The organism is Vibrio sp. TRT 21S02 (genome assembly GCF_050113675.1).
Classification (GTDB): Bacteria; Pseudomonadota; Gammaproteobacteria; order Enterobacterales; family Vibrionaceae; genus Vibrio.
This window is the reverse complement of record NZ_JBNJOI010000006.1, coordinates 115,343-227,822: the sequence shown is the minus strand read 5'-3', so window position 1 is coordinate 227,822 and position 112,480 is coordinate 115,343. Positions and strand designations below refer to the sequence as shown.

Here is a 112,480-nt window from a genome sequence, read left to right as displayed (position 1 = left end):
CTGATCCTGAGTATTGCAATTGTTGCCTTTAGTATTTTTAGTGAGTTACTTGGCGTATACAATTTTTCGACATATAACTCTGCCAAGCACTCTTTTACACCTATTTTATTTTCTTGGATATGTACTATCGGATGCTTGTTAATTTATGCATTCGTGATGAAGTCAACGCAAAACTACTCTCGAGTTGTAGTCGGCGCTTGGTTTGTTGCTGTGCCAGCATTGATGAGCATATTTCGTTTGCTTGCAATGCAAATTCCTTCGCAGATCAAAGCAAGTTCATACGAAAAGAAAAGTATCATTATCGGTGCGACGCCTGCTGGTTTAGCCTTGGCTCGTGAAATGGAAGACAACAAGCATCTTGGTATGAAATTAGTTGGGATCTTTGATGATCGCTCGCCAGAGCGCTTGCCTACAGATTCTCTAACACAGCCTTTATGTGGTTCAATTAATGAAGCTCTAAAATTGGCGAAAGAGCGCAACTTCCGTCACGTATATGTTGCGCTACCAATGGAAGCGACACGTCGTATTAAAGAAATTGTAAGCTATTTCTCTGACAGTACAGCTCGTGTTTATATTGTGCCTGATTTCTTTACATTCGATCTGATTCAATCTCGTTGGCGCAATGTTGGCCGAATCCCAACGTTGAGTATTTATGATACGCCTTTTTATGGCTTTTCTACGTTTATTAAGCGTGTGGAAGATATCGTAGTTGCATCGATTATTCTTGCTCTTATCAGCCCGATTCTGATGGCAGTCGCTATTGGGGTAAAGATGTCTTCCCCTGGTCCAATTGTGTTTAAGCAATATCGTTATGGTATTGACGGAAAGAAAATTAAAGTTTGGAAATTCCGGTCAATGAAAGCGATGGAAAATGGAGCTAAGGTGACTCAAGCGACAAAAAATGATCCACGAGTTACTAAGTTTGGTGCGTTTATCCGTCGTACATCATTAGATGAACTGCCTCAGTTTATCAATGTGCTTCAAGGAAGAATGTCTATTGTAGGGCCTCGCCCCCACGCTGTAGCACATAACGAAGAATATCGTGCCATCGTCGATAAATATATGCTTCGTCACAAAGTTAAACCTGGTATTACTGGGTGGGCGCAAGTAAATGGTTTCCGCGGTGAAACAGATACTCTAGATAAAATGGAAAAACGTGTTGAATATGATTTGTTTTATATCCGCCGCTGGTCACTTTGGTTAGATATCAAAATTATATTCATGACAGTATTTAAGGGATTCGTAGGTAAGACTGCGTATTAATTTGATAATTAGGTTGTTAAAAATGATTAAGACTTTTTTCCAGCTTCTGCTAGTTGGCTTATTAAGCATCAATAGTGCTATAGCGGCAGACAGTTTATATAAAATCGGAGCTGGAGATACTATTCGAATAAAAGTATATGGTGAAGATACGCTTAGTATGGATGAATTAAAGATTGATAATAGAGAATCAATCGACTACCCATATCTAGGTGAGATTCAACTAGGTGGTAAAACTCTAGAACAATTACAGAAAGAAATAACTAACGGTTTAAAAGGTGATTACCTTATCGACCCAAAAGTGAATGTTGCGATTGTTCGTTATAGAAATGTCTATATTAATGGTTTGGTCAATTCTCCTGGTGGTTACGAGTATGAACCAGGGTTGACTGTGCAAAAAGCAATCTCCCTTGCTGGTGGCGTAATGAGTAAGTATCGACGCAGTGCTAAAGCCTACATCACAAAAGCGAGTGATAGTTCAAAGTATCAAAATCTATCTAACAAAGAATTGGCTGATGCTTTTGAGAAAGACACTGAAAATGAGGTTGAACCATATCAACGCATACATCCTGGTGACACTATTTATGTGGTGGCGTCTTTCTGGTAACGCAGAATTTATCATTAGGAAAACTGGTTAGGATTTTAAATCCATTAAATGTTTAATAAGCTGAGGTAGGGACCTTACATGCAGCTGCTTTCTTCTGACAACATCTTGAGTTCAAATGACTCAATTGATGTTGCAAAATATTTTAATCTTGTTAAATCAAATTTGATTAGAATTGTACTTTTCTCATCATTGACAACACTTATTGCAATATTGGTATTGCTGTCTATAACTCCAAAATACGAATCTACGGCAACTCTTTTAATTGAAGCTAAGGCAAATAATGCTGTTTCAATTAAGGAAGTTGTTGGCGTAGATGGTCAACAAAAAGAATACTATAGTACCCAGTTTGCAATTCTTAAGTCGAGACGTATTGCTGAACAAGTTGTAGAAAAATTGTCTCTCGCAGAGCTTCCGGAGTTTAACCCAAGTTTAAACAAAGAAAAGTCATTGCTAGGTGAGCTGAAGAGTGCATTTCGTTCTATTCCTTTGTTTAGCAGCAGCAATAAATCTAAGCTTTCGGAGGAAGAGCTAGCTAAAGCGCAATTGCAGAATACGGTTGAAATTTTTAGAAGTAAGCTAACTATTACACCTCTAAGAGGTACCCAGTTAGTTGATATCACGTATGAATCAACAGATGCACAGCTTGCTGCTGATATCGCGAATGCAGTCGGAGAAGCATACATTGACGATGCGGTGAATGCGAGAATTGATGCAACAGCACATGCTTCTACTTGGATTTCAGGTCGACTAGAAACGTTAAAAGAAGAATTACGCAAATCTGAGCAGGCGCTCATTGACTTTTTGGCAAAAGAAAAGTTGATTGATGATAGTGGTATTGATGCGCAGGCGAGCTCTGTTATTAATGATCTAACGCTACGTTTGAGTGAAACGACAGAAAAACGAATTGAACTTGAGTCTGCTTACAATACGCTGCGTAACTCCAAAAATATAGGAGACCAGCAATTTACTACTATCCCAGCCATTAATAGCCATCAACAAGTAGTTACAATTAGTAGCTTACTTGCCGATAGTGAAAAAGAAGTAACTGAGCTTTCAAAACGCTATGGTCCTAAGCATGGGGCGATGCAAACAGCAATTGCAAAACGTGATAACTTGAAGCACCAGTTATCTAACGTGATTAAGCAACTGGTTTCTGGATTAGGCCAGGAGTTAAACGCTGTACGCAGTCAAGAGCGCTTGATTAAAGCTGAGTTGGATAAAAAAGTTAGTGAATTTCAATCTCTTACAGTTAAGAAACGTCAATACGATGCATTGGTTCGTGAAGAACAAACAAATAGAAATATTCTAAATATTTTCCTAAATCGTGAAAAAGAAACTTCTGCCACTGTGGATTTCGATGCAAAAACAGCAAGATTTACAGATGTTGCTATAGCGCCTCAATATCCAGCGAAGCCACGTAAAAAAATCATTGTTATGTTTGTATTTGTAGCCTCGTTTGGTTTCGCAATATTTACACTGCTAATACTTGATGCCTTACGTAACACATTCGAAACTACGAAAGAGTTTGAAGAGAAAATTGGTGTGGTTCCTCTAGGAGGCATTACTAAGATCAAAGCTAAAAATCTTTCTAAAGGTGAGATGGTAAGTAGCGTATTTTTTGATGAAAAATGTACTGCATTTTCTGAATCAATTAGGTCAATTAGAACCGCAGTGTTATTGGCATCGAGCCAGAATAAGAAAAAAACATTTGCGATCAGCTCCTCCCTTCCTGGAGAGGGGAAAACTACAGCCGCAATTCACTTAGCTCAAGCTTTTGCACAAATGGAAAAGGTGATTCTAGTAGATGCTGATTTAAGAAAACCTATGGTTTCCTCTCGCTTTGGAAGTGCAAAACATCGGCAAGGAATTACAAACCATCTTTTAATGGATGCATCTTTGGAAGAATGTATTTTTACAGATAGCCAATCAAATGTTGATATTCTACCAGCTGGTATGTTTACTCCGAATCCTCAAGAGTTGTTAGCTTCGGAGAAATTTAAAATATTGATAGAAACATTAGAGAAAAAATATGACAAAGTCATAATTGATACACCACCTACAATTCCAGTAAGTGATAGTCTAATTGTTGGGAAATTGATAGGTAGTGTGCTTCTGATAGTAAAATCAAATTCAACCAAGACAAATACAATTAAAGAAACACTATCTAGATACATTAGTCATGATGTTAAATTTGACGGTATTGTACTGAACCAAATTTCGGAAAAGGCTCAACTTGAGAGTGGATACGGGATTTACGGTAACTATGGTACTTACCAAGACGCTAAGAATTAATAATCTTAGTTTAGAGAATATTTTTCTTTGTAGTTTTGGAATTAATAATAGTAGACGGCATCATACTCTTGCCGTTTGCTTAAGTTTTTAAAGAGAATCTTATGCAATATACCTATAAAAATACTTGGAATGACAAATTAAATGGCTTGAAAGAAAAACACAATGTAATAGCTGAATTATGTGAAGGAAAGAAGCTTGCTTATATTGATATTCCTATGCATTTTAATGTTGGGGACCAGTTAATTTATGCTGGCACAGAAGCATTCTTTAAAGCTAACAACTTAAACGTTATTTATAGAGCATTTGATAAAAATGTGTCCTTAAAAAAACTTGATGAATGTGATGTTATACTTCTTCATGGTGGCGGAAATTTTGGTGACATATATCCTCAACATCAGGATTTGAGAGAGAAAGTACTAAAACATTGTAAAGATAAACGTGTTATTCAGTTGCCACAAACAATTCATTTCTCGTCACAAGTTGAATTAGAGAAGAGCGCTAAAGTATTTAAAGGACATAATGATGTTCATATATTCGTGCGTGACACAAAAAGTCTAGATATTGCTAAAGAATTCACAGATAACGTTGGCTTAATGCCTGACATGGCTCATAGCCTACATCCAATTGTTGATCTGAGAGAAGTAGAATCTACAGAAATAGTTGATTACAAGATCCTAAATTTGAGAAGGGTTGATGTTGAAAAAGTAGATGTTAAGACTGATATTTCTAAGCCTTCGTTTGACTGGATAAACATAATTACTCCTTGGGATGTAATACATCAATCGTGGATCGAACGGACACATACTTTACCTATGTTTTCAAACCGAAGCATCAATTCATGGAAGCACCATTCGGATAGCTTAGTATTTCGTTCTATCAACCACTTTAGTTCATTTAATGTTGTGTATACAGATAGATTACATGGCTTTATTTTATCTTACTTATTAGGGAAAAATATTAAATTAATGGATAACTCATATGGTAAGAATTTGGGTTATTATAATGAATGGATTAAGGATGATGCATTAATCGAAGTGATTGATAATGCGTAAAATAAAATCAACAGACAAAATAGCCATATTGTCCTTGTTCACATCATTGGTCCGTGTATTAGGCGGACCAATAACAATCATATTAGTCAGTTCAATGCTTACTTTGGAAAAAATGGGTTTTTATTATACATTTTTTAGTATCATTGCGATGGCTCAATTGTTTGAAGTGGGTGTTGGATTCGTATTAAAACAGTATTATAGTCATGATTGTGTATATGAAAGTAATGGATCGTTAACGGACAAATCTATAACTAAATCCAGTCATCTTTTTCGCTTTTCTATCCAATGGTATTTAACACTGACAGTTATTTATATTGCTGTTCTTTTACCATTTGGTTCTTACTATTTCCGTGATTATAGCGGTAATGTAGAATGGCAGTTTCCATATGTTTTATTAGTTATTGCTACTGGACTAAATATTTTTCTTAACGTAGTAGTCAGCTACTTAGATGGAATGCAACATCAAATCCTTCTTAATAAAGCAAGATTAATCTCATCCCTTTCAATGTCGGTATCATTGTGGATTTTAATAGCGAGTGGATTTGATCTCTATTCTTTAGGGATCAGCCAGGGGATCAGTGTGATTGTGTTCTTAACCGTCTCCTACGTAAAAAAAAGCAACTATATTCACAATATTAGCTTGAACCTTCAAGGATATAGCTTTAAAGCACAGTTTAAAAAGGTATTCCCACTATTGGGTAAAACAGGAATTGTTTGGTTTTTTGGTTACTTTTTTTGGAACGGATTTACACTTCTTAGCTTTAAACTATATGGTGCTGAAATAGCCGGTAAAATTGGACTTTCGCTGGCACTTGCTAAAGGAGGTTACGATATAGCAAACTCTTTTATTGCTAATCAACGTACAGTGATGGCTAATCTGATTGCAAATAATAAAGAAAGTGAGTCATTATCAACTTTTTATCGCTATTTTATTATATCAACAGTCGTTCTGATTTTGGGATATTCCGCATATTTTGTATTTAGAACGATTTTCCCAGACTTTTATATCTTTGAAAAAGTAATTTCTAACTCAGAAATGTTGTACCTATTTATATTTTATTGTTTGACTCTAGGTATGACCAGTATGAATAATTATGTAAGATCATATAAAATCGAACCATTTTTAACATTGTCTCTTTACAACTCAATATTTGTCCCCGGTGGGTTTTATATAGCTTCGAAGCTAGGGTCTGTTTCAATATTTTTAGCACCGGTTTTGGTTATGATATTACCATTGTCTTTTTCAATTTATATTTTTATTCGCAAAGTTAGATGTTCGAGAGCCGTTTATGAATAATAGTCCCTTAGTCAGTATCATTTTACCTGTATACAATGTAGAAGAATATTTGGAAGAATGTTTGGATTCGGTTATAGGACAAAGTTACGAAAATTATGAACTAATAGCGATAAATGATGGTTCTACAGATTCTTCACTTAACATTCTTGAACGATATCAAGAAAAACTTGGTTGTAAGTTACGAATACATACTCAAGAGAATGCCGGCCTATCAGCTGCTAGAAATAAGGGATTAGATTTATCACATGGAGAGTATATTTATTTTCTGGATAGTGATGATTGGATTCTTTCAGATGCGTTGAGCAAAAGCGTTACTAGTATGGAGAAAGGACAGGCTGATCTTGTAATTTTTAATGCTAAAGCTTTTTGTGATGGAATGTCAGATGAACTATTAAAAAATGCATACTATACAAGAAACTTACCTCAAAACAATTATAGTGGCCTTTCTGCTTTCGAAGATTCAATTCTAAAAGGAAACTATGTTGTTCAATCGTGTTGTTATATGTATCGAAAGTCCATGTTGCCAAGTTTACGGTTTTTAGAAGGGATACTTCATGAAGACCATTATTTTACTACAATGCTGTTTTTTAATACAAAGAAAACAATAGTACTTGAAGATCGTTTCTTCCAACGTCGTTTTAGACCTGACTCTATAACGACATCCACAAAAACGTTACGACATGCCGAAGGTTATTACATATCAGTACGAGAGCTATCAAAGAATATTCGTGAACTCGGAAATGTAACTAGTGCGTTTAACTTATATTTGGGTCAGCTGTTAGCCGGAGCTTTTGAAGTCGAAAGAGAGGCAAGAAATGGTGCGATTCCTATGCTTAGAAAATTAGAATTGTATAAAGAGTTTAAGCACTATTTGCCTTATCGTTCGCTAGCAACATTATTCGTTCCATCAGTTTTAGATTTTGTTCGTAGTATGATGAGAAAATAGGCTCAACTCAGTTAACTTTTGAAAGATTAGCAAGCGTATGAAAAATCAAATTGTTTCGGTGATAATTCCATGTACAGATCGGGTGGAAGGATTAGACCGCTGTATAATGAGTGCTTTAGCCCAAGACTGCGAGGCTATTATCGAAGTTATTCTTATCGAGAATAACTCCAACGATCGGAGTAAAATCCCTTTATTAATTGAGAGTATAAATGATGAAAGAATAAAGCATTACTATTTAGAGTTATGTGAAAATGCAAATTGGGCAAGAAATTATGGTGTTGAAGTCAGCTCAGGTGGTTTTATTGCTTATTTGGACTCTGATGATTGGTGGGGCGAGTTCCATATTAGGAATAATTTAGAACTGATGTCAAATGGTGCTCAAGCTTTATATTCATCTTATACAATTGACAATGGTAAATATAGGCAAGCGAAGGAATCTTATGCAATCGGTCAGATGTCACCATATGAATTCCTTTTTGGTAAGAATTGTGGCGTTGCTCAAACATCTTCCTTTTTTCTAGATAAAAAGGTATTTGATATTGTCAAGTGGGATGAAGATCTAAAGAGAAGTCAGGATTACGATTTTTTTATTAGAGTCCAAAAACATATAGGTTGGACATATAACCATAATTCTGATGTATATGTATATTGGCAAGAAGGGATGGCAAGAGCAATTTCTGTTCCAGCTTTTGAGATGTTTTTAAATAAACATGAAAGTATGATGACAGAAAATGAGCGCGCTCAGTATCTATCTGAAATATCGAAAGCTTTAGTGGAAACCTCTAAAAAAGATTTTCTAATATTTCGCAAGCGTCTATCCCCTTATTTTTCATGTCTGGCATTGAAGGATAAGTTAATACTTATGAACTACTTTTCTGCTAGTTTGTATTGTAATTTTAGAGTCCAATATAGAAGGCTCAAAGCCAAGTTGCGGGTTAGTTAAATAATGCTTAGTGTAGAATCAAAGAAAGTAACAAAGTATGATATTTTCCTATTAAGTTTTTTGATTTTAATTACTTTGATTGACTCAAGCTCTATATCTATGCTTTGTCAGTTATTGCTATTATGTAAAGCCGTATTTGTAAAAAAAACCGACTTAACTGGAATTAAGGAATTAATAATTGCCTCATTATTAGGGGTTGAAATTGTATTGATAATTTTCCCAATATTATATTTCTTCTCATATATAGTATTTAGAAATGGTCGAATTAATCAAGGATACCACAAGCCATATTTATTTATTTTAATATATGCAATGATTGTGGCTGCTTATTCATCAGTGAGTGAGTTCCTTCCTTTGAATATTATCGTATGGGTACTCATGTTTTCAACTCCATTTTGCTATTACTTTTATGCAATGGAATGGAATAGTAATGATAATGAGAAAAAGAAATTATTAGTATTTATTGAATTAATATTATTGATAGAAATTTTATGTGTTTTTTATCAAGGTATAACGGGCATTGGATTTGTACCAAATGATTTATTCAAGGGTACATTACGAGACGCTCATAAATTAGGCCTTTTGTTCTTCATTTTTGTTTTTTATGGTTGCTATCTTTTTAAGGATACATCATATAAAATTATTGGTATTTGTATTGTAATATTATCACTTTTCGTTGAAAGATGGTCCGATTCTAAAGCTATATTATTGAGTGCCGCGGTAGCATCGGTGATAATTGTTCATCTATGTGTGTTCTATAGAAAAAAATTTCATGTGCTTCTAGAGTTGAGAGAAGCGTTATTTATATTGACAATAGGATATTTTACATTAGCGTATTTGATTTTATTTAAGGCAGATGTGTTTAATTCTGTTTATGATTTTTTTGAACCATACGTAGATGGTGCGCTAACTGATTCTAAATATAAGATGTATGTTCGTGTTTGGCACGATATATTTATACAACATCCATTCGAGTGGTTTTTTGGTACAGGGCCTGGGACTTTGGCTAGTCGTGCTTCAAATATGTTTTCGTCAGATGTGTTAAAGGCAGGTAATGCACTTTCTGATTATATTATCTCTAGTTCTAGTTGGACTAGGATATATATGGACGGGCTGTTTACCAATGAAATTATAGAAAATATTAAATGGGTATCTGCTGTTTTGACATATCCTTTTTCTGGATTCATTTCACTAAAAGGTGAATTAGGTTTATTAGGTTTGTTTTTATATATCTCAGTCATTTACAAACTAAGTTCTCCTTTGTTAAAGAATCGAAGTAATGAACCTATAAGTGCTTTTAAGCTAGGGTTATTTATATCAGTATTTGTATTCATAGTGGCATTGTTATTCGATAATTACCACGAACAGTTAGCTATATCTAGTATATTTTTTGTTTTGGTTGGCGTATTCACTAACGAAAGAACTACAGATGCCCAATTGGAAAATAATTATCCAAATTAGTGGATAAGGAGATAAATTGAAAGTTTTAATTATTTCAAATATGTACCCTGATAGAGATAAGAATTTTACTTATGCAGGTATTTTTGTAAAAGAACAGCTTGATGAGCTTAATAAGAGAGAAGGCATCTCTTGTGATATTTTTGCAATTGATGGATTTAAATCTAAGCTTGAATATCTGAAATCCGTATTTGAAATTAATAAATTATTGGCTACTAAAAAGTACGATATTATCCATGTTCACTATGGGTTGAGTGGGCTATTCATGTTAGCAAACCCGTTTAAATGCTGGAAAAATGTAGTGCTAACTTTGCATGGTGGCGATATTCTGATTAAACAAGGTAAGACAATGCAAGTCGCTTTAACGAAAAAACTTCTCCGTAAAGTAGGGAAAGTGATTACGTTAAATGAAGAGATGAATAACGTTGTTAAAAAATTTAGAGATGATTATAAGGTACTGCCTTGTGGTGTAGATGAAAGCTTTTTCAATAGTGAAATTAAAGAGCGTAAGAATCAAGTGCTATTTCCTGGCCGCAAAGATAGACCTGTTAAAAACTATCCTTTTTTTAAAGCAGTGATAGAGGCATACAATAAAAAGTTCGGTCACCTTGAACCCGTAATTGTTGATGGCTTTACTCGAGATGAAGTTAGAGATTTGATGAAATCATCTTCAGCAATATTGATGACATCAATTAGTGAAGGATCTCCACAAGCAATTAAAGAATCTATGGCCTGTAATCTTGCAGTGGTAAGCTCGGATGTGGGTGATGTGGCGCATGTGTTAGGGAATACCACAGGAACGTATGTTTACAGCAACACTGAGTCTCCAGAAGATGTTGCTGAAAGATTAAATCATGCTATTGAAGAAAGTCAAACTTCTCCAAATTCCCGTTGTGAGCGAATTAGAGACTTACAGCTTGGTAATGCACAAGTGGTTGATAATTTGGTCGAAATATATAGTGAGATTTGTAGCAATGCTAAATAAAGTAGCACTAGCAATTTATTATCTGATTATTCGAAAGTTACCAAATACAAAGTATTTGGACTTTCCAAATAAAATACGAGTTTGGTATGTGTGTAATGTATTGAAAATAATGCAATATCACCCAGAAACGATTTTTGAAGATGAGGTATACATTTCTCATGGGAAAAATGTTCGCATTGGCAAGCACTGTCATATTAATGAGAGAGTCTTTATTCAGGGAGCGACCATTGGTGATAAAGTCATGATCGCAGCTGATGCTTATATCATGAACTCAACCCATAACTTCGATAAACTTGATATCCCTATGATAGATCAAGGTGGGATCACCGATAACAATCCTAAAATTGGTAACGATGTTTGGATTGGTAAAAATGTCGTAATTATGCCGGGAGTGAAGGTTGGTGACGGCGTTATCATCGGCGCGGGTGCTGTGGTTACGAAAGATATTGAACCTTACTCGATTGTTGGTGGTGTACCTGCAAAAGTAATTCGATCACGTTTGAGTGATAATCACTAATTAAGTTAGCTTTATGGCTAGCATAATTTTATTAGCTTCAAATAACGCGTCTCTTTTATGAGATGCGTTTTTTTTTGTCTCACAATAGAATTTTAAGAGCGTAGAATGTCAATACCGCGCTGTTCCTCTTTTCTGTGAAAGCGTGAAGGGATGTTCGAAAAAAGCGGACTCTATAATTCAAATGAGAACTAAGCGTACATTATGTTTACGATGGAATCTTTCAAAGACAAAAAGAAGAATGTCTTTTTTTACATTGGACTTTTTTCTGTTGTCATCAATTTATTGATGCTCGTCCTTCCTGTATACAGTTTACAGCTATTTAGCCGAGTATTGTCTTCTAGAAGTGTCGAAACACTTCTTTTTCTCGCTGGTCTTGCGTTAATCCTCTTGATTTTTCAGTCAACACTGGACTACGTGCGGAATAGACTTCTTCATTCTGTAGGAAATATGTTCGAGAAGTTATGTTCACGTTTTATCGTTGAACAGTCACTTCTGAAGTCTTCATCTAGTGTTGGAGAAGCAAGACGTTTATCGCAAGATATTCGCGAAGCTCGTGGGTATGTTTCGGCCAATTTTAATGCAATTTTGTTTGATTTACCTTGGACGCCTATATTCGTATTAGTGATATTTACTTTTCACCCTGTGCTTGGCTGGTTTGCGGTAGGTGCTATTTTAACGTTGGCAATTCTCGCATTTACCAACTTAATGCTCACAGATAAAGCACATAAAAAAATGAGTGATGCTTCTTTTAACAACAATACCAGCCTGTATAAGTTACTTCCTTATGGGCAGACAATTAGTAATTTTAATGTCTCTAAACCACTGTCTTATGAATGGGAAGAGCAGAATTTATCTCTTATCGCACAACAAGATCGTACTCATGTCGTTACCGCTACAATTCAAGCGACGATTAAGTACATTCGTATGACAATGCAGATTGGTGTGTTGGGTGTTGGCGCTTGGTTGGTTATTACAAATCAAGCTGAGTCAGGTGTTTTGATCGCATCGTCTATCTTGCTTGGTCGAGCACTTTCGCCAATCGATCAAGGTATGAACCAGTGGCCAAACTGGCGTAAAACCCGCGAAGCATTCAAACGTATTGAAGAACTCTATGAAAAGGCAGAGGAAGATAAGCGGATTGAAGTACCACTAGAGCAGTACCCGTTAACCGTTGAAGCTGCTTCGATCAGAGATAAGTTTGACCGTTATATCCTTAAAGGGCTTCAGTTTGAACTAAAGTCCGGGCATACAATGGCGATTATCGGTGCTAGTGGCTCAGGAAAATCTGCCTTGCTCAACGCTATCAAAGATCCAACGAGATTATCGCAAGGCAAAATCCGAGTAAATGGTATGTCATTACTCGAAATGCCTAATGAGCAACAGGCGTCTCTTATCGGTTACTTACCTCAGAGTATTCAGTTCTTTGAAACCACTATTTTTAACAATATTTGTTGTTATGACGATGCGGACGATGTAGAAGAGCGCGTTTTTGCCGCAGCTAAGTTAGCTGGTATTCATGATTGGATTTGCCAACTTCCAAATGCTTATCAAACGGTATACGGACAAAATGGGTTTGGGTTATCGGGAGGGCAACAGCAACAACTTGCTCTTGCTCGTGCGGTATATAAATTACCTAAAATCTTGTTATTAGATGAACCGGACTCTAATTTAGACCCACATGCTGAACAGCAGTTATTGTTTGTCCTCAAAAAATTGAAACAACTTGGTACTTCTATCGTATTAGTGAGCCACAGAAATAAGCTTCTTGAAGCCGTTGATTGGGTTGTCGTTATGGAGAAAGGACAAGTTAGAGACGCAGGCAAACGAGATGACGTACTTCAACGTCTTACTTCGAACAAAGTCGCGAATATTCGTGGGTAATTTAAATGAATAAAAAAGTTAGTGAAAATCCAGAGTTGGAGTTCACCCACAAGAAATATATCAAGATTGGTATGGTGTGTGTGATTCTCGGTTGCTTATTCACGTATTTTTGGTTAATCAGAGCTGAGTTATCTTCTGCTGCTATTGCCGGCGGTGTAGTTGGGGTTGAAGGTAATCGTGCGACTGTCGCTCACTTAGAAGGGGGGATTGTCGAGAAGGTTCTGGTTTCTGAAGGTGATATGGTTAAAGCGGGTGAACCGTTAATTGAGTTGGCTTCTGTAGCTCCTAAAGCACAATTGGCACAGCTCGAGTTACGTTATTTCAATAACCTAGCACGAAAAGAACGACTTGAAAGCCAGCGTAAAGGGGATGCACAGCTAATTTTTAGTGAACGGTTAATTGAAGCCAAGAAACGCTATGGTTCTCTTGCATCGGTTCTGGAAACTCAAACTCTCTTGTTTACTAGTAAGCAAGAAAGCTTGAACAGTCAATTAGCGGTTCTGGACACTCGATTAGAGCGTCTTGTGAGTAGTGAAAAGTCCTACCAAAAGCAAACCGTGAAGCAACGTAAAGCATACAATTTGTTAGAACAAGAGCTTTCTATGCATGAAAAACTATTGAAAGAAGGCTACAGTTCTCAATTGCAAGCGATTGAACTTAAAAGAGGTCTAGCGTTATTAGCTGGTGACCTCGCCGAAATTGAAGGTCAATTGCAGAGTGTTTCTATTTCAAAAGCAGAAGTGAAACAACAAATGCATGCGGTGAAACAGGAGTACTACAGTGAAATTGAAAGTGAGTTGCAGGATATAAATCAACGCCTAGATGAAGGTATGGAGCAGCTGACACATGCTAAAGATATCGCTGATCGTGTAACGATAACTAGCCCATATTCTGGGCAGGTCGTCGGGCTATCCGTCTTTAGTAAAGGCGATGTCGTTCGCCCTGGTGAGCCACTAATGCAAATTGTTCCTGATGAAGACCGTTTGATTATCGAAGCGACAATTAAACCTCAAGACATTGATGATGTGTCATTAGGACAGAAAGCGATGGTTAGATTGGCTGCTTACAATGCGAGAACCACTCCATTATTCGAAGGTATTGTTGTTAATGTTGCTGCTGACCGTATTTTGGAAAAAGAAAGAGAATCTAAAAACCCTGGTTTTAAGATTAAAGTTGCTATTGAAAAGGATGCATTTGTTGACTATCCGGAAATCAAATTGCATCCCGGTATGCCAGCAGAAGTATATGTTTTAATCAAGCAACGTTCTCCTATGGATTATCTATTAGAGCCACTAGAAATAGGGTTACTAAGAGCATTTAGAGAAGCTTCATAAGCTTTGCCGAGAATCTTGTTTACTAATGAAACGCCCGATTTATATCGGGCATTTTTTTACCCTAAAACCAAAGGGTTAATAGGATTAAAAGGGTAGTTATATTAAACAATGACTTATTTAGTTTCGTGCTCTTCTTTTTGCTCTAAGTAACGACATACATAAAGGAACTAGTAGCAGAAAAAGCCACCTTATAAATAAGGTGGCTTTTAAATTTAAAATGTAATAATGGAAGGATAAATTTTTATAATGTTGTCTTTAATCAAGATGCTGTTTACTCCAATCTAAGGCTTCGAGTTTATTAGAGACATTTATCTTTTTAAATATATTATTTAAATGTGTTTTTACAGTATGTTCACTAATGAAAAGAGAATCAGCAAGTTGAGAATTGGACTCTGACTCTGAAAGAGCTTTCAAAACCTGTCTTTCTCGCTTTGTCAATGAAGAAGGTGATACAACATTAGATTTTTTTAATTGTTTCGGTTTTAGGTTTGCTTCGTAATGATCGAGAAGTTTATTTACAACATTACGAGGTAACCAGTTATCTCCACTCAGTATAGCCATTAGACCATTTTTAAGTTGTGCTATATCACAGTTTTTTCCAAAAACACCCTTGATCCCTTTCCATTGGATAATCTCACTGAAAGACAGTTTTTCAGGGCTGTTTACAATAACCGTTACAAGGTTTAGTTTCTCGACATGTTCAGTTAGTGTTGATTTTTCATCTTTTTTAAGAGCTGAATAGTCTACGATTAACAACTTTCGTTTATTGTGTACTGGTGTTTTTATAAATTGTGTCGGCTCCAACGTTTCTACGGGTAAACTTAAAATAGATGTAAGCACATCACTAATTGCTTTAGTTTGGTTATTCAAACTAGATATGAATAGGATGCCTTTGATACCTTTGTCACTCATAAATTCAGTTAACTTAGACGTTTTTCCTAGAAAGAAAACTAATTATCGCTTTAACAAATACTAAATACTTAGATGCTTAATGTCATTGGTTTTTGAGGATTTACACTACTGTTATTAAGTTTGAAACACGCTTTGCACCTAAGACAAGGTACTTTAGGCTTAGTTAGCGTGAAGGGTAATTTATGACTTTGGTTCGTCTATTGCGAAGGTACCAAAAAAATACCAAATCTCATTTTTGAGCATGGAATATTTGCTGTTTTTATATAAGATCAATTCTGCATCCATTTGGTGCATAAGATTCATTTATTTTATTTTTATAATTATTTTTATTGACAGAGAGCCTCTAAGTTAGTTTGCAATTCTTAGGCCTCTATACAAAAGGAATTCATTATGAGTGTATTTTTGGGTACTACTAACACTGACAGTACTGGTTCATCAGCAAACTTAAACGCAGGTAATGCAACAGGCGAAGTTGATAAAGTTTACCATGAAGATGGTGTTGATGGTGTTGTTACTGGTACGTCAAAAGATACTTACGATTTTGATACAGTAACTGTAGTTTCAGACGAGTGGAACAAAGACGGCTACAAAGAAGCTAAAATTGACGGCTCTTTTGAAGTGATCACAGTTGAAGATTTTGTTGATGTTGATATCCAGAATGCGGCTGATTCTGGTTTTTCTCATATTCATCTATTGAACACTAAACGTGGTCAAATTGATACGACAGGTTCTGACTCAAATGACAGCATCTTCATTGCTGTAGAGAGTAACACCAACACTTGGTCAAACAAGTTTGTTGTTGAAACAGGGGCAGGCAACGACGTTATCGAAATGGTTGACGTATTAAACTCAAAACATACAGAGTTCAATATTTCTCTTGGCGATGGAAATGACACTGCAGATGTTTCTCAACTTCAAACTGCACTGGACAATTCTAAAGAACGTATCATTGACGGTGGTAAAGGTCTTGACGTGTTAGTGACTAATGGTGATACGCAATTGGTATTCAGTGGTTTTGAGGTCATTCAAGGTGATAACTTCGGAGCTGGTAGCCAACTAACACTTGACGCAACAGCGCTTGCAAATAATGCGAACCCTCTTGGTCTTGTTGTTTCTAACCTAGACCTGAGCTTTGACGAAGCATCAATTGATGGCTCAATCCATCATGATCTAAATGCTTTCCAAGAGTACTATGTAGAGCAACTTGGTTTTGATGCAGCTAATTTTGCTGCTGTTGAGGTTGCAGTTGATGGTCAGAAGTATGTTGTTCTGACTGATGATGCAGATTACCTTGCATAACATTTATTTATATTAGTTTAAAGGAGCTGGCATAATCGTCAGCTCTTTTTAATTTAGGTTACACATAAATAATAAGCTCTACCTCTGAATCTCCCGTCATCATATACTACTCGAACTGATTATGTGATGGTTATGTTTTTACCATCAATAGTTAGTCTAATATTTTGTTGTATACAACATTTATTATTGTTTAATAAGTACACAAATAGCTTGCCAAACACATATATCAAGATCTCAGATCTCTAACCCTATATTGAATATTACTCTATCATTGATTAAGTAAAAAGTTTTAGATATTTGATTTTACATGAATTAAACAATGTCAATTGTAAATCATTGTTTGTTAAAGTTAAGCCATATCACGAGAGTTTTATTTGCCTTGTGAATGGCTGTGCGCTTTTTTTTGTGTTTTTTTAATGGATGATTGAATCATTTGTCAGTCTTATTTAAACATAGAGACTAGTATTTCAATGGTACCAAAAAAATATTAAATCCCCATTGCTTTATCGACACTGAGTTATAGTTTTTATTAGGATACGTCCCATCGCTTGGATATCTATTCCAGATCTCCTAAATCAGTCACCAATTAAATTACATATTTTAAATTGGTCATAACCTTAATAAAGGATAAAATAATGAGCGTTATTTTTGGTACTACTAATACTGATGGTACAGGTTCAGCTGCTGACTTAAATGAAGAAAATGGCATTTTGGTTCAAGATGACTATCAACAAGACGGTGTTAGCATCAATGTTACAGGTGAAGATGAGTTAGGTTTCTCATTCTCAGAAATTGAAGCTGATACATCAGTATGGAACTCTCCAAAAGAAGTTAAAGTTGAAGGCTCTACTGATGAAGTTATTCAAGTTAATAACTTTGTTGACGTATATATCGACAACCAATCAGATCTAGGTCACTCACAACTTGACGTACTAAACGTTAAACGTGCATTTATCAATACTGCTGGTGTAGATTCTGATGACAGCATCATGATTGGTGTTAAGAGCAACAACGAGCAATGGAGCAACTTGTTCGAAGTAAACACTGGTGACGGTACTGACGCGGTATCTATGATGAACATCGAAAACTCAAAGTTCACTGAGTTCGATATCAATCTAGGTAACGGCAACGACAAGTTTGACTTTTCAAACCTTGAGCTTTCTGCAAAAGAAGGTCAATTGCGTCACGTTGACGGTGGTGAAGGCTTAGATGTTCTTTACACAAATGGCGATGCTAACCTAGTATTTGAAGGCTTTGAAGTTGTTCAAGGTAAAGGCCAAGGTATTGACTCTGTACTAGAAATGGATGCAGCTACACTTGCGAACAATGCTGATTCTGAATTTGGTTTAATTGTTGCAGATCTTGACGTAGAAATGGGTGAAGGCGTTGAGTCTTACACTGTATCTGAACTTTCTGCTAGCCAAGCGGATCACCTTGGTGATGAAAGCTTTGACGCAAATGAATTCGTTGCTGTAACTTTCACTACAGATTCAGGCGAAGAATTCACTATCCTTACAGATGACGTTGACTTCATGTAAGTTTAGTTTATTTAGCTAAATATTAAACCGGCAGTCTAAGACTGCCGGTTTTTTTGTAACTGAATGAAATTGTCTTTTTATTGAGAATAAGGATATACCAAAAATCTATTGCTTAAGATGTATGTTAAGTCTGGCATAATTGTTTAGTTTGTCGGAATAGTTACTGGTATTATGGTTCTAAACAATTCTCGTATAGTTTATTTTGCTTTATTGCTGATAGCGTTTGTTGCGCTTTTCTTCTCACTACGGCAAGGTCAATCAGACCTTAAAATGCATGCTTTGCATCAAGATATTCAGCGCACAAAGCATTCAATTGCTTCTCGATCACTTTCTTTAGAAGATGATTTATTAAAAGAGCAAATTGAACGTATCTTAGCTCAATCAGAAAATCCTCAATATATGTATTCTATCGCTAACTTTTATGCTTGGCTCAGTTACGTTGCAAAGGTACAACTAGGCAAAGACAAGTTAGGTTCAACATACAGTGAGAAAGCCTATCAACTGAACGAAAAATCAAGAGCATTAAGACCATTTGACTCTGCTATATATTCGGCATTGGCAAAGGATGCTTGGCGTTTAGGGAAAGATAGAGTCATTATTGAAAATTGGCTTAATATTGCTCAGAAGCAAGGGCCATATGAACGTGTCACTAGCTTAACAAGTGTTGAATATTATTTGGCTCACTGGCCTACTTTAAGCAGAGAACAACAAAAGAAAGCAGTGTCCTATTTATTGGAAATGGACGATTTTAATCTCAATGAAGGAGATTTTTGGAGTATTCTCACTCAACCGGTGTTGAAGTCTCGATTTTGCTCAATAATGATGTTTAATGCGCAGAAGTTTGATGCTTGCCAGTGAGTTACTAAGAGATATTTGACGCCTATAAAAATATAGATGTCGTCCAGACATCACTTTAAGCATAAGTATTTGTATAAACAAGGACAAGAAATGAAACTAAAAAAGCTAGCATATGGTACGCTTATTGGCTTTTCAGTTTTCTCATCACAAGCTATTAGTAAAGAGTTGGACATCGCAGGTATTTCATCTGTAATTGCAAACTCAGCTGAGAATGTTGAAATTCTGACAAAAGAATTACTAATTGAAAACGAAGACAATGCAATTGAATTGTTTGAGCTGTTACTAAAGTCAAGAGCAGGTGAAGCTGATCAAATACTTGCTTCTGCGATGCAAGCTTTTCCTAGCTTAGCTAGTCAATTTGCGTTATCAGCAAGAAATCTAGGTATTTCTAATTCTGAGATTACAATTGCGGCAATAGAAGCAGGCATTGACCCGACTCTAGTTTCAGAAGGAACAGCGGCAGGTGCTGAGGAAGTAGTTCCTAGGCCGACACCTGCAAGTCCTAAGGCTCCAATTTCAGGGAATTAAAAAATTAAGCCGTTCTATTGAACGGCTTAATTTTTATTAAAATGACAAAGTTGCACCTAAAGAAAGGTTAACTTCTGATGGGCCCGAAACTGGGTCAACATAACCAACTTCTGAGAATAGTTTAGCTTGATCGAAGATTCGATAAGTCAAACCTGTATACGCATTATGGAATACACCATCTGCTGATTCGGTTTCAGAGTCTTGAAAGATTACTTCATAGCCAGAATACATTGTAATACCCTCAACAAAAGCAAGTTGGCCAGCGAAAGCGAGTGCATTTTTATCGATAGAGCGTGATGATACTAATTTATCTTCAGTGGAGTTATAATAATAAGTTGCACCAAGGTTGTAATCTCCCATTTCAAGAAATGCTGAAGTATGGCCGTATATTGATTCGCGTTTATTATTAGTAGCATTGGTTTTGGTTTTACCTACGCCTGCGACTAGAGTAATATCAGCACTGCGGTAACTACCAAACAATTCAGCTAATTCCCTTTTTTGATCTCCAGATTCAAAACCATATGTACTACTGAGGTTAAAAAGTTCACTGTTATACTGATACTTAATGGTGTCACCCTTAACGCCAACGCTATTTAAATTTGCTTTCCCTCCAAATCCTTCGGAGTAATCCACACCGCCAAAATTATCTGAAGAAGTTGAGTGTTTACCATAAGTTAATTTACCTAGTGATTCACTATACAAACCAATATAGTATTGCGATAAGTAAAGGTCGTCTTCGTTTCTGTCTTCGTCTGCATCTAGGTTAACTTGCGCCTCTGTACCCGCTGCAATCGCTAGAGTATCAATCATGAAGTAGTGGCCATCTATACCTACACTGGAATCACCAAATGTGTAGTTATTATCTCTTTCATCCATGATCTGTGCTTGAGCTTTGATGTTACCATAAACAGTTAGATAGGCTTGATCGGTGTTGATAAGTTCATACGCTTGAGCTTGAGTGATGCATGTTAAAGCTATCGCGATAGATAAACAGGTCTTTTTCATCATATTCCCGCTGAGAGATTAGTTTTAAAGTAAATATTTTTTGTAGTGCATTTCTTAATGCGTAACAGAAAAACTAAGGTCAATTAATGTATTGGATTAACTATATTACAGGTGGAGCAATAATATTGTCTTATGTATGAGATGTATTGACTTTAGGTGGGGATGTTTTTGACACTCACTCATGTGTGGATATTATGGACGTAAAAATGCAACTTTTGTAGTAAAGTTAAGTTAGTATTTGTGTGTTAAGTTATTGTTTGGGTAGTGTGTTTGTTAATAAACTCCCATTATGTCACTTGGAAGTAAAATGGATAAAGTAGATAAAGTATGTTTCTATACTTTGCTGTTACTACTAGTATGGCTACCGATCCCTCTTGGCTCAAATAGGGAATGGGCGTGGTCTATATTTGGGACAATCATTAGCGGAATTGTAATCGCTTACGTATTCTCTGGTTTAGTGATGAAGAGAGAATTACCTTTTAATCGACTAATTCGATTTGGGTGGTTGTTAGTTCCACTAGTGCTATATTTATGCTGGGGAATATTTCAACTTATACCTTTACCAACGCATATTTTAGAATTTTTATCGCCAAACACATATAATTTTTATTCTCAGTTTGGTTTAAGTTTCTCTCCGATTACCCTTGATCCTTATGCGACAAAAGTTGCTTTGCTCAAAGGCGTTTATTTCCTATTATTCGTTATAACTACAATTTTATTTGTAAACACTCCAAATAGAATAAAAAAAGTACTATTTGCATTGTTATTGAGCGGACTCTTTCAAGGAGCTTATGGTGCATTTGAAATACTTTCTGGAGCAGAACATAGTCTAATTTTTCAGCTAAAGGTTAATAAAGCTGCAACGGGTTCTTTTGTATATAAAAATCACTTTGCTAATTATTTAGTAATGTGTCTTTGTATGGGATTGGCACTTATCGTCGCTAATTTACATTCCACTTCTTCAGGTTCTTGGTTTGTACGTTTTAAGCGATGGGTTGGCGCCATTTTATCGGGGAAAATGCTGGTTCGCTTGGCCATGGTTGTGATGGTGATAGCGTTAGTTATGTCTCGATCTCGAATGGGGAATACTGCGTTTTTTGTTGCGTCATGCATAGGTGGAATTGCTGCGTTACTGTTTTATAAGCAGAAACCAAGAGCGTTAGTTGCTCTTATTATCAGTGTTTTGATGATCGATGCGATTGTAGTCGGATCCTTATTTGGTGTGAGTAAAGTTCAGCAGCGTATTGCTGAAACTTCATTTACTCAAGAGACTCGTGATGAAGTTGTGGAGTGGAGTCTCCCGATTATTTCTGATTTTCCATTGACTGGAACGGGGATGGGGAGTTTTTATTCAGTTTTTCCAGCTTATTCAAAATATAATATTGGCTTCTATGACCACGCACATAATGACTACTTGCAATTTGCTGTTGAAGCGGGTATCCCCGCAACGTTGCTGTTGGGCTTTCCTTGTTTATGGGCATTGTGGTTATGCGTTAAAAGTATGAGAACCCGTAATAGTCGGACGTTAAAAGGCACTGCGTTAGGATGTTTTATGGCTATACTAGCGATGCTGATTCACATATCAGTCGACTTCATGCTTCAAGCGCCAGCGAATGCAGTGACATTTCTTACCATCTTAGTTTTGGCTGGCTGCAGTGCTTCAATGAAAATCTCAAGACGTTCAGAGAAAGATTATGTTTGATAAAATCCTCGTCGTGTGTGCTGGCAATATTTGTCGCTCTCCGATCGCTAAAGAAATGCTATCGAAAATCATGCCCGATAAAGAAGTGGATTCTGCAGGTTTAATTACGCAAAAAAGTAATTTAATTAGCGCTAGAGCCAGTGAGCCAATGATTCAGTTAGCGCTAGATGCAAATATTGATCTTTCCACACATCAGGCAAAACAGTTAACCCCTGAACTTTGCCAATGGGCGGAGCTGATTTTAGTGATGGAAGAATCTCATATTTATTCGGTAGCAGATATTGCTTCGACTGCACGAAGCAAAACATTTCTGCTAGGGCAATGGTCTACAGGAACTATTAGTGATCCGTACGGCAAAGGAGAGCGGGAATATAAAGTTGCTTACCAGGCGATAGAACAAGCCTGTGAGAGCTGGAAAAAGCGCCTATAATAGATCGAGTGAGCTAAGGCCGATCCGCAAACTTCATTTTGTACATACTGTGGTCGGCCTGAGAGATCAACTGATTCATTGTTGTTGAATCATCAGGGTATCTGGCCATCCCCACACTTGTTGATAAATACTCAGAGCTACTTGAGAGCTCGATTTTTTCTTTCACGCATTGCCGTACCATTTGTTCAATATTTTCAATAGCTCCGCACTCGATATCATTCAGAATAATTGAAAACTCATCCCCTCCAATACGATAAACTTGATAATTTAATGAATCACTTTGAGTTGAAAGTCGGTGTGAAAATACTCTAAGTAAATGATCGCCAGCTTGATGGCCGTATGAGTCGTTAATGGATTTGAAGCCATTAAGATCTAGGATAAACAAGGTGAAGGGACGCTGGCGTTGAATATTAGACTCAAGGGCTTTAAGCAAGGCTAACCGATTGAGAATTCCTGTCAAAGGGTCTGTTATGGCAAGGCTTTTATGGTGCAGTGCTTCTTTATGGAGTATGTAACTTACCAATCCTGCGCAGGTAAATAGAAGAAACATCAGAAGAAATTGAACGTGCGTCAGCATCTGGGCTTGCTGCATTTGAGCTTGATACAACGGGCTTTTTAAGCGAAAGTTCGCGTTTACGTATTGTATTGTGGTCAGGTAAATATTGTTAAATGCTTGACTGAGCTGTTTCGCTTCTTCTGAGCTTTTGACCTCTAATTGGTTTTCAAGCGCCTTGAAGCGAGTAAACATCTCGCTGAAAAAGCTGTATGCCCCTTCAAGAGCCATAATATCGTCCGACTCTTTGCTGTGCATGAGGACATCAAAGCGACTCCAAGTAAGCTCATATTTTAGCTTCATACGTTCATCATATTCAGTATGATCCGCTGCAAAGGGGGTGATACTAACGAGCTCAGAAAACTCCTTAGTGAGCTGAAATAAGAACCAAGATGCTTGGTTATGCTGTTCCGAGTACGAGCGTGCAAGCTCTCTGGTTGCAGATAGAAAGTATAAGTTAGCTACGATAAGTATCGCCGAAAACACAATGAGTAGTGTTTTCGCTTGAGACAAGAGTATTGGTAGTTGCTGTTCTTTGTAATGCTTAACCATATTATATTATGGGTTGTGAATAACAATTTCGTCTATTTGCCAAACCATTTGAGAATAATAGGTTGGATTGTTTATCTCTGGGTTTGAATCTAAATCAAATACCAACCAAAATGGTCCCTTATTTCTTATTTTCATATACTTACCATCCATTTGATACGCGATGATTGGATCATAAGTGAGGATGTCTTTTACTGTGCTGCTTGCAGCATAATCGTTCAACGCAATAAATGAGACGGCAAGCGCACTGTCAAGTTTGTAATACTTCAAAAGTTCGGAGACTTTGACTCCAGAGAACGCTTTTGTCTCTTCAAACCATGGTAGTTGCGTTGTAAATGATGAGATCGGAAATTGACTCATTAGTGTCTGTCTACTGAGCGTTTCAACTTTTTCATTTGGCAACTTAATCACTAGATCGGCGGCGTGGGTGTAGGTGCTGACTAGCAAAAAACTAATGAGAAGAGTCCATTTCATTTGTATTCCTTAACTCACGCTATGTTAATTAGGTTTCTCTCAATAAGTATACGATTAAGTGTACTGTATTTAAACGAATTTATGAGTATATCAAGTAGTACTTTTGGTATGAGGATATAAAAAAGCCCCTCAAAAGAGGGGCTCATTACGTGAATATATATTGATTAGGAATTAGAAGATAAGGTGCGCAACACCTGCAATAACAGGTAAAGTGATGAGAGTTCGCAGGATAAAAATCGTAAATAATTCAATGATGTTTACTGGGATTTTACTTCCAAGCAATAGAGCACCTACTTCGGACATATAGATAAGTTGTGTTACAGACATTGCTGCTATCACGAAGCGTGTCATTTCACTATCGATTGATGCTGCAAGGATTGCAGGGATAAACATATCAGCAAAACCAACAACAATGGTTTCTGATGCCGCAGCCGCCTCTGGGATCCCTAGCATTTCAAGGAATGGGATAAATGGTTGACCTAACACACTAAACACACTGGTGTATTCGGCAATAACAAGAGCGATAGTTCCAAGGCCCATCACAACAGGTAAAACACCAAACACCATATCGACTGCGTTTTGGATACCTTCTTTAAAAACACCTTTTGCAGACGTTACTTTGCTTGCTTTTTCCAGTGCTAAGTTCATTCCCCATGAAAAAGTCGAATGTCCTTGAGGGATGGCATCTGCATCATCTTCAGGTTTTGAGCCGTCAATGAAGGTGTCTTTTTTCAAGCTAAGTGGTGGTAAGCGAGGAATAATAATCGCAGCTACTAAGCCTGCTAAACAGATTGCGCCATAAAAAGGCAGAAAGAGATGCTCTAACTCGACTTGCGCAATGACCACTAAGCTAAATGTAATCGAGACGGCAGAAAATGTGGTGCCTACAACAGCCGCTTCTCGCTGTGTGTAGAATTTATTTTCGTACTGCTTGCTTGTTAATAGAATACCAACACTGCCGTCACCAAGCCAAGAAGCCATACAATCAATAGCACTTCGACCTGGTAGATTAAACAATGGGCGCATGATTTTACTTAGTAGAGTGCCAAAAAGTTCTAACAAGCCAAAATTTAGAAGTAGTGGTAGCAAAAGACCTGCGAAAATGAATACAGAGAACAGTGTAGGAAGTAGACCGTCTAAAACAAGCCCTCCTGTATTTTCCTCCCAAATGGCTTTTGGTCCGATTTGGAAGTACGTCATGATGACAGCAATGCCACCAATAACTCTCACCGCTAGCCAAAGTGGAGATGGGTTAAACAACCCGTTTAAAAAAGGCGAACTAGCGATAAAAGATGGAGTCTTGATATGACAAATTGCTGATGCAGCAGCCATGGCAGCAATAATGAAAGTGAGTGTTGGAACCAGAAACTCACCAAAAACCGCTTGGAGTGTTTTTGCGAGAACGGCTACGGGAATAGTAATGTCACCTTGATAACTGATCGGTGCCATAAATAAAAAGAGTCCCAGCATTGAAGGAATGAGGAACAGCCAAAATTTACTCTTCAGATTTGGTTCTTCTACAGTTTGCGCGTTGTTTTGCATTGATTTACCCATGTTACAACTAGTTCAATCCACATTTATCGTATGGAATATATATTCACTAAACATTCGTATAAATTCACGAGATGTAAGAGTAACTAGTTTTATCATCTCGTGCAATACTATGCATTAATTTGAGCTAAATATTCAGTGTTACATATTGAGGTGTATTAACTTTCTGGATGTATGTTTTGTAGATGATACAATTGTTGGTTTATTGTTGCAAATTGGGTTTGTTGTTGTTGGTTTTTATCAATAGATAAGTCCAGTAACTAAAAGCAATTGCTAACGATAGGAATACTGGGAGGAGCAGTGCGCCTAAAGAGTACGCAGCAAAGAGCTTAGCTCCAAGTACGCCTCCGGATAAAAAACCAAGGAAAATGAATAGAAATAGCTTAGCTTTACGGTAATCAAAAGGTTGTCCTCTTAGACGAGCGCCAATCATTAGCCCTAAGTCGGTGACGATACCTGTTAAATGAGTCGTTCGAACAACAGCTCCGCTAAATGTGGTCAGCATGGCATTTTGTAAACCGCATGCGGCTGAAGCAAAGTATTGACCATAAAGTGAATTGTCTTTCAATAGAAGGTAGGCAATATAGAGAAGCCCACCCTCAATACACAAGGCAACACCATAGCGGCGGCCTAACTTTAGAGCAGTACTTTCGATAAATGTGCCACTTAAGACGGCGCCAAGCATGAAGCTAAAGACAATCATAAATAGGTGTAACGTTCGGCCGTCTAAAGTCTCAAGGCTTGTACCAAGAAGTGTTACCGTACCTGATATGTGAGAGACTGCTTGATGTTGAAATCCTAGTAAACCGATTGCGTTTACAATCCCTGCGAGAGAGGCCAGTAGAAAAGCTCCATATTCTACCCAGCGTGGAAGTTTAGAAATCAAAACGAACTCCTCAAATTGAAGAAAGAGATTATATCGCTTTGATCCTTTATGAGATAGGAGTTATCTATGAGCTCAGTTGATCCTAAACAATCAATCGTAATGTTTCATCTGACAATCAAAACTTACCCAGCCAAATTGCCTTTTTTCGTAGATAGAAAAGCTTGGTGTTGGTAAATCTTGTTGTTTAAACACTCCGATGGGGATAACGATAAATTCTGGAGCGTTTTCCAAGTGCAATAACATGGTTGTTCCACAGCGAGGGCAGAAAGAATAGGTAACATTACCACCGCTATCACTGATGCGACTAAAAGACGCAACCTCACCATCATGGCGAACTTGGTGCTCTAAGAATCGAGCCTGTACGCCAAAAACACTTCCGGTACGTTTTTGACATTCAAAGCAATGACATATTGCTGTGCGTATTGGTTCCCCTTTACATACCAGCGAAACTTGACCACAACTGCACTCAGCTGTTCTGATTTTTTCCATCTGGGAAGCTCCTTGTGATGACAGCAGTACATTGATAAGGTTTACCACCAACTTCCGTTGATGACAAACTTGGACCGTATGAAAAAGAGACTTTTGCCGATCCCACTTATATTACTCATTCCCATTGTTTTACTCGTCATAGTAGCCGTTGCCGGTATTTATCGATTTAGCTTAAGTGATGAAGAAATCATGGCAAAGTTTCCAGCAACAAAGGTTAAAAGTGACCTGATCCTTAAAGAAGTCTTTGATATTCCTACCTCGAATCCGTGGACAATCCGCGTACCTGAAAGTAACGCATTTGCTTTTATGAAAAAACATGAGCGAGAGAAAGGGTTTGTATCTGGTCCGTTTGACGATGGTGTTGTTCGTGGTGAGGTTATAGTTGAAACCAAATGGTTAACTCAGATTGCACCTACCGTTTTTTCTGCACCTATGTTGGTTTCCAATCAAGGTTCCGGGATATTTTATTACTTAGCGATCTTTGAATATGACATTACTCGCAAACGGATGATTCTATCAGATGTGGCATTGATCGGTGACCGAATTAAAGTGACTACCCTTGACTACAAAGACAATCGCTTAACTTTAATGGTTATGCGGCATGGCGAGCAGCAAGCGATGGCAGAAGAGCCCAATGTAGCTGAACAATTCGAGTTTGATTTGAGTCAGCAATATAAGCTCAAACCTTTGTAAACCTGGTAACCAATTAGGAAAGGGCGTCGGAGTTTTTTCTTCCTTTCTGGCGAATATGTCCAGTATTGCTTATTATTTAGCCATGAATATGGAATAAGAGCAGTTAATGGAGTAACAAATGATCAATAAGCGCTTCTTTAAAACAAAAAATGAAGTTGAAGTCACTTTTGAGTTGCCACAAGAGCAAGCAAGCCAATCGGTCGCTTTGGTGGCGGATTTTTTAGATTGGCAGCCAGCAGAAATGAAAAAAGTGGCAAAGTCAAAAACCTATAAGTTTAAGACTCGCTTACCGAAAGATAGCCATTTCGAATTCAGGTATTTGATCGACAATGAAAAATGGATAAATGATCCGAATGCCGACCGATTTACACCAAATGGGTTTGGTGAAGATAACGGACTGATCTCGACATTTCGCTGATCGATAGATGAGATATGTTAGTGACTACTAATCATATAACCTATGTCACATAAAGAGGCGCTTTTGCGCCTTTTTTGATCTTTCTTTGACATTACTGTGGTGACATTTATTAAAGAAATACGTACTCTTATGCTTTTCGGAATTCATGTAAAGGTCAAATTGTGCAAGCCAAGACAATGAAAGCTCGATTTTTTGAGCTGACAACACCAAAAAAGCTACTGCTTTTGGGGCTGCCTGTTGCTGCGATAGTTGCATTTTCTTCTATCAACAATACAACTCTTCCTTCACGCACCGTTGATCTTTCTCTTCCTGAAACCGAACTGGTAAATTCCTACCTTATTGATACCGAAGATACACACGATATCCCAGACTATGAATACGTCATTCAGAAAGGGGATAATTTGAGTAATATCTTCGAGCAACTGGGCTTTGGCTACAGTGATCTTCTAAAAGTAATGGAAACGGATCTTAACTATCTGGCATTAGATACGCTTAAGCCTGGCAATACGCTTCGGTTTTGGAAAGGTAAAGAGGGCCAAGCCCTTGAAAAAATGGAGCTGGAATTTAGTTTAGTTGAACGTGCTGTCTACTCTCGATTAGATGATGGCAGCTACGAGTTTGACGAAGTTAAAATTCCGGGTGAATGGAAAGAGCTTCCATTAGTTGGTGAAATACGAGGCAGTTTTTCACAGTCGGTCCATAAACTTGGACTCGGTAGTTCTGAGATAGAGCAAGTCGTTGCCTTATTAAAAGACAAGATTAACTTCACGCGTGATCTGCGTGCTGGAGATAAGTTTGAAGTGGTTCAGTCACGCCAATATATCGGCAATAAACTGACAGGAAACCGTGAAATCAAGGCTATTCGTATCTATAACCGCGGTCGTGTGTTAAGTGCATATTTACACACTGACGGTCAATATTACGATCAAAACGGAAACAGTTTACAACGTGCTTTCCAACGTAAGCCAGTGAACGGTAACTACCGATTGAGCTCAAACTTTAACCCGAATCGTAAGCATCCTGTGACTGGCCGCGTGGCCCCGCATAATGGTACTGACTGGGCGACTCCAACCGGCACGCCGATTGTATCGACTGGTGATGGCGTGGTCATTATGACTCGTAAACACCCTTATGCTGGAAATTACGTGGTGATTCAGCACGGTAGTACTTATAAAACACGCTATTTGCACCTGAGCAAGATCTTAGTGCGTAAAGGGCAGAAAGTGAGCCGGGGACAACGTATTGGTCTTTCAGGAAAATCTGGACGCGTTACTGGGCCTCATATTCATTACGAATTGATTGTTCGGGGTCGTCCGGTGAATGCGATGCGAGCCAATATCCCAATGGCGAATTCAGTACCAAAAACTGAAATGGCATCCTTCAGAGCTAAACGAGATCAATGGGACGCGATGTTAAAGCAAGAAGAAATGAAACTTGCTTCTCAAGCCGATTCCGATTCAACTAGCTAAAAAAAATCCCCTGTTATCAGGGGATTTTTTTATGCGTTAGAGACCTTTTTATTTTGGTCCCCTAGGTTGTTTTGAAAGTTGACGATGGTGTCCGGACGCTCAGGTCTTGAGAAATAGTACCCCTGAATTTGCATGCATCCCATATCGTAGAGTTTTTGCAAGGCCTCTTCATTCTCAACGCCTTCGGCAACAAGGTCGACCTCAAGCTGCTTAGCAAGTTGAATGATTAGCCACACCACACTTTCCGATGTCTTGTTACAAAGCATGTTCCGAATAAATGTTGCATCGATCTTGATACAATCGATAGGGTAGCTATGGATATAATTCAAACTTGAATAACCGGTACCAAAATCGTCTAGAGCGACAGTAAAGCCGAGCTTTCTGAGTTTGTCGAGGATGATCCTGACTTCGTTAGTCTGAGACAAAAGGACGGTTTCTGTCAGTTCAATGGTGAATTCGTAAGGCAAGAAGCCAAAGCGATCAATTGTTTCAACTAAATGGCTGAGGTAGCGCTTCGAGTCGTTGAGCTCATGTGCTGAGCAGTTGAGCCCCAATTTGACTTTGTGCCCTAAGCCTTTTTCTAACTGCAGTTTTGCTTCACAGGCAAGCTCGACAATGCGTTCTCCCAGTTCAACTATTAAGCCTGACTGTTCAGCCGCTTCGATAAACTCTAACGGAGAGATGACTCCAAGAGATTTACTTTGCCAGCGGGCCAATATTTCGAAATAGCTCCAACGCGTACTGTTTTTTCTTACAATGGGCTGGGCTAACACATAAATTTCACTTGGCATGTCTGGGGATTTGTTTAATTCATGACGAAGTGCGTTGATGATCATTGTTTTGCGATGGTACTGCGTACTTAAATGGGTGTCGTAGCACTGGACTTTCGTATTGCGTGATTGCTTACAGTCTTTCAGGGCTAAACTGGCATTGAGTATCAGCTGATCGGCCGTCATTTTATTTTCAAATCGCCGTGCAATACCAATGCTGGCACTTAATTTGATGTTATGAACCGGGTCGGTGTATCCGGCTTCAAGTCGGTTAATAATTTTCCGGCACACTTTTAATGGATCACCAGAAAAAGTGATAAAAGCAAACTCATCGCCCGCAATACGGAAGGCGAGCTGTTCTTCGGGAAGAGACTGGCTAATCGCAGAAGCTACATATTTTATGATCTGGTCACCAATGTAATTGCCATATAAATCATTGATTGATTTAAAATTATCGATGTCTAAATACGCCAAAGTAAAAGGTGATGGGTAATTTTCAGTGAGTTGCTCTAATTTGTCGGACAAAAAGCTGCGGTTAAGCAAGCCAGTTAAGTTGTCGTGAGAGACTTCATAACTCAGTTGGTTAACTAAACTGTCTGAGCGTGCGGAAAGCCATTGAGAGCGAAGGCCATGCACCACGACATTCGCAAAGAGCCTATGGTAGAACACCAACTCTTCTTGGTCCGAAACTGGTGTGGTAAAGGTCGAAAGCAGAACACCGAGAACCTCTCCAGTACGCGTGCGTAAAGGTAACCCCAAATAAGCTTGGAGGTGGTTTTCCTTTATGTACGAGTCATGAGGAAAGAATTCCGCGACATTCTGAGCGTACAGACAGAAATCACGCTCAGATTTGCTGACATGTTCACAAGGTGTACCACGTAATGAGTAGCTGCTATCGCGTTTCAGTTTGTTCTCGCAAGCATAAGAAAGCGTTTGGGCGTTAAAATTAAACTTATCGACTTCCACAATGCAGGTGCAGTATGTTTGGAAGTGCTTATGCAATACAAGGGTGACTTTGTCCAGCAGCTCAGCGCCATTGAGTAGCAGCGTCTCATTGATAATATCTAAACTGATGGAGCCACTCTGGTGAGGTTTCCTAGCCATAATGAGTAACCCATGTTGTGATGATTTTTTATCATCTATTTATTGGTATATGCACATGGTTACTATGGTATAGCGCTCACACTTTTTCAAACTTGGTTGCTAGGACTTTTTTGTGGTCCTTGGCTAGTTTGTTGTTTTTAATAAACTTACTTAGGATCTTTTTGTAAGCGCTGTTTCAGATAGTCCAAAAATAGTTTAGTTCGTGTGTGTTGGTAATCTAATTTCGGATAATAGGCATAAACTGTGGTTTCATCAGCAGTGACATCAGCCAATATGCGTTTCAAGCTACCCAGCCGAATTTCTTCTCTCATCATGACATCGTTAGTCAGCAAAATGCCCATCCCGCTTTTTGCTGCGTAAAACAGTGCTTCTGGGTTGGTTGTTGCAAAGTTGCCTCGTAATAATATGCGCTTTCCATTGGAGAGCTTAATTTCACGCTGTGTCCGCTCTCCCCATATCAGCATATTGTGTTCAGTTAATTGGCTAGGTTTGGTTGGCTCACCGTGTTTTTCGATGTAATCAGGTGACACATAAAAGCCTGCTTTGTGCTCAAACAGTGCAGTAGCTTTAAAGCTCAATGAGTTTAATTGCTCGATTTCACGGCTAATGAATAGGTCTAAGCTGAGATCGGGTAGTTGCCCTGGTATTGTAGTAGTGAGCTGAATGCGAATATCAGGATACATTTGTAAAAACTCATCTAAGTACTGCACCAAAAACTTTGAACCCACAGCAAGTGTTGCACCAATTTTTAGCAGGCCGGCCGGTGATTGATCGACGGAACGTGTTTCATCAACGACGGATTGCCACTCTTCAAGTTGCCTCTTCGCACGTTCGTAGAATAAGGCTCCTGCTTCTGTTTGAGTGACCGAGCGGGTTGTTCGTTTCAGAAGCTGCACACCGATGCGCTCTTCTAACCAATGCACTCTTTTGCTAATCGCTGAGCTAGTGGTGTTTAGCTTGCGCGCCGCACCATTGAAACTCCCTTCATCAACAACTCGAACATAGCTATCAACACTTTGCAGCCAATCCATTTTGTGGACTCCTATTGATTCTCATCTGGAACTAATTCTTTTCCTTATGAGGTGATTATCATGTATGAGCGTTTAATTTACACTGGATTTCATGGCGTGAACATAAGAGATTTTAATGAAGAAAACCCCGATTTTATTGGCGATGATGATCATTGCAACGGGTCAAGTGGGTGTGAGTATTTATCTACCTGCATTACCCCTTATTAGCGAGAGCTTGTCTGCGACCCAAGCTGACGTTCAACTTCTCGTGACACTTTATTTAGTTGGTTTTGGGTTATCGCAGCTTTTTTATGGCCCGTTATCAGACAGTATTGGTCGCCGTCCTGTGTTCTTACTGGGGCAGGGTATTTATCTGATAGGTACACTGGTTTGTGTACTGTGTTCGTATGATTTAACCATGCTAGAGAGTGGTCGATTACTACAAGGCTTAGGAGCGGGTAGTGCTTCTGTTCTTGGGCGAAGCGTGTTGCGAGACAGTTATGACGGGGCTCAATTAACCAAAGCTTTTTCGTATATTTCTGTAACGGCCTCCATTTTGCCAATTCTTGCTCCCGTTGCTGGTGGATGGATAGCTTCTCATATCAGCTGGCAAGCGATATTTCTTTTTGTATTAGTATATTTATTAGCGATTTACTGCCTAGGTTATTGGGTATTGAGAGAAACGCTACCGTATGCGAAGCGAGCGTTTCGGGTTCGTTCCATTATTCAGAACTACTCTCAGCTTCTGTCAAACCCGCAGTTGTATATGAGTGCTAGTTTCAATTGGTTGAGTTACTTAGGATCTATTGTGTCACTGTCGGTGATGCCTTTTATTGCTCAGAACCAACTTGGCCTGAGTGCTGCGGAATATGGTTCGGTAATGATCATTCCTTCATTAGGCTTGCTTATGGGAAATACCATGATGAACATATTGATTCGGTATTTTAGCCGTCACTGCCTATTAGCTGGCGCGATAAGTATTGCTCTGGGGGCTGGTGTCTGGTTAATGATGAGCTCTGTTTCGTTATTTAGTTTGATCCTTGCTTTTACGCTGTTCTCGATCGCACAAGGTTTGTCTTTTCCCATCTCAATCTCGATGTTGCTTGAGCCTTATAAGGAAAATGCAGGGTCGGTGTCTGCACTTTCTGGTTCGGTGCAGATGGCGCTGTCAGGGTTGTTTGGAGGATATCTGGTGAAAACTTGGATTGGATCTTCTGAGTGTTTAGGTATCTTCTATATTTCTTTGGCGGTCATCATGACGATTGTATTGGTATTGCAGCGTCGACATCATCAAACTCAACAGGAGTTTGCTTGAAACCGACCTACGGATTGATACAATGCGAACCCCAATTGATAACCTGCCTTTGAGGTCATGTTCATGGAACATAAAGAGTTTGAAACACTGGTTAAGAGCCTTTGTGAAAAAGAAAATCTTCCACAAGCTTTAGAGTTACTAAAAAGTAGTGATGACGCTGAAGTAGCACAAGCCGCAGAGTCTTTGGCTGGCCAATTTGCCCTTGCCGAAGTAGAGGGTGAGAAGCGAATCTACCATGTAGTGCTTGAAACAAATGACCAAGGCGAAGAGCAAGAGTTTGTTGAACACATCATGAACGAAGGTGATGACGTCATTGTGTTTGTTGCTTGGTTCTTTGATGCGATGTTTGAAGTGAAGCGTAAAGATACCTATCAAGCAGCAGGCAAAACTTACAAGCAGCCTAAACGCAACTAAATGTGATTTAGATCTTGTTTTGTTGGTGGTTCGGATTAAAATCGGCGTCGTTTTTACAGGAGACGACAATGAACCACGAATTAGGTAGTGCCTATTTAGGTCAGCTAGTTGCGAAGCAAGCGATGTATAATGCGTTGTATGGTAAGCCAAAAGCGAAGAAAAGCTCATTTCTAAAACGTTGTTGGAAAAAAGTGAGCCAGTAAACGCTACTAAAATGGATTTTAAAACCCCGACATTCATGTCGGGGTTTGTTGTTTTCGTTAACCGTTTTCTAGGTTTACTACATTGTCAGGGATGGTTTTTAATCCCTTTTCTTCGAGCCAAGCTTTTAGATTGTCAGCCCCACCAATATATTGGCCATCTAACCAAATTTGTGGCACCGTGACGGGTGTTTTCTCGCCAATGATCGCTTTGACTTCTGGAATCATACGATAGAGTGCTGCGCTGTCTTTTACCACATCATGATACTGGTAATCGATGCCTGCTTCATTCAACATGTTCTTTGCTTTGACACAATATGGACACGTTGCTTTACCATAGACAACACTTCCCGTCATTTCATCACGCTTCGTCCACTCTTTGATCACAGACTGAACAAGTACCCCGCGATTGAGTGCTTCTCCCTGACTGATCACTTGGCCTTCCACCATGATAATTGGGGCGTGCCAAGCTCCTTTCTTCAAAGGCTCCCACCAATGCGATAACCAATCTTTCACTTCCAACTGAACAGGAATACCTGCCAATTCCGTTTCGAAGGTATCTTTGAGGATATCTTTAGTCAGAGTACATTCACCGCAAGGAATATTTACCTTGAACGGTCCCCAGCTTCCTGCCCAGCGATATAAAGTGATTTTGATTGGATCTGTCATTGTGGCTCTCCCATAAATTGTTTTCTTCCTTAAAAGAACGACATTGGTCAGAATTTATTTCAATGATTTTGCTTTTGCTGTTTCCCAATGGGTAATAAAGGCGACAGACAGTATGATGATCATTGCCCCTAACCATAACCTACCGGGTGGTACCCAACCAAAGACAAGCCACCCAGCAAGTACATTCAACGGCAATTTGGCATGGTCAAATGGCTGTACAAATGAGGCGTCAGCAACGGCATAAGCTTTCACGATGGCCCATTGGGCGAGTGCTGTCATGATGCCGGCAGCAATTAATATCATCCAAATTTCCCCTCCTTGTGGCATTTGCCAATCAGGTAACGCCAACATTAAGTTGAATGGGGTGATCAGGATGAGGAGATAAACCACCATGGTTGATGGAGAGTCATCGGATGATAGTTTTTTTACCATTAAAGAGTAGCAGGCCCAAAAGAAGGCAGCGCCAACAGGTAGTAGAGCTGCCCAGCTAAAATCATCGGCCCATGGTTCTAGAATGATCATAGCACCGACAAAGCCGGTTACAGTGGCTCCCCAGCGCGCCATGCCTACTTTCTCTTTAAGAAATAGCCCAGAGCCAATCGTGGCAAACAGAGGAGAGGTCATTAGAAGTGCAATACCTTGCCAGATAGGTACTGGGTAAGCTAAGGCCCAAAGCCATAATTGAATGCCAATGACTGAGAGAAAAACACGGAACACGTGCCATCCTAACTTGGATGTGCGTAATGACTTGCGAATACCCAATGTTTTTAGATAAGGCAAAATGGCGACCAAAGCGATGCCGTATTGGATCAGTGCAACCGTGGTTGAAGAGAGGCCATGATGGATACTGGCCATCTGCGCAAGGCTATTCACAATAGCAAAAGAGAGCCCAGCAGTAAGCATCCAGCTCGCTCCCTGAACTGGATGGTGTTGTTGTGTTGTCATGTTGGATTGGGGGATAAAAAAACGTTTTTGAATCATACGTTTTTCTATTCAGGAAACCAACATTGATAACCATACCTACAGAAAAATCTGGTTAACGACAGGTGTCTTTTGCTCTTATTTCTTGTCATGATTTGCTGCGGTTGGTCAGGTAAACAGAAACCGTGACCAAAATCATTCCCAAGCCATGCCATAGCGTAAAGGTTTCACCTAAAACGATAACGGCGCTAAGCGCAGTGATTGCTGGCCCAATGTTACTGGTGAGACTGAGCTGTGTTGGCGTTAAGCGTGCCATGGCCGCAGCAACTAAATAAGAAGGGATCACAGTACAAAAAATACCTAATACGATACCCACAATCATCAGTTCAGGGCCCAATGTGGTGATACGCACATCACTGAACCATAAGTGAAGTAAAATGGCTGCACCTGCGCTCCCCATACCAATGCTGGTAAATAGTGAACTACCGAGCTGTGCAATGAGTGGTTTACTCCACACCAAGTAAAACGCGAATATCAATGCTGAGCTAACCGCCAATGCACTACCGGTTGCGACCGTATCTCCAAATGCGTGAAAGTCATGAATGACGATCAACATGATGCCACCATAACCAACAAGCGCAGCAAGCAAGGTATGGAAGCTTGGGCGTTGACGATAGAAAACCCAGCTAATAAGGACAACGAAGGTAGGAAATAAGAACAGTAAGAGACGCTCAAGCTGAGCGGAAATATACGCCAATGACGCAATATCTAAATAGCTGGCTACGTAATAACCTAAGATCCCAACCGCGACCGCTTTCAAACCGTGTCGTTGAACATTACGTCGGTTTTCAGGAACTCGGCACAGCCAAAACAACATCACTAGATATAAAGGCAAAGAGCTAAACGCGCGCAGAGCCATAATTGAGGTCGCATCGCCACCGTATTGGTAAGCAATTTTAATTAATACAGGCTTAATTGAGAAAAGTACGCATCCGCCAAGCGCCAGTAATATGCCGACTTGAGCACGACGGGTTCGGTGAGGCTCAGCAGGTTGTTGCAGGGTGTTTTCGGTCATTATTCTCGTATCCTTACGTTGATTTGGCTACGAGATATAGGGAAGAACAACTGGCTACATTCTCGTAGCCAGGCACTAAGTTACCTACCGGCTACAGGTATTGAAGAGAAGGAGCCAAAGGTAGGTAACTGTATCATTCATGTGTGGTATCCATTTTGGTGAATATTTAGCCTAACGCAGGCGGCGCTTGAAAATCAACCACCTAATGGGATTATATCGCTAACGCCTTATTTTCAATTTGGTTTAGTGCTTTTTTGTACATCAACCAAGCACATGTACCCGCTAAAATGTTCCCTCCAAAAGCCCCCCAAAATAAGCCTTGTAGTCCACCGAGTTGCGCTCCTAACCATAAACAGGGAAGGAAGAAGGCAAACAAACGCAGAGCAGAGATAGTCAATGCGGTATAGGATTTGCCCAGAGCGTTTGAAACCGACACCATTAGCATACAAATCCCCAACGGCCCAAGGCTGAATGGAACGATGTAAAGGTGCCATGAGAGGATTTGTTCCACTTCAGGCTCGCTGGTCATCAGTTGAGCCAGTTGGCTGGAAGCAAGCCAAGTTAGGGCTGCAATAGCGAGTTGGGAAAGAACGATGAATTTACAAGCGATGCTCACCAGTTTGCGAATGTCGGTTAGGTTATTTGCACCTAACAAGCGCCCAACCATTGGCGGCATTGACATGGTCAAAGCCAGCACTGTGACAATGGCAAAAAATTCAAAACGAGAGCCTAGCGCCCATGCAGCAACTGCCGCGGTACCAAAACCTGCGAGTAGTTTAGTTGCCAGCATGGATGAGAGCGGTGGCAGCAGTTGGCTGACCATTGCCGGCCCCATAATATTGGCAATAGCACTTAAGCTTTTCGTCAGATTTAAATTACTCCAATCGAAACTGATCCAGTTCTTTTTGAGCACCTTAGGAGCAACAACCAGTATGCCAATGCCAAAGGCGATGATGGTCGCTAAAGCGGCACCGTTAATGCCTAGATCAAAGGTAAAAATGAAGAGAGGATCAAGCGCTAAGTTTATGCCACTGGTCACCATCATCATGGTGCCGGGCAGCATGGTGTTACCGTTTGCACGACACACGCTGTAAAAGAAATACAACACGGCGCCAGTCCAAGCACTGATGAGCCAGTAAATCCAATACGCATCAATAATTGGGAATACACTTTGGGGTGCGCTTAATAGATTAAGAATAGGCTCTCGAATGATGTAAAGTAGCAATGAAATCGCCGCAACGCCAATGCTGCCCATTGCGATAACTAAAGCGCCAAGCTGCTTAGCGTATTGTGTGTCGTTGCTGCCTAATGCCTTGGCTATGACGGCCGTAGTTGCAATGCCTAACCCAACTTGAATGCCGATGATGATCATTTGAATCGGTAAGGTAAAGCCTTGCGCAGCAAGTGGTAAAACACCGAGTTGACCTATGAAGGCACTATCAACAAGCTGAAAGCTCATTAAAGAAAGGACACCGAATACCATAGGCCATGTCATGGTAAAGAGCTGTCGTCCCAGTGATTGCGTTGCGTTTTGTTCCATGGATTTCTGTCTTTATGAGAATAAAAACCCCCGGAAAATCCGGGGGAAGAGTGGGTAGTTTAACAGGATGATGACTGATTCTGCATCAATTTGCGGGTTCCTTTTCATCGAGATGATCAGCATAGCCTTTTGGTGGAGGCGTCCAACCACGTTCACCGTCTTCATGTTTTGCGAAGCGATCGGTATTCATGGCCAGTTTAATTTGCTCTTCTAGGTGCATGAATAATTGGCGATAGTTGTTATCGAAGCGCTCGCCTTCGGAATCATCTTCCCAAGCCTCGTAAAGTAGGTCAGATTTCTTATCTTCAATTTGGCGATATGCCGCTTTCTGCTGCTCGACTAAGAATGGATGATGGCCCATTTCACGCATGGCATGTGCGCCAAGCTCCATTGCGGAATGGTAGGTTTCAGATTCAATGATATCAGCCCCAGCTTGACGAAGCAGATAACCATGACCGCGGTCAAAGGCTCTAGCCAATACTTTCACATGTGGGTAAGTATGTTTGACGTATTTGGTCAACTCGACGCTCGCTTCCGTATTATCAATGGCAATCACCAACATAGCGGCTTCCTCAATACCAGCAGTATGCAGAAGATCAGGCCTTGTGGCATCGCCAAAGTAGGCTTTAGTTTCAATCTGACGGACCACATCGACTTGATCTGCTTGGTGATCAAGGACAACGGTTTTAACACCACTGGAAACTAAGAGTCGGTTCACGATCTGACCAAATCGGCCAATGCCGGCGATGATCACTGTGCCTTTTTCATCGATGTCGTCAGGTTGTTGTTCGTTTGACTCCTGTTCAAACCTTGGCAGGATGACTTTGTCGAATAAGATGAACAAACCGGGAGTCAAGAACATGGATAGGGCAACAACCAGTGAAAGTGTTTGCGCGATCTCTGGGGGAATAACATGGTTTTGTACCGTAAAGCTCAATAATACAAAACCAAACTCACCAGCTTGCGCAAGGCTGAGGGTAAAGAGCCAGCGGTTACTGTTTTTAATTCTAAATACAAAAGCCAATACATAAAGGATGAGGGCTTTAAGCAGCATAACACCCAGAGTTAAGCCAATGATGGTAAAGAATTGATCAAACAGAATTGAGAAGTTGATGCCAGCACCAACGGTGATAAAGAATAGCCCAAGCAACAAGCCTTTAAATGGATCGATATTGGACTCGAGTTCGTGGCGGAATTCACTGTTGGCTAGTACAACGCCTGCGAGGAATGTACCAAGAGCGGGAGATAAGCCAACTAAGCTCATCAAAGCAGCAATACCAACCACCAACATGAGCGCTGTGGCGGTGAAAATTTCTCGTAAGCCAGAGCTTGCTACAAAACGAAACAGTGGGCGGCTCAGATAATGGCCACCAATGACGAGGCCGATAATCGAAGCAATAATAACCATAGCGTAAGCCCAGCCCGGCAAACCGGCGACTAAGCTGAGTTGTTCATGATGTTCTGCTGCGCTGGTGGCCGCTTGTTGTGCTTTCTCGACAAGCTCTGGCAATGCCAACAGTGGAATAAACGCCAACATCGGGATCACAGCAATATCTTGGAACAACAAGACAGAGAAGGCATTTTGTCCGCCTTCTGTTTTAGACAAGCCTTTTTCGTTGAATGTCTGTAATACAATCGCTGTTGAAGAGAGCGCAAAAATAAGGCCTATTGCCAATGCAATGGTCCAAGGTTGTTGAAAGAAAATCGCAATGCCCATCACGGCTGCAGCTGTTCCTGCAACTTGTAAGCCCCCTAAACCCAGTAGTCGGTTACGCATTGACCACAGCATTTTAGGCTCGAGCTCCAGCCCGACTAAGAACAACATCATAACCACACCAAACTCAGCAAAATGCTGAATGGTTGTGGTTTCTTCACCAACTAAACCGATGATCGGCCCAATGACCACACCGGCAATGAGGTAACCCAGTACGGAGCCCAGCCCAAGCCGTTTTGCGATAGGCACGGCAATGGCAGCAGCCGCAAGATAGATGAAAGCCTGAAGGAAATAGAGTGTCATCGTGTGGCCTCCATAGGTAATTCATCAAGATAGTGGTTGAGCTTGTCTGCGTGACTCGCTTTTTTGACGTCAATGTGATCATTAACTAAAGCGGTCAGGAGCTTTTTCCAGTCAGTAATGTGTTTGTCTATACGGCCTTCTTCTTTGGCTGTCCGTGCGCCAAACAGAGTGAAAGGTGCCAAATACTGCATGCCTGTCAATGTCGCCATTTGCTCCAAAGGCGACAGCAATTCACGAATCTTAAAATGGTTATAGCCTTGAGCATGATAAGCTTCAGCCTTGCCGCCGGCAGTGAGAGAGCACAAGAAACGTTTACCATGTAACGCCGTACCTTCGTGTCCATATGCAAAGCCATATTCAAGAACCAGATCTTGCCATTCTTTTAATATGGCCGGTGTCGAATACCAATAGAGAGGAAATTGGAAAATGACGACATCGTGCTCAAGCAGACGTTGCTGCTCTGCATCAACATTGATGTGGTAATGCGGATACTCGTAGTAAAGGTCAACAATCGTGACCCCTTCGATTTGCTCAGCAGCGTTAATAAGAGGTTGATTAACCTCTGAACGGTGTTGGGATGGGTGGGCGTAAAGCACCAAGACTTTATTCTTTACCATAACTTCCCCAAATTTATATTTTTGTGATTATTTTTGGAATTTTCATTCTCCACCAATTTGGGTGAATAAGTCACTCATCATAAAAGACTATTTTTGTAAAAAGTGACGTTCTAACAAAGCCTGTAGATCATATAAATGGTGGACAGTGACAGAAGCATGTTCGGTAAATGAGGTTGCTTTTTCATGCGTAACTAAACAGGAAGGCATTTGGGCATTGAATGCGGCTTGTAAGTCATAAAGGTAGTCGCCGACATAGAGTATCTGAGCCGGGCGTAATTGCCATTCCTCGGCAAGGGCTAGGAGTGAATCGGGCGCAGGTTTTGGTGGGTAATGCTCTCGACTAATGACTCGGCTGATATTGAGCTGGTTGTGTGAGATTTTTTGCTGAGCTGCTTGAGCGCAATTACGAGTGATGATGGCCGTATGCAATTTATGAGTTTCGATAAAATCTAACAATGAGCTGCAACCTGGCATTGGGTGCGAGTGGACAGCATCTTCCAGCTCGTGTTGCAGAATGAGTTGATGTGCGTTAGCACTAGCAATGGAGCAGGGCATTGCATCGACATAAGAGAGCACATCCTGATCGGCTGGGCAGCCCACTTGACGCCTTAGCCATTGAAAATCCATCTCCGACGTGACCAAAGTGTTGTCGAGATCAAAAACAATGGCTTTGAGGTTGACGGCATCAAGTGGAATTGCAGGCATAGTATCCCTTTTTGTTATGCGAACTCTTTTTCCAAATAAGAGACGATGTCAGAGGACTCATACATCCATTCTACTTTGCCGTCTTTCTCAATACGCAAGCAAGGAACTTTAATCTTGCCGCCGCCAGCTTCAAGTTCATTGCGATGCTTAGCGTTGTTCTTTGCATCGCGTAGCTCGATATTTACAGATTGACGTTTCATCGCTCGGCGTACTTTGACACAAAATGGACAAGCGTCAAATTGATATAACGCCATTGTGTTGGCACGTTCATCTGCTTGTTGTTGAGCGTCTTCAGTTCGTTTGATGCCTTTTGGTGAGAATATGGCATTGAGCAATAGGATAATACGGCCTAAAAACCAACGGATGAATTTCATAACTTTCCTTTACAGCTGTGGGTGTTCCGGAAAGTGCTTTCCGGAATGTTATTGTAATTCGACAATTGTAACCAGTTAGCTACAAAGGAAAAGCAATTAATAACGAATATTGTGTTCTTTTGTTACCACGATACCAAGCCGTTTTGCTAGCCGAGTCAGGTTGGCGCGATCGGTCTTGAGTGTCCGTGCGGCTTTGGCCCAGTTAAACTCAGACTCAATCAGCACTTCTGAAATCATGTCTTTTTGGTATTGCTCTGTGGCTGCGCGTAACCCTTTAAAATGCTCATCCCGAACTATAGGTGTTTGCTCGTTGCGGCGGGTAGAGGTTGAGTTCATTGGAACATTATCAAGTGTGCCAATGTCTTCCACATTTACGCTGATCAGTTTTCTTGTACCACTTCTGGCTCTGGCTTTTAAGGCGGCGCGATTGATCACATGTTCCAGCTCACGTACGTTACCCGGCCAGTTATAGCGGGAAATATGCACTAGAGCTTCTTTAGTGAGCTTAAGCTGTACAATGCCGAGTTTGAGTTTCGCTTTCTCAAGGAAATAGCCAGCAAGTAGGGCAACATCCCCTTCACGTTCGTGCAGTGGAGGGACTCGAATCGGGTAAACGCTTAGGCGATGGTAAAGATCTGAGCGAAATCGGCCTTGGTCGACTTCGTGTTTTAAATCTCGGTTGGTTGCAGCAAGTACGCGGACATCTATTGTTTGAACCTTATCTTGTCCAACTGGCTGGATTTCGTTGTTTTGCAAAGCTCGTAAGATTTTACTTTGCGCAGCGAGTGGAAGCTCACCAATCTCATCTAAAAATAGAGTTCCACCATCGGCTAAGGCAAATTTCCCTAAGCGAGACTTGTCGGCACCAGTAAACGCCCCTTTGACGTGGCCGAATAATTCACTTTCCACTAAGTTTTCCGGGATAGCGGCGCAGTTGACGTAGACCAATGGATGCTTACGACGTGCTGAAAGGTGGTGCAGGCGACGTGCTACCAGCTCTTTACCCACGCCAGTATCACCGTGGATCAGAATATTAAAGTTAGATGGTGCAACCACCTCGATATCGGATTTCAGTGCCAACATGGCGTTGCTAGAGCCGATAATTTCGCTGCCATCCCGTTCCCATGCACCTTCGTTAAGCTGCTCCATTCGCTGTTGTACTTGCTTGGCTTGTTGTTCGAGCTGAGAAACGGTCATCGCAACTTTGAGTGATGAGGCAATGATTGCAGAGAGGGCTTCTAACGAGCGCGCGGGAATGTTATCGAACACCTCTGGGCTAAGGCTATCCAGTGTTAGCACACCAAGTAACTTATCCCCGTAAAGGAGAGGCAACCCCATGCAAGCATGCATTGGAAGATCCCCTTCATAATCTAGCAATAGGCCATCAAAAGGGTCGGGCAGTTCGCAACTTGCATCAAAACGTACCACACTTTTCGATGCACATATTTCAGCAAACCGAGGGTGCTCTTCTAGGCGAAAGCGGCGACCTAATGTGTCACGGGTTAAACCTTGTAGTGCGAGTGGAATTAAGGTGTCCCCTTGCAAGCTGAGTAGGGCGACGCAGTCACATTGAATCGCTTTACGAATGGCGTCGAGTAAGCGATTGAAGCGGTCGTGGTCGTTTTGTTCGCTGGCCAGTCCGATGGACATCTCAATAAGGGTCGAAACGGGAATATCTTGCATAACAAACTGAATGTGTGATTTTTTATCATTGTAGTGTCAAATTAACCTAATTTAAAGTTGTCAATTTGACATGGGTTGATGAATTTTCATACATGAAAACCAATAAGTTAGTGCTTTTATGAGTTGGCATTAAACATGCTATATCGCTAGGTAGAGAGTGGCACAAAGCCACCATAGATTGTCTATTCGACAACATATAATCGAGGAGAAAAATTACCATGCTCAGCAATCAACATATCGAGATTGTCAAAAGTACCATTCCTTTACTTGAAAGTGCGGGTCCGGCTTTAACTCAGCATTTCTATCAGCGAATGTTTAGCCACAATCCTGAACTGAAAGATATTTTTAATATGACGCACCAGAAAACTGGGCGTCAAAGTGTGGCTTTGTTCGAGGCCGTAGCAGCGTATGCGAAAAATATCGAAAACCTTGGTGCCCTGACTGCGGCTGTTGAACGAATCGCTCACAAACACACAAGCTTCAATATTCAGCCAGACCATTACCAAATTGTGGGCCATCACCTGATTGAAACCTTACGTGAGCTTGCCCCCGATGCATTTACAACCGAAGTGGAAGAAGCGTGGACAGCGGCTTATCTGTTTTTAGCTAAGATCTTCATTGATCGAGAAGGTGAGCTATATTTGCAACGCAAACAGGCGATTGGCGGATGGGACAATGCCCGTGAATTCGTGATTACACGCAAACAGCCTGAATCTGAATTGGTCACAAGCTTTGTGCTGGAGCCTGCGGATGGTGGGCCGGTGCTGGGTTATCAACCGGGGCAATATATTGGTATCGAGGTAAAGCCTTCGCTTGGTACTCATAAAGAGATCCGTCAATATTCGCTATCGCAAAAGCCAAATGGTCAGGATTACCGGATCTCAGTAAAACGCGAAGTCGGCGAGTACAAAGGCTTGGTGTCGAATTACTTGCATGATGAGCTTTCCGAAGGCGACAAAGTGAGTTTGTATGCGCCAGCGGGGGACTTTTTCTACGTAGAACGCAATGCGCCAGTTGTTTTGATTTCTGCCGGTGTGGGCGCAACACCGGTCCAGTCCATGCTTCAATATTTATCTGATCAAGGGAAGAAGGAAGTCAGTTACCTATATGCCTGTAACGGAGCAGAGCAGCACACGTTTGCACGGGAAACCGCAGACTTAATCGAAACAAATCACTGGAACCAATACACATGGTATCTCAATCAAGCCACTCAGTTTGAAGGCGAGATGAATATCGGTCTTGTGGCCGAGGAACTACCGCTCCATCAAGCAGATTTTTACTTATGTGGCCCCGTTGGGTTTATGGAAAGCATTGTGCGTCAACTTGAAGAGTTAGGCGTTGCGCGTGAACGTATTCACTATGAGGTGTTTGGACCGCATACCTACCTATAATCGCATACTGCTCTAGCAATCTTAAAAGGCTCCTGACAAGGAGCCTTACCATTTAAAGTAGGTTTTTATTGCTGCAAGTAGGCCGCCTTTTTTGGGGGCCTGAGGCGATGCATTTGCGCCAGTATAGAAGCTCGATAAGAACTGAGTACGGATATGCTCCGAGTCGAGTTTTGAAATCGAGGTCATCAACGTTGCGGTTTGTTGGGCATGATCATTAGCCAATGAAAAGTCCATTCGCAAATAACCTTGCATATACAGCCATACATGCGTGATAAGCAACAGTTGGTTGTAGCCTTGGTTCTCAAAGCGCTTAGCGTGCTCGTGGCCTAAGTTTTGTTCAAAAACCTGTTGCATGGCTTGAGTGGATACTTGGTTGTGTTCAAGAGCCGATTGGCTTTCAATATGCGCTTTAGTCAAAATACCAAGCAGATGATGATGTATCGGCGTCTCTGGTTTGTTTTCGATGACCTTATTAAATAGCGCCTCATTCTCGTCACAAAACGCCACCCAATGGCTTTGATGTTGGGAGATGACTTCGAGCTGCTGGATACTTACTTGTTCAAATGCTGAAGCCAGTTTACTCATTGCTTTGTAATGTCTCCCAACAAACTTCAGTTGAGCCACTTTCTGAGTCAATAAAGAGGCTTGTTCCAGTCAACATGATGGAAAGCTCCATCGTTCTGACTAAGTTGTTCGCCAGCTCTTCTATCGGTTCCCAAGGAAAGCGGACAATTTCTACGGGGTATTGTGTGACTTTATTCTTGGTTTGCTCCCACCATACGTTGGATTTGGAGTTGAAGCTGTATACCTTAACGGACTTTGCTTGGCGGCAGGCTTTTTTAATGCGATCAACAGCAGGTTCACCCACCTCTATCCATAACTCGGTTTGTCCGTCTAACGACTGACGCCAGATATCGGGTTCGTCGATGTTAGATAGGCCTTTGGTAAAGGTCAGTCCTTCTTGGGCGTTTAAGCAAAAGGCTAAAACACGCGCTATCATGCGAGGTAAGTTCTCTGATGGATGCTGCGCAATGGTCAGGTTAACCGTGTCGTAATAGTCACGATTGGTATCAGAGAGTGCAATGCGGAATTTAAATATCGTCGGTTTGAGTGCCATAGGGAGTCTCTATCCAAACAAAAAAATAGCCAGCGATTGCTGGCTATTTCTAAAAAATCTTGTTCTAAAAGAAATTATAGAACTTTGATGTTTTCAGCTTGAGGGCCTTTTTGACCTTGAGAGATAGAGAACTCTACTTTTTGGCCTTCAACTAGAGTACGGAAACCGTCGCCAGTGATTGCGCTGAAGTGAGCGAATACGTCAGGACCGTTTTCTTGTTGAATAAAACCAAAACCTTTAGTTTCGTTGAACCATTTAACTGTACCAGTAACAGTGTTAGACATTGTGTATATCCTTGGATAAAAATAAATATTACGCCTCATCGGCACGGATAGCGTGGAAAAGGAAATTGCTATTGCGTACGGCGTTTAGAAGAAATGGTATTCAACGAAACGGCGAGATAAACAAAGAACCCGTTTTCTAGCTGCCCTACAGTGTAGATGGACATTTTACTAAGTCAACGAAAATAAATCCTGTTAAGTCAGAGAAAAATAATTTCTTTCAGATATTTGCGTTAGATAACGTTTCTTAAAGTACATGATGCCTCTGTAATCTTATGGTCATCAGTGTACAATAGCCCTGTTGTGACAAGGCGTTACATATAAAAAGGTAAATTATGAGTAAAAGAAAATGTATGGTTGAGGTGGATGAACCCAATCAAGAAAAAAAATATTCGGTCGAAAGCGGAAGAGGTCAAATAAACGACAATATGCTTAAAGCTTTGGTGACCAGCAAGCTGTTTCAATCAAAAGTAGAGAAATCGAAGAAGGGAAAAGGGAGTTTTACACGCAAGATGAAGCATAAGGGCAAAGAGCCCTATTCAAAGGTAGCAACCTCGCTGTTTTTGAATAGGGCTTTTTCATATGCTTTAAATGTTAATGCTCAATTTTAGGTGAATAAATCGAGTAGGCGGTTATTTGCCCAGCCACGATTGCTGAAAACATAAAGAGCGCAGACAAACCAATACTAGGAATGGGCAATACAGATTGTTCAAACAACGATTGGCTTGCACTGACTAACACGCGGCTACCGGGAACGAGGATAATGATCCCTTGAACTATGTAGATAGCGCCTGTGAGCTCCACTTTCTTCGCTATCCATGTTCCATAGAGAGTGATCAATACCGTGGTAACCCATGTACCAACAACCCAACCACTATCAAAACCCAAATAAAAAGGCCCCCACATCCCCAATGCCGCAACCGGTAACCCAAGAAGAATATCGATAGGTCGTGCATTAAAAATGATGCTTAAAGAGACTGAAAGCAGAAACAGGCTGCAGATATGGAGCCACAACGGCACTTCATTCATGTAGTCAGACGAGGTGGCAGAGCCCCATACCGCCTCACCAATACTAAGCCCCATAACGATGCCAACAAACAACTTGATCAGCGTTAGTGCACTTTGACCAAGCAAGCTGGTTCCCGAGACCAAATCATTAAATGCAAGGCATTCAAGCGAGTTGGCGATCGACAATCCTGGAACAAATAAGATCACCGAGGCAATGCATAACGCCCAAATGGGGATCTCGTGGTTTGCGCTGGCAAAGAAAGCCACCAGAATGCCGGTAAGTAAGGCAGCTATGAATTCGACGGCAATAGAGCGTCGGCCTCGACATAGCTGCTGGCACCCCCAGACAATGAATCCAAGTAAGCAAGAGATTAAAACAGCTTCAAGCGTACTGCCAACCAACATCAGGTATGACGCAGGAATTGCCATGTTTGCAAAAGCGGTGATCCATTTCGGGTAGCGTATGGGCTCTGGAATGGGCTCACTACTCGGTTGGTTGATTCGTATGATGGTGTTTGCGAGCAAACTGAGGTTGATCGACGGCGGGCTATGACGCCGCATCACAACCGTATTATTGTCATCTGGGAATTGGTAGTTGACGGTGGTGGGGGTGGCTTGAACCATCACATCGACACCGTGTTTACGGGCGTAATACTGCGTGTATTTCTCTAATTTGTACGGTGCGCACCCGCTGCGGTGGAGTGTATCGCCAATCTCTACGATTTTACTGATGCGATATTGTGAAGTCATGGTTTGTCATTGGTTAAATTAATTAGCGCGACGTTATCAAAGTGGTTATGGGTTGGCGAGTGAGTGATGAATGAATAGTGGGAAAGGTCACGCTAGTTCGTTTATGAAGTGAAAACTTAGTTTGCGCTGTAGTCTTTTTCTGTCAGGTTTACCTTGTACGGCCGTTCGGTATCACAAAAACAATTAGATTCAGAAAAATATTTCTTGTTACAAATATGTACAAATTGCACTCGTTTTTATGCCTAATAATGGGTAAATCCTTGTGAGTTAAGAAAGTTGGTAGTAACAAACATTAACCTTTTATTTACAATAATCTTTCGGTCACTTTTTGTTCTGTTTTTGTGCAAAATTTGGGCTTGAAATCTAATTTAAAAAGACGAAAATGTATGAAAAATGAGTTTTCAAAAATGAAAGGAAGCTTTTTCTAAGTTTTAAAAGCGAGGTGTACGATGAAACTATTTCTATTGCTTATGACATCACTATCAGCTGGTGTTGCGTCTGCCGATCATCTTCATTCTTTCATGCTGGGTCTTTCAATTTCTGCATTAGCGGTTGGTAGCTGCTACTGGTTTGCGTTTCGCTCAACTCGATTCCCACAGCTCGCGCTGTTTCTTTTGATTTGTGGAATGCTATCTAAGTTGGTGATTACCGTTGCAGGCGTAAGTTGGAGTATGTCAGCTGACTTGATCACTTCACCTATCATTTTTGCGCTGTCTTACTTGTACTTCTCTATTGCAATCACTTACCTGTGGTTCAGTTACCGAGACAGCATCACTCCAAAACCTAAAAATACCGAAGCGATTGCTTAATCGCGCAGTGAATTTAAGAGAACCGGCTAACGTTAGCCGGTTTTTTTGTGCTTTGGAGCACCCCTTTGCGACAAAAATCGATTAAACGTAACGAATGGTTACAAGCCTCCTGAAAAGCTAAGCGGTTTGATTATACTCAATGAAGTTGTGTCTAACGGTAGGCGACTTATGAGAAATATGATTTTTACTCGCACATTCGTGCTGTCTTCTTTAGCTATTTCTTTTGCAGCAGTTTCTGCGCCAACAATCATTCCTGATCCTCCAGCCATTGGCGCGAAAGGTTATGTGCTGATGGATTACCATACAGGCCAAGTGTTGGTAAACAAAAACGCTGACAAAAAACTGAACCCAGCCAGCTTAACCAAATTGATGACCGCTTATGTTGCGGGGCAAGAGGTGAACAGCGGCAATATCAGCTTGGATGATAACGTGCTGATCAGCAAAAATGCATGGGCCAAAAACTTTCCAGACTCTTCCAAAATGTTTATTGAGGTGGGTAAAAAAGTTGGTTTAATGGAGCTATACCGTGGGTTGATTGTTCAGTCTGGTAATGATGCGAGTGTCGCAATTGCTGAGCATGTCGCTGGGAGTGAAGGGGCATTCGTAAGCTTAATGAACTCATGGGCTGACAAGCTTGGTTTAGCAAACAGTGCCTTTACCAATCCACATGGTCTAGATAGTGATGGCCTGTATTCCACCCCTTACGATATCGCTAAGTTAAGTCAGGCCATTATTCGAGACTTACCTGACATTTACCCTCTCTATAGTGAAACCTCTTATACCTTCAATGGGATCACTCAATACAACCGCAATGGGCTGCTACGTGACCGCAGCATGAACGTCGATGGTATGAAAACCGGCTATACCAGTGGGGCTGGATACAGTCTTGCAACTTCAGCGACCAGCGGAAACATGCGTTTGATTTCGGTCGTTATGGGATCTAGCAGTACAAAAAGTCGGGAGTCTGAGAGCAAGCAACTGCTGAGTTATGGTTTCCGTTTCTTCGAAACCATTTCGCCGACAAAAGCGGAGCAGGAGATTGCTCAAGCGCGAGTCTGGATGGGAGATAAAGACGAGTTGAGTGTCGGTGTGGCTGATGATGTCTATCTCACACTACCAAAAGGAGACGTTAAAAAGCTCAAAGCGGAAGTGGAGTACTCACAAGAATTGGTTGCTCCAATCAAGCAAGGAGATGTGTTAGGTAAAGTCATCTACAGCATTGACGATACTGAAGTCGGCTCAAAGCAGCTTGTCGCACTTGAACAAGTTGACGAAGGTGGTGTATTTAAACGATTGATCGACTGGTTCAAGCGGCTACTACTTAGCTGGTTCTAACATACACTAAAATTGAAAATATCAGAGCGGATACCCAAGGGTGTCCGCTTTTTTATCGCGGTTTGTCTCGTCCCGGAGCCCCTTGACTGTAAAGGCTCACGTCAGATGTCAGTGTGTGGCAAAACCCTAAACTAAAACTCACCGTTAGCTGACATCCCTAACCGTCATTACCTCAAAATTATGGCCATCATTGATATATGAGGGAAACGAATGGAGTTTACACAAGAAGATAGAGACGCGCTGCACCGAACTTGGATGTCTCAAAAAGCGAAAATGCGAATTACCCAAATGGAATTCGCTAAAAAGCTTGGTGTAAGCCAAATCGAGTTTTCAGAGCTATTACGTGGCTCTAAGCCACTGACCATGTCTTTTATTTCTCAGTTTTGTCGTTTACTTCATGTTGAACCACAACAATTACTGCCATCGTTAAAAGCGAGCAGTACTGGTGCGCCACGAGTCGTGTTTCTAGAAAGTCGCATGAGTGTCGATGGTGAAATCCAACGCGCTTATATTGAAGGCAACCAAGTGGTTGTTGAATACGCACACACCATTGATCCTCAAGACGCCTAAACATTAAAAGCATCAATGATTGATGCTGTAAAATAGACAACAATAATTATATGGTATAGCATTCTGGTTTGTTCGGATCAGAATGCTTTTTTATGCCATGAAAACACGATTTCTTCTTTTTCTTATCACCATGTTTCTTGTTGGATGTGCAAGTCCCATAACGCAACAGGCAACATCGTTCACTAACTACGAAGACTTTAGCGCAGGCCCTGACGGTGGTGTGGATTTGGTCTGGGCTCGGGAAGACCTTCGTGACAAGGCGCGACTCCGGGACAAAATAAAGCAATACGACTCGTTGATCATTGATCAAGTGGTGGTTGTGGCTGAAGAAGGCACCATCGACAATGACGACATTCAAGAACTTACCACATATACGGTTAACCAGCTTAAAGCCAAACTCTCAGCCTATAAACCGATCGTTACTCAACCCACAGGAAAGACATTACGTCTTAGTCTTGCGTTAAGTAATGTTGAGACACCAAATCCAATTCTTGCAGTCACCAGCAGTGTTTTGCCTGTGGGATTAGCTATTTCTACCATCTCAAAAGTCACGACTGGTGAGCATACGAATGTTGGTTCGGCAAGTTTGGAACTGTTGGTAAGCGACGCTCAAACGGGGAGTCCATTGTTTGCTGCGATTGACCGTCAGACCGGAAACAAAGATTTTTCAACGATGGTGGATGCATTAGACGATGCAAAAGATGCGATCAACTATTGGATTGAGCGTTTGGGTGTTACTCTACAAGGGTGGCAACGGCCTTAAATCATAGAGAAACGATGTTAGAAAAAGAAAACCTAATCAAGCTTGCGCGCATGCAGATGCCTTTTGGTAAATATGCAGGAAGAGTGCTGATCGACCTACCCGAAGAGTATTTACTGTGGTTCGATAAGAAAGGCTTCCCAGAAGGGGAGCTAGGTGAGCTACTTAAACTCTGCCTTGCACTAAAAATAGAAGGGCTTGATAGCGTTGTTAAGCCGTTAAAGCGAATGTAACCTGCCGCAGAAGCGTCCCATTTATAATAAAAGACTTACTATGAATTTTGATATCAATGCACTGAAACACCACCAACTGGTCGAAGATGGTCAACTAGAAGGGTGTTACATTCACCAGCCTGCCCTAGGTAGTCAGCAAGATGACAAAGCTGTTTTGGCAGAACGTCAAGCGCTAGAAAAGATGGGCTATAAGGTAGTACAAGTTCAAGCTAAAGGCGGGACAACAACGTTCGCCGAGGCGATGCAAAAGTTTGCGAAGAAGACGGGGCACCAATCCAAGTAATCAGCGACTGCAACCGACCAAAGCATCCTTAGTCTCTTCGACAACGCCATGTGTTTTCATTTAAAAGAGTCAGATCATCAGGCTGACTCTTTTTTATCCCATTCCTTGCTAGGAGTACAGCTTGCCGGCTAACCGCAGCATTGTTTTTGTTATTGAAGCGTGGAACAAGATCCATTCAATTGGCCGATTTCAACTAACCTAATAATTTTCAGTCCATTCGGGTAATAAAGGTTTGTTCATCATCCACAAATGCTACAAAACCGCCGTGATAGATAAACACCCGACCACGCCCCTCAACTAGGCAGGCAAGCTGTGGGTTCAAATCTTCTTCGTTATCTTTGCTTTGAAAAGTGCCGGTATCGGTAATTACGCCGCTGAGCGGAGGCAAATATCCGTAAGTGCGCTTGGCTTGATCAATCAGGCTCAATTCGCTAGCGCTAGAGAAGCAAGAAGGGATCGCACCAGCGTCTTCGATAAATATAGGTTTCAGTTCTTCAAAAGCGGTAATCACCAGCCAGTCGATGCCGTTGACATGATGGATAAACATAGAGTTTCTCGATAATTCTGATGCGGAGATTCTATCACTATCAAACGCATAACGTAGTAGAAATTTAGTTGCTATAGGCGGTAAGTCTGTGTCATTTACGGAGATTCACTAGACCAACTGGAAATCCGTTTTTGTCCAGAATCTTCATCCAGTTAATGTTTACCCGTGGCACTTTCTAGCGCGAAAGTGCCCCGTTCCATGTTTTAGCCGATTAAGCATCCCTTATTAAGAGCAGGGGTTATCGATACTTTTTCTCATGATGCTGGCTATAGACTGTATAATGGCTTGTTCAATTAATCGTATATCAGTAGTTAACAATGAGAATCTGTAAGTCACTTTTATTCGCGTTCATCCTATTTCTCGCTGGATGTGCTTCGGGGTCTTCAATTTTGGTGGGAGAAGTGAGAGAACCTATTGCACCAGAAAAAGTACGCCTCTATATCGAACCACCAAAATCATATGACACAATCGCTTTGGTAAATGCTTCAAGTGATGCCGGTTTAACAAAGCAAGATTCAATTGACTATGCAGTTGAAGAGCTGAAAAAACAGGCAGCGAAACTTGGAGCTAATGGGGTTTTATTGGGTGTAACAGGTAGTAACAACTCAGTAATGTTAGGAGGACAAGGCACAGACTATCAGTACTTGATACCAATTTCGGAACAAACTGTTAGTGGACAAGCGATTTATGTCGAAAAGCAATAAAGCAACCTACACCGTACCCCCTAGCCAGCGAATTTCGCGCTGGCTTATTTTTGCCCCATTATGTGTTGCCATCTATCAAGCTCTAGGTTTATCAACGCACAGTTTGACTTACTTTTCCTCATGCTATTGATGTGTTGGAGTAACATTGGTTGACTAAAATTTGTGTTTTACTTATCTGATTAGCCATTTTAAAAGTGGTATTATCAGGCTAATTAAACTAACAAAAAGAGTTGCTTAGATGAAACTTTGCGCCAGTCAGGTTATTGAACGGTATAGAATGTATGGCTTCGAATATAAAAAACTATACTCGAATAGTTCATATCTTACATTCACATTTAGTTCTGGCTACTTTCATAACGCAGAAATTGTGAAAATCGCCAACGATGCAGAAGATAAAAAGCAGATCGAGAAGAAGATCAAGAGTCTCAATGAACTCGGGGTATCTGCGAAGATAACAGAATATTCTACATTGAATGATATTGAAGAAGGCTTGTTTGAAGGCTTTTTCGATGTTGAGGCTTGGCGGAAGCGCATTGGCAGTGAATACAGAGAGTATGTTGAGTCAGTAATGTTGGCTTATCCTGACCAAGTAGAAGACTTGTCATATCACTACATTGATGCACCCTACACCATAGTCAATTCAAATAGTGATCCATCGTCGAAGATTATTGATGACATCATATCCCGTTTAAATGATGACTCAGCCCAACTGATGCTTATTGAAGCTCCCGCTGGTTTTGGTAAAACATGTACGTCCTACGAACTTATAAACACTCTTATTACAGATAAGTGCAACCCTATTCCTTTCTTTACGGAGTTTTCCCGTGACCGACAAGCGAGAATATTTAGCCATGTTTTTATACGTGAGGTTGATAGAGCATTTAGTCAAGTAAACTCCGATATTGTTGAGTATGAGCTTAAGAATGGTCGAATCGTAATGGTGCTGGATGGATTTGATGAGTTGTTGTCCGACACCCAACAATCTGAATCTAGCGAAGATTACGAGAATGCTGAACCAATGCTTGAAACCATAAGTGAATTGCTTCAAGGACAGTCAAAAATCGTAATTACATCCCGAAAGTCAGCTATGTTTGATGGTGCTACCTTTAGCGAGTGGGTTGAAAGGTTTAATGATCAGTTCAACTTTGTACGTTATAGAATTGATCGCCCTGATGTAGGAGATTGGTTGGGGTCAGAAAGACAGCGAAAAATCGAGGATGTTGGTTTAAATCTCAAAGAAGTGTCAAATCCTGTTTTGCTCTCATATCTGCGATTTGTGGGGGACGAGAAATTTCAGGAGCTTTGTGACTCACCAGATGACTTGGTGAGCCGATATTTCAATAGCATGTTAGAGCGTGAGCAAGAGCGTCAAAACCTACATATAACACCTGAGGAACAAAGTACTCTTCTAACCATGCTTGCAGAGGATATGTGCGAGCGAAACTATACGTCTGAGTCAAAAGACAAGCTAATCGAGTTTTTTAAATCAGGAAAGTGTGCTGGTATTCTTGAGAGCGCAAGGAAATCATATAAGGCCAGTGAACGTCCTTCTATCGATTCTCTTAGCAATACATTGTCAAACCATGCTTTTTTCGATCGAAGCAATCAAGGGGAAGGAAGAATTGAGTTTGTTAATGAGTTTGTATTTGGAAACTTCATTGCTGAGAGTGTATTAAGATGTGAAGATGAGTGGATGGCAAGCGATGAAAGATTTGTCGAGCCTGCTGTACTGTCATACTTACCAAGGCACGAAATCGAAAGAGCAAAACTTTGGTGTTCTTTAGCCCCGATGAGTGAGTTCTTATCTGCTTCCGATAGATTCAAATATGAATTGAGTATGCTCAATGAAATCGGTTCTGGAAACTACGATCAATGCTCAATAATGTCTCTGAATATTCAACAATACAAACTATTCGAGAAAAGCACAGTGACAGAGATTTCATTTAGTGACTGTATTTTTACTGATATCGAGTTCGTAGCGAAGAATATGCAAGATATTACTTTTATTAACTGTAAGTTCTATGGGTGTAGTATTGACGGTGAGCTTTCAAGCGCTGAATCATTCCTTTTCTTGAACTGTATTGATAATAATGACTTTATTAACGATATAGAGGGGTACAAACCGCAAGAAGATGTTGATGACCTAGATGAGTTAACTCGATTGATTTTAGAGCGATATTGGCGGATAGGATCTGCACAAATTGATAGATTGCATATCCCTATGGCGAGCATTTATAAGGTATGCCAGCAACATGGATATACAAAACGTCAAATCACGTTAGAAATTAAACGAATGAAAAGTCGTGAAATCCTAGAAGATGCAAATGATGGAGAATATATTGCAATTAACAGAAATAGCATTGTTACCATCAAAGAAATGCTAGGGAGAGTATAATGAAGAAAATGCTCCCATCTTTGATCGAGAAAGCTATCGTAGGAGATATAACGGATACATTGAATAGAATAGGAATAATGTACCGTATTTTCTCAAGAGCAAAAGATATACGCTCGTTAACAAAAAAAATACACTCCAAGCCTAAGTACTTGCAGGGTAGGGCTAAAATCCAAGATCTAATTGGTATCCGTATTGTTTTGTATTTCCCTGATGATATTGAATTAGTGCACAAAGCGATGAGTGCAACATATGTCGAAAGAAGGAAAGATGCGAGTATTGATGACCTTGATGACAATACATTTAAACCTGTTCGTTACAACTTAGTTTATGAGCTACCTAGTGAATCACATTATGAATTGGATTGTAAAAATTCACACTGTGTAGATGATACGTTTGAACTTCAAATCAGAACTGTTTTATCTGAAGGCTGGCATGAAGTGGAGCACGACCTAAGGTATAAATTTCAAGATGACTGGCGGCAAAGCTCTACTGAGTCTAGAAAACTGAACGGAGTGTACGCGTCATTGGAGACGAATGAATGGACAATGATTCGAATTCTCGAAGAGGTAGCATACAAGCACTATAAGCAAAAAAATTGGGAAGCTATGCTTCGACAAAAATTAAGGCTAAGGATTCAAGATTTTGAGCTAGGAGAGGACATAAATCAGTTGTTTCATTCGGATATAGAGTTGGCAAAAAAGTTCTTTCGTGTTGATAGAGAGGAGCTTATATCCGAACTGTACAATAAAGGGTTTGACTACCCTCTGACTCTAAAAAATCTGGTCTGGTTTGCCAATACAATATTTGTTCGGAACGAGACTATTTTGGGTAGTACTCCAGAGGAGTTTGTCGAAGAATATTCTTGATTTAACGGCAAGTTTTTAAATTACTTTTTCTAATCTTTCGAGGCTGTGTTAGTGCTATTGAACTAACCAGCTTTTGTCCAATAGTAAGTTACAGCAATAAATATAATCCCTGTTAAAGCCACTTGATAAAAAGCTTCTAAGAAAATAGATAGTGGAACTACTAAAATTCTGTACACCGCTAAAGATTCAAGGCTTAGCTGAGGTTGTTAAGCTTTTAAGGTGAATGTAGAAAGATTGTTTAAAAAGCCGACGTAAAGTCGGCTTTTTTGTATCTGTGATATTTCAAGTACAAATCTATTCATTAAATACGGGTATCAAAGCACTCGATTTGGTAGGGAGCGGGTCGTTTCATCGGTATGTTGTGAAGCCGCCATCATATTTGAATATCTGATCCTAAATAAACGGCATATTCTAAATGCTATATATTCATTTTCAGAGGATGAATACGCTTATTAAAGAAACATAGTGAGGTTTATTCTGGATCGTTCGGATATTTAGTTTTGCCCTGACTAATTATCCAAAAAGTGTCAGATTGCTAGTGAAATTGAATTTTGAAATTCATCACACTCATGGAAATAGCCTTGAATTACCATCAGCTCTCTTAGAACGATAAGCCCTAAATAATAACTATCAAAATACCCTACAAACCTATTATAAGGATACCTATCATCATGAGCGGTAAGATCATCAAGCTATCTCGAAATACAGACCTAGCGCCAATCCATTCACTCTCTACTCAAAGTGTTGCTTTCTCCCACTACAACAACATCTCGGCGCAACTGCCGCTTGACCCGAAAAGCGGTGAGCTGGTGGTAGGGGACATCAAGGCGCAAGCTAAGCAATGTTTTGAAAACATCAAATCTATCGTAGAGAGTATTGAGCACGTGATGGATGATGTGGTTAAAGTTAATGTATTCCTTAAGAACATTGATGATGCAGAAGCCGTAAACGAAGTGATGGCGATGTTCTTTACCGAATACTTCCCAACTAAAACGGTATCTGCCGTTGCTGAGCTACCAAACAATGATGCATTGATTCAGGTTGACGCTTTAATCTCTAATGGAGAAGGTACTCAACCTCAAGAACCATGTCCTTTGATTAAGCAGGCAAGAAACTGCGATAGCGTAACTAAGAGTACTACATCGACGCATTCGGTTGCATTTTCACACTACAACAACCTATCTGCGCAGTTGCCAATTGATCCTAATACAGGCGCTTTGGTTGAAGGTGGAATCAAGGCTCAAACCGCTCAATGTTTGCGCAACCTAAAGACTGTTCTAGAAAGCATTGATGTGCCATTTGATGACATTGTAAAAGTGGGCATTCAGGTAAGAAACCTTGCGGATATTGAGCTAGTGAATGAAGTGTACATGACTTTCTTCCCTGACTCGGCGATCGCTCGCAGTGTTGCGTATGTTCCAGCGCGTACAGTTACACAAGCGGCGGGCTTACCAATGAATGCACTGGTTCAAATAGATGCGGTGATTTCTCATGGCGACGGCACACCACCTCAAGAAGTGGAAGACAGACACGGGATTGTGATTCGCGCGAACAATACGGATTTAGCGCCTATTAGTGCGCTTTCCACGCAAACTGTTGCTTTCTCTCACTACAACCATATCTCAGCTCAGCTTCCTGTGGATGCACAAACAGGACAACTAGTTGAAGGGAATACTGGCGAGCAGGCTAAGCAGTGTCTAACACACATTAAGTCCATCGTTGAAAGCATTGGTCATGAAATGGATGATTTGGTGAAGGTCAATATTCAGCTAACTGACATGGCTGATCTGAATATGGTTGATGAGGTATACACGACGTTTTTCAATGGCAAACTCCCGGCAAGAACAGTGATTGGCGTTGAAAAGATACAATCAGGCGCATTGATTCAAATTGATGCGGTTGTTTCAAATGCTGAAGGCACGCCTCCAACAAAATAATAATGTTGCTGCCTTATATGCTGAACATCAGCATATAAGGCAAACTTTACCTTTCTCAAGAATATCCTCTCAATAAATAAGTTAGAACGAACGGGAGCAGGTCATTGCCTTTTGCTAAATTTGCAAAGTTACTCACGCACTTTGATCTTTCGCAGCTACCTCATTCAATCTCACAATACAGCTTGTATTGTTTCAAAAGAGTGGGATTTTCATACTGACTCTTTTTGCCTCATTATCGCTAACATCCTAGCGTTAAATAACATAAGATACACGGCCTTTACTTAGCACCGAGCCATTCACGTAATGACAGATAATACCCAGCAAGCGACGTTTGCCTACCTTGGCCTAATGCCAACCTTAATTGAGCGACTAGAAGCATTAGAATATAGTCAACCGACACCTATTCAATCTTATGTCATTCCTCATATATTGGATGGACGAGATTTGGTTGGTGGAGCCAATACCGGGTCTGGTAAAACGGCTGCTTTCTCGCTGCCAATTCTGCAAAAGATTCTTCAGCAAGATACCGCCAACTCTCGCCGTGGTAACTTTGCGTCTCACCTGATTTTAGTTCCAACTCGTGAATTGGCATCACAGGTGGCTTACAACATTAAGTCCTACTCTTACCATCTTAGAGATAAGATCAAAACGGTTGCGGTGTTTGGTGGTGTATCCGTGAACCCGCAAATGCTGGCGCTTCGTGGTGGGTGTGACATCATTGTCGCAACACCGGGTCGATTGCTTGATCTCGTCTCTAGTAATGCGATTAAGTTAGATAAGGTAGAAACACTTGTTCTTGATGAAGCCGATCGCATGTTAAGTCTCGGCTTTACGGAAGAACTGAATAAGATCCTTGCTTTGCTGCCAGAGAAGAAGCAGACCCTGCTATTTTCTGCCACCTTCCCTGATAAAGTGACCAACTTAGCTCAAAACTTACTTCAAGCGCCTATTGAAATTCAATTGCAAAGCGCTGAAGCCAGTACTTTGGTGCAGCGTGTGTTTAGCGTCAATAAAGGCCAAAAGACTGCCGTACTGGCGCACTTAATCAAGCAGCACCAGTGGCGACAGACTTTGATTTTTGTGAATGCCAAAAATGCCTGTAACCACCTAGCACAAAAACTGTCGAAACGTGGTATTACGGCCGAGGTTTTCCATGGTGATAAAGGGCAGGGTGCTCGTACTCGTGTTCTTGACGGTTTTAAATCTGGAGAGATTCAAGTCCTTATCGCTACCGATATTGCAGCGCGCGGTCTTGATATCGAAAAACTGCCGGTCGTTATCAACTTTGATCTTCCACGTAGCCCTGCTGACTATATGCATCGAATTGGACGAAGTGGTCGTGCTGGTGAAGTTGGTCTGGGATTATCTCTTATCGATTACGATGACTATCACCATTTTAAAGTGATAGAAAAGAAAAATAAGTTCCAGCTTGAGCGTGAGCAAGTTGAAGGTTTTGAAGTAGAAGACGACCAAAGTGAAGCTTACTTTTTACCGATGAAACCACGCGCAAAACCAGCTGGTACTGGTAAAAAGAAGAAAAAGCGTAATCAGTAATGTATGCAGGCCTTAAGTTGTCTAGTTAGAGAAAACGTCGGGAATAAGCTATCCAATTGGTGTGCTCACTTGCACCGTTTTCTATAAAACGTAATAGAGCCTAGCTTGATCCCTCAAGCTAGGCTCTATTGTCATCTAGGGTGTTGTCTTAGCGGCGTGGAGAGCGACCGCGAGGTGAGCGGTTTTTAAATGCAGATGCCGCTTTTGCCTGTGACTTCAAAATCGAGTCAACCGTTAGTGCCATTGGCTCTTTTGGTTTAAGACCATGGGGGAAAGTGCGTGCTCTCGGTGGCAAATTGTACTCTTCTGCACTTGCACGTGGCATACGCTTAAATCGATAAAGGTAAAAGTTTTCTAACTTCTCTCTCGCCCATTCAGTTTTCTTTAAATACTTCACACTACTCGCAATCGATGGCTTGGTATTAAAGCAATTAAAGCGCATTGCTGTATCGAGAATGTCCCAACCATAAAAATCCACCAACTCTTGCAACATAGTTTCTAGTTTTAGCCCATGTAGTGGGTTGTTTCGTTGCAGCTCGATTCTCTCTTCGTCAGTCATCATTTTAAGGGCCTTACTCAGTAAAGGATGGAGTGTAGCAAAGTATACAATGCGGAGATATCTATTGTTAGGCCGCAATGGGTTGAAAAGAAACTCTCAAAGAAAGTTGCTTTTAACGAAGTGATAGTATTTCTTCTGTTCTTAAGGTAAGCACTTCATATCCGGTTTCAGTTACCAAGATAGTGTGCTCAGACTGTGCTGATAGTTTTTTATCGCGGGTTACGACCGTCCAGCCATCCCTCTTTGTTTTTACTTTTGCCGTTCCTTGATTCACCATGGGTTCAATCGTAAAGATCATGCCTTCTTCGAGCGTTAACCCTGTATTTGGTAAGCCATAATGTAAAACTTGCGGTGATTCGTGCATTTCTCGACCAATACCATGACCACAATATTCCCGAACAATATTGTAACCATAAGACTCTGCAAACGACTGAATCGCATAACCAATATCGCCTAATTTCGCCCCGGGTTTGACTTGTTTGATCCCTTGCCACATTGCTTGATAGGTCACATCGACCAGTTGCTTGGCTAAGGGAGAGGCATCCGGCATTACATACATTTTGCTTGAATCGGCAATGAAACCATCTTTTTCCAACGTGATATCAACATTGACAATATCCGTTGGTTTGAGGATTTGGTCGACTTTAGGAATTCCATGACATATCACTTCATTTAGTGATGTGTTGAGGACGTATGGGTAACCGTACTGGCCTTTGCTTGCGGGACGCGCATTGAGTTGATTAACAATGAAATGCTCAACGTGATTGTTGATGTCCATCGTTGATATCCCAGGGCGAATATAGTCATCTAACATGTGAAAAACACGTGCAAGCAGTTTCCCTGAGTTCCGCATTAACACCACTTCATCTAAGGTTTTTATAGTTACCTTATTGCTCAAGATTATGTGCCTCTTTTGTGGTGATGTTGGTCGGTGAAACATCTGCGGATTTCATCAGGTCGGAAACGATTTCATGAAAGGAGAGTTGTGGATGCAGCTCTGCGAGCATACCGATTTTAATCCAAAACTCTGCTTGAGAATTAATGGATCGAGACATGACGGAGCTGGCTTTTCGCAGCTCTTCATGGAGGTCATCTGAAATTTTAACTATACCCATAAATTATAAATTGTATATGAAACGTATATAAATAATATGTATAATGTTTCAGTTGTCAAATGATGTAAAAAACATAAGAGTCCAAACCCGATGTTGTTGAGGCATTTGGTATGGATAACCGTTATTATTCGTTTCTGTTTCTTTGGTATTTCTTGCTATGAACAACTACTTTGAAAGCCCTTTCTCGGGCAAATCTCTTAAAGAACAAGTCACGAACCCTAATATTATTGTGGGCCGTTACAGTTATTACTCGGGTTATTACCATGGGCATGGTTTTGATGATTGCGCTCGTTATTTGTCTGATGAAAGGGATGACGTTGATAAACTGATCATTGGCAGCTTCTGCTCTATTGGTTCCGGTGCCGTCTTTATGATGGCAGGGAATCAAGGACATCGACATGACTGGGTAAGTACGTTTCCTTTCTTCTACCAGCAAGATGAGTTGTTTTCACAAGCTCGTGATGGTTTTCAGCCTGTTGGTGATACTGTGATTGGAAATGATGTGTGGATTGGTTCTGAAGCGATGATTATGCCCGGCGTTAAAGTGGGGGATGGGGCGATCATTGCAAGTCGTGCTGTAGTGACGAAAGACGTGGAACCCTATCAAGTTGTCGGGTCTAACCCTGCGAAGCATATCCGTTATCGCTTTTCACCGAAGCAAATTAACCAATTGCTGGAAATGAAATGGTGGCAGTGGTCAGATAAAGCGCTTAAAGACGCGATGCCTATATTAACCTCCGGCGATATTGAGGCCTTGTACCAATACTGGCAAGGGGTAAAGTGAAACAATACTCAAATTTGCGACGGTTGGATTTGTAATATAGGGCTAATTATATAAATACTGAGAAAGTTTATTTGCTCAGATATAATCTCGTATTATTGACTTTATCAATATTGCTAGGGAAGCAAATGAAAGCCAAGGACTTTGATAAATGGTCACTAACACGTCGTAGAGGGTTCCTCAGTTACATTCTCTCAAGGATCTTTATATTCAGTATGTTTGTGGCGGTTTTACGTATTGTTGCGTATTTTGCGCTCGGCAGTGAGATGCCCATGATCCGTTTTATCAACGAACATACGCGATTATTGGTTATGCTAACGCTTACGTTGCCACTACTGTGTTCTGGTTGCTGGCTTTTTCGAGAGTATGAATACAGAAAAGAGTTAATGCGACGACAAAGTGCGTAAGTCAATATAATAAAAAGCCCGCTTGCGACAGCGGGCTTTTTATTATCAGTGGCTCTTTCTCGGGCCGTTTTTCACCAAATCTTGGCCGGATTTGAATATTTCATCGGTCACCCAGCGAGCGAGCAACAGTTGATGCTTGTCATCTAATACGGCGACAAAATGACGACCATCAGCATTGTTGGTTGCCATCGCAACGCCAGCGACGCCTTCTAGTCCTAATCCACCGTTTTCTACGGCGACCAAGAAGCGCTCAAGTTCTTCCAGCGTTGCAATTACATTATTGGTATGGTTCATCTGTATTCACTTTACATCGTTCACTTTGATAGGGGGATTATTTCACGCTTAAGCGAAGTATCAAAGTGTTCACGTGAACTTACTTTGCATTCATAAACCATTCTGGAGGGATCCAAGTTCCTTCGATGTGTTTGTTCCCCCAACGAGAAATTGCTTGAAGGATGGGCAATGTGTCTTCACCTTTTGGCGTCAGCTGGTATTTATATCGCTTAGGTTTGGTTTGATACAGCTCTTTACGCAGCATGCCATTGAGTTCAAGCATTTTTAATCTGTCTGCGAGACGGTTTGTGGGGATCGCTTCAGGTGAATTAGCAAGCTCACTGTATGTGGTTTTACCACAGAGTAAGTCTCTTAGAATGATTAATGTCCATTTATCCCCGAAAATGTCTAAGCCATTTGCAATAGGGCAACCAGAGCGCAGAAAGTCATTGGTAGGCTTCACGGTAACCTCAATGTTGTACTGATAATGAATAATAATAAGCGACTAACTTGCGAAATTGAAGTGACAAGACTAAGCTTTAGTAACTTCAATTTTGTAAGTGACTAAACTCAATCCTAATGTGAGGTAAACAATGAAAGGGATCTCGGGAAGATGTTTATGCGGGGAAGTACGTTATACCTGCTCGAAACCTGTAGTGATGGCAGGGTATTGTCAGTGTAAAGACTGCCAGAAACTGAGTGGTACAGGGCACACTGCCAATATAGCGGTACCCAAAGGCAGTTTAAGTTTTGTTGGTGAACTCGCGTATCATCAAAAGCAAGCCGACAGTGGTAATACCATTACACGTGGTTTTTGCCCAAAGTGTGGCTCACATATCTACGCGTCAAACAACGGTATGTCAGAATTTGAGTTTATTAGGGCGGGCAGTCTGGATGATTTGGAGTTATTTAAACCGTCGATGGTGGTTTATGCATCCAGCGGAGCTTCATGGGATCACCTTTCACAGGAACTCCCTAAGTTTGACAAGATGCCCGAGCTTTAAACCTAGTTGTAAGTATGACCAAGGAGGTTACGATGAAAACCATGACATGTGTACAGCTTGGAGGAGCTTGCGATAAATCATTTAGCGCAGACACTTTCGAAGAAATTGTTGAGATGAGTAAGCAGCATGGTATGGAAATGTACCAACAACAAGATGCCAAGCATCTTGAAGCGATGGGTAAAATTCAGCAGCTCATGCAAGACCCACAAGCAATGCAAGCTTGGTTCCAGAGCAAGAAAAATGAATTTGAATCATTGGCAGACGATTAGAAATCAATAAAGCACTGATGGAAACCATCAGTGCTTTTGGCTAATTAGTCAGTGATATTCACTTTATGGCCCAAGTATTGAACATCGATCGACGCATAGCCTAAATTGACAGATTCAAATTGTTTGCTTAGCTCGCGAGCGTGTTGTGCATCTTTGGCTAAAAAAGCGACTGAATATATCGGTCTTTCAACGCCATTACTCATTTTTTGTGTGTTGATGTAGGCTGATGTCACTAGCCCTGCTTGGTTAAGGCTGATCACGCGCTGAAGATCAATACCTAATACACGATCAATTTCCAGTGGTTCAATCTCTTCTTTCCATGTAAAGGTCACGCCATAGTTGTTATACACGGGTGTATTATCCAGCCATTTTGCACCTAAGTTTTGGATTTTGTGGATTTTAACCAGCTCCTTTTCATACATCGGTAAACGATGAAGCTTTTCTGTTACTTCTTTCTCGCTATCACCAGTGATGACAAATTTAAGCAGTTGCGCCGGCTTACCATCGATATTGCTTTTGACCAAAAACATATCTTTGATCTCGCCTTTTTTGACGAGTTTGTGGAATTCATCTTTTTGTTCTGGAAGTACCTTTAAGACTTCTTCTGCATCTGTGGTGTTCCAAACTAATTCAACGCCAAAGTCGTCTGCTGTTGCGTACGCTGATGTTGCAGCAAGAGTACTGGCAAGCAAATATTGAAGTGCTTTGTTCATAGTGTTTCCTTTTCAGTGTCTGTTGTGGAGAGTTACCATCGAGAACGGTAGGTTCGGTGGCAGTTACGGCATGTTTTCTGGGCAGCTTCTAGCCCTTGTTGTGACAAGGTTTGGTTTTGATTTTGAGCGCCAAGATTGAGTTGCGTGAAGCCCAGAATCATCTGGTGGAGTAAATTGTGAAACTTTTCAGAGTCTTGCCATATTTCAATTTTTGCTTTGCTGTTGGAGTCACTCCCTGTTGGAAATAACCCGGATAAGGATTGGCTGTGTGCGACTAATTGTTCACTGGCGTTGGTGATCTCATCCCATTGCAGATCGTGATTATCGAGCAAGCTTTCCACTCGTTCACTTTGCTGCTCAATTGATTTGAAGGTTTGCTGACGTTGCTCTATTTGAGAGTCGAAGTTTTGCGCTTGGCTCCAAAGCGGAGCAAGCAGCAAAACGCCAAGAAAATACTTTTTCATTTAATCCTCGTTCTTATTGGTATCTTTTGTGAGCAGAGGTTAATTTACACAACAATAGTTGCGCACGCAACTATTGTTGTGTAAATTGATTGAGGTAATAAATAAAATGACCGATAGGTATTGAAATATGAAAGTGTGGGATTTGGCGACACGCCTTTATCATTGGCTTCAAGCTGTTTTATGCATTGCTTTGTTAGCCTCAGGGTTTTCTGGAAATGGGCCTCATGTCCAAATTGGTTTAGCCATATTTACGTTAGTCTTATGGCGACTGATCTGGGGAGTTACCGGAAGCCAAACCAGTCGATTCCGTGAATTTGTTCGTTCTCCAACCACTGTTATTCGCTATTTGCGTGGTAAAGAGTCATCGGGCGTTGGTCATAATCCCGCAGGGGGATGGATGGTTGTAATGATGATCACCGCGCTATTGTTGCAGTGTATTTCAGGGATGGCGATCGCGGGTTTTCTTGACAATATTCCAGTGATTAATGCACTCATCACAGACAGCATTTTTTCAGTGCTTGAATCTATGCATATGGCTTTGGCTCGCATAATCCCTGCTCTAGTCCTTATTCACGTTGGCGCGATACTTGTTTACAAGCTTCGTTCTAAACCACTTGTTCTGGCAATGTTTACTGGTGTACAGAATGAAGCGTCTGATCGCGAAACACTGTATTTCGCCTCGAACCTTAAGGCACTTTTCGTGCTAATGGCAGCTCTATTGGTTACTATACTTCTCGTAGCTATAGCATGAGAGAGTTAGATGAGAATTAATGAGTGTAACATTTGATAGGCAAACTAGTTTTGGATGGATGATTAATGTAATTGCAAACCAGGCATCAAAGAAGTTTGATTCTGAATTAAAAAAACATGGTCTTACAATCGCCCTATGGCCAACAATGATGTGCTTATGGGAAGAAGAGGGAGTAACACAGAAAGATATTGCTATCAAATCTAAAGTTGAAAGTTCAACGACAACCAGAACATTGGATAAACTGGAAAAACTAGGTTTAGTCATACGCCAAGATGACCCAAATAGCCGCCGTTCTTTCAGAATATTCTTGACGGATGAAGGCAAGCAATTGAAGGATGTGTTATTGCCAATCCCTGTCGCGGTAAATAAAGAACTCATGAGCTCATTGGAGCCTGATGAGCAAAAGCAAATGATCGCTCTATTGCAAAAAATGGTCGCGGCGATTTGATTGTCTGCTCAGATAAAGCTTAAAAAGCCATCACTGACTCGGTGATGGCTTTTTTGTTTGTGCGGCTGACTCTAACATGTGAAATGGATGGGCACACAGAAGGATAATGAACGAGATAAAACTGAGAATGAGGCCAGTTTTGTGTCAACGTTTAGCAAATTGATAAGGTGATCATCCTTAACGTGTTCGAAAAATGGAACTATAGAAACCAGCGGCAGTGAATCAAACAAAAAGGAACTCATATCAATGCTTAGTCCAATTAAAAATGTGGTTTTTGATGTTGGCAATGTGCTGGTGCGCTGGGCACCAGAAGAGATTGTGCGATTGACGTTTGGTAATGATGTTGATGTACAAGTAAAAGCTAAAGCGATTTTTGGTCATGAACTTTGGTTGGCGCTCAATCGTGGAGAATTTACCGAAGAAGACGTCAAAAAGCAGTATCAAATCGAGCTAGGGCTATCTGAAGATGAGTTAGACACGTTGTTTTTCTACGTTAAGGAAAGCTTAATCCCTATCTATGGTTCATTAGCGCTTTTAAGAACTCTCAAAAGTCAGGGGTATAAAGTCTATGCGTTGACCGACAACGTGCATGAAATTGTTACGTTTCTTAAGCAGCGTTATGAGTTTTGGCATGAGTTTGATGGTGCGATTGTTTCTGCTGAAGTGGGTTGTTTAAAACCGGGAAAAGAGATCTATCATCACTTACTTGCGCAATATGATCTAAACCCAGAACAAACGGTTTTTTTCGATGATATGTTGCCAAACGTTGAAGGGGCTCAACAAGTTGGTATTCATGCTATTCAGTTTTTAAATGCGCAGCAAGCGACACAAGCGTTGAACAAACTTGGCGTCACGGTTTAGCCCTGAGTGAACGTGACCCACATTAGCCATTGATACCAATAAACTTTTAAAAGTATAGCTTTCTGGTATGTTTAATTGAAACAGCAGTTTGTTCTTGTGGTTTAAGAGGTATTAATGGCGACCATTTCAGATGTGTCTCGCATGGCTGGCGTATCCAAAGCAACAGTATCACGCGTGATTAATGGCACAGGACAAGTCAAAGAGAGTACGCGTCTTTTAGTCGAATCGGTGATGAAGGAGCTGAATTACAAACCCAGCTCGGTAGCACAGGCTTTGGCGACTAGCAGTGGTAATAGCATTGGTCTGGTGCTGTCTGACTTTACGGGGAGTTATTTTGGGCTGTTGCTCAAACAAGCTTCCGAGAGTGCAGAACAAATGGGTAAACAGCTGCTGATTGCTGATGGACACAATCAAGCAGAAAGTGAGCTACATGCTGTGCATTCTCTCGTCGAGAAAAAATGCGATGTGGTTATTTTGTATAGCCGAATGCTTTCTGAAGAGCAGGTGATAGCGCTTAACCAATCTATTGATGTGCCTTTGGTTAACGTGGGTCGACGATTACCGCAGTCTGCGGGATTTTCTGTCAGTTTTGATCAACAGCATGCGGTGGCTATGGCTGTTGAACACTTGGTTTTATTGGGGCACCAATCCATCACTTATGTTGGTCCTGCGCCTAAAACACCTACATCAGTTTCTCGTTTAGCTGGGTTTCAATCGGCTATCCAGAGTTACGCTTTGCAAAAGGTATCAAGTAACCACGTGCCTTGTAATTTTGGCTTTATCGAAGGTTATGCTGCGGGTAAGGTTCTGCTCAATGAAGGCGAGTTACCTCCTGCCATTGTGACTGCGTCAGACGATATTGCAGTGGGCTGCATTAAAGCTTTCGCAGAGCAGGGCATTGTTGTCCCTGATGATGTGTCTATTGTCAGTATTGATAATGATCCGTGCAGTGCTTTTGTCACGCCATCTTTGACAACCGTGGATCTTCCGATCCAAGCTATAACCGAACGAGCAATGGAAGTTGCTCAGCAATTGATTCAGGGCCAACCTATTCCTCCAGTGGAAGTCATCCAAGGCAGCTTGGTTCCACGCGATTCTGCAAAATCAATTTCCCTTTAAATCTAACCTCAGTGCTTTGTATCTTTGCAGGGCACGTTTCTCTTTCTTCTTCGATCCTCATTCTTGTTCAACTAGACATAAATTTAATTCGCTTTGGATAAAAAGTAGACATATGTAACAAATTTTATATTCGTGTCAGTTATTTTATTCTCTCTGTTGTATATATGTAACCGGTTACTGAAACCGGTTACATTTTGGCTAAGGAAGCAGTCAAAGGAGAGACAGTATGAAAGTTTTTTTATGTTGTGCGGCCGGCATGTCTACCAGCATGCTAGTCAGTAAGATGGAACAAAGCGCGAAAGAGAAAGGGGTGGAGTGTGAAATCTCAGCCCACTCGATCGCTGAGTTTGAAGAGTGCTTAAAGTGGAGTGATGTTTGTTTGGTCGCCCCACAGGTACGATTCAAATACGAAGAATTTAAGCGTGCAGCCAATGAGCAAGGGAAGGGATGTGGGCTTATCGATATGATGAACTATGGCTTATTGAATGGTGAAGCAGTACTTGAGCAAGCGATAGCACTTTTTAATGCACACAGTACAACAACGGAGAGCTAAGCCATGGCGTTTTTCGATAAGGTATTAAGTTTTGTAGAAAATGTAGTTGCACCGGTGGCGGGTAAAATCTCTGCTCAGCGGCATGTTAATGCGATTAAAGATGGCTTTGTATCAACCATGCCATTTTTGATAGTGGGATCTTTACTTTTGGTGCTTGCGTTCCCGCCCTCTGAAGGTAATTTCTTTTTTGATGGTTGGCACGGTTTAATTGCAGCAATCGGTAAAGATAACATCATGGCACCTTTCCAACTGAGTATGGGGATCTTTGCACTTTACGCGACCTTTGGTATTGCTTTTAGCTTGGCAGAGTCATACAAACTTCGTGCAATGAACACTGGTATGTTGGCGATGTTCGCCTTTTTGCTCTCGGTTGCACCAATGGTGAATGTGGAAATTGGTGGGGTGTTACCCGGCGCGTTTTTAGGAGGCACAGGGGCATTCACGGCCATTTTATGCGGTTTATTAGTGCCAGAAATGCAGCGTTTGCTGATCAAATACAACATTCGTATCAAAATGCCGGATGCGGTACCGCCAAAGATTTCAGCATCATTCGATTTGCTGATCCCTATTGTGTTTATTTCCGTGATCATCATGTCGATCAATGTGTTCCTTGGTCAGTATGATTTGAAGATCCCAACAGCAATCATGCAGCTGTTCCAGCCTCTAGTTTTAGCTTCTGATAGCTACATTGCCTGTTTAATTGCGGTACTGATTGTCCAAATTCTTTGGTTTAGTGGTATTCATGGCGGATCGGTAGTCGGCGGTATTATTGGCCCAATGTTGTTAATAAACCTTGGCTTGAACCAAGATGCACTAGCCGCTGGTGAGCCGCTTCCTGCGATTTTCATTAACCCTGTTATGGACTTCTTCATTTTCGTCGGTGGTGCTGGTGGTACATGGGGTCTAGTGGTGTTAATGATGCGCTCAAAAGCCACTCAACTAAAAACCATCGGTAAGATGTCGATTGTTCCGGGTACATTTAACATCAATGAGCCTGTGATCTTCGGTACACCGATTGTCATGAACCCAATCTACTTCATTCCTTGGTTGCTTGCGCCAACCATCAATACATCAATCGTTTGGCTGGCGTTTAAGACAGGTTTTGTTGCCAAGATCATTGCTATCCCACCATGGACAATGCCAGCACCAATTGGCGCAATCATTGCGACCAACTCAGGTACAGCGGCACTTGTAGTATTGAGCAGTATCATTATCAGCGCATTGGTGTTCTACCCATTCTTGAAAATTCATGAGAGACAACTGCTGAAAGAAGAGAATGCAATGAATGAAGCCACTGCGACACCAACTGGTGCCACCGAAGCACAAGGAGAGTTGGCGCGATGAGTTTTGAAATTAAAGCACCCGAAGATATTACAGAAGAGTTCTTGATGATGCTGCTATGCCAAGTAGGAGAGGCACGTTCAGCTTGTATGGAAGCCATGTCTCTTGCTCGTCAGGACAAATTTCACAAGGCAAAAGAGTTACTTGCGGCGGCAGATGACGCACTGATTGCCGTACACAAGTCACAAACCTCTTTGATTGGTTTTGATGAGGGAGCAGGCAAAGTGCCGATGACCTTGATTTTGACCCACATACAAGATCACATCATGACAACCATGTTATGCCGTGAGATGGCTGAAGAGGTCATCGCTATTCATAAGAAACTGGAAAAGGTAATTCAACATGAAGAAGCGCATATTTGATTACACAGCGGAAGACCTTCGTCATGCATCGCGCAAGCAAATCGTAAACAGTATTCGCAATTCTGAAGGGCGAACACTGATGGTTGAAAATGTAGTCGCGATTACGCCACCACTCGATGTGGTTTCGGGAGCTGAAATTGCGGCGGCGTTTGGTGCTGATATGATCACGCTAAATTGTCTCGATGTGATGAAACCAGCAATTAAGATTTTGTCTGAGAACCCCGATGAAACTATGTCTGTTGCCGAAGTGAAAGCGGCCACAGGCCGGTTGATTGGGTGTAACCTCGAGCCTATCCCCGATGATGTAAAACACGTTGATGTCGGCCGGACTGTGACAAAGGAGACCGTTCAAAAAGCAGTAGAACTGGGATTGGATTATGTGATGCTGACCGGAAACCCGGGTAACTGTGTCACACAGGAAACGATCCTAGATGCGATTTCTTTAGTCCGTAGTGTGTCGCAAGAGCTGATCATCGTTGCCGGTAAAATGCATGCGGGGGGCGTCGGGAACGACTATAACCTCAGTATTGTTCCTGCCTTTGCTGAAGCGGGCGCTGACATCATGATGTTCCCAGCGCCCTATACCACTCCGGGGGTTGACCCAACATTAGCACGTGAAATGATGTCTGCAGTTCATAAAACGGGCATGCTTGGAATGTTGGCCATTGGCACTTCTCAAGAAGGTGCCGATGAATCCTATATTGAACAAGTCGCCATCGCGGCTAAGGCTGCTGGTGCGGACGTGGTGCATATTGGTGATGGTGGCTACAGTGGTATTGCACCACCAGAAAACATCATGAAGCTAGGCATTACCTTACGTGGTCGACGCCATCAATATAAGCGAATGGCCAATCGGCGATAGCGCTTCGTTTTCTCTAATTATCGGCGGGTAAACATTAAGCAGTTACCCGTCGTCAATAGCAGAGATTGATTTGCACTCATAGCAAGCAAACCCTTTGATACTAATTTTTTGCGTTAACGTTTGTTGGCGTGGCTTGCTACACCTTAAACAAAGGTATTTTCATCAATCGCTGTTATTCAATCCGTGTCTTTCTCGTATCTGTAGTTTAGATCGCGAGGGGTTTTCTCGTCTGTAATTTGCTATGGAATATACAATTATGAATAAGGTTAAATTTCCTCTTAAACTCTTAACCATTGCGTTGGCATCGCAGTTTGCATCAGCACCTTTGGTATTTGCTGACACCCCCCATCCTCAAGCCGATAAGCTCGATTTGTTATGGCAAGTGATTGACCATGATATCGGTGAAAATATATTTCTGGGTAGCCTAACAATCACAAATAATGGTAATGAAGCATTAGGTGATAAAAATTGGTCTCTGTATTTTAACTCTGTCCGTCCACCTGCATCGGTATTACCTGAAACTGACCCTAATGGGGAGAATGCTCGTCTGCAACTTGCACAACAAAATGTTTCTGTTCGAAATGCAGATACAGCAAAAAGTGGTGATTATTTTGTGCTTGAGCCTGTTGCTGGCTTTGAACCTATTTATCCGGGTGAGTCTCGTGAAATCATGATCACCGCGCAATATTGGCAAATGTTGAAAAACGACTCACCATCAGGTTTCCACATTTCGTTTGATGGTGCTGCACCACAAGCTGTGTCTGTCGATGTGTTTATGGACCCTGCGAATCCTAAACACACGCGTCAAAGCATTCATGATACGAAACCCGTCGAAACACCAGCTCTTCGTTTTGCGGGTAATAATTCTGCTCAGGTTACGTTGTCGGTTCAGCACCAAGTGGTCCCTCAATTGCAATCCGTTGAACCAACAAATGGCGCGTTCCTGACCTTACTAGGTTGGGTGGCTTCTATTCAAGCGCCTGAAAGCCTCAGCACAGAAGCGGCATATTTACAAAGTGCGCTTAAGGACTTAGTTCAAGGTGAGTTTCCTATTAATGCCGCCAATCCTGATCCCGGCCATTTGATCACATTGAAGGTCAATCCAAATCTGGATACGGATGGTGATGGTGCTGCTGATAGTGAAGGGTATAAGCTCGATGTTGACCCTTTTAAAGGCATTTCCATTGAAGGTAAGGACGCTGCGGGTGTGTTTTATGGCATTCAAACCTTACGTCAATTGATTCCCGAAGATGTTTATAAAGACTCTGTTGGTGCTAACAAGAAGCAACATGCGGTGATCCCAGCGTTTAGTGCTAAAGATGCTCCGCGTTTTGAGTACCGTGGCATGATGTTGGATGTGTCGCGTAACTTCCAAAGTAAGGAAACAGTACTGAAGCTGATTGACTTGCTTGCCTACTACAAAATCAACAAGTTTGAGATGAATGTGGCCAATGACGAAGGTTGGCGAATTGAAATTCCGGGCATTCCAGAACTGACTGAATTTGGCTCAAAACGAGGCTACGATGTCGAAGAGAAGCAAATGCTGCATACCTTTATGGGGGCCAGCAATGGTTTTGCAGCCGGTGATGGTATTGAAGGCAAGCCTGCGAATGCCACGGAAGCAAACAAAGGTGTACCGCCGCAATTCCAAGGGTTTGAAATTGCTCAGCAAAACTATCTGGGTGAAGGTTGGGGTTATTATACGGTTGAAGACTTTAAAGAAATATTGAAGTACGCCGCTGATCGCCATATTGATGTGATCTTGGAATATGATTTCCCTGCGCATGCACGAGCGGCAATTAAGGCTATGGAATATCGCTATAACAAATACAAAGACAGCGATCCGGTGGAGGCAAATCGTTATCGCTTGATTGATCCATTGAACGAATCCAAATTCTATACGCCTCAATTTTACACCGACAACATGGTTAACCCTGCGTTAGAAAGCACTTTTGCATTCTTAGAAAAGGTCATCAGTGAAACCAAGAAAATGTACGATGCGGTTCCTGAAGCCAAAATGACGCGATTGCATGGTGGTGGTGATGAACTTCCACACCTTGGACCTAATGAATGGTGGTCGAAATCACCTTTGGTTCAGGAAAACCCGGCAACAGCAGGTAAAACTGACCCAGAGTTATTCGATTACTTCTTTACTCGTTGGGCATCCATTATTCGTCAAAATGGATTCCAGATGGCAAGTTGGGGTGACGTATTAACCCATAATGGGACTGGTCAAGCGGACTACGGTGAGCTGTATCCACTATTCTGGAACAACGTATGGGGCTGGGGTAATGAGCATCAAGCGTATGTGTTTGCAAACAAAGGCTATAAGGTGGTGCTATCTCATGCAACCAACTTATATTTCGATTTAGCTTATGCCAAGCATCCGGAAGAAGTCGGTTATCATTGGGCCGGCTACACCGATACTAAGAAAGCCTTTGAGTATCGCCCATTTAATATTTATGCCAATGGTAAAACCGACAAGCTGGGTAACCCGGTTCCTTGGAATCCGAATTGGGTGAATTTAAGTGAAGAAGGGAAAAAGAATGTGGTCGGTCTGCAAGGTCAGCTATTTGCTGAAAACTTAAAGTCGCCAGAGATCATGGAATATCTTACTTTCCCTAAATTATTGGGTGTTGCTGAGCGTGCTTGGGTGACCAATATGCCAGTAGAAGACGCACCTGATGCAACAGGGAAAACCTCGATGGATCGAGCGTGGGATACCTTCACGAATACGTTGGGTCAGTATGCATTAGACAAGTTGGAATACGTCCAACCTGTTGATATTTACAACCAAATTCCAAGTCAACACGGTGTGAACTATCGAGTTCCTCTTCCTGGTGCGGTTGTAGAAGCAGGAGTGTTGAAAGTGAATAATCGATTCCCTGGCTTAGAAACCCAGTATTCGTTGGATGATGGTGAAACGTGGATTCCTTACTATGGACCTGTCGATGTCAGTCATGCCGAAAAGGTAAAAACTCGAACCATTACGGCCTCTGGTCGCAGTAGTCGAGTGGATTACGTCGCGCAATAAACACGTCTATCAGTAGGAATAAGCCAGCTTGGTTCCCCCTAGGCTGGCTTTTTTCATTTGGCACTTTCTAACCTTTTTGGGATCGGAGTATCTATCTAAAGGGTGATCTCCGTTTCAAGGTTTCGCTATCTAATGGATATAATATGACCACTCAAATATAAGTTTTAAACATGTCAGTGGTAGTTATGGAAAACAATTCTCAAGAAGAGGCTAATCGCAGGCCGCTTGCGGTTCGTGAAGTTGCATTAACCAAACGCATTGCGGTGTGGCTTAGCCAAAAAAATGTTACCCCAAATCAGATCTCTTTAATGAGTATTGTGTTTGCCGTGATTGGCTATGGGGCCGTATCAGGCTTCTATTTTTTCTCCTTTCCTTTTTTCCTTCTTCTGGCGGCACTTTGTATTCAGTTGCGGCTGCTGTGTAATTTGTTTGATGGCATGGTCGCAGTTGAAGGGGGTAAGAAAACTCCGGCAGGTGAACTGTTTAATGACGTGCCAGATCGCATCGCGGATCCGCTTTTTATCATCGCTGCTGGGCTGGCGACAGAAAGTGTGTTTGGAATGCCATTGGCTTGGAGCTGCGCACTTGTTGCGGTCTTAACCGCGTATGTTCGAGTACTGGGTGTCAGTATGGGATGCCCAGCAGATTTTCGAGGCCCAATGGCGAAGCAGCATCGTATGGCGGTGCTAACGGGGGCCTTTGTTGTCTTGTTTGTACATTATCAATTTGACCTATTACCCACCGTATTTAATTACTTGATGGATATTGCCCTTCTGGTGATGTTAATTGCAAGCGTCTATACCACATGGCGAAGACTTGCTGGTATCTATGCATTTAAAGCGGACAATTTTGCCAATGAGCAAAACGGAGAAGCAAAATGAGTCGTATTCCTTCCCATTCTCTGTACCTAATGATCGCCATTGTTGCGGCGTTATTGGTTGGTACCGCTGTTTACTTATGGCTGTCACGTACGCATCGAGAGCGAGATTACCTTGAGCTAAAACTGCGTATCCGCTCATGGTGGTGGATGGTCGGTATTGTATTCGTGGTGTTAAATTTACCACTGCAATACACTTTGTTTTTTGTCGGCTTCCTAAGCTTTATGGCATTAAAAGAGTTCTTTTCTATTGTGCCAACGCGTATGGCAGATCGCCGAGTGATTTTCTGGGCTTACTTATCCATCCCATTTCAGTACTACTGGCTATCTCTAGGTTGGTATGGAATGTTTATCATCTTCATCCCAGTGTACATGTTCTTATATCTGCCGATGGTCGCGGTGCTCATCGGCGAGACCAAGGGCTTTATTCGTTCTGCCGGTATTATCCATTGGTCGCTGATGTTAACGGTATTTTGCATCAGTCACATGGCGTATCTGTTGGTACTTCCAAGTTTGAATGAACAAGCGGGTTCGATGGGGATGCTGCTGTTTTTATTGGTATTCACTCAGCTCAATGATGTTTGTCAGTATGTGTGGGGTAAGTCTTTTGGTAAACATAAAATTGTGCCGAAAGTGAGCCCGAATAAGACTTGGGAAGGTTTTATTGGTGGCGGTGCAACCGTTATTCTTGCGTCTTATTTCGTTGCCCCTTATTTAACCCCACTTAGCTCGGAACAGGGATTAGTTGCTGGGATGATCATTGCGTTCAGTGGTTTCATTGGTGATTTGGTGATCTCGTCAGTCAAACGAGACTTAAAAATCAAAGACACCAGCCAATTTATTCCCGGTCATGGTGGCATACTCGATCGCGTGGACAGCTTGATGTTTACAGCACCACTGTTCTTCCATTACATCTACTACCTCTACTACTAAAGCAAACATGGAAAAGTTACTTAAAATATTGTTTGTCCTGCTTATCGTCAAACCATTGGTGTTTATTGGGCTAGGGCTTAACATCATTAATCGTCCGAACCTACCAAGCAAAGGACCGGTCATTGTTGCGGCAAACCACAACAGTCACCTCGATACGCTCGTATTATTGGCGCTGTTTCCAATCCGCTTGGTTGGTCGGGTTCGGCCGGTCGCCGCTGCTGATTACTTTTTAGCGAATCCGCTGATTTCTTGGATTTCTCTTAATGTGATCGGCATTATTCCCATTCGTCGCTCGCCTTCCAAAAGCCAACGTGATGCCATTTTTGATGAGTGCCATAAGGCGCTTCATAATGGTGATATTCTGATCATTTTCCCAGAAGGCAGTCGTGGTGATCCCGAAGTCATGAGTGGTCTAAAAAAGGGTATTTTCCATTTGGTGAAAGACCACGAGCAATGCCCGGTGGTTCCGATTGTTATGAGAGGGCTAGGACTTGCTCTGCCAAAAGGAACAGCGATGTTTGTACCGTTTAATTGCGATGTTGTTCTTGGCGAGCCCATTGCGCATTTTGAAGATGCGGATGAATTTGTTGAGGTGATGCAGAACCAATATCGGGAGCTAGCGGAGATGTGTATTGTTCAGGTAGCAAATGCTGACTGAGAGGGTAAGAAAGACCGGATTTAAACCAGATAAAGTAAGCTAATCGACTGAAATTTGGGGAATTGATCTTACTTTAGAGACATGAAATTCGAATTTCATTTTCTCGACAACGGATTCGGTTAAAATCTGCTCTCATACTTATTGGTCAGGGAAGTACACATGCATTCTGTTTATATTGGGGAAAAGCCAGTCAAACCTTCTAAGGTGGTTTGTGTTGGACGCAACTATCTTGAGCATATCCACGAGCTAAACAATGCAATCCCTGACGAGATGGTGGTTTTCAATAAGCCCAATACGTCGGTTACTTCCCGTCTTACTTCCTTTCATCAAGAATCATTGCACTACGAAGGCGAAATTTGTTTTGTCGTACAAAAGGGTGAGCTTAGTGCGGTTGGCCTAGGGCTGGATCTGACGAAACGTGAGTTGCAAGCAAGCTTAAAAAATAAAGGGCTTCCATGGGAGCGTGCCAAGTCGTTTGATGGCTCTGCCGTGTTCAGTCGGTTTGTGCCGATAAAAGGCCTTGCCATTGAAGAGCTGCAACTAGAACTGTTTATCAACTGTGTTCGCGTCCAGTGTGGTGGAGTAAAACAAATGATTTACTCACCGCAAGCCATTCTTTCTGAACTCAAGAGTTACACTACGTTGTTTGATGGCGACATCATTATGACAGGCACTCCGCAAGGCGTGGGGGAGGTGCATCAAGGCGATGTGTTTCTTGGGCGTTTAAAGTGCGCAGACAAGACCTTGATTGAAATTGAATGGGTTGCTGAGTAGCAAAAGTCTTTACCTTACCCTTTGGACAAGCTTTAACCTCTGGTTGTTGGATCAACCGGAGGTTTTTTTATGGGATGTTGTAATCAAGCGCCAAATGGAGGAAGTTCAAATCTAGGATTGCTGTGTAAAACCATCGCCGTGATTGGTGTGGTGTTGTTGGTACTGGTTGTGTTATTTGGCTAATGCAAACATGACAAAATTGTCATGTTAGTGAGCGGTATTTGTCAGAGCCGAAAGGGCATTATGGCCTCAACAAAACAACAGCTCTGCTAGAGGCAAATACGATGAACACACTGAAAAAACTAACACTTGTTACCACGCTCGCTGTCCTAAGTACGGGTGCATTTGCATCTCAAGGCGCTCAACTTTCAAGTGGTGGCTACATCAATCGCACGTCTTCAACGTCATTGTTTACACCGGCACAAGAGAGTAAACAAGCTGCGTTTGATAGCGCATATCAGGAACTGCAAGGCCTTCAAGCAAGCTCAACTCGTGACTTGCGCCGTGCTCTGAATATCTGGGTTACCACACCACGTGAAGCAAACAGTGTTCGCCTTAAAGATAACGCATACATTACCGTAGACGAGCGTATGAACGGCCAAGGTGAAATGGAATATGTCGGTAAAATTAATGTGACTTACCAGTACCTAGAGCGTGACGACAACAACTAAGGGTAGTCGTCGTTATACTGCTTTCATCATGTTTCATGCTCAACAATCTCAAGGAAATTACCTTTATGAGGGAGCCTTGAGATTTGTTGAGGAGATTTTATGAGTCTGAAAAAGGCTCATTTGTTATATTCAACGCCTTGTAATGACCCCATCAGATAAGAGTGGCTCGCGATGAAATTGCTGGTTATAGAAGATGAATTGAAAGCAGGGCAATACCTTCAAAAAGGTTTGTCTGAGTCTGGCTATACGGTGGATTTATCTCGTGATGGAGTGGATGGTTTATATCAAGCGACAACGCTGCCATACGATCTGATCATTCTGGATGTGATGTTGCCAAAGCTCAATGGCTGGCAGGTATTACAAACACTAAGAAGCTCAGGGATCATGGTTCCAGTGATCATGCTGACAGCAAAAGATCAAATAGAAGAGCGGGTCAAAGGATTTGATTTAGGAGCCAATGATTATTTGATCAAACCTTATGCTTTCGCAGAATTGCTTGCACGAGTGCAAAATGCATTGCGGCACACATCGGCAACATCCTCCAATATACATGAAAGCAACACGTTGCAAGTGAGTGATTTGGAACTGGATTTACTTAAACGTACGGCTAAACGTCAGGGGCAGCCAATCGCTTTGACAGCAAAAGAGTTTGCGTTACTTGAGCTATTTATGCAGAAAGAGGGTGAAGTACTGACTCGCACCTCCATTGCCTCTTTAGTTTGGGATATGAATTTTGACAGCGATACCAATGTGATCGACGTTGCTGTGAAAAGGCTGAGAGCTAAAATTGATAAGCCTTTTGACATGCCGTTGCTACACACAGTGAGAGGAATGGGGTACAAACTGGAATCACCAGTATGAAGGCATTAAAACAATCTTCGATGAAGCGTTCGTTAATGCTGATGTTTTTTGTTACCTCTGTACTGGTATTGAGTTCGATTGGTGTGGTTGCGCAATTGATGGTCAAGCAGCACTTTGTCAAAGAAGATACTCAGTTTCTTAATCAAAAGCACGATGTGTTAGTGGAACTGATGAAACAGCCAGTGAATACACGCCAAACGATGTTTGAACTGTTCGTGAAAAACAACGTAGTGATCTGGCTGGTGGATAATGAAGGATTGATATACCAAAACTCCACTGCATTGGTGTCAGACGCACTTCTGAATGATGCTCGCCGTGTTAACGATTGGAGCTATGAAGGGGTCACTTATCGTACCAAGCTGTATACATTGGATGACCCAAAATACAAAAAAGCCCTGCTTGGTTTGTCGATTGATCATCATCTTGAATTTTATCGTAGCCTTAAACGAATTTTGCTCACACTCATGTCGGCAGCAAGCCTCTTTATTGCATTCGCTTGTTACGCCATTGTTCGTCGAGGGTTTAAACCCATGTCGACATTACAGTCTCATTTGGCCGAAATTAATACGGAAAACATGGATAACCGGCTAGAAGACCACTCCTTGCCTGAAGAGCTTCAACAGCTTGTTATGAGCCACAACCAAATGCTCGATCGGTTAGAACAAGGGTTTCAGCGGCTAAGTGACTTCTCTTCTGACATTGCTCACGAACTGAAAACCCCTTTGGCGAACATCACCACGCAATCGCAAGTGATTCTATCTCGAGAGCGCTCTGTCGCAGAGTATCAAGATGCGTTGTGCTCAAACCTTGAAGAAATTGAACGTCTAAGTAAAACCATTAATGACACACTTTATCTAGCAAAATCAGAAAACCGGCTGTTAAGTAAACAAGAACAGGTGTTTGAGCTCGGAGAGCTGATGGCACAAAGTGCCAGCTATTACGGCATTATGGCAGAAGAAGAGGCGATCCAAATTGAAGTTATCGGCCAAGCATGGGTGACGGCGGATAAAGCGATGATGGCTCGGGTAATCAATAATTTACTCTCAAACGCCATCCGTCACGCCGCACAAAGCAGTACTGTTTTTGTTAGTGTTGTAGAGTCTTCTGATGGGGTGATGTTGTCTTTTATCAACCAAGGCGAGACGATCAGCTCTGATGATCTCCCTTACATCTTTAATCGCTTTTATCGTGCTGATAAATCACGGCAACACAGTGGTAGCGTAGGGGCTGGGCTAGGTTTAGCAATTGTGCGCTCCATTGTAGAAGCGCATCAAGGCTGGATACGCGTGGACTCAAAAGAGGGCATCACCGAGTTTAAGCTCTGGTTGCCTACCAAAGCTTAAAGATAAGAAATGCCGTCATACTGATGAGGGTAGTAAGCAACACATTTTTGGTTTTCCACGCAATCACCGCCGCAAGTATTGCTCCAAGCAGGTAAGGGTTATTCGGGCTAAGCCAAAGTTCGTTGTCGTGTGGTAGAAACACAATCGGAGCCCAAATTGCTGTTAGAACGGCAGGGCCAGAATAGCTTAGCAGTCGTTGCGCCTGAGGATTGAGTTTGAGCGGCAGCTTCGGTTCCAAAAAGAGGTAGCGACTGAGAAAGACCAAAGCCGTCATGGCGAGGATGGATAGCATGATCATGGCTGACCTCCTTTCATGGTTTCGATAAAGTAGCCAGCGAACATGCCACCAAGGGCGGCAAACATCAGTCCTGACTCGATCTTAAGGTAAGCGCAGATCACAGAGATCAATAGAGCGACTATCACTGAAACTAAAACCGCACTGTTTTTGATGGTGGGGATGACAATGGCAATAAACGTTGCGGCGACAGCAAATTCCAACCCTAGTTCGTTCATCGCGGGGATGTAACTTCCAGCGATGATCCCGACTAAAGTAGCTAAGTTCCAGCATAAATAAAAACTCAGCCCTGCACCAAGGGCATACCAGCGGTTAAATTGCTTTTCTGACTGTTGACCACAAATGGCAAACAGTTCATCAGTGAGTAAAAAACCTAAAGTTAAGCGCCACTTCAAAGGGAGTGGACTAATGGTCTTGCGCATTGAAATGCTGTAGAGCAAATGACGAGATGTAATAAAAAAGGTTGCGATAAGCATCGTGGTGATACTGGCACCAGCTTTGAGCATACCAGTAGCAACCAGTTGCGCTGAGCCTGCAAACAGAATGGCTGAAAGCGCTTGGCTCTCAAATGGATTTAATCCCGCATCTATCGCAAACGAGCCAGCTAACAATCCCCAAGGAATAACCGCAATACTCAGAGGAAGCATAGCTATCGTGCCTTGCCAGAACAATTGCTTACGTCCGATGTATGGTGAAGAAATAGTCATGGTATCCATAGTATTTAGATGATGTTGTTGTGTTTCGCTACAGCATGGCAAAACGTGATAGTTACCGCTTGTATAAAATTGCTTAGGCCAGACATTAAAGTGACTGGCGGTACTGTTTCGGTGTGACGCCCATAGCGCGTTTGAAGTGTCGGTGAAAATGGCTTTGATCGTGAAAGCCAGATTCCTGAGCGACATCAGAGATCTTCTTACCACTCTTTAATAATTGTTTTGAAAAACGCAGCCGTGCCTGAATTTGATAGGCGTGCGGCGGTAAGCCAAACTCTTTTTGAAAGGTTCGAACCAAATAATACGGGCTAAGCCCAGCTAACTGGCTGAGTTCTTCCAAAGAGATGTCGGCCTGTGGAAAGTCATCAAGGAATTCTTTTACCAGCAGCAGTTGACGCTGGCCATTGTTTTTCGGTTGATAGTGCTGACGACGCTTGCCATGACGGCTGATAAGCTTGACTAAGGTTCCATACACCAAGGTTTCCCGGAGTAAGCGATTGTCAGAATGTTTTAGAGTATGAAAAACCAGCCTAAGCTGCTGGGCAAGCTCTGGGTCATATACGACTGGTTCTGGAAAATACGGGATACCAAGATCGGACCCTAAGCCTTCAGTAAGCGCTTGGAACTGCGCCGGTAGTGGGTACATGGCTCTGTATTCCCAACCACCTTCGGTTGCGGTTTGACCATTATGCACTTCATCAGCATTAACCAGAATAATACTGTCTTGCGGGGCTATGTGATTGCCACCTGTGCGATAAAATCGTTGTGCGCCTTTGTCAATGACACCAATGGTATAGCCTTCATGACTATGACGGGAAAAGTTCTGATGGGTGTACTTGGCATCGAGCAACTCAAGGCCACCAAACTCTTGCGCGATCTGGAAGCTGGCAGATTCTTTCGGATTGGAGGTTTTGCTCATGGTTACGCCTGATATCCCTTGGTTTTGACAGTCTAGAGTAACCTGATGTAAAGATTTTGTACAAAATTGCGCTTTCTACAAAATAAAGTTTATAGAAAGCGCATGAGTGATTACAGACGTGAATTTGCTAGGCCCAAACCAAAACTAATAAACAGGGCACTACTGATGTAATTTAGCCATTTACTGGTTTTTGGCGTGGTCAGGAATGATTTCACTCGCGTCGCGAAGATGATCAGAAAGATAAACCAGCTTGCCACGATGACGGCTTGCAGTGCACCAAGCACTAAGCTCTGTTGCAGTAAATGCTCCGGGGGCACAAATTGCGGAAAGATCGAGAGGTAAAACAGTACGATCTTTGGGTTGAGCAAATTCGTTAATAACCCCTTGCGAAAGCTTTCACCGAGTTTACGCTGACGGACGTCAGGGGTAGGCTGGAACTGGGTTGTGGATAGTCGAAAGCCAGAGCGTAAATTAGTGATACCTAACCAAATCAGATAAAGCACTCCCACCCATTTAAAGATAGAAAAAGCCATTGTCGACTGGGCAAGTAGTAGGCTTAGTCCTTTCGCAGAGATAAAAGCATGAACAAGGAAGCCAACTGCCACACCAACAATATTCGCCAGTGCTTGAGATCGACCTTGAGTCAGTGCGGTAAAAAGGATCAATAGTGCATTAGGGCCAGGGATCACCGCCAAAAAGAAGACGATGCTGCCAAAGGCTAGCAGAGTGTCGATAGTCATAAAAAACTCCAATAAGAAACCGACGCGTAAAACACGCGCATGTTGTTATAGCGAGAAGCGTTATTTCTTATTGCGCTGGTGGGCAGCGGTTACAACACGTGCACATAACTTTTTCCTATCGTAGAGACAATCTCAATATACGCCACTTATGTCATGATGCAATGATTTATAAAATTTATGTTAAGTTATCCTCTGGTTTTGTTGGAAATGGTGGCAACTTAATGAAATTACTAGATCTTAGTTGTTAATTTTGTGTATTTGTTTTTTATTGGTAGGTATTGCTGGATTGGGTGTTTTTGTTGATATAAAATCTCGCATCTTTTTATTCCAATAAATTATAACAATGATCGATATCTCTATTCTTCCGGTCTATTTAACCGCTGTCATCGCGCTGCTGTTACTCCCTGGGCCTGACATGTTACTGATCGCGAGCTCAAGCATGAGTTATGGCCGTCGCGTCGGGATTTTTGCCAGCTTAGGTAATGCCACTTCTGGTGTGATCTTAACTCTCCTTGCTGCGCTTGGTGTATCCGCACTGATTGCAATGAGCCCATTAGCCTTAAAAGCACTGCATTTATTAGGTGGTGCCTACTTATTAAAAATGGGATGGGATTGTTTACGTGCCACGGCGGCGGAAACCCCTGAGCTTGGTTCTGAGGGGAAAATGGCGACCACATTTTACCAGCGAGCGTTGGTCAGTAATCTATTGAACCCTAAAGCTCTGGTATTTTTTGTGATGTTTTTACCCCAGTTTGTTTCGGGCAACATTACGGCAACGTCTGGTGAACAGATGCTTGCCTTGGGGCTGCTCCTTAATATGCTTGGTTTGGCGTTTAACCTAGTATTAGTTGCGCTAGTGGGTACGCTTGGTAAACCGTTACTAGAAAATGCACGTTTTCGTACCTATCAGCATAAATTTATGGGGGCCATTTTTATTTTACTGGCGCTCTGGATGCTCAGTTCATTTGCCAGCTAACCATAGGGTCTGTTGATCTTTCGAGATGATTTTTGCAGCAATTTGTGGGTTCTTTATACAAGGCAGAGCTTATTCGGTGTAATCGCTCTACATCAATGAGTGATAACGCAGTAGAAATAAGCCACAAATGCTGCCCAAAGGGTTCGTTTCTATGCCTTTTACTCTTTGTTGCAAGGTATTTGCTTAGAATGACTAGGCGTCACACCTTGCGTCGCGATTAAAAGTCATAGAATTCGAACAAAATTTAACCGCGAAAGATCGACAGACCCTAGCTAAAGGCCAACATTGTTTGGCCTTTTTTGTGTGCTATTTTCGCTGAACATACCCACATATTGGCTCTAGCTCACTTTTCCTGTCTTTGAGATATTGAGCTTGGTCGATATTGTTTATACCCTCAACAGGAACTGACTCTCACCCCGAGCATAAGGAATTGATATGGCTATTCATTTTTTGGTCAACCCACCTAAAAACATCAAAGATACGATCTACAACGGTCTTAAAGCGTTTAACATGCGTCATTTCCCTGATGAAGATATTGAAAGCATTGCGTGTATAGCAACGGATGACAATGGTGACACCATCGGAGGCCTAACTGGGGAAGTCTTCACCAATACATTATTTGTCGAATTTTTCTGGATTGATGAGTCTGCGCGTCAATCTGGCTTAGGTCGTCAGATCATGCAGCACGTAGAACAAGAGGCGAAGGCTAAAGGGGTAACGCATTTGTACCTTGATACCTACACATTTCAGGCGCGTGATTTTTACCTCAAGCTGGGCTTTGAAGAAGTGGGGCGCTATACCGGATTTCCTACGAAAGGCATCGATAAAATCTTCTTACAAAAGGCGTTGTGATGATCGCAAGTAACCTCTTTTTTGGTTACTTGCGCATAACTATAGAGTGGAAAACTTATAGGTAGGTGCCCCGAATTGGGTAATTGTTTTCTGGATTACGGATAAATTCTAATCCAGCCAATAGCGTGGCTAAATCTGGCCTCACAAATGGGCCATTTGAAATATCGATAACTTGCACTTGGCCCTTGTCGTTCACCACAAAGATCCCCGGTTCAGAGAAAGGATGGTCAGTCTCTTGTTCAGAACGTGGGGATGAAATATAAAGCCCTAGCGTCTTCATTTGCTCAATACTAAGCCCATACGCAATCGGAAAATTGACAGACAGCTTCTCCATGTGCGCAGCAACTTGGGCTTGGCTATCGGCTGATACCGCAACGATATCAATACCGAGTTTGAGAAACCGTTCTTTCAATTCCTGTAGTTCATTCAAATAACGAGTGCAAAGTGGGCAATGCTTGCCGCGGTAGACAACCACTAGGCGCCAATCTGCTGGTTGAGATGGTGAGCCAAGCTCAATGTCGTCACCTTGAAAGGTCGGAAGAGTGATTGATGGGAAAAGGCCACCGGCCTCAAATTTGTTTGTTGTCATTATTGAATCCTCAAGAGTACAACCCGAACTACTTATGTTGATGGGAATTAAGTTGTAGTTGATTAAGACCTTGGTTAGCCAGAAAAGTATTCGCGAACCTTGTGCTGAGCAGTTGTAGCTTGGAATGGATATTAGAGGTAAATAAAAACGACGAAAACTGAGCAAAAACGACTAGTACCTATGCGTTTTTGGAATAACTGGCAAGATCATCAAGCAATTTAATTGAGAACACGCCGCTCAAAGGGTGTTGTTTGGTTGATTTTCTATCGTAAAAGGTGCCTAATCTGGGCTTATTTTCATGAAACTTTGCATCGATTTTACTTTTGTTTATGGGCAATTGTATTATCGTCGGCGCGTCCATTATTGAAAGTGACACATTAACCTCTATGAAATTTGTCGACAGAGAAAAATCAGCACGATTGAGCCTTGCATTAGTTTGTTGGGTTGTGTTGTTGTGTCTGGGGCAAAATGCCGGAGCAGTTAGTGCCTGTGAGCTTAAATACCAAACTATTCAGAATGTTGCTCAGGGTTCCGTCCAGAAAGCAAATAGTGACCAAGATGGTGTGAGTAAAAAGTGCGATCTTTCAGAGCACCTGATTCAGGTACAGCAGCATCACCTTGATGATGTTGTTGTCACTGGCTTTATATTTGCGTTTGTACTTATCGCATGGTTACTCACGTACTATGTCTCTTTTCAACGTTTTACAGAGCCAATTCCCTACAAAGGCCGGCTTCATCTCACTTTCTGTGTCTTTAGAGAATAACAACAAAGCCACTGTTCGAAAGAGCAGTGATTAGCCCTGTTTGTTATTTTTGGAGTACATATGACTCATTTATTTAAATCTCTGCGTGGTACGACGCGCATTGTTCTTGCTCTCGTCCTTACATTCTATTCATTCGTGAGTATGGCCGATGTGGTTTCAACCGGATGGCTGAGCCAACCTGAGCACCCGCCGGTCAAGACGCGTTTTGTTCTTACTGGACAGGTCGATAGCAGTAAAAAAACCGTTGAAGGCTTTTTGGAAGTTGAGTTGACGGGTGACTGGAAAACCTATTGGCGTTCGCCAGGAGAAGGAGGGATCGCACCCTCAATAGACTGGAAAAATTCACGCAATTTTACAGCCGCGAAATGGCACTGGCCATTTCCACGACGCTTTGAATTGCTAGGAATTGAAACCGTTGGCTATAAAGGGGATACCGTATTCCCAATGACGTTACAGGTGGAAGATTTTTCACAGCCTGTGGTGTTGGATGCGACGCTGACCTTATCGACCTGTACAACGGTCTGTGTACTGACAGATTATCCTATCAAGCTTGAGTTTACGCCAAACCAGCTGACGCTCTCTGGCAAGGAAGTGCATTTACATGCACAAGCGATGAGCCGTGTTCCTCAAGCATCGCCAAATATCAAGACCTCAGCGGCAGTGTGGGAGCCATCGACAAAGCAAATTCAACTCGTGGCTGAGCGCGCTACAGGATGGACGAATCCGGAAATATTGGTGGATGGGGACAGTGAAAAACTGTTGGATTATCACTTTTCTAAGCCAGAAATACAGTTAGATGGTCAAAAACTGATAGCCACACTCACCGTGGACAGTTGGTTGGGAGATCCTGAGCTTGATAACGAGCAGCTCAATATGACCATCAAAGATGATAACTTCCTGGCAGAACAAAAAATTTCAGTGAGCAGTGGGGTGATTGTACCAAGGCTGTCGGGTGAAGATTCTTTGGCTTCGATGTTTCTCATTGCACTACTGGGCGGATTGATCCTCAATGTGATGCCCTGTGTCCTGCCTGTACTTGGCATGAAGTTGAGTGGCGTTATTTCTGCTCAGGGCTTAGCTCGCAAGCAGATTCGATGGCAGTTCCTTGCTTCATCAGCAGGTATTGTGACCTCATTTTGGTTACTTGCGCTGTTCTTAGTTTTGTTAAAATTCTCTGGCGGGATGGTCGGGTGGGGCATTCAATTCCAAAGCCCTTGGTTTATTGGCGTTATGGTCGCGATCACTGCGCTATTTGGTGCCAACATGCTCGGACTGTTTGAGATCCGCCTTTCATCCAATGCAAATACGTGGATGGCAGCGAAAGGGGACAGCTCTTACCTTGGTCACTTTACTCAGGGAATGTTTGCAACACTGTTGGCAACACCATGTTCGGCGCCCTTTTTAGGTACGGCGGTTGCATTCGCTTTGGGCGCTGATTCAGTCACAATTTTTGTGATTTTTACAGCGTTAGCGTTGGGGATGTCAATGCCTTGGTTATTGGTTGCTGCAATTCCATCGATTGCAAAGCTACTGCCCAAACCAGGAAACTGGATGAACAAAGTGAAGTGGTTGTTTGGTGGCATGATGCTACTCACAAGTCTCTGGTTGTTGTCATTACTTGCGAATCATCTGCCGGTCTTCTGGGTTGTTGTCATTGCCGCAAGCTTGTTCATCTGGATGCTGCTTAGATCTCAACGAGTGTATGGCAACAAAGTCATGGCGGTAGCGGGTGGTAGCGCGTTGTTGCTGACGGTGGGTGGTTTACTTTTGGGGAGCTTTACGGCTCAACATTGGGTGACACCACTCCCGCAAGAACCAGCATGGCAGCCACTGTCTAACGAAATAATTACAAAGTCTGTGGAACAAGGTAAGACTGTGTTTGTCAATGTAACAGCGGATTGGTGTGTTACCTGTAAAGCCAATAAGATTGGCGTATTACTGCAAAACCCCGTGTACGACGCATTGAATCACCAAAATGTCGTGCCGATTGAAGCTGATTGGACACACCCAGAAGGTAAAGTGACAGATTTTCTTCAATCTCACGGTCGTTATGGTGTGCCCTTTAACATTGTCTATGGACCGAATGCGCCACAGGGGATTCCATTGCCTGTCATTTTGAGTGAGGAATCGGTTATGGATGCGCTAAGCCGAGCAGGAGGATAGCTTAGATGAAACGAAAAACAGCGACGCGCTGGCTAAAGGAAATTGCGGTGTGGGGGCTGTTTGCTTTAGTGATTTCTGTGGCAGTGGATTGGTATCGAGGACAAGATTTACCTTCCCAAACCGCGCCACCCCTTGCTGGCCATACTCAATATGAGTTGTCAGCAGACTTATTATCAATGAGTCATGAGCGTCCGGTTATTGTGTACTTTTGGGCGACGTGGTGTGGGGCATGCAGATTCGTTAGCCCAACCGTGAACTGGTTAAGTCAGCATTATTCGGTGATTGGTGTATCCCTTTCATCGGGCGAAGACCAGCGTGTGAATCGGTATTTAACAGTGAAAGAGTATCAGTTTGCCAATATTAATGATCGTGATGGTGAACATGCGAGAAATTGGCAGATTGGTGTTACTCCAACCATTTTTATCGTCAAAAATGGCGAGATCAAATCAGTAACGACCGGAGTGACGACTCCTATCGGACTGCTGGCTCGTCTTTGGTTAAGTTAATTGGAACTTATTATGAAACGTATTTTTATCTTATTGCTGTCTGTGACGGCGTTGTTTAGTACAGGTGCATTTGCACAAAATGATACAGACCAGAAAATTGAGCAGATCGTCACCATGTTAAAAGAAAACCCAGACGTGATTGATGGGTTATATGAAAGCTTGGCGATGTACATCAAACAGACTCAACAATTTGAAATGTTGCTTAAAAGCAGCCAGTCGTACATCAACGATGCATCTCATCCAACCTTGGGTGATGCCAATCCAAAACTCACTATCGTGAATATGACGGACTTCAGTTGCCCTTACTGTAAAAAACTCGATCCAGTGTTAGAACGTATTGTAAAAGACGTGAAGGGTGTGAAAGTGGTGAACTTATTGGTACCACTGAAAGAGCAGGGGAGCGATATCAGTTCAGCAAGTTATGCACTTAATGTTTGGAAGCATGATAAAGCGGCTTACGCAAAAGTATCTGAGTTATTGCTGAAAAAACCGGGTGCGCATAACAGCGCGTCATTGAAGAAAATCGCGAAAGCAACTGGCACCGAGCAATACTTGAAAGTTGAAGATGAGAGCGAATCTGTGGTTAAGCGAAACTACGGACTCTTTAGTGCGTTTGGCATGCGTGGAACACCGGCAATGATCATCGGAGATCAAGTACTGCCTGGTTATGTTCCTTACGAACAGCTGGTTGAAGTGGTGAAAAGTAAACTGGAACAAAGCTAATCATACTTCTCTAATCACTTTGTAGTGAGCAGAGAAACGAATTGTGTTGACTACTGATAAGCTAGGGCATTGCTATGCCCTAGCTTATTTTTTAGTAAAATGCGCGTTTCAATGCCATTTCAAGGCCGCGAACTTCTGCTAAACCTTTTAAGCGACCGATGGCTGAATAGCCTGGGTTGGTCTTCTTCTTCAAATCATCCAGCATTTGGTGACCATGGTCAGGACGCATAGGAATTAAACGGTGATCGCCTGCGTCTGCACGGCGCTTTTCTTCATCCAAAATTGCCATCACCACGTTGTACATGTCCACATCGCCATCAAGATGTGCGGCTTCATGGAACGTCATCGGGTTGCTTTCTTCACGTTTGGTTGAACGCAAGTGGGTGAAATAAATTCGCTCGCCATGCTTTTTGATCATCTTGACGAGATCATTATCACCGCGGACGCCGTAAGAGCCAGTACACATGGTTAAACCGTTCATTTTGCTTGGCACTTTTTCGGTCAACCAATCAATGTCTTCGATGGTTGAAACAATGCGTGGCAAGCCAAGTATGGGGCGAGGAGGATCATCTGGGTGTACGGCTAGCTTCAAACCATTTGCTTCGCACACTGGCATCAGTTCCGCGAGGAAATAAGCCATATGTTCACGTAGCTTGTCTTTGCTGATCTCTGCATAACGGTCTAGCTGGGCTTGGAGCTCTGCTAACGTGTAACCTTCTTCTGCGCCCGGTAGCCCCGCAATAATATTGCTGGTGAGTTGCTGAATTTGCGCTGCAGTCATGTTGTTGAAATATGCTAATGCCTGTGTTTGTTCTGCTTCGGTGTAATCCGCTGTTGCGCCCGGGCGCTTAAGGATGTGTAACTCAAAGGCAGCGAAGGCAATTTGGTCAAATCGCAATGCTTTCGAACCGTCTGGCAGTTCAAATTCAAGATCGGTACGTGTCCAGTCTAAAACTGGCATAAAGTTATAGCAGACCGTATCAATGCCGCATTCGGCAAGGTTACGCAGTGTTTGTTTGTAGTTATCAATCCATTGCTGGAAGTGGCCAGTCTGAGTTTTGATTTCCTCGTGAACGGGGACACTTTCAACCACTGACCACGTTAAGCCTTTCTCTTCAATGATCGCTTTTCGTTTTAAAATCTCTTCTTTTGACCACACCTCACCATTAGGAATATGGTGTAAGGCATTCACGATACCAGTTGCGCCAGCTTGACGAATATCGTCTAGCGACACAGGATCATTTGGGCCGTACCAACGCCAAGTTTGTTCCATGACACTCACCTTAATTGAGGCGCACTCAACCTGCTCAGCTTTCTCAAGCTAAGTACGCACCAGTTGTTTTAATATGCAATTACTGCAGTGTAGTTGCGCTGACTAAATAGCACCGACCGAAGTCGGCTATGAGGCTAGCTGTGTTCTACGCCCTGAAGTACCACGGGGTTGGAACTAAACAGATAGCCATCAAAATCTGGGTCATCGATGTCTGACAATGCCAATAGGCGTTGTTTGACGTTTTCAAGGTGTTGCCACATGGCATTTTTTGCAGCGATTGGATCTTTACGCTGCAATGCGGCGAGGATTTTGGCGTGATCGTCTAACCACTCTTTACGGTAGTCTTGACCCGAGATGTGGGAATGAAGCTTTTTCCACATCGGGCTGCTCTCGCGTCGTGCCCAAGATTGCTTCAGCATGTCCACCAACACGGAGTTTTGGGTTGCCTCTGCAATGCACAGATGAAACCTCTCATCACCGTTGTAATCTGCGGTGCCATGAGCCAGTTCATCGCGTTCTAGCTCAAGGGCTGCTCGCATTTTTACGATGTCGCTTGGAGTCACTTGCATCGCCGCAAACTCAGCAATGTTGCTTTCAAGTAGCTGACGCGCTTGGAGCATTTCGAACGGTCCAGCATCATCACTGATCACGTTCTCACGGGAGTTCGGTTGAGATGGAATATTGATCACGTATACGCCAGATCCCTTTTTTACTTCGACAAGGTTTTCCAGCTCCAGCATGATGATTGCCTCACGCACCACTGTGCGGCTCACGTCAAGACGCTCTGAGATATCGCGCTCTGGTGGGAGTCTGTCACCAACCTGATATTGGCCGCTGATTAGCTCTTGTCTAAGGACTAAACCGATCTCTTGATACGGTCTTTTCGGTTCAAAAGGCATCATGCTGATATTGTCACTATATTCCATCTAACTTCTCACGCCATCATAACGACCAATAGAAATTGGTCAACCTCTATGTTCCACTTCGTGGTAACACCTTGTTTTCGATGGTTTATTACTATGTATCCTATGAATTATTGAACTGCTTTGATTTCTTTAATGAGTTCATTTAATTCAGGTTTTGTTTTCTCTATATCGGCATACATTGGTTGAACTGCTTCAACGAAAGCCGCTTTATTTGGTTCAACAAACGTTACCCCCATTTTCTCTGCTTTTTCTCGCTCTTTCGCTTCCGATTCAGCCCATAGCTTCTTCATGTATTCCGAAGAGTCTGCTGCGGCTTTCATCAGTGCTTTTTGCTGCTCTGGTGTTAGCTTGTCATACGTCTTAGTAGAGATAACCAATACGTCTGGCACCATGGTGTGCTCATCCAAGCTGAAGTATTTTGCGACTTCGCTATGACGGCTCAAGCTAAATGATGGGATGTTGTTTTCCGCAGCATCGACCACGCCTTGTTGTAGTGCAGTGTATAGCTCGCCATATGCGAGTGGCGTTGGGTTTCCGCCAAGTGCTTTAACCATCGCAATAGCTGAAGGGCTTGGCTGTACACGCACTTTTAAGCCTTTGAGATCTGCTGGTGTATTGATGGGTTTGTTGGTGTAAAAACTACGTGCACCAGCGTCATAGTAAGTCACACCAATAAAGCCGCTATCTGCAGAAGAGTTGAGGATTTCACGACCGACTTCGCCGTCTGTCACTTTGTAGTAGTGGTCTTTGTCACGGAATAGATAAGGCATGTTGAACGCCGAATATGCCGGAGAGAATGCTTCCAATTCTGCCGCGTTGCTCTTCACCATATCTAATGCGCCATTTTGCATCAGCTCCATTGACTCGCGCTGTGTGCCTAATTGTGCGTCTGGGTAAATCCGGATGCGCACTTCTCCATCAGTCATTTCACGAACTTCTTTCGCCATAAAGTCCATCGCTTTATGTACTGCATGGTCGCGTGGATGGTTATGGCTTAGCTTTAAGGTAGTCGCAGCATAAGCAGAAGCAGTGGCGCCAACGGTCATAGCAACAACGACTGCTGCGTTTAAAAGAGTCTTACGCGTCTTCATTCTTCTGTTCTCCTTGGATTGGTTGTCCAATATGTAGGGTAGTATTATTTTTCTTTCGAAATATTTTGTTTTCAGGCCATTGTTGGCGATAAAAAAACCAATTGTCAAAATTAAAAATTAAATTGATTGACCAAAATCACAGTAAAATAGCCAAATTTGGTCAACCAATTCATTTGTGAACCTGCTCACGTGACAACCAAAGCGGCTAACTTATAATCGACTCAGAAAGATTAGCGTATATTGCGACTCTGCATAAAAACACCTATGAATATTGGCATGCCAATTTTGCGAGATACGCATTTATTTACTTTGAAAGGAAATAAAAATGAATAAATTGGTCAACTGCATCAACAGGGGATTGGCCGCTTTTACCATCTCCTTATCGACCTTCCTCGTTTTTTGCGTGATCTGGCAGGTGCTCTCTCGCTACGTGATTGGAAAACCAAGCACGGTAACTGATGAGTTGGCTCGTTATCTTTTTATGTGGGTAGCGCTTATTGGTGCAGCTTATACCACTGGTCTAAAACGCCACCTTGCGATCGATTTGCTGACGATGAAACTGCAAGGAAAACGCAAGCTTATCAATGAAATCGTTATCCAAATTGCCATTGCACTGTTCTCTTATGTGGTTTTGGTTCATGGCGGTACGCAACTGGCTCTGAAAACGCTGGCGACAGGCCAAGTCACACCAGCACTTGGTTTGGAAATGGGCTATATCTATTTCTGCCTACCTATTAGTGGTGCATTGATGATCTTCTACTCGGTGCTATTTGCTGTCGACCGCATCAAACAACTGACGTCTGGTGAAGCCCTACTCACCGACACCCAACTTGACCAATAGAGGGTTCCACAATGGAATGGCAATTAATTCTTACGTTGTTCGGTAGTTTCGCAGTTCTACTTGCGATTGGTGTGCCGGTCTCTTTTGCAATCGGCTTGTCGTCATTAGCGACTATTTTGATGAGCTTACCGTTAGAGCCTGCCATCGCCGTTGTGGCGCAGCGTATGGCAGCAGGCCTTGATAACTTTGCTCTATTGGCAATCCCGTTCTTTATCTTGGCGGGCAACATCATGAACCAAGGTGGTATCGCACTGCGCCTTATTAACTTTGCAAAAGTGTTAGGCGGTCGTCTTCCTGGTTCTCTAGCGCACGTAAACGTGATGGCGAACATGATGTTTGGTTCTATTTCTGGATCGGCAGTAGCCTCAGCGGCTGCCGTGGGTGGCACCATGTCACCACTACAAAAAAGAGACGGTTATGACGAGAATTACTCAGCAGCAGTCAACATTACTTCTTGTCCATCTGGTTTGTTGATCCCACCAAGCAACACACTGATTGTATTTTCGCTTGTCTCTGGTGGTACTTCTATCGCGGCGCTGTTCCTAGCGGGTTACATTCCTGGCATCTTGATGGGGCTTAGCATCATGATCGTAGCGGGTATTATCGCCAAACGCCGTGGTTATCCGGTGGCAGCGCGTCCTTCACTAGCGATGATTTGGGATACTTTTTTGAAAGCGGCTCCTTCATTAGCGCTGATAGTAATCATCATGGGTGGCATCATCGGTGGCGTATTCACCGCTACGGAGGCATCCGCCATTGCGGTGATGTATACCTTTACCTTAGCAGTATTGATATATCGTGAAGTGAAGTGGCGTGATCTGCCGAAGATCATCTTAGAATCTGCGGTAACCACATCCATCGTATTGCTACTGGTTGGCGCATCAATGGGCATGTCTTGGGCTATGGCGAACGCTGATATTCCTTACATGATTGCAGATGCCCTACTTGCTATCTCTGACAACCCAATGATGATTCTCTTGATCATCAACGTCATTCTGCTGATTGTCGGTATCTTCATGGACATGACACCAGCGGTCCTGATCTTTACGCCTATCTTCCTGCCAATCGCACTGGATATGGGTATTGATCCTGTACACTTCGGCATCATGATGACCTTCAACTTGGCTATCGGTATCTGTACCCCACCAGTAGGTAGCGCGTTGTTCATCGGTTGTTCTGTGGCAAACGTTGCCATCGACAAAGTGATTAAACCTCTACTTCCATTCTACGTTGCACTGATTGCAGCACTAATGGCGGTGACTTTTATTCCTCAGCTAAGTCTGTTCCTACCTAACCTTGTTCTTGGCTACTAATAATTCGTAAGATAAACCATCCCGCAGGTTCGCCTGCGGGAAAAGGAATACCACAATGAAGACTATTTCGAATTCCACTCTGAATGACAACGTTCTGCTTCCGGACTACGACCGCTCAACGCTTAAAAGCCGTATTGTTCACCTTGGTTTCGGTGCTTTCCACCGCGCGCACCAAGCCTTATTCACCAATGAGATGCTGAGCAAAACGGGTTCTGATTGGGGCATTTGCGAAATCAACCTATTTGGCAGTGAAGACTTAATTCAATCGCTGCGTGCGCAAGATCACCTCTACACAGTGGCAGAAAAAGGCGCAGAATCGAATGAGCTAAAGGTGATTGGTTCAGTCACCGAGTCACTGCATCCAAAACTAGACAGCATTCAAGCGGTGCTAGAAAAAATGGCAGAGCCACAAGTGGCGATCGTTTCAATGACGATTACCGAGAAAGGCTACTGCGCTGACCCTGCAACGGGCACGCTTGATAAAAACAACCCGCTAGTCATTGCTGACCTTGCCAACCCAACGGAGCCAAAATCAGCACTGGGTTACATCGTGCAAGCGCTTAAGATGCGTCGTGAACGCGGTCTGACGCCATTTACCGTGATGTCTTGCGATAACGTGCAAGAGAACGGTCACGTAGCAAAAGCAGCGGTTCTTGAGTTCGCTCAACTGCTCGACCCAGAATTGCGCGACTGGATTGAAACCAACGTTACCTTCCCTTGCACCATGGTTGACCGCATTGTGCCAGCAGCAACCGAAGAGACACTGACCGAAATCGCTGAGCTACTTGGCTGTGAAGATCCATGTGGCATCGCTTGTGAACCATTCCGCCAATGGGTTATCGAGGATAACTTCGTGGCTGGTCGTCCTGATTGGAACGTGGCTGGCGCAGAATTTGTTGCCGACGTTGTGCCTTACGAAGAAATGAAGCTGCGCATGCTAAATGGTAGCCATTCGTTCCTAGCCTACCTAGGTTACCTTGGCGGTTACGCGCACATCTCTGACACCATGACAGATAAAGGCTACCGTAAAGCGGCATTCGACATGATGATGCAAGCGCAAGCTCCTTCGCTGACCATGCCAGAAGGCACTGATTTAGAAGGCTACGCTAAGCTGCTTATCGAGCGCTTCACTAACCCAAGCTTGAAACACAAAACATGGCAAATCGCGATGGATGGCAGCCAGAAGATCCCACAACGCATGGGTGGCAGCTTACGATTCCATCTTGCTCAAGGTTCTAATTTCTCATGGTTGGCAACAGCGATTGCAGGTTGGATGCGCTACGTATCCGGCGTGGACGAGCAAGGCAACGACATTGATGTCCGCGATCCAATGGCAGAGACACTACGTCAGATTTGCGACCAACACGGCTTGAACGTTTCTGTTGTGCCTGCGTTGCTCGCGGTTGAAGCCATCTTCCCTGCAGAGCTTGGTCAAAACCCACAAGTGATTGATGCGGTGAGCAGTGCTTACCAATCTCTAATCGATAACGGTGCTCGTGCCACTGTCGCTGCGTTGTAATAGGAGCTAACGATGAAGAATTTCTTGTGTGAAGACTTTTTACTCTCAAACGAAACTGCACGTCGCTTGTACCATGAGCATGCGTTCCACCAGCCAATTTATGATTACCACTGCCACCTAAACCCAGCGGAAGTGGCGCAAAATCGTCAGTTCGATAACCTAGGTCAAATCTGGCTTGAAGGCGATCACTACAAATGGCGTGGCATGCGCTCGGCAGGTATTGAAGAGCGTTTGATTACGGGTGATGCGAGCGATTACGACAAATACATGGCGTGGGCGAAGACGGTTCCTCAAACCCTTGGCAACCCGCTTTACCACTGGACGCACTTAGAACTGCGTCGCCCATTCGGCATTACCAATACGCTGTTTAGCCCAGACACTGCTGAACAAATTTGGCACCAATGCAATGAGCGACTGGCGACACCTGAGTTCACGGCTCGCGGCATCATGCAGCAAATGAACGTCGTCATGGCGGGCACGACCGATGACCCTATTGATTCACTAGAGCACCATAAAGCGATCGCAGAAGACGACACCTTTAACGTTAAAGTGCTGCCGAGTTGGCGTCCGGATAAAGCGTTCAAGATTGAATTGGACGTGTTTACGGATTACATGCACAAACTGGGCGAAGTAGCAGACATTGAGATCCGCCGCTTTGATGATTTATTGAGTGCGCTTGATAAACGTTTGGCACACTTCGATGCACATGGCTGTCGTGCGGCAGACCACGGCATTGAGATTGTCCGTTACGCGCCAATTCCAAGCGAAGCTGATTTAGATGCGTTGCTGGCTCGTCGTTTGAGTGGCGAAGTATTGTCTGAGCTTGAATGTGCGCAGTTCTCTACCGCGGTTCAAGTTTGGCTCGGTAAACGCTACGCGCAATTGGGTTGGGTAATGCAGCTACATATTGGCGCACAGCGCAACAACAGCACACGCATGTTCCAACTACTAGGTGCTGATGCTGGCTTTGACTCGATTGGCGATCGCCCATTTGCTTTTGAACTAGCACATCTACTGGATGAAATGGACCAAACCAACGAGCTGCCTCGCACCATTCTTTACTGTTTGAACCCTCGTGATAATGAAATGATGGCGACCATGATTGGTAACTTCCAAGGTGGCGGCATCGCGGGCAAAGTACAGTTTGGCTCAGGTTGGTGGTTCAACGATCAGAAAGACGGCATGCAACGCCAAATGGAACAGCTTTCTCAACTTGGTTTGCTCAGCCAATTCGTCGGCATGTTAACGGACTCGCGCAGCTTCTTGTCTTACACCCGCCACGAATACTTCCGCCGCATCCTGTGTGACATGGTCGGTCGTTGGGCAGAGAACGGCGAAGTTCCAAATGACCTATCGTTGCTTGGTCCTATGGTCGAAGACATCTGTTTTGGTAACGCAAAACGCTATTTTGAAGAGAGGGCGTAACCAATGAAGCACATCGCCATTATTGGTGAATGTATGATTGAGCTGAATGGCAAACCGTTCGGCTCAATGCATCAAACATTTGGTGGGGATACGCTCAACGCTGCGGTTTATTTGAGCCGCGGCTGCGAAGCCAATAGCAAACCTGATGAAGTTAAAGTCTCTTACGTTACGGCGCTTGGCAATGACCCAATCAGTACGGGTATGCTGACTCGCTGGGAAGACGAAGGTGTCTCAACAGACTTAGTACTACGCGATGAGACTCGAACGCCGGGTTTGTACCTGATTCAGCTTGATGATCAAGGAGAGCGTACGTTCCTATATTGGCGCAATCAATCAGCCGCACGTTACCTACTTCAACATCCAAACTTTGGAATGGTTAAACAAGCATTAACTCGTGTAGATGCAGTGTTTCTCAGCGGTATCTCTTTAGCCATCTTGCCAGAAGAAGATCGAATTTCACTGCTCAACTTATTGGTCGAACTTAAAGCCCAAGGCGTTGAAATCGCGTTTGATAGTAACTTCCGCCCAGCGCTATGGCCTCAAGACGATAATCAAACCGTCAAAAACGTGTACCAAGCCATGTATCAACTGACGGACATTGCCTTAGTGACTTTTGATGATGAACAATTGATCTGGGGTGACGAAGCACCAGAGCAAACCATTGAACGCCTTACCTCTCTTGGCGTGGTCAAATGCATCGTCAAGCTCGGCGCAGATGGCTGCTTGGTTCAAGACTCAACAAATCAGGGTTCGAGCGCGGCTCTGGCTCCACAAGCCGTGCCAACCCAACCTATCGCTCAAGTGGTGGACACCACATCGGCGGGCGACTCATTCAATGGTGGCTTTTTATCGGCTTACCTTGCTGGCGCCGATCTCGCGACTTCATGTCAAAGAGGCAACGCACTGGCAGGTGCTGTGATTCAACATTGCGGTGCCATCATTCCCAAAGCATTCACACAACCGGCGCTTGGCGTCGTTTAAGGAACACTCATGTCTAGCATTAAAGAACAATTGAAAGCTCTGAAAGTCATCCCTGTTATCGCCATTGATAAAGCAGAAGACATTATCCCATTGGGTAAAGTACTGGCAGAAAACGGACTACCAGCGGCTGAAATCACCTTCCGCTCAGCAGCGGCTGCAGAAGCGATTCGTCTACTGCGTGAAACCCAGCCAGACATGCTGATTGGCGCAGGTACGGTATTGAACCGCGAGCAAGCAATTGCTGCAAAAGAAGTAGGCGCAACCTTTATCGTATCGCCTGGCTTTAACCCAAATACCGTTAAAGCGTGCCAAGAAATCGGGATTGATATCGTACCGGGTGTGAACAACCCAAGCACAGTTGAAGCCGCACTGGAAATGGGATTAACCACCTTGAAGTTCTTCCCTGCGGAAGCCTCTGGCGGCATCAACATGGTGAAATCACTGCTTGCGCCATACACCGACATCGAACTGATGCCTACTGGTGGCATTAACCCTGCGAACATCAAAGATTACTTAGCTATCCCACGCGTATTGGCATGTGGTGGTACGTGGATGGTAGACAAGAAACTGATCGAAGCGGGCAACTGGGAAGAGCTTGCACGCCTAACTCGCGAAGCGGTTGCTTTGGTCAATGATTAAAGCGCCATATAAAAACACAAAAGCCCCCGCATTCGCGGGGCTTTTTTAATTGTAGAATTACAGCGAAGCCTGATGCGCTTCGATGAGCGTATCCATCGCCTTTTGAGCTCGTTGTTGTGCTTGTTCAAAGCTGTCTTGAGTTTCAAAGCTTTCTACGACTTCGTAGTAACACTTGAGTTTTGGCTCAGTGCCAGAAGGACGAACGATCACGCGCGCGCCGCCTTCAAGGTGGTAGATGAGTACATCACTGGCAGGTAGGTTGATTGCCTCGGTATCGCCACCACTGACAAAACGCAAAGATGTTTTAAGATCTTCAATAACTTTCACTTTGCGCCCTGCAATTTCTTGTGGTGGTGAAGCGCGCAGTTTGTCACCAACTGGTGGAGCCGATGGATCCAGCGCCATGCTAAGTTGGGTATTAATATACATACCATGCTCACGGTAAAGCGCTTCGAGTTGATCCCAAATGGTTTTGCCTTGGCTATAGAGCTCTGCCGCTAATTGAGCGAATGCGACCATTGCAGACAAGCCATCTTTGTCCCACACAGCATTGCCTACGGTGTAACCCAACGCTTCTTCATAGGCAAATAGGAACGATTTGGACTCGTCTTGCTGCTGCATAGCGATGTTGGTTAACCATTTAAATCCCGTTAGGGTCTGGTAGTAATGAGCACCATGAGACTGAGCAATTTTGTTGAGTAGGCTCGAAGAGACAATGGTATTACCAACCAACTGTTCATTTGGACGAGTGCGATTGAGTAAGTAATGCCCAAATAAGCAACCGACTTGGTCACCTGTCAGCATTTGGTATTTGCCATCAGGTTTACGAACGGCAACCGCGAACCGGTCTGCATCAGGATCATTGGCGCAAGCCAGTTGAGCTTCAACGGAATCTGCGAGGCTGATAACCATGTCCATGGCGCCCGCTTCCTCCGGGTTAGGGAAGTTAACCGTAGGGAAACTTCCATCTGGCTCTCTTTGCTCTGCCACGCTTATGACGTTGTTAAATCCAGAATCTTTTAAAAGCGTTTCAGCCATCTCAGCTCCCACACCGTGCATGGCAGTATAGGCAATTGTGATAGACAACGGATCAGTATGGTTGGTTAATAATGGGCTGGCATTAATGGTTTGGCGATACGTTTCGTAATAGTCATCTTTAAGCCAAACCAGAAGATCATGAGCCTGCGCATCATCCAGTGACATCAATGGGATAGGTTTAGTTGCAGCGAGGTCAATTTCTGCTGCGATACCGGAATCATGTGGCGGAATGATCTGCGCACCATTTTCCCAGTACACTTTAAAGCCATTGTATTCTGGTGGGTTGTGACTTGCGGTGACTACCACAGCGGCTGCTGCATTGAAATGTTTCACACCAAAAGCAGCAACTGGAGTCGGGGCGACTTTATGAGTGAGATAAACTTTGATGCCAAGTGCGGTTAACACCGCCGCAGTATCATGAGCGAATTGCTCGGAATCTGGACGGCCATCGTAACCAATGACCACTCCGCGTTGGCATGCATTGTCGACATTGTCGATCAAGTAGTGGCCAAGACCCGTTGCGGTTTCTTGTATCACCAAGCGGTTCATTCGGTTAGGGCCGCAACCAACTTTACCGCGCAAGCCTGCTGTACCAAATTCCAGTCGAGTCGAAAATCGGTCGTCTAATTCTTCGTGCATTTTCTCATCGATAAGGTATTGCAGTTCTTCGCGTGTTCTTGGGTCAGGGTCCCTTTGAAACCAATGAGTTACTTGTTCCATCATAGTGATAACCTTTGTTCATTTGATAGGTTTATTCTAAATGATATTAATTATCATTGCTGATAGCGCAATCGCTAAAATTCACCAAACTCTTTAAATTTTGGCAGCTAATTGGCCTGTAAGTCCAGTTAAGGACAGGCACGCTGTGAATTATGGCCGGAAAGAGGTGACTAATACGGCTTCGCTCTCTGTTGTTTGAGATCGGATCTTCACGGTTTAGTCTTTGTACTTTCTTGCACATTCAATCATCGTCAACTAGTTTCTATTAACATAAATATAACAAATTGTGTCGAATTTGCTGTTTATACAGACTTTTTCTCAACCTTTCATGGTAGGACTTTTTTAGCCTTTGAATGAGTAAAGCACTCAAAGTAAGTGCAATGCACAGAGGAGAAATCTTTTGAAAAGATTACTGATCAATCTGTGGCTGTTGACTGATTTGATGTTCGTAGGATATTCCGCACCTGCGATTTCTGCCGAGCAGTCTCTGAATATGACCAGAGGTGTGACCGCTATCAGTAATGAGGTTTATGACCTGCATATGCTGATTTTCTATATCTGCTGCGCGATTGCGTTTGTGGTTTTTGGTGCCATGTTTTATTCCATTTGGCGTCACCGGAAATCAAAAGGCGCAGTGGCCGCGCATTTTCATGAGAGCACCAAAGTCGAAATCATCTGGACGGTAATTCCCATCATTATTTTGGTTGCCATGGCGATTCCGGCAACTAAAACATTGGTCGCGATGGAAGATGCGTCCCAGTCTGACCTCACGGTTAAAGTGACGGGTTCACAATGGAAATGGCATTACAGTTACTTCGAAGAAGACGTTGAGTTTTTTAGCCTATTGGCAACCTCACAAAAGCAGATTGATGGCATAGAAGAGAAGGGTGCGCATTACTTACTCGAAGTGGATAACCCGCTAGTGTTACCGATCAATCGTAAAGTTCGATTTCTTTTTACCTCTGATGACGTTATCCATTCTTGGTGGGTACCGGATTTTGCGGTTAAAAAGGACACCATCCCCGGTTTTATTAATGAAGCTTGGACCCGTATCGATAAACCCGGTGTGTATCGAGGGCAGTGTGCCGAGCTATGTGGGCGAGCCCACGGTTTTATGCCGATAGTGGTTCATGCTATGGAAGAAGCGCAGTACGACGATTGGTTAGCAAACAAAAAAGCTGAGCTTGAGCAAGCGAAACAACAAGCGGCAGCTGCACTCACGGCAAGCTTGTCAATGGAAGAGCTGATGGCGCAAGGCGAGAAAGTTTATGTCGATCGTTGTGCGGTGTGTCATCAGGTCAGTGGTTTGGGTATTCCCGGAGCTTTTCCTGCTATTAAAGGCAGCCCAATTGCAACGGGAGAGGTGGCAAAACATATCGATATTGTCGTAAACGGCAAAGCAGGTACGGCCATGCAAGCATTTGCTAATCAACTGACGGAACAAGAAATCGCTGCTGTGGTGACTTATCAACGGAATGCGTTTGGCAACGAGAGTGGTGACACAGTACAAGCTTCAGATATCAATGCATTCAAAGTGCAAGGGCAAGCGTCCAAGGAGGGAGAATGAAAACGTCTAAACCTCACCATGTGAAATCTTCACCAGCGACCGATGCCGAGATGAGTAGCGCACAGTCTGCCACTGTGGCTGAAGAGCATGATCATCATGATGCGCCCAGTGGGATATTTCGCTGGCTCTATTCCACCAACCACAAAGACATCGGGACACTTTACCTATGGTTTAGCTTCATCATGTTTTTAGTGGGTGGAGCGATGGCGATGATCATCCGTGCGGAGCTTTTTCAGCCCGGATTGCAGTTGGTTGAGCCGCAGCTTTTTAACCAGATGACCACAGTACACGGTTTGATCATGGTATTTGGCGCGGTAATGCCTGCCTTTACTGGGCTAGCAAACTGGATGATACCGATGATGATCGGTGCGCCTGATATGGCGTTACCAAGGATGAACAATCTCAGCTTCTGGATTTTACCATTTGCATTTTTAATCTTATTGGCGTCTCTGTTTACGGAAGGGGGCGGCCCCGATTTTGGCTGGACATTTTATGCGCCGCTCTCGACAACTTACGGGCCGGACAGTACCGCATTGTTTGTTTTCTCTGTGCATATTATGGGGATCAGCTCCATCATGGGGGCGATTAATGTGATCGTTACCATCGTCAACATGCGAGCGCCAGGCATGACTTGGTTCAAGATGCCACTGTTTGTCTGGACTTGGCTCATCACCGCCTTTTTACTTATCGCAGTTATGCCTGTGTTGGCGGGCGCTGTCACGATGATCTTGACTGACAAGTATTTTGGAACCAGCTTTTTTGATGCAGCTGGCGGTGGTGATCCGGTTATGTTCCAACATATTTTCTGGTTCTTTGGTCACCCGGAAGTGTACATCATGATCCTCCCTTCCTTTGGCATTATCTCTGCGATTGTGCCGGCCTTCAGCGGTAAGAAATTGTTTGGTTATCACTCGATGGTGTATGCGACCTGCAGTATTGCGCTATTGTCATTCTTAGTTTGGGCACACCATATGTTTACCACCGGCATGCCTGTGTTTGCTGAGCTGTTTTTTATGTATTGCACCATGCTAATTGCTGTGCCAACAGGGGTGAAAGTATTTAACTGGGTAGCAACCATGTGGCGCGGGGCATTAACGTTTGAGACGCCGATGCTGTTTGCCATTGCCTTCATTATTCTTTTCACCATCGGTGGTTTCTCTGGTTTGATGCTGGCGATTGCACCGGCTGATTTCCAATACCATGACACTTATTTTGTGGTGGCTCACTTCCATTATGTGTTGGTATCTGGAGCGGTCTTTTCAATTATGGCAGCGGCTTACTATTGGTTACCGAAGTGGACTGGGCACATGTACGATCATCGGTTGAGCTTGTGGCATTTCTGGTGCTCTGTGATCTCCGTTAATGTGTTGTTCTTCCCAATGCACTTTCTGGGGCTTGCTGGTATGCCGCGACGAATTCCAGATTACGCGATTCAGTTTGCTGATGTTAACCAGATTGTTTCTATTGGCGGTTTTGCCTTTGGTTTGTCTCAGCTGATTTTCCTTTGGTTGGTGATCAAATGCATTAAGGGCGGTGAAAAAGCGCAAGCCAAACCATGGGAGAGAGCTGAGGGACTGGAATGGACCGTACCAAGCCCAGCACCGCACCATACCTTCACCACGCCACCTAAATTGCATGATGAGTGAGGTGGGGTATGAGTGGGCAAAGCAGTGCAAATAACACTTTGACGTTGAAGCTTGTTGCCGCGGTGATTGCGATGTTTGGCTTTGGTTTTGCACTGGTGCCCCTTTACGATGTGATGTGCGATGCGCTGGGAATAAACGGCAAAACCAATACAGAATCCGCGATACAACCACAAGGCATGGTACCAGACACATCACGCACGGTACGCGTTGAGTTTATGACGCATCAAAATGCTGAGATGCCATGGGAGTTTGCACCCAAACAAACGTGGATGGATGTGCATCCGGGGCAAGTGATCCAAACGGCCTATTTTGCCAAAAACCAATCCGATCGAGACATCATTGGGCAGGCCGTACCTTCTGTATCGCCGGGAATGGGAGCATCTTACTTCAACAAAATTGAATGTTTCTGTTTCAACCATCAGCCATTAAAGAGCTTACAAAGTACGGAAATGGCACTGATTTTTTATATCGAACCTGATATTCCAGACGCGATACATACCCTGACGTTGTCTTACACTTTATATGACATTACAGACAAGGTAGAGAAGCCTGTGGAATTAGCTCAGGCTGCTAAATCGATAACGGATGATCGCTTAACGCAAGGAGCGAAGCCATGAGTTCAAAACGTCCTTCTTATTATGTTCCACCACAAAGTAGCTGGCCTATTGTTGGTGCTGTGGCCTTATTTCTGGTTGCCGTTGGGGCGGGTTTGACGGTCCAGAATATGGGAAACGATGGTGCTGGCGGGGTGTTTGGTAAGGTTATTTTGGTCTCGGGGTTTGTCTTCTTGCTTTATATGTTTGCAGGTTGGTTTAGCAATGTGATTACCGAGTCGATGTCGGGTTTATATTCTGATCAGATCAATCGGTCATTTCGTCAGGGCATGAGTTGGTTTATTTTCTCTGAAATCATGTTTTTTGGTGCTTTCTTTGGTGCGTTGTTCTACGCACGAATGATTGCGGTGCCTTGGCTGGGAGGGGATAGCAACAATGCGATGACACACAGTGTGCTTTGGCCGACGTTTGAAGCCATGTGGCCACTCACAACAACACCGGATGGCGGAACCACTCAAGCAATGGGTTGGCAAGGGATCCCATTGGTGAATACCATTATTCTTCTAACCTCTTCGGTGACGTTGCATTTAGCGCATACCAGTTTGGAAAAAAACAAGCGAATGGCGCTCATTGTTTGGCTGGAGATCACGATCGTTCTTGCCGGATTTTTCCTATACTACCAAGGGGTTGAGTACGCTCACGCGTATAAAGATTTGGATTTGACGTTGCAGTCGGGGATCTACGGTAACACCTTCTTCATGCTAACGGGTTTCCACGGTATGCATGTGTTATTAGGGACGATTATTCTCACAGTTCTGTTATTTCGGATTGCGAAAGACCATTTCTCACCTAAAGACCATTTCGCTTTTCAGGCGGGAAGCTGGTATTGGCATTTTGTTGATGTGGTCTGGCTATGTTTGTTTGTTTTCGTCTACGTCTTGTAACAACACCAGCCTAATATGGCCGTGTATTAGGCTCAATGAAACCACTGAGTAACGCCACAATTAAGAGGACAACCGCCAAAGCTGACAACGTAACCCTGCGACCCAAAAAGTGGCTCATCGATCTATCTTCTTCAGAGTCAGAATCGGAGCCTTTGACCATTGCAAACATCGCTCTAGCGAGGTTAAAGATGATAAACAGCAATAGTAGAACCAGCAGCGTTTTAAATATGAATACCATTAGCCACTCCCTCAGTCGTTTGGTACATACGGTGTCATTTTGGTTATGTTTGTTATTAACTGTGGGTGCGTTTTCAGTATTGGTCAAATTGGGTTTTTGGCAGCTTTCAAGGGCCGATGAAAAACAGGCAATGGAAGCACAATTGCTTGCGCGCTCTCAACAACCAGCTATCTCTTTCCAACAGCTTGCTCAGCAAAGAAATACGTCACTGACAGGAGTCAAAGTCAGGGCTACGTTACGCCCTGTTGCTGATAAATATGTGTTGCTGGATAACCAGACTTACCAAGGTGATGTCGGCTATTTGGCTTATCAGTTGGTGCAAAGCAAAGAAGGGATTTACTTTCTATTAGAGCGCGGATTTGTTCCAGCGGCGGATACGCGTAATCAACTTCCTGAAGTGGCGTGGTTGGCTCAAAGCACTCCCTTAACGGGACGCTTATATCAGCGTTTAGAGAACCCGTTAAGCCATCAACTGTATCTTGAACCAGGCATTCCACACCGTATTCAAAACCTTAACTTTGCAGAACTTGGGCATTTTTGGGGCGTTGATTTGGCGCCATTTGCTTTTCAACCAGTACAAACAGAATGGCCGTACCCACAGCCATGGAAACCGGTACCGCTTGGCTCGCAGAAGCATCTTGGGTACGCCTTTCAATGGTTTTCAATGGCGTTTGCATTGTTTGTGCTGAGTTTGTGGATACTCATTCGGGCATGCAAGCAAGGAGAGAAAAATGAATAATCCGGTATTTAGGGGGAGAATCATTTTATTGGCGCTTATCTTGATGTTTGCGCTGCCAGCCATCATTGCCAAAACGGTGTTGTCTAATCACTGGTATAACTCTGGTGTCACAAATAAAGGTGTACTGCTTGATCCCAAAATTGATTTTGATGGACTAGGCTTAAAGAATCCATACCAGAATAGCCAATGGCAGTTGGGATATTTCGTGCCAGAACAATGCGATACGCTATGTATTGAACAAATACATTTGTTAGGTCAAAGCCATGTCGCATTAGGAAAATATCAAGGTCGAGTGGCTCCTGTCGTATGGGTTAGTGAACGCAGTGACAAGAATGTGCTGCAACAACATGCGTTTCAGGTGGTGATGGTAAACAACGAGTTCAGTAAAGTGATTTCGCCTTATGACTTTGTCATAGTGGATCCCCTTGGCCAGCTAGTGATGCGTTATCCCAAATCCGCATCCCAGCAAGAGCTCGTTGCGCAAGCAAAAGGATTACTGTCTGATTTACGCAAACTACTAAAGCTATCCAGAGTAGGTTGAGCGTATGAAACTAAAGAACTTGGTTAGAGTCGCGTTAATACTCACATTTATTGTGATCATGCTTGGTGCTTATACTCGGCTTGCTGATGCTGGCTTAGGGTGCCCTGATTGGCCCGGTTGCTATGGTCAATTGACCGTACCAGTGCAACAGCATGAGTTAGAGCGAGCGAGTTCTTTATATCCGGACTTAAAAGTAGAGGCAGATAAAGCGTGGTTAGAAATGATCCATCGCTATTTTGCTGGAACGCTAGGGCTGGTGGTTTTTGCTATTACGGCGCTTAGTATTAAGAGCAGGGCGGTGCCGTCTTTCTTACCCATTTCGATTTCTCTAGTTGTGGTCTTTCAAGCGTTATTGGGAATGTGGACTGTCACTATGAAGTTGATGCCAATTATCGTTATGGGGCATTTATTGGGTGGTTTTACTTTGTTTGCTTTGCTCGCTTTGTTGTATTGGCGATTGACGCATGCCCAAGATCAAATTGATCATCTCACCATCCCTCCAATGCTGCGTCTGCTTGCCGTCACTAGCTTGTTCTTTCTCTTGATTCAGATTGCACTGGGTGGATGGACGTCATCCAACTACGCTGCGCTGATGTGCACGAGTTTACCCTTGTGTGAGGGAGATTGGCGTAGTTACTTGGATTTTGTGAACGCCTTTACCTTAATTCAGCCCGAGCGAGAAACTTATGAATTTGGCACGCTTGATTACGGCGCCCGTATGACGATTCATGTTGTGCATCGTATCGGTGCGTTAGTCGTGGCGGTGTCAACGCTGTGCTTAATTTATCAAATGCTCGCTGAATCGGATTCGGTGCTCAATCGTTTGGCATGGCGTGTGTTTTCTCTACTATGTTTGCAAATTGGTTTAGGGATCAGCAACGTTGTTTTGAGCCTTCCGCTTGCAGTTGCTGTCGCACATAACCTCGGGGCAGCATTACTTATGCTGTCACTGCTGTATGTCAATTTTTTGCTTTGGTATCCATCAGAGTCGGTTGTGCTGAACAAGGAGCGAGTTCATGAGTAAATCCATTGCGATCACTTCGGCTAAGGAAAAGCCACTTTGGAAAGTCTATTTCACGCTCACCAAGCCTAAAGTGGTGGCGTTAATGTTACTGACCGCTTTGGTGGGGATGTGTTTGGCTGTACCGGGGACATTACCGATTCAAAATGTTGTGCTTGGTCTTTTAGGTATTGGGTTAATGGCAGGCTCCGCAGCGGCCTTCAACCACCTCATTGATCGACGCATCGATGCTGTGATGGCCAGAACATATCGTCGTCCACTGCCGTCTGGTGAAATCAACGCCTTGTCTGTGTTGTTGTTTTCAAGCGCGATTGGCCTTGCTGGCTTCGTCATCTTGTACATTGGAGTGAATGGATTAACGGCTTGGCTCACCTTTGCAAGCCTACTTGGCTACGCGGTGATTTATACCTTGTATCTAAAACGTGCGACGCCGCAAAATATCGTTATTGCTGGGATTGCAGGTGCAATGCCACCTTTGCTTGGTTGGACCGCGGTCACTGGCGAGTTACACGCGAATGCGTGGTTACTGGTAATGGTGATTTTTATATGGACCCCCCCTCATTTTTGGGCATTGGCGATACATCGTAAGGAAGACTATGCCAAGGCAGATATTCCAATGCTACCTGTGACACATGGTGTGGAATACACCAAAACATCGATTCTTCTTTATACGGTGTTATTGGCGTTAGTATGCCTATTTCCAGTGTTGGTCGGGATGAGTAGTTGGCTATATTTGCTTTGTTCATCTGTGCTCAGTGCTGGGTTTATCGGCTATGCATGGAAGCTGAAATATCATGCCGATGAGAAAACAGCGATCAAAACATTCGTCTTTTCTATCTACCATTTGATGTTGTTGTTTGTCGCATTGTTACTCGATCACTATCTGCTTTAGCGATGGAATACCTATGGTTGTAAGTGCTTCAGGTTTCGCTTTTCTAAACGTTTAAATAGCAATGAAAGTGACAAACAAAGCAGTAAGTAGAATCCGCCCACAATTAGCCATATTTCGAAGATAAGGCCAGACGAGTTAGCGATTTCGGTGCCGACAAAAGTCATCTCTTGAATCGATATCAAAGACACAATGGAAGAGTCTTTAATTAATGAGATGGATTGACCCGCCAGTGCGGGTGTAATGGCAGCCAATACTTGCGGTGCAATGACGTAACGATACTTGCTCCATCGTGACAGGCCCAATGAATCTGCCGCTTCCCACTGTCCTTTGGCAATACCAGCTAACCCAGAACGGACTACTTCCGCAATGTATGCAGAGGAAAGCAGCCCGATGCATAAAATACCTGACAGCAAATTTTCCCACAAATTCGCCGGTCCAAAGAGCCAATATTGCAATGTATTGATGTGGCCATCATGCTCTCGTAATAATGATTCCAGACCTAATGCGGGTATCAACTGGTTCGAGATAAAGAAATAGAAAATAAAGATGAACACCAATGGCGGTATATTTCGCACTAATTGGATAAAGGCATTAGCCGGAACACGTAATACCGTTAGGTTAGAGTATCGGGCGAGGCCTAATAACGTACCAAGTGTTAGGGCTAAAACCATGCCCCAAACGCTAAGACGAATGGTGGAGATTAGCCCTTGGAAGAAGTAGGGAAGACCGCCATCGGAGCGAGGCGTAAAAATAAGTTCAAATGCGTCTGACCAACGCCAATGGTAGTGCACACCAATATCCGCTCGATAATACAACCAAGCGCAGAAAAGGCCCACAACAATAAGTAAGATAACATCCAGTTTATTGAATGAAATCGAACCTTCTGATTTGATGTCTTGGCGGTTCAACGCGCTTTCTTTACTCACACTCGCTCCGTTGTTTCTATTTTACTGACCGGTGGCAATCTGATCTTGCCAGTCTAATGTGGAGAACCAGTACTCATAACGCTCTTCTAGCCAGCCATCGTCAGTTCGAGCTTGGATCCATTGGTTAAAGAATGCCTTTTTATCGTCATCTCCCAAGCGAACAGTGAATGCTTCATTGCCTTTAGAGAGACGCTCGGTAAATGGAATAAACAGCTTATCGCTATTTTTCACCGTTTCATGTTCTGGCTTCGGGCTAGACGCAATCACAGCATGAGCATTGCCGTTGATCACTTCTTGAAACGCTTGCGCGTCATCATCAAATTGAAGAATTTTTGCTTTCGGGAAAGTTTCGCGTGCAACTTGCACAGTATAAGCACCTCGGCGGGCAGCGATTTTAACGCGTCGGGAATTGAAATCACTGAATTCGCTGAAGCCTTCAGCAAGCTTTTTACTGGCAGCTACCTGCACACCAGAATGTGAGTAAGGCGCTGTA

General features: G+C 42.7%; 119 protein-coding genes (2 of these 119 cut by a window edge). 77 read left to right on the top strand and 42 right to left on the bottom strand.

Translation table 11 applies throughout. The features are described from left to right. The 12 genes from ACQEXU_RS10470 to ACQEXU_RS10415 all read left to right on the top strand — a co-directional run. Positions 1–1,263 carry the 3' portion of an undecaprenyl-phosphate glucose phosphotransferase gene (locus ACQEXU_RS10470; RefSeq protein WP_427010867.1) on the top strand. 138 nt of this gene lie to the left of the window's left edge, so 1,263 of the gene's 1,401 nt are visible here — the last part of the coding sequence; its start codon lies off the left edge, out of view; it ends in the stop codon at positions 1,261–1,263. A gap of 22 nt (positions 1,264–1,285) precedes the next feature. Next, entirely contained in the window at positions 1,286–1,867 is a 582-nt protein-coding gene (locus ACQEXU_RS10465; protein WP_427010758.1) for a polysaccharide biosynthesis/export family protein, read from the top strand. Positions 1,868–1,945: 78 nt separating this feature from the next. After that, positions 1,946–4,159 carry a GumC family protein gene (locus ACQEXU_RS10460; RefSeq protein WP_427010757.1) on the top strand — a complete coding sequence of 738 codons (2,214 nt, stop codon included), beginning with the start codon at positions 1,946–1,948 and terminating at the stop codon, positions 4,157–4,159. Between the two features lie 101 nt (positions 4,160–4,260). Then, the gene (locus tag ACQEXU_RS10455; protein WP_427010756.1) at positions 4,261–5,211 is read left to right on the top strand and encodes a polysaccharide pyruvyl transferase family protein; all 951 of its coding nucleotides are present in this window, start codon (positions 4,261–4,263) and stop codon (positions 5,209–5,211) included. Further along, positions 5,204–6,508, top strand: coding sequence for a hypothetical protein (locus tag ACQEXU_RS10450; protein WP_427010755.1), 1,305 nt, complete (start codon positions 5,204–5,206; stop codon positions 6,506–6,508). Before ACQEXU_RS10455 ends, ACQEXU_RS10450 begins: the two co-directional genes overlap by 8 nt. After that, complete coding sequence (locus ACQEXU_RS10445) at positions 6,501–7,454, top strand: glycosyltransferase family 2 protein (RefSeq protein ID WP_427010754.1); 954 nt, start codon at positions 6,501–6,503, stop codon at positions 7,452–7,454. The genes ACQEXU_RS10450 and ACQEXU_RS10445 overlap by 8 nt, the downstream gene beginning before the upstream one ends. A 37-nt stretch (positions 7,455–7,491) precedes the next feature. Then, on the top strand, positions 7,492–8,397 hold the full coding sequence (locus tag ACQEXU_RS10440) for a glycosyltransferase family 2 protein (protein ID WP_427010753.1): 906 nt from the start codon (positions 7,492–7,494) through the stop codon (positions 8,395–8,397). A gap of 3 nt (positions 8,398–8,400) precedes the next feature. Beyond that, positions 8,401–9,858: a hypothetical protein gene (locus ACQEXU_RS10435; protein ID WP_427010752.1), complete on the top strand. Its 1,458-nt coding sequence runs from the start codon at positions 8,401–8,403 to the stop codon at positions 9,856–9,858. 16 nt (positions 9,859–9,874) lie between these two features. Next, a complete protein-coding gene (locus ACQEXU_RS10430; RefSeq protein ID WP_427010751.1) occupies positions 9,875–10,840 on the top strand; it encodes a glycosyltransferase in 966 nt (321 codons plus the stop codon). Next, positions 10,830–11,357, top strand: a complete 528-nt coding sequence (locus tag ACQEXU_RS10425) for an acyltransferase (RefSeq protein WP_427010750.1) — start codon at positions 10,830–10,832, stop codon at positions 11,355–11,357. Before ACQEXU_RS10430 ends, ACQEXU_RS10425 begins: the two co-directional genes overlap by 11 nt. Before the next feature lie 201 nt (positions 11,358–11,558). Continuing rightward, positions 11,559–13,238, top strand: coding sequence for a type I secretion system permease/ATPase (locus ACQEXU_RS10420; protein ID WP_427010749.1), 1,680 nt, complete (start codon positions 11,559–11,561; stop codon positions 13,236–13,238). Positions 13,239–13,243: 5 nt separating this feature from the next. Beyond that, a complete protein-coding gene (locus tag ACQEXU_RS10415; RefSeq protein WP_427010748.1) occupies positions 13,244–14,572 on the top strand; it encodes an HlyD family type I secretion periplasmic adaptor subunit in 1,329 nt (442 codons plus the stop codon). A gap of 255 nt (positions 14,573–14,827) precedes the next feature. Here the strand turns inward: ACQEXU_RS10415 and ACQEXU_RS10410 are convergent, their stop codons facing one another. Further along, positions 14,828–15,484 (bottom strand): LuxR C-terminal-related transcriptional regulator, encoded by a 657-nt coding sequence (locus tag ACQEXU_RS10410; protein WP_427010747.1) that lies wholly within the window; start codon positions 15,482–15,484, stop codon positions 14,828–14,830. Between the two features lie 390 nt (positions 15,485–15,874). Here ACQEXU_RS10410 and ACQEXU_RS10405 point away from each other — a divergent pair, with 390 nt between their 5' ends. From ACQEXU_RS10405 to ACQEXU_RS10390, 4 genes are all read left to right on the top strand, one after another. Then, positions 15,875–16,783, top strand: coding sequence for a hypothetical protein (locus tag ACQEXU_RS10405; RefSeq protein WP_427010746.1), 909 nt, complete (start codon positions 15,875–15,877; stop codon positions 16,781–16,783). A 635-nt stretch (positions 16,784–17,418) separates the two neighbouring features. Further along, the gene (locus ACQEXU_RS10400) at positions 17,419–18,321 is read left to right on the top strand and encodes a hypothetical protein (RefSeq protein ID WP_427010745.1); all 903 of its coding nucleotides are present in this window, start codon (positions 17,419–17,421) and stop codon (positions 18,319–18,321) included. A 171-nt stretch (positions 18,322–18,492) separates the two neighbouring features. Then, positions 18,493–19,179 (top strand): hypothetical protein, encoded by a 687-nt coding sequence (locus ACQEXU_RS10395; RefSeq protein WP_427010744.1) that lies wholly within the window; start codon positions 18,493–18,495, stop codon positions 19,177–19,179. Positions 19,180–19,269: 90 nt separating this feature from the next. Beyond that, a complete protein-coding gene (locus ACQEXU_RS10390) occupies positions 19,270–19,707 on the top strand; it encodes a hypothetical protein (RefSeq protein ID WP_427010743.1) in 438 nt (145 codons plus the stop codon). Positions 19,708–19,743: 36 nt separating this feature from the next. Here ACQEXU_RS10390 and ACQEXU_RS10385 read toward each other — a convergent pair whose 3' ends face one another. Next, a complete protein-coding gene (locus ACQEXU_RS10385) occupies positions 19,744–20,715 on the bottom strand; it encodes a porin (RefSeq protein WP_427010742.1) in 972 nt (323 codons plus the stop codon). Between the two features lie 304 nt (positions 20,716–21,019). Between ACQEXU_RS10385 and ACQEXU_RS10380 the strand changes: the two genes are divergently transcribed. Beyond that, positions 21,020–22,414 (top strand): O-antigen ligase family protein, encoded by a 1,395-nt coding sequence (locus ACQEXU_RS10380; RefSeq protein WP_427010741.1) that lies wholly within the window; start codon positions 21,020–21,022, stop codon positions 22,412–22,414. After that, positions 22,407–22,844 (top strand): low molecular weight protein-tyrosine-phosphatase, encoded by a 438-nt coding sequence (locus ACQEXU_RS10375; protein WP_427010740.1) that lies wholly within the window; start codon positions 22,407–22,409, stop codon positions 22,842–22,844. The genes ACQEXU_RS10380 and ACQEXU_RS10375 overlap by 8 nt, the downstream gene beginning before the upstream one ends. Positions 22,845–22,857: 13 nt before the next feature. Here the strand turns inward: ACQEXU_RS10375 and ACQEXU_RS10370 are convergent, their stop codons facing one another. The 5 genes from ACQEXU_RS10370 to ACQEXU_RS10350 all read right to left on the bottom strand — a co-directional run bounded on the left by ACQEXU_RS10370 (position 22,858) and on the right by ACQEXU_RS10350 (position 27,346). Then, positions 22,858–23,949: a GGDEF domain-containing protein gene (locus ACQEXU_RS10370; protein ID WP_427010739.1), complete on the bottom strand. Its 1,092-nt coding sequence runs from the start codon at positions 23,947–23,949 to the stop codon at positions 22,858–22,860. A 6-nt stretch (positions 23,950–23,955) separates the two neighbouring features. Next, complete coding sequence (locus tag ACQEXU_RS10365; RefSeq protein WP_367990311.1) at positions 23,956–24,420, bottom strand: molybdopterin-dependent oxidoreductase; 465 nt, start codon at positions 24,418–24,420, stop codon at positions 23,956–23,958. Positions 24,421–24,591: 171 nt separating this feature from the next. Beyond that, positions 24,592–25,962 (bottom strand): YjiH family protein, encoded by a 1,371-nt coding sequence (locus ACQEXU_RS10360; protein WP_427010738.1) that lies wholly within the window; start codon positions 25,960–25,962, stop codon positions 24,592–24,594. 211 nt (positions 25,963–26,173) lie between these two features. Continuing rightward, positions 26,174–26,857, bottom strand: a complete 684-nt coding sequence (locus ACQEXU_RS10355; protein WP_427010737.1) for a YoaK family protein — start codon at positions 26,855–26,857, stop codon at positions 26,174–26,176. Between the two features lie 90 nt (positions 26,858–26,947). Further along, positions 26,948–27,346, bottom strand: coding sequence for a GFA family protein (locus ACQEXU_RS10350; protein WP_367990308.1), 399 nt, complete (start codon positions 27,344–27,346; stop codon positions 26,948–26,950). 78 nt (positions 27,347–27,424) lie between these two features. On the opposite strand from ACQEXU_RS10350, the gene ACQEXU_RS10345 reads away from it, so the two are divergent. The 3 genes from ACQEXU_RS10345 (at position 27,425) to ACQEXU_RS10335 (ending at position 29,926) form a co-directional block, all read left to right on the top strand. Then, positions 27,425–28,039, top strand: a complete 615-nt coding sequence (locus tag ACQEXU_RS10345) for a hypothetical protein (RefSeq protein ID WP_427010736.1) — start codon at positions 27,425–27,427, stop codon at positions 28,037–28,039. Between the two features lie 118 nt (positions 28,040–28,157). Continuing rightward, positions 28,158–28,457, top strand: coding sequence for an isoamylase early set domain-containing protein (locus ACQEXU_RS10340; protein WP_367990306.1), 300 nt, complete (start codon positions 28,158–28,160; stop codon positions 28,455–28,457). Between the two features lie 176 nt (positions 28,458–28,633). Continuing rightward, positions 28,634–29,926: a peptidoglycan DD-metalloendopeptidase family protein gene (locus ACQEXU_RS10335; RefSeq protein ID WP_367990305.1), complete on the top strand. Its 1,293-nt coding sequence runs from the start codon at positions 28,634–28,636 to the stop codon at positions 29,924–29,926. Positions 29,927–29,955: 29 nt separating this feature from the next. Here the strand turns inward: ACQEXU_RS10335 and ACQEXU_RS10330 are convergent, their stop codons facing one another. Together ACQEXU_RS10330 and ACQEXU_RS10325 are read right to left on the bottom strand one after the other, a co-directional pair. Next, positions 29,956–31,800, bottom strand: a complete 1,845-nt coding sequence (locus ACQEXU_RS10330; protein ID WP_427010735.1) for a putative bifunctional diguanylate cyclase/phosphodiesterase — start codon at positions 31,798–31,800, stop codon at positions 29,956–29,958. Positions 31,801–31,946: 146 nt separating this feature from the next. Next, the gene (locus tag ACQEXU_RS10325) at positions 31,947–32,831 is read right to left on the bottom strand and encodes a LysR family transcriptional regulator (protein WP_367990303.1); all 885 of its coding nucleotides are present in this window, start codon (positions 32,829–32,831) and stop codon (positions 31,947–31,949) included. 115 nt (positions 32,832–32,946) lie between these two features. Between ACQEXU_RS10325 and ACQEXU_RS10320 the strand changes: the two genes are divergently transcribed. The 3 genes from ACQEXU_RS10320 to ACQEXU_RS10310 all read left to right on the top strand — a co-directional run bounded on the left by ACQEXU_RS10320 (position 32,947) and on the right by ACQEXU_RS10310 (position 34,742). Beyond that, a complete protein-coding gene (locus ACQEXU_RS10320) occupies positions 32,947–34,125 on the top strand; it encodes a multidrug effflux MFS transporter (protein WP_427010734.1) in 1,179 nt (392 codons plus the stop codon). 63 nt (positions 34,126–34,188) lie between these two features. Continuing rightward, positions 34,189–34,539, top strand: a complete 351-nt coding sequence (locus ACQEXU_RS10315; RefSeq protein ID WP_367990301.1) for a hypothetical protein — start codon at positions 34,189–34,191, stop codon at positions 34,537–34,539. A 68-nt stretch (positions 34,540–34,607) separates the two neighbouring features. After that, positions 34,608–34,742, top strand: coding sequence for a hypothetical protein (locus ACQEXU_RS10310; protein ID WP_427010733.1), 135 nt, complete (start codon positions 34,608–34,610; stop codon positions 34,740–34,742). Positions 34,743–34,799: 57 nt separating this feature from the next. Here ACQEXU_RS10310 and ACQEXU_RS10305 read toward each other — a convergent pair whose 3' ends face one another. The 9 genes from ACQEXU_RS10305 to norR all read right to left on the bottom strand — a co-directional run bounded on the left by ACQEXU_RS10305 (position 34,800) and on the right by norR (position 44,340). Further along, on the bottom strand, positions 34,800–35,408 hold the full coding sequence (locus ACQEXU_RS10305) for a glutaredoxin domain-containing protein (protein WP_367990299.1): 609 nt from the start codon (positions 35,406–35,408) through the stop codon (positions 34,800–34,802). 54 nt (positions 35,409–35,462) lie between these two features. Then, the gene (locus tag ACQEXU_RS10300; protein ID WP_427010866.1) at positions 35,463–36,353 is read right to left on the bottom strand and encodes a DMT family transporter; all 891 of its coding nucleotides are present in this window, start codon (positions 36,351–36,353) and stop codon (positions 35,463–35,465) included. Positions 36,354–36,477: 124 nt separating this feature from the next. Next, positions 36,478–37,404: a DMT family transporter gene (locus tag ACQEXU_RS10295; protein ID WP_427010732.1), complete on the bottom strand. Its 927-nt coding sequence runs from the start codon at positions 37,402–37,404 to the stop codon at positions 36,478–36,480. Positions 37,405–37,615: 211 nt separating this feature from the next. Beyond that, a complete protein-coding gene (locus ACQEXU_RS10290) occupies positions 37,616–38,944 on the bottom strand; it encodes an MATE family efflux transporter (protein ID WP_427010731.1) in 1,329 nt (442 codons plus the stop codon). A gap of 85 nt (positions 38,945–39,029) precedes the next feature. Then, the gene (locus ACQEXU_RS10285; protein ID WP_427010730.1) at positions 39,030–40,961 is read right to left on the bottom strand and encodes a monovalent cation:proton antiporter-2 (CPA2) family protein; all 1,932 of its coding nucleotides are present in this window, start codon (positions 40,959–40,961) and stop codon (positions 39,030–39,032) included. Further along, positions 40,958–41,578 (bottom strand): NAD(P)H-dependent oxidoreductase, encoded by a 621-nt coding sequence (locus ACQEXU_RS10280; protein WP_427010729.1) that lies wholly within the window; start codon positions 41,576–41,578, stop codon positions 40,958–40,960. Before ACQEXU_RS10280 ends, ACQEXU_RS10285 begins: the two co-directional genes overlap by 4 nt. A gap of 87 nt (positions 41,579–41,665) precedes the next feature. Next, positions 41,666–42,283 (bottom strand): HAD family hydrolase, encoded by a 618-nt coding sequence (locus ACQEXU_RS10275; RefSeq protein ID WP_427010728.1) that lies wholly within the window; start codon positions 42,281–42,283, stop codon positions 41,666–41,668. 14 nt (positions 42,284–42,297) lie between these two features. Further along, a complete protein-coding gene (locus ACQEXU_RS10270; RefSeq protein ID WP_427010727.1) occupies positions 42,298–42,657 on the bottom strand; it encodes a glutaredoxin family protein in 360 nt (119 codons plus the stop codon). A 96-nt stretch (positions 42,658–42,753) separates the two neighbouring features. Continuing rightward, entirely contained in the window at positions 42,754–44,340 is a 1,587-nt protein-coding gene (norR, locus tag ACQEXU_RS10265) for a nitric oxide reductase transcriptional regulator NorR (RefSeq protein ID WP_427010726.1), read from the bottom strand. 218 nt (positions 44,341–44,558) lie between these two features. On the opposite strand from norR, the gene hmpA reads away from it, so the two are divergent. Then, positions 44,559–45,731 (top strand): NO-inducible flavohemoprotein, encoded by a 1,173-nt coding sequence (gene hmpA, locus ACQEXU_RS10260; protein WP_427010725.1) that lies wholly within the window; start codon positions 44,559–44,561, stop codon positions 45,729–45,731. Between the two features lie 45 nt (positions 45,732–45,776). Here the strand turns inward: hmpA and ACQEXU_RS10255 are convergent, their stop codons facing one another. The 3 genes from ACQEXU_RS10255 to ACQEXU_RS10245 form a co-directional block, all read right to left on the bottom strand. Next, on the bottom strand, positions 45,777–46,316 hold the full coding sequence (locus tag ACQEXU_RS10255; protein ID WP_427010724.1) for a hypothetical protein: 540 nt from the start codon (positions 46,314–46,316) through the stop codon (positions 45,777–45,779). Then, complete coding sequence (locus ACQEXU_RS10250) at positions 46,309–46,848, bottom strand: YaeQ family protein (protein ID WP_427010723.1); 540 nt, start codon at positions 46,846–46,848, stop codon at positions 46,309–46,311. The genes ACQEXU_RS10255 and ACQEXU_RS10250 overlap by 8 nt, the downstream gene beginning before the upstream one ends. 74 nt (positions 46,849–46,922) lie before the next feature. Beyond that, positions 46,923–47,132 carry a cold-shock protein gene (locus ACQEXU_RS10245; RefSeq protein ID WP_367990288.1) on the bottom strand — a complete coding sequence of 70 codons (210 nt, stop codon included), beginning with the start codon at positions 47,130–47,132 and terminating at the stop codon, positions 46,923–46,925. A gap of 332 nt (positions 47,133–47,464) precedes the next feature. Here ACQEXU_RS10245 and ACQEXU_RS10240 point away from each other — a divergent pair, with 332 nt between their 5' ends. Continuing rightward, on the top strand, positions 47,465–47,740 hold the full coding sequence (locus tag ACQEXU_RS10240; RefSeq protein WP_427010722.1) for an alternative ribosome-rescue factor A: 276 nt from the start codon (positions 47,465–47,467) through the stop codon (positions 47,738–47,740). On the opposite strand, the gene ACQEXU_RS10235 is transcribed toward ACQEXU_RS10240, so the two are convergent. Further along, complete coding sequence (locus ACQEXU_RS10235; RefSeq protein ID WP_427010721.1) at positions 47,724–48,887, bottom strand: threonine/serine exporter family protein; 1,164 nt, start codon at positions 48,885–48,887, stop codon at positions 47,724–47,726. The genes ACQEXU_RS10240 and ACQEXU_RS10235 overlap by 17 nt on opposite strands. A 449-nt stretch (positions 48,888–49,336) precedes the next feature. On the opposite strand from ACQEXU_RS10235, the gene ACQEXU_RS10230 reads away from it, so the two are divergent. From ACQEXU_RS10230 to ACQEXU_RS10205, 6 genes are all read left to right on the top strand, one after another. Further along, complete coding sequence (locus ACQEXU_RS10230; protein WP_367990285.1) at positions 49,337–49,696, top strand: NADH:ubiquinone oxidoreductase; 360 nt, start codon at positions 49,337–49,339, stop codon at positions 49,694–49,696. 177 nt (positions 49,697–49,873) lie between these two features. Further along, positions 49,874–51,031, top strand: coding sequence for a serine hydrolase (locus tag ACQEXU_RS10225; RefSeq protein ID WP_427010865.1), 1,158 nt, complete (start codon positions 49,874–49,876; stop codon positions 51,029–51,031). A gap of 210 nt (positions 51,032–51,241) precedes the next feature. Beyond that, entirely contained in the window at positions 51,242–51,601 is a 360-nt protein-coding gene (locus ACQEXU_RS10220) for a helix-turn-helix domain-containing protein (RefSeq protein WP_367990283.1), read from the top strand. 97 nt (positions 51,602–51,698) lie between these two features. Further along, a complete protein-coding gene (locus ACQEXU_RS10215; protein WP_427010720.1) occupies positions 51,699–52,364 on the top strand; it encodes a DUF3313 domain-containing protein in 666 nt (221 codons plus the stop codon). 14 nt (positions 52,365–52,378) lie between these two features. Then, positions 52,379–52,594 carry a DUF3820 family protein gene (locus ACQEXU_RS10210; RefSeq protein WP_005433583.1) on the top strand — a complete coding sequence of 72 codons (216 nt, stop codon included), beginning with the start codon at positions 52,379–52,381 and terminating at the stop codon, positions 52,592–52,594. A 40-nt stretch (positions 52,595–52,634) separates the two neighbouring features. After that, entirely contained in the window at positions 52,635–52,877 is a 243-nt protein-coding gene (locus ACQEXU_RS10205; protein WP_427010719.1) for a hypothetical protein, read from the top strand. A 208-nt stretch (positions 52,878–53,085) separates the two neighbouring features. Here the strand turns inward: ACQEXU_RS10205 and ACQEXU_RS10200 are convergent, their stop codons facing one another. Next, a complete protein-coding gene (locus ACQEXU_RS10200; RefSeq protein ID WP_367990272.1) occupies positions 53,086–53,424 on the bottom strand; it encodes a cytosolic protein in 339 nt (112 codons plus the stop codon). A gap of 401 nt (positions 53,425–53,825) precedes the next feature. On the opposite strand from ACQEXU_RS10200, the gene ACQEXU_RS10195 reads away from it, so the two are divergent. From ACQEXU_RS10195 to ACQEXU_RS10175, 5 genes are all read left to right on the top strand, one after another. Next, positions 53,826–54,128 (top strand): hypothetical protein, encoded by a 303-nt coding sequence (locus ACQEXU_RS10195; protein WP_427010718.1) that lies wholly within the window; start codon positions 53,826–53,828, stop codon positions 54,126–54,128. A 238-nt stretch (positions 54,129–54,366) separates the two neighbouring features. Next, complete coding sequence (locus ACQEXU_RS10190; protein ID WP_427010717.1) at positions 54,367–56,523, top strand: NACHT domain-containing protein; 2,157 nt, start codon at positions 54,367–54,369, stop codon at positions 56,521–56,523. Further along, positions 56,523–57,389, top strand: coding sequence for a hypothetical protein (locus ACQEXU_RS10185; protein ID WP_427010716.1), 867 nt, complete (start codon positions 56,523–56,525; stop codon positions 57,387–57,389). Before ACQEXU_RS10190 ends, ACQEXU_RS10185 begins: the two co-directional genes overlap by 1 nt. Before the next feature lie 671 nt (positions 57,390–58,060). Further along, positions 58,061–59,326 carry a RidA family protein gene (locus tag ACQEXU_RS10180; protein ID WP_427010715.1) on the top strand — a complete coding sequence of 422 codons (1,266 nt, stop codon included), beginning with the start codon at positions 58,061–58,063 and terminating at the stop codon, positions 59,324–59,326. Positions 59,327–59,629: 303 nt separating this feature from the next. Further along, complete coding sequence (locus ACQEXU_RS10175) at positions 59,630–60,880, top strand: DEAD/DEAH box helicase (protein ID WP_427010714.1); 1,251 nt, start codon at positions 59,630–59,632, stop codon at positions 60,878–60,880. 148 nt (positions 60,881–61,028) lie between these two features. Here ACQEXU_RS10175 and ACQEXU_RS10170 read toward each other — a convergent pair whose 3' ends face one another. The 3 genes from ACQEXU_RS10170 to ACQEXU_RS10160 form a co-directional block, all read right to left on the bottom strand. After that, complete coding sequence (locus tag ACQEXU_RS10170) at positions 61,029–61,442, bottom strand: VF530 family DNA-binding protein (protein ID WP_367990268.1); 414 nt, start codon at positions 61,440–61,442, stop codon at positions 61,029–61,031. A 109-nt stretch (positions 61,443–61,551) separates the two neighbouring features. Next, on the bottom strand, positions 61,552–62,337 hold the full coding sequence (map, locus tag ACQEXU_RS10165) for a type I methionyl aminopeptidase (protein WP_427010713.1): 786 nt from the start codon (positions 62,335–62,337) through the stop codon (positions 61,552–61,554). Then, on the bottom strand, positions 62,327–62,554 hold the full coding sequence (locus ACQEXU_RS10160) for a ParD-like family protein (RefSeq protein ID WP_367990267.1): 228 nt from the start codon (positions 62,552–62,554) through the stop codon (positions 62,327–62,329). The genes map and ACQEXU_RS10160 overlap by 11 nt, the downstream gene beginning before the upstream one ends. A gap of 157 nt (positions 62,555–62,711) precedes the next feature. On the opposite strand from ACQEXU_RS10160, the gene catB reads away from it, so the two are divergent. Next, positions 62,712–63,338 (top strand): type B chloramphenicol O-acetyltransferase, encoded by a 627-nt coding sequence (catB, locus tag ACQEXU_RS10155; protein WP_427010712.1) that lies wholly within the window; start codon positions 62,712–62,714, stop codon positions 63,336–63,338. A 125-nt stretch (positions 63,339–63,463) separates the two neighbouring features. After that, positions 63,464–63,742: a hypothetical protein gene (locus tag ACQEXU_RS10150; protein ID WP_427010711.1), complete on the top strand. Its 279-nt coding sequence runs from the start codon at positions 63,464–63,466 to the stop codon at positions 63,740–63,742. A 45-nt stretch (positions 63,743–63,787) separates the two neighbouring features. Here the strand turns inward: ACQEXU_RS10150 and ACQEXU_RS10145 are convergent, their stop codons facing one another. Both ACQEXU_RS10145 and ACQEXU_RS10140 read right to left on the bottom strand, forming a co-directional pair. Further along, positions 63,788–64,036, bottom strand: coding sequence for a hypothetical protein (locus tag ACQEXU_RS10145; RefSeq protein WP_427010710.1), 249 nt, complete (start codon positions 64,034–64,036; stop codon positions 63,788–63,790). A 79-nt stretch (positions 64,037–64,115) separates the two neighbouring features. Next, positions 64,116–64,478, bottom strand: a complete 363-nt coding sequence (locus ACQEXU_RS10140; RefSeq protein WP_367990263.1) for a winged helix-turn-helix transcriptional regulator — start codon at positions 64,476–64,478, stop codon at positions 64,116–64,118. A 130-nt stretch (positions 64,479–64,608) separates the two neighbouring features. Between ACQEXU_RS10140 and ACQEXU_RS10135 the strand changes: the two genes are divergently transcribed. Further along, positions 64,609–65,019, top strand: coding sequence for a GFA family protein (locus ACQEXU_RS10135; RefSeq protein ID WP_367990262.1), 411 nt, complete (start codon positions 64,609–64,611; stop codon positions 65,017–65,019). 32 nt (positions 65,020–65,051) lie between these two features. Then, positions 65,052–65,288 carry a DUF1059 domain-containing protein gene (locus tag ACQEXU_RS10130; RefSeq protein ID WP_367990261.1) on the top strand — a complete coding sequence of 79 codons (237 nt, stop codon included), beginning with the start codon at positions 65,052–65,054 and terminating at the stop codon, positions 65,286–65,288. A 44-nt stretch (positions 65,289–65,332) separates the two neighbouring features. Here ACQEXU_RS10130 and ACQEXU_RS10125 read toward each other — a convergent pair whose 3' ends face one another. Next, entirely contained in the window at positions 65,333–66,001 is a 669-nt protein-coding gene (locus ACQEXU_RS10125; protein WP_427010709.1) for a hypothetical protein, read from the bottom strand. A 32-nt stretch (positions 66,002–66,033) separates the two neighbouring features. Further along, entirely contained in the window at positions 66,034–66,465 is a 432-nt protein-coding gene (locus ACQEXU_RS10120; protein WP_427010708.1) for a c-type cytochrome, read from the bottom strand. A 127-nt stretch (positions 66,466–66,592) separates the two neighbouring features. Here ACQEXU_RS10120 and ACQEXU_RS10115 point away from each other — a divergent pair, with 127 nt between their 5' ends. From ACQEXU_RS10115 to ACQEXU_RS10040, 16 genes are all read left to right on the top strand, one after another. Continuing rightward, positions 66,593–67,216 carry a cytochrome b/b6 domain-containing protein gene (locus tag ACQEXU_RS10115; RefSeq protein ID WP_427010707.1) on the top strand — a complete coding sequence of 208 codons (624 nt, stop codon included), beginning with the start codon at positions 66,593–66,595 and terminating at the stop codon, positions 67,214–67,216. Between the two features lie 19 nt (positions 67,217–67,235). Further along, positions 67,236–67,664: a MarR family winged helix-turn-helix transcriptional regulator gene (locus ACQEXU_RS10110; protein ID WP_367990257.1), complete on the top strand. Its 429-nt coding sequence runs from the start codon at positions 67,236–67,238 to the stop codon at positions 67,662–67,664. 246 nt (positions 67,665–67,910) lie between these two features. Then, positions 67,911–68,525, top strand: coding sequence for an HAD family hydrolase (locus tag ACQEXU_RS10105; RefSeq protein ID WP_427010706.1), 615 nt, complete (start codon positions 67,911–67,913; stop codon positions 68,523–68,525). 114 nt (positions 68,526–68,639) lie between these two features. Then, the gene (locus tag ACQEXU_RS10100; RefSeq protein WP_427010705.1) at positions 68,640–69,644 is read left to right on the top strand and encodes a LacI family DNA-binding transcriptional regulator; all 1,005 of its coding nucleotides are present in this window, start codon (positions 68,640–68,642) and stop codon (positions 69,642–69,644) included. A gap of 226 nt (positions 69,645–69,870) precedes the next feature. Next, positions 69,871–70,197 carry a PTS sugar transporter subunit IIB gene (locus ACQEXU_RS10095; RefSeq protein WP_367990254.1) on the top strand — a complete coding sequence of 109 codons (327 nt, stop codon included), beginning with the start codon at positions 69,871–69,873 and terminating at the stop codon, positions 70,195–70,197. Between the two features lie 3 nt (positions 70,198–70,200). Then, the gene (locus ACQEXU_RS10090; protein WP_367990253.1) at positions 70,201–71,541 is read left to right on the top strand and encodes a PTS sugar transporter subunit IIC; all 1,341 of its coding nucleotides are present in this window, start codon (positions 70,201–70,203) and stop codon (positions 71,539–71,541) included. Then, the gene (locus ACQEXU_RS10085) at positions 71,538–71,900 is read left to right on the top strand and encodes a PTS lactose/cellobiose transporter subunit IIA (protein WP_427010704.1); all 363 of its coding nucleotides are present in this window, start codon (positions 71,538–71,540) and stop codon (positions 71,898–71,900) included. Before ACQEXU_RS10090 ends, ACQEXU_RS10085 begins: the two co-directional genes overlap by 4 nt. Then, the gene (locus ACQEXU_RS10080; RefSeq protein WP_427010703.1) at positions 71,881–72,762 is read left to right on the top strand and encodes a dihydrodipicolinate synthase; all 882 of its coding nucleotides are present in this window, start codon (positions 71,881–71,883) and stop codon (positions 72,760–72,762) included. The genes ACQEXU_RS10085 and ACQEXU_RS10080 overlap by 20 nt, the downstream gene beginning before the upstream one ends. Positions 72,763–73,018: 256 nt before the next feature. Then, a complete protein-coding gene (locus ACQEXU_RS10075) occupies positions 73,019–75,796 on the top strand; it encodes a family 20 glycosylhydrolase (RefSeq protein WP_427010702.1) in 2,778 nt (925 codons plus the stop codon). 185 nt (positions 75,797–75,981) lie between these two features. Continuing rightward, positions 75,982–76,677, top strand: coding sequence for a CDP-alcohol phosphatidyltransferase family protein (locus tag ACQEXU_RS10070; protein WP_427010701.1), 696 nt, complete (start codon positions 75,982–75,984; stop codon positions 76,675–76,677). Further along, entirely contained in the window at positions 76,674–77,606 is a 933-nt protein-coding gene (locus ACQEXU_RS10065) for a phosphatidate cytidylyltransferase (protein ID WP_367990248.1), read from the top strand. The genes ACQEXU_RS10070 and ACQEXU_RS10065 overlap by 4 nt, the downstream gene beginning before the upstream one ends. A gap of 7 nt (positions 77,607–77,613) precedes the next feature. Beyond that, the gene (locus ACQEXU_RS10060) at positions 77,614–78,264 is read left to right on the top strand and encodes a lysophospholipid acyltransferase family protein (RefSeq protein ID WP_427010700.1); all 651 of its coding nucleotides are present in this window, start codon (positions 77,614–77,616) and stop codon (positions 78,262–78,264) included. Positions 78,265–78,423: 159 nt separating this feature from the next. Continuing rightward, entirely contained in the window at positions 78,424–79,038 is a 615-nt protein-coding gene (locus ACQEXU_RS10055) for a fumarylacetoacetate hydrolase family protein (protein ID WP_367990246.1), read from the top strand. 284 nt (positions 79,039–79,322) lie between these two features. Next, complete coding sequence (locus ACQEXU_RS10050) at positions 79,323–79,709, top strand: DUF3316 domain-containing protein (protein WP_427010699.1); 387 nt, start codon at positions 79,323–79,325, stop codon at positions 79,707–79,709. Between the two features lie 171 nt (positions 79,710–79,880). Beyond that, complete coding sequence (locus ACQEXU_RS10045) at positions 79,881–80,570, top strand: heavy metal response regulator transcription factor (RefSeq protein WP_367990244.1); 690 nt, start codon at positions 79,881–79,883, stop codon at positions 80,568–80,570. Beyond that, positions 80,567–81,913: a heavy metal sensor histidine kinase gene (locus ACQEXU_RS10040; RefSeq protein ID WP_367990243.1), complete on the top strand. Its 1,347-nt coding sequence runs from the start codon at positions 80,567–80,569 to the stop codon at positions 81,911–81,913. The genes ACQEXU_RS10045 and ACQEXU_RS10040 overlap by 4 nt, the downstream gene beginning before the upstream one ends. Here the strand turns inward: ACQEXU_RS10040 and ACQEXU_RS10035 are convergent. The 4 genes from ACQEXU_RS10035 to ACQEXU_RS10020 all read right to left on the bottom strand — a co-directional run bounded on the left by ACQEXU_RS10035 (position 81,900) and on the right by ACQEXU_RS10020 (position 84,580). Further along, positions 81,900–82,211, bottom strand: a complete 312-nt coding sequence (locus ACQEXU_RS10035) for an AzlD domain-containing protein (protein ID WP_367990242.1) — start codon at positions 82,209–82,211, stop codon at positions 81,900–81,902. The genes ACQEXU_RS10040 and ACQEXU_RS10035 overlap by 14 nt on opposite strands. Next, the gene (locus tag ACQEXU_RS10030; protein WP_427010698.1) at positions 82,208–82,924 is read right to left on the bottom strand and encodes an AzlC family ABC transporter permease; all 717 of its coding nucleotides are present in this window, start codon (positions 82,922–82,924) and stop codon (positions 82,208–82,210) included. Before ACQEXU_RS10030 ends, ACQEXU_RS10035 begins: the two co-directional genes overlap by 4 nt. 85 nt (positions 82,925–83,009) lie before the next feature. Then, a complete protein-coding gene (locus ACQEXU_RS10025; protein WP_427010697.1) occupies positions 83,010–83,840 on the bottom strand; it encodes an AraC family ligand binding domain-containing protein in 831 nt (276 codons plus the stop codon). 110 nt (positions 83,841–83,950) lie between these two features. Beyond that, on the bottom strand, positions 83,951–84,580 hold the full coding sequence (locus ACQEXU_RS10020) for a LysE family translocator (RefSeq protein ID WP_427010696.1): 630 nt from the start codon (positions 84,578–84,580) through the stop codon (positions 83,951–83,953). A 343-nt stretch (positions 84,581–84,923) separates the two neighbouring features. Between ACQEXU_RS10020 and ACQEXU_RS10015 the strand changes: the two genes are divergently transcribed. Together ACQEXU_RS10015 and ACQEXU_RS10010 are read left to right on the top strand one after the other, a co-directional pair. After that, the gene (locus ACQEXU_RS10015) at positions 84,924–85,556 is read left to right on the top strand and encodes a LysE family translocator (RefSeq protein WP_427010695.1); all 633 of its coding nucleotides are present in this window, start codon (positions 84,924–84,926) and stop codon (positions 85,554–85,556) included. 435 nt (positions 85,557–85,991) lie between these two features. Further along, positions 85,992–86,408 (top strand): GNAT family N-acetyltransferase, encoded by a 417-nt coding sequence (locus ACQEXU_RS10010; RefSeq protein WP_427010694.1) that lies wholly within the window; start codon positions 85,992–85,994, stop codon positions 86,406–86,408. Between the two features lie 55 nt (positions 86,409–86,463). On the opposite strand, the gene ACQEXU_RS10005 is transcribed toward ACQEXU_RS10010, so the two are convergent. Continuing rightward, positions 86,464–86,997, bottom strand: coding sequence for a peroxiredoxin-like family protein (locus tag ACQEXU_RS10005; protein WP_427010693.1), 534 nt, complete (start codon positions 86,995–86,997; stop codon positions 86,464–86,466). Between the two features lie 386 nt (positions 86,998–87,383). Here ACQEXU_RS10005 and ACQEXU_RS10000 point away from each other — a divergent pair, with 386 nt between their 5' ends. From ACQEXU_RS10000 to ACQEXU_RS09985, 4 genes are read left to right on the top strand one after another with little or no spacing between them, the layout of a single operon-like run. Further along, positions 87,384–87,761 (top strand): hypothetical protein, encoded by a 378-nt coding sequence (locus tag ACQEXU_RS10000; protein WP_427010692.1) that lies wholly within the window; start codon positions 87,384–87,386, stop codon positions 87,759–87,761. Positions 87,762–87,821: 60 nt separating this feature from the next. Further along, positions 87,822–89,924 (top strand): protein-disulfide reductase DsbD family protein, encoded by a 2,103-nt coding sequence (locus ACQEXU_RS09995; RefSeq protein ID WP_427010691.1) that lies wholly within the window; start codon positions 87,822–87,824, stop codon positions 89,922–89,924. Between the two features lie 5 nt (positions 89,925–89,929). Then, positions 89,930–90,430, top strand: a complete 501-nt coding sequence (locus ACQEXU_RS09990) for a protein disulfide oxidoreductase (RefSeq protein ID WP_427010690.1) — start codon at positions 89,930–89,932, stop codon at positions 90,428–90,430. 12 nt (positions 90,431–90,442) lie between these two features. After that, entirely contained in the window at positions 90,443–91,153 is a 711-nt protein-coding gene (locus tag ACQEXU_RS09985) for a DsbA family protein (RefSeq protein WP_427010689.1), read from the top strand. A gap of 91 nt (positions 91,154–91,244) precedes the next feature. Here ACQEXU_RS09985 and uxuA read toward each other — a convergent pair whose 3' ends face one another. The 3 genes from uxuA to ACQEXU_RS09970 all read right to left on the bottom strand — a co-directional run bounded on the left by uxuA (position 91,245) and on the right by ACQEXU_RS09970 (position 94,443). After that, positions 91,245–92,426: a mannonate dehydratase gene (gene uxuA, locus ACQEXU_RS09980; protein ID WP_427010688.1), complete on the bottom strand. Its 1,182-nt coding sequence runs from the start codon at positions 92,424–92,426 to the stop codon at positions 91,245–91,247. Positions 92,427–92,560: 134 nt separating this feature from the next. Continuing rightward, on the bottom strand, positions 92,561–93,352 hold the full coding sequence (locus ACQEXU_RS09975) for an FCD domain-containing protein (RefSeq protein WP_367990231.1): 792 nt from the start codon (positions 93,350–93,352) through the stop codon (positions 92,561–92,563). A 107-nt stretch (positions 93,353–93,459) separates the two neighbouring features. Continuing rightward, a complete protein-coding gene (locus tag ACQEXU_RS09970) occupies positions 93,460–94,443 on the bottom strand; it encodes a TRAP transporter substrate-binding protein (protein ID WP_427010687.1) in 984 nt (327 codons plus the stop codon). A gap of 325 nt (positions 94,444–94,768) precedes the next feature. On the opposite strand from ACQEXU_RS09970, the gene ACQEXU_RS09965 reads away from it, so the two are divergent. The 6 genes from ACQEXU_RS09965 to ACQEXU_RS09940 are packed head-to-tail and all read left to right on the top strand — an operon-like array spanning position 94,769 to position 101,161. After that, on the top strand, positions 94,769–95,284 hold the full coding sequence (locus ACQEXU_RS09965; RefSeq protein ID WP_427010686.1) for a TRAP transporter small permease: 516 nt from the start codon (positions 94,769–94,771) through the stop codon (positions 95,282–95,284). 11 nt (positions 95,285–95,295) lie between these two features. Continuing rightward, on the top strand, positions 95,296–96,597 hold the full coding sequence (locus ACQEXU_RS09960; RefSeq protein ID WP_427010685.1) for a TRAP transporter large permease: 1,302 nt from the start codon (positions 95,296–95,298) through the stop codon (positions 96,595–96,597). A 55-nt stretch (positions 96,598–96,652) separates the two neighbouring features. Continuing rightward, complete coding sequence (locus ACQEXU_RS09955) at positions 96,653–98,116, top strand: mannitol dehydrogenase family protein (protein WP_427010684.1); 1,464 nt, start codon at positions 96,653–96,655, stop codon at positions 98,114–98,116. Between the two features lie 12 nt (positions 98,117–98,128). After that, positions 98,129–99,541, top strand: a complete 1,413-nt coding sequence (uxaC, locus tag ACQEXU_RS09950) for a glucuronate isomerase (protein WP_427010683.1) — start codon at positions 98,129–98,131, stop codon at positions 99,539–99,541. 3 nt (positions 99,542–99,544) lie between these two features. After that, positions 99,545–100,522: a sugar kinase gene (locus ACQEXU_RS09945; protein ID WP_427010682.1), complete on the top strand. Its 978-nt coding sequence runs from the start codon at positions 99,545–99,547 to the stop codon at positions 100,520–100,522. A 9-nt stretch (positions 100,523–100,531) separates the two neighbouring features. After that, a complete protein-coding gene (locus ACQEXU_RS09940; RefSeq protein ID WP_427010681.1) occupies positions 100,532–101,161 on the top strand; it encodes a bifunctional 4-hydroxy-2-oxoglutarate aldolase/2-dehydro-3-deoxy-phosphogluconate aldolase in 630 nt (209 codons plus the stop codon). 57 nt (positions 101,162–101,218) lie between these two features. Here the strand turns inward: ACQEXU_RS09940 and ACQEXU_RS09935 are convergent, their stop codons facing one another. After that, a complete protein-coding gene (locus ACQEXU_RS09935) occupies positions 101,219–102,922 on the bottom strand; it encodes a phospho-sugar mutase (RefSeq protein ID WP_427010680.1) in 1,704 nt (567 codons plus the stop codon). A 439-nt stretch (positions 102,923–103,361) separates the two neighbouring features. On the opposite strand from ACQEXU_RS09935, the gene coxB reads away from it, so the two are divergent. Genes coxB through ACQEXU_RS09915 form a run of 4 tightly spaced genes read left to right on the top strand, consistent with a single transcriptional unit; the run spans position 103,362 to position 107,630 of the window. Beyond that, on the top strand, positions 103,362–104,486 hold the full coding sequence (gene coxB / locus ACQEXU_RS09930) for a cytochrome c oxidase subunit II (protein WP_427010864.1): 1,125 nt from the start codon (positions 103,362–103,364) through the stop codon (positions 104,484–104,486). Beyond that, complete coding sequence (gene ctaD / locus ACQEXU_RS09925) at positions 104,483–106,132, top strand: cytochrome c oxidase subunit I (RefSeq protein ID WP_427010679.1); 1,650 nt, start codon at positions 104,483–104,485, stop codon at positions 106,130–106,132. The genes coxB and ctaD overlap by 4 nt, the downstream gene beginning before the upstream one ends. Positions 106,133–106,140: 8 nt before the next feature. Continuing rightward, a complete protein-coding gene (locus ACQEXU_RS09920; RefSeq protein WP_427010678.1) occupies positions 106,141–106,749 on the top strand; it encodes a cytochrome c oxidase assembly protein in 609 nt (202 codons plus the stop codon). Beyond that, entirely contained in the window at positions 106,746–107,630 is an 885-nt protein-coding gene (locus ACQEXU_RS09915) for a cytochrome c oxidase subunit 3 (protein ID WP_367990220.1), read from the top strand. Before ACQEXU_RS09920 ends, ACQEXU_RS09915 begins: the two co-directional genes overlap by 4 nt. Before the next feature lie 10 nt (positions 107,631–107,640). Here the strand turns inward: ACQEXU_RS09915 and ACQEXU_RS09910 are convergent, their stop codons facing one another. Next, complete coding sequence (locus tag ACQEXU_RS09910; protein ID WP_367990219.1) at positions 107,641–107,868, bottom strand: DUF2909 domain-containing protein; 228 nt, start codon at positions 107,866–107,868, stop codon at positions 107,641–107,643. Positions 107,869–107,899: 31 nt separating this feature from the next. On the opposite strand from ACQEXU_RS09910, the gene ACQEXU_RS09905 reads away from it, so the two are divergent. Genes ACQEXU_RS09905 through cyoE form a run of 4 tightly spaced genes read left to right on the top strand, consistent with a single transcriptional unit; the run spans position 107,900 to position 111,061 of the window. Beyond that, positions 107,900–108,607: an SURF1 family protein gene (locus ACQEXU_RS09905; RefSeq protein WP_427010677.1), complete on the top strand. Its 708-nt coding sequence runs from the start codon at positions 107,900–107,902 to the stop codon at positions 108,605–108,607. Then, positions 108,600–109,148, top strand: coding sequence for a hypothetical protein (locus ACQEXU_RS09900; RefSeq protein WP_427010676.1), 549 nt, complete (start codon positions 108,600–108,602; stop codon positions 109,146–109,148). Before ACQEXU_RS09905 ends, ACQEXU_RS09900 begins: the two co-directional genes overlap by 8 nt. A gap of 4 nt (positions 109,149–109,152) precedes the next feature. Continuing rightward, entirely contained in the window at positions 109,153–110,172 is a 1,020-nt protein-coding gene (locus ACQEXU_RS09895) for a COX15/CtaA family protein (RefSeq protein WP_427010675.1), read from the top strand. Further along, complete coding sequence (gene cyoE, locus ACQEXU_RS09890) at positions 110,165–111,061, top strand: heme o synthase (RefSeq protein ID WP_427010674.1); 897 nt, start codon at positions 110,165–110,167, stop codon at positions 111,059–111,061. The genes ACQEXU_RS09895 and cyoE overlap by 8 nt, the downstream gene beginning before the upstream one ends. Before the next feature lie 11 nt (positions 111,062–111,072). On the opposite strand, the gene ACQEXU_RS09885 is transcribed toward cyoE, so the two are convergent. Both ACQEXU_RS09885 and ACQEXU_RS09880 read right to left on the bottom strand, forming a co-directional pair. Then, positions 111,073–111,987, bottom strand: coding sequence for an amino acid ABC transporter permease (locus tag ACQEXU_RS09885; RefSeq protein WP_427010673.1), 915 nt, complete (start codon positions 111,985–111,987; stop codon positions 111,073–111,075). A 21-nt stretch (positions 111,988–112,008) separates the two neighbouring features. Then, positions 112,009–112,480, bottom strand: partial view of a transporter substrate-binding domain-containing protein gene (locus ACQEXU_RS09880; protein WP_427010672.1) — the 3' portion only. Its footprint extends 365 nt past the window's final position; the window shows 472 of its 837 coding nt (coding positions 366–837); the start codon falls outside the window, past its right edge — the gene reads right to left on this strand; the stop codon is at positions 112,009–112,011.

Excerpts from the sequence above, each read along its gene's own strand:
- ACQEXU_RS10465 (WP_427010758.1), top strand. The coding sequence starts at position 1,286 with ATGATTAAGACTTTTTTCCAGCTTCTGCTAGTTGGCTTATTAAGCATC.
- ACQEXU_RS10460 (WP_427010757.1), top strand. The coding sequence starts at position 1,946 with ATGCAGCTGCTTTCTTCTGACAACATCTTGAGTTCAAATGACTCAATT.
- ACQEXU_RS10455 (WP_427010756.1), top strand. The coding sequence starts at position 4,261 with ATGCAATATACCTATAAAAATACTTGGAATGACAAATTAAATGGCTTG.
- ACQEXU_RS10450 (WP_427010755.1), top strand. The coding sequence starts at position 5,204 with ATGCGTAAAATAAAATCAACAGACAAAATAGCCATATTGTCCTTGTTC.
- ACQEXU_RS10445 (WP_427010754.1), top strand. The coding sequence starts at position 6,501 with ATGAATAATAGTCCCTTAGTCAGTATCATTTTACCTGTATACAATGTA.
- ACQEXU_RS10440 (WP_427010753.1), top strand. The coding sequence starts at position 7,492 with ATGAAAAATCAAATTGTTTCGGTGATAATTCCATGTACAGATCGGGTG.
- ACQEXU_RS10435 (WP_427010752.1), top strand. The coding sequence starts at position 8,401 with ATGCTTAGTGTAGAATCAAAGAAAGTAACAAAGTATGATATTTTCCTA.
- ACQEXU_RS10425 (WP_427010750.1), top strand. The coding sequence starts at position 10,830 with ATGCTAAATAAAGTAGCACTAGCAATTTATTATCTGATTATTCGAAAG.
- ACQEXU_RS10420 (WP_427010749.1), top strand. The coding sequence starts at position 11,559 with ATGTTTACGATGGAATCTTTCAAAGACAAAAAGAAGAATGTCTTTTTT.
- ACQEXU_RS10415 (WP_427010748.1), top strand. The coding sequence starts at position 13,244 with ATGAATAAAAAAGTTAGTGAAAATCCAGAGTTGGAGTTCACCCACAAG.
- ACQEXU_RS10410 (WP_427010747.1), bottom strand. The coding sequence starts at position 15,484 with ATGAGTGACAAAGGTATCAAAGGCATCCTATTCATATCTAGTTTGAAT.
- ACQEXU_RS10405 (WP_427010746.1), top strand. The coding sequence starts at position 15,875 with ATGAGTGTATTTTTGGGTACTACTAACACTGACAGTACTGGTTCATCA.
- ACQEXU_RS10400 (WP_427010745.1), top strand. The coding sequence starts at position 17,419 with ATGAGCGTTATTTTTGGTACTACTAATACTGATGGTACAGGTTCAGCT.
- ACQEXU_RS10395 (WP_427010744.1), top strand. The coding sequence starts at position 18,493 with ATGGTTCTAAACAATTCTCGTATAGTTTATTTTGCTTTATTGCTGATA.
- ACQEXU_RS10390 (WP_427010743.1), top strand. The coding sequence starts at position 19,270 with ATGAAACTAAAAAAGCTAGCATATGGTACGCTTATTGGCTTTTCAGTT.
- ACQEXU_RS10385 (WP_427010742.1), bottom strand. The coding sequence starts at position 20,715 with ATGATGAAAAAGACCTGTTTATCTATCGCGATAGCTTTAACATGCATC.
- ACQEXU_RS10380 (WP_427010741.1), top strand. The coding sequence starts at position 21,020 with ATGGATAAAGTAGATAAAGTATGTTTCTATACTTTGCTGTTACTACTA.
- ACQEXU_RS10375 (WP_427010740.1), top strand. The coding sequence starts at position 22,407 with ATGTTTGATAAAATCCTCGTCGTGTGTGCTGGCAATATTTGTCGCTCT.
- ACQEXU_RS10370 (WP_427010739.1), bottom strand. The coding sequence starts at position 23,949 with ATGGTTAAGCATTACAAAGAACAGCAACTACCAATACTCTTGTCTCAA.
- ACQEXU_RS10365 (WP_367990311.1), bottom strand. The coding sequence starts at position 24,420 with ATGAAATGGACTCTTCTCATTAGTTTTTTGCTAGTCAGCACCTACACC.
- ACQEXU_RS10360 (WP_427010738.1), bottom strand. The coding sequence starts at position 25,962 with ATGCAAAACAACGCGCAAACTGTAGAAGAACCAAATCTGAAGAGTAAA.
- ACQEXU_RS10350 (WP_367990308.1), bottom strand. The coding sequence starts at position 27,346 with ATGGAAAAAATCAGAACAGCTGAGTGCAGTTGTGGTCAAGTTTCGCTG.
- ACQEXU_RS10345 (WP_427010736.1), top strand. The coding sequence starts at position 27,425 with ATGAAAAAGAGACTTTTGCCGATCCCACTTATATTACTCATTCCCATT.
- ACQEXU_RS10340 (WP_367990306.1), top strand. The coding sequence starts at position 28,158 with ATGATCAATAAGCGCTTCTTTAAAACAAAAAATGAAGTTGAAGTCACT.
- ACQEXU_RS10335 (WP_367990305.1), top strand. The coding sequence starts at position 28,634 with ATGAAAGCTCGATTTTTTGAGCTGACAACACCAAAAAAGCTACTGCTT.
- ACQEXU_RS10330 (WP_427010735.1), bottom strand. The coding sequence starts at position 31,800 with ATGGCTAGGAAACCTCACCAGAGTGGCTCCATCAGTTTAGATATTATC.
- ACQEXU_RS10325 (WP_367990303.1), bottom strand. The coding sequence starts at position 32,831 with ATGGATTGGCTGCAAAGTGTTGATAGCTATGTTCGAGTTGTTGATGAA.
- ACQEXU_RS10320 (WP_427010734.1), top strand. The coding sequence starts at position 32,947 with ATGAAGAAAACCCCGATTTTATTGGCGATGATGATCATTGCAACGGGT.
- ACQEXU_RS10315 (WP_367990301.1), top strand. The coding sequence starts at position 34,189 with ATGGAACATAAAGAGTTTGAAACACTGGTTAAGAGCCTTTGTGAAAAA.
- ACQEXU_RS10310 (WP_427010733.1), top strand. The coding sequence starts at position 34,608 with ATGAACCACGAATTAGGTAGTGCCTATTTAGGTCAGCTAGTTGCGAAG.
- ACQEXU_RS10305 (WP_367990299.1), bottom strand. The coding sequence starts at position 35,408 with ATGACAGATCCAATCAAAATCACTTTATATCGCTGGGCAGGAAGCTGG.
- ACQEXU_RS10300 (WP_427010866.1), bottom strand. The coding sequence starts at position 36,353 with ATGACAACACAACAACACCATCCAGTTCAGGGAGCGAGCTGGATGCTT.
- ACQEXU_RS10295 (WP_427010732.1), bottom strand. The coding sequence starts at position 37,404 with ATGACCGAAAACACCCTGCAACAACCTGCTGAGCCTCACCGAACCCGT.
- ACQEXU_RS10290 (WP_427010731.1), bottom strand. The coding sequence starts at position 38,944 with ATGGAACAAAACGCAACGCAATCACTGGGACGACAGCTCTTTACCATG.
- ACQEXU_RS10285 (WP_427010730.1), bottom strand. The coding sequence starts at position 40,961 with ATGACACTCTATTTCCTTCAGGCTTTCATCTATCTTGCGGCTGCTGCC.
- ACQEXU_RS10280 (WP_427010729.1), bottom strand. The coding sequence starts at position 41,578 with ATGGTAAAGAATAAAGTCTTGGTGCTTTACGCCCACCCATCCCAACAC.
- ACQEXU_RS10275 (WP_427010728.1), bottom strand. The coding sequence starts at position 42,283 with ATGCCTGCAATTCCACTTGATGCCGTCAACCTCAAAGCCATTGTTTTT.
- ACQEXU_RS10270 (WP_427010727.1), bottom strand. The coding sequence starts at position 42,657 with ATGAAATTCATCCGTTGGTTTTTAGGCCGTATTATCCTATTGCTCAAT.
- norR (WP_427010726.1), bottom strand. The coding sequence starts at position 44,340 with ATGCAAGATATTCCCGTTTCGACCCTTATTGAGATGTCCATCGGACTG.
- hmpA (WP_427010725.1), top strand. The coding sequence starts at position 44,559 with ATGCTCAGCAATCAACATATCGAGATTGTCAAAAGTACCATTCCTTTA.
- ACQEXU_RS10255 (WP_427010724.1), bottom strand. The coding sequence starts at position 46,316 with ATGAGTAAACTGGCTTCAGCATTTGAACAAGTAAGTATCCAGCAGCTC.
- ACQEXU_RS10250 (WP_427010723.1), bottom strand. The coding sequence starts at position 46,848 with ATGGCACTCAAACCGACGATATTTAAATTCCGCATTGCACTCTCTGAT.
- ACQEXU_RS10245 (WP_367990288.1), bottom strand. The coding sequence starts at position 47,132 with ATGTCTAACACTGTTACTGGTACAGTTAAATGGTTCAACGAAACTAAA.
- ACQEXU_RS10240 (WP_427010722.1), top strand. The coding sequence starts at position 47,465 with ATGAGTAAAAGAAAATGTATGGTTGAGGTGGATGAACCCAATCAAGAA.
- ACQEXU_RS10235 (WP_427010721.1), bottom strand. The coding sequence starts at position 48,887 with ATGACTTCACAATATCGCATCAGTAAAATCGTAGAGATTGGCGATACA.
- ACQEXU_RS10230 (WP_367990285.1), top strand. The coding sequence starts at position 49,337 with ATGAAACTATTTCTATTGCTTATGACATCACTATCAGCTGGTGTTGCG.
- ACQEXU_RS10225 (WP_427010865.1), top strand. The coding sequence starts at position 49,874 with ATGATTTTTACTCGCACATTCGTGCTGTCTTCTTTAGCTATTTCTTTT.
- ACQEXU_RS10220 (WP_367990283.1), top strand. The coding sequence starts at position 51,242 with ATGGAGTTTACACAAGAAGATAGAGACGCGCTGCACCGAACTTGGATG.
- ACQEXU_RS10215 (WP_427010720.1), top strand. The coding sequence starts at position 51,699 with ATGAAAACACGATTTCTTCTTTTTCTTATCACCATGTTTCTTGTTGGA.
- ACQEXU_RS10210 (WP_005433583.1), top strand. The coding sequence starts at position 52,379 with ATGTTAGAAAAAGAAAACCTAATCAAGCTTGCGCGCATGCAGATGCCT.
- ACQEXU_RS10205 (WP_427010719.1), top strand. The coding sequence starts at position 52,635 with ATGAATTTTGATATCAATGCACTGAAACACCACCAACTGGTCGAAGAT.
- ACQEXU_RS10200 (WP_367990272.1), bottom strand. The coding sequence starts at position 53,424 with ATGTTTATCCATCATGTCAACGGCATCGACTGGCTGGTGATTACCGCT.
- ACQEXU_RS10190 (WP_427010717.1), top strand. The coding sequence starts at position 54,367 with ATGAAACTTTGCGCCAGTCAGGTTATTGAACGGTATAGAATGTATGGC.
- ACQEXU_RS10185 (WP_427010716.1), top strand. The coding sequence starts at position 56,523 with ATGAAGAAAATGCTCCCATCTTTGATCGAGAAAGCTATCGTAGGAGAT.
- ACQEXU_RS10180 (WP_427010715.1), top strand. The coding sequence starts at position 58,061 with ATGAGCGGTAAGATCATCAAGCTATCTCGAAATACAGACCTAGCGCCA.
- ACQEXU_RS10175 (WP_427010714.1), top strand. The coding sequence starts at position 59,630 with ATGACAGATAATACCCAGCAAGCGACGTTTGCCTACCTTGGCCTAATG.
- ACQEXU_RS10170 (WP_367990268.1), bottom strand. The coding sequence starts at position 61,442 with ATGATGACTGACGAAGAGAGAATCGAGCTGCAACGAAACAACCCACTA.
- ACQEXU_RS10160 (WP_367990267.1), bottom strand. The coding sequence starts at position 62,554 with ATGGGTATAGTTAAAATTTCAGATGACCTCCATGAAGAGCTGCGAAAA.
- catB (WP_427010712.1), top strand. The coding sequence starts at position 62,712 with ATGAACAACTACTTTGAAAGCCCTTTCTCGGGCAAATCTCTTAAAGAA.
- ACQEXU_RS10150 (WP_427010711.1), top strand. The coding sequence starts at position 63,464 with ATGAAAGCCAAGGACTTTGATAAATGGTCACTAACACGTCGTAGAGGG.
- ACQEXU_RS10145 (WP_427010710.1), bottom strand. The coding sequence starts at position 64,036 with ATGAACCATACCAATAATGTAATTGCAACGCTGGAAGAACTTGAGCGC.
- ACQEXU_RS10135 (WP_367990262.1), top strand. The coding sequence starts at position 64,609 with ATGAAAGGGATCTCGGGAAGATGTTTATGCGGGGAAGTACGTTATACC.
- ACQEXU_RS10130 (WP_367990261.1), top strand. The coding sequence starts at position 65,052 with ATGAAAACCATGACATGTGTACAGCTTGGAGGAGCTTGCGATAAATCA.
- ACQEXU_RS10125 (WP_427010709.1), bottom strand. The coding sequence starts at position 66,001 with ATGAACAAAGCACTTCAATATTTGCTTGCCAGTACTCTTGCTGCAACA.
- ACQEXU_RS10120 (WP_427010708.1), bottom strand. The coding sequence starts at position 66,465 with ATGAAAAAGTATTTTCTTGGCGTTTTGCTGCTTGCTCCGCTTTGGAGC.
- ACQEXU_RS10115 (WP_427010707.1), top strand. The coding sequence starts at position 66,593 with ATGAAAGTGTGGGATTTGGCGACACGCCTTTATCATTGGCTTCAAGCT.
- ACQEXU_RS10110 (WP_367990257.1), top strand. The coding sequence starts at position 67,236 with ATGAGTGTAACATTTGATAGGCAAACTAGTTTTGGATGGATGATTAAT.
- ACQEXU_RS10105 (WP_427010706.1), top strand. The coding sequence starts at position 67,911 with ATGCTTAGTCCAATTAAAAATGTGGTTTTTGATGTTGGCAATGTGCTG.
- ACQEXU_RS10100 (WP_427010705.1), top strand. The coding sequence starts at position 68,640 with ATGGCGACCATTTCAGATGTGTCTCGCATGGCTGGCGTATCCAAAGCA.
- ACQEXU_RS10095 (WP_367990254.1), top strand. The coding sequence starts at position 69,871 with ATGAAAGTTTTTTTATGTTGTGCGGCCGGCATGTCTACCAGCATGCTA.
- ACQEXU_RS10090 (WP_367990253.1), top strand. The coding sequence starts at position 70,201 with ATGGCGTTTTTCGATAAGGTATTAAGTTTTGTAGAAAATGTAGTTGCA.
- ACQEXU_RS10085 (WP_427010704.1), top strand. The coding sequence starts at position 71,538 with ATGAGTTTTGAAATTAAAGCACCCGAAGATATTACAGAAGAGTTCTTG.
- ACQEXU_RS10080 (WP_427010703.1), top strand. The coding sequence starts at position 71,881 with ATGAAGAAGCGCATATTTGATTACACAGCGGAAGACCTTCGTCATGCA.
- ACQEXU_RS10075 (WP_427010702.1), top strand. The coding sequence starts at position 73,019 with ATGAATAAGGTTAAATTTCCTCTTAAACTCTTAACCATTGCGTTGGCA.
- ACQEXU_RS10070 (WP_427010701.1), top strand. The coding sequence starts at position 75,982 with ATGGAAAACAATTCTCAAGAAGAGGCTAATCGCAGGCCGCTTGCGGTT.
- ACQEXU_RS10065 (WP_367990248.1), top strand. The coding sequence starts at position 76,674 with ATGAGTCGTATTCCTTCCCATTCTCTGTACCTAATGATCGCCATTGTT.
- ACQEXU_RS10060 (WP_427010700.1), top strand. The coding sequence starts at position 77,614 with ATGGAAAAGTTACTTAAAATATTGTTTGTCCTGCTTATCGTCAAACCA.
- ACQEXU_RS10055 (WP_367990246.1), top strand. The coding sequence starts at position 78,424 with ATGCATTCTGTTTATATTGGGGAAAAGCCAGTCAAACCTTCTAAGGTG.
- ACQEXU_RS10050 (WP_427010699.1), top strand. The coding sequence starts at position 79,323 with ATGAACACACTGAAAAAACTAACACTTGTTACCACGCTCGCTGTCCTA.
- ACQEXU_RS10045 (WP_367990244.1), top strand. The coding sequence starts at position 79,881 with ATGAAATTGCTGGTTATAGAAGATGAATTGAAAGCAGGGCAATACCTT.
- ACQEXU_RS10040 (WP_367990243.1), top strand. The coding sequence starts at position 80,567 with ATGAAGGCATTAAAACAATCTTCGATGAAGCGTTCGTTAATGCTGATG.
- ACQEXU_RS10035 (WP_367990242.1), bottom strand. The coding sequence starts at position 82,211 with ATGATCATGCTATCCATCCTCGCCATGACGGCTTTGGTCTTTCTCAGT.
- ACQEXU_RS10030 (WP_427010698.1), bottom strand. The coding sequence starts at position 82,924 with ATGGATACCATGACTATTTCTTCACCATACATCGGACGTAAGCAATTG.
- ACQEXU_RS10025 (WP_427010697.1), bottom strand. The coding sequence starts at position 83,840 with ATGAGCAAAACCTCCAATCCGAAAGAATCTGCCAGCTTCCAGATCGCG.
- ACQEXU_RS10020 (WP_427010696.1), bottom strand. The coding sequence starts at position 84,580 with ATGACTATCGACACTCTGCTAGCCTTTGGCAGCATCGTCTTCTTTTTG.
- ACQEXU_RS10015 (WP_427010695.1), top strand. The coding sequence starts at position 84,924 with ATGATCGATATCTCTATTCTTCCGGTCTATTTAACCGCTGTCATCGCG.
- ACQEXU_RS10010 (WP_427010694.1), top strand. The coding sequence starts at position 85,992 with ATGGCTATTCATTTTTTGGTCAACCCACCTAAAAACATCAAAGATACG.
- ACQEXU_RS10005 (WP_427010693.1), bottom strand. The coding sequence starts at position 86,997 with ATGACAACAAACAAATTTGAGGCCGGTGGCCTTTTCCCATCAATCACT.
- ACQEXU_RS10000 (WP_427010692.1), top strand. The coding sequence starts at position 87,384 with ATGAAATTTGTCGACAGAGAAAAATCAGCACGATTGAGCCTTGCATTA.
- ACQEXU_RS09995 (WP_427010691.1), top strand. The coding sequence starts at position 87,822 with ATGACTCATTTATTTAAATCTCTGCGTGGTACGACGCGCATTGTTCTT.
- ACQEXU_RS09990 (WP_427010690.1), top strand. The coding sequence starts at position 89,930 with ATGAAACGAAAAACAGCGACGCGCTGGCTAAAGGAAATTGCGGTGTGG.
- ACQEXU_RS09985 (WP_427010689.1), top strand. The coding sequence starts at position 90,443 with ATGAAACGTATTTTTATCTTATTGCTGTCTGTGACGGCGTTGTTTAGT.
- uxuA (WP_427010688.1), bottom strand. The coding sequence starts at position 92,426 with ATGGAACAAACTTGGCGTTGGTACGGCCCAAATGATCCTGTGTCGCTA.
- ACQEXU_RS09975 (WP_367990231.1), bottom strand. The coding sequence starts at position 93,352 with ATGGAATATAGTGACAATATCAGCATGATGCCTTTTGAACCGAAAAGA.
- ACQEXU_RS09970 (WP_427010687.1), bottom strand. The coding sequence starts at position 94,443 with ATGAAGACGCGTAAGACTCTTTTAAACGCAGCAGTCGTTGTTGCTATG.
- ACQEXU_RS09965 (WP_427010686.1), top strand. The coding sequence starts at position 94,769 with ATGAATAAATTGGTCAACTGCATCAACAGGGGATTGGCCGCTTTTACC.
- ACQEXU_RS09960 (WP_427010685.1), top strand. The coding sequence starts at position 95,296 with ATGGAATGGCAATTAATTCTTACGTTGTTCGGTAGTTTCGCAGTTCTA.
- ACQEXU_RS09955 (WP_427010684.1), top strand. The coding sequence starts at position 96,653 with ATGAAGACTATTTCGAATTCCACTCTGAATGACAACGTTCTGCTTCCG.
- uxaC (WP_427010683.1), top strand. The coding sequence starts at position 98,129 with ATGAAGAATTTCTTGTGTGAAGACTTTTTACTCTCAAACGAAACTGCA.
- ACQEXU_RS09945 (WP_427010682.1), top strand. The coding sequence starts at position 99,545 with ATGAAGCACATCGCCATTATTGGTGAATGTATGATTGAGCTGAATGGC.
- ACQEXU_RS09940 (WP_427010681.1), top strand. The coding sequence starts at position 100,532 with ATGTCTAGCATTAAAGAACAATTGAAAGCTCTGAAAGTCATCCCTGTT.
- ACQEXU_RS09935 (WP_427010680.1), bottom strand. The coding sequence starts at position 102,922 with ATGATGGAACAAGTAACTCATTGGTTTCAAAGGGACCCTGACCCAAGA.
- coxB (WP_427010864.1), top strand. The coding sequence starts at position 103,362 with ATGTTCGTAGGATATTCCGCACCTGCGATTTCTGCCGAGCAGTCTCTG.
- ctaD (WP_427010679.1), top strand. The coding sequence starts at position 104,483 with ATGAAAACGTCTAAACCTCACCATGTGAAATCTTCACCAGCGACCGAT.
- ACQEXU_RS09920 (WP_427010678.1), top strand. The coding sequence starts at position 106,141 with ATGAGTGGGCAAAGCAGTGCAAATAACACTTTGACGTTGAAGCTTGTT.
- ACQEXU_RS09915 (WP_367990220.1), top strand. The coding sequence starts at position 106,746 with ATGAGTTCAAAACGTCCTTCTTATTATGTTCCACCACAAAGTAGCTGG.
- ACQEXU_RS09910 (WP_367990219.1), bottom strand. The coding sequence starts at position 107,868 with ATGGTATTCATATTTAAAACGCTGCTGGTTCTACTATTGCTGTTTATC.
- ACQEXU_RS09900 (WP_427010676.1), top strand. The coding sequence starts at position 108,600 with ATGAATAATCCGGTATTTAGGGGGAGAATCATTTTATTGGCGCTTATC.
- ACQEXU_RS09895 (WP_427010675.1), top strand. The coding sequence starts at position 109,153 with ATGAAACTAAAGAACTTGGTTAGAGTCGCGTTAATACTCACATTTATT.
- cyoE (WP_427010674.1), top strand. The coding sequence starts at position 110,165 with ATGAGTAAATCCATTGCGATCACTTCGGCTAAGGAAAAGCCACTTTGG.